Source organism: Muricoccus pecuniae, from assembly GCF_014199205.1.
Taxonomy (GTDB): Bacteria; Pseudomonadota; Alphaproteobacteria; order Acetobacterales; family Acetobacteraceae; genus Roseomonas; species Roseomonas pecuniae.
This window is the reverse complement of sequence record NZ_JACIJD010000004.1, coordinates 165,348-250,787: the sequence shown is the minus strand read 5'-3', so window position 1 is coordinate 250,787 and position 85,440 is coordinate 165,348. Positions and strand designations below refer to the sequence as shown.

Below are 85,440 nucleotides of genomic sequence, written 5' to 3'. Positions count from 1 at the left end.
GCCTCGACCTTCGAGACCTCGGTGTCGACGACGCAGACATCCACGCCGAACTCGGCGAAGCAGGCACCGGAGACGAGGCCGACATAGCCCGCGCCGATCATGGCGATGCGCATGAGAACTCCCTGGCCGGTCCGCGCGCCGGGGCCCGCGGCGCGCCCTGCATATCGCGCGGGCCCGCGGCGGTCGATACAGCCGCCGGGGCCGCCGTCGAAGGCGTGATCAGCCGGCGTAGCGCGGCAGGAAGGCTCGCACGGCCTCGGCCAGGTCGGGGCGCTTCAGCGCGAAGGCGATCTGCGCCTCCAGGAAGCCCGCCTTGTCGCCGCAGTCGAATCGCCGGCCCTCGTAGCGCAGCCCGTGGAAGGGCTGGCTGCCGATGAGCTTGGCCATGGCGTCCGTGAGCTGCACCTCGCCGCCGGCCCCCTTCTCCATGAGCGAGAGGAAGTGCACGACTTCCGGCATCAGCACGTAGCGGCCGATGATGGTGAGGTTCGACGGGGCCTTCTCCACCGGCGGCTTCTCGACGAGGCCCTTGATGGAGACGAGCTTGCCCTTGTCCTCCAGCACGTCGAGCACGCCGTACTTGTTGACGCGCTCCATCGGCACTTCCTCGATGGCGACGACGTTGCCGCCGGTTTCCATGTAGGCGTCGGCGAGCTGCTTCGTGCAGGAGACCTCGCACTGCATGAGGTCGTCCGGCAGGAGGATGGCGAAGGGGTCGTTGCCGATGAAGGTGCGCGCGCACCAGATGGCGTGGCCCAGCCCCATCGGCACCTGCTGGCGCACGGTGGTGATGGAGCCCGGCTCCACCGCGCTCGCGCGCAGGTCGGCGAGGATCTGGTCCTTCGCGCGCTCCTTCAGCGTGCGCTCCAGCTCATAGGCGACGTCGAAATGCTCGACGATCGCGGTCTTGCCGCGGCCGGTGATGAAGCAGAACTGCTCGATCCCGGCGTCGCGGGCCTCTTCCACGGCGTACTGGATGAGAGGCTTGTCCACGACCGGCAGCATCTCCTTCGCCAGGGCCTTGGTGGCGGGAAGGAAACGGGTGCCCAGGCCCGCGACGGGCAGGACAGCCTTCTTCAACGGCTTCGGCACGGGAGGCGTATCCCCTTAGTCTGGTTTTCGGCCGCAGATGTGCCACGGCTGGCCGTTTTTGGAAATGCACCCCCCGGTTGCGCCCGCCGGATCAGCCGAGGAGAGCGTCCCGCGCAGCGTTCACGCGCGCCGCCAGCCAGTCCGAGCCGCCGGCATCGGGGTGGGCGGCGCGCATCAGCCGGGCATGGGCGGCGCGGATCTCCTCCTCGCTCGCCCCCTCCTCCAGGCCGAGCACGGCCAGCGCCTCGGCCCGGTCCGGCGCGGGGGAGGCGGGGCCGGCCTCCGCACGCCAGCCCGGATGGGCGCGGTCGAGCCAGGCCTCGATCAGCGGCACGCTCTCCGGGTCCGCCGAGGCGGCCTCGGCCAGGAGGGCGCGCGACTCGGCGGGGGAGAGATCGGCCAGGTCCCGCCCGGCCATGGCCCCGCGCAACACGCGCCCGGAGAGGGTGCCGGAAGCCGGGTCGAGCCGCATGGAGAGCATCGCTGTCTCCACCGTGTCGGCCGGGGCACCGCCCAGCGCGGCGGGCGGCTGGCGTGACTTCCACCAGCGCCAGGCGGCCGGGCCGAAGAGGGCGAGGGCCCAGACCAGCCCGCCCGCGCGGCCGGTGAGGAGCAGCACCACCACGAGAACCAGCCCCGCCGCGGCCAGGATCGCGGCGAGCGCGGTCTTCACCCCGGCCACGCTGGCCGTGCTGAAGGCCCTGAGACCGAGGGCGAGCAGCACGAGGATGAGCGCGCCGGCCGCGAGGGCGATCACCGCGCCGCTCCCGGCGGCGGGAGCTGGGCGAGCAGCGCGCCCGCGCCCGGCAGCCGCGCCAGCGCCTCCCGCCCGCCCGTGGCGAAGGCCGCCGCGCCGCGCAGCAGGGCGGCCAGGGCGCCGGGGCTGCGGTGGTCGAAAGGCGCCCAGGCGCCGCCCGAGGCGCGGGCGATGCCGCGCAGCACCGCGGAGGCGCCGGGATCGTCGCCCTCCTGGAAGACGAAGGCGGGGGTGCCGCGCGCCCCTAGCCGGGCTGCGGCGGCGAGGATGGGGCCGGGCTCCTCCTCCACCGCGTCCCCCACGAAAACGAGGGCGTGGAGCCGGGCGCGGGCCGCCTCCGCCTCGGCATGGCGCAGCAGGCGCAGGATCTGCGTGTGGCCACCGCGGCAGAGAAGCCCTGTCATCTCGGCGGCCAGGGCGCGCGAATCGGCCAGGAAGGGCGTGGCCCGGAACTCGCCGTGCCCGCGGTAGAAGGCGAGGCTGATCGCCAGCCGCCCGGCCGCCTCGGCGAACATCCCAGCCTGGAGATGGCTGGCCTGGTCCCAGGTGGGCTGGCGGCTGGCCGTGGCGTCCACGGCGAAGACGAGCCGCGCGGGGGAGGGGGCGGCGCGCAGGGCGGGCACCGCCGCCGCCTTCTGCAGGAAGGCGGTGACGGCGCTGGAGGTCTGGGCGGGAACCGGCGGCTTGGCCATGCCGGAGATATGGGGCGCCGCCCCTCCGGGCGGAACGGCGCCGCCCCGCTCAGCCGGATTGCGCGGCCGCGATGGCCGAGAGGTTCACGATGCCCCGCGCCGTGGTGCTCGGCACCATGACATGGACGGGCTTGTTCATCCCCAGCAGCATCGGTCCGAGCTGGAGCCCGTCCGCCGCCGCCTTCAGCAGGTTGTAGGCGATGTTGGCCGAATCGAGGTTGGGGAAGACGAGCAGGTTGGCCGAGCCGGTGAGCCGCCCGTCCGTCACCGCGCGGTCGCGGATGGCGGGCTCCAGCGCCGCGTCGGCATGCATCTCGCCGTCCACCTCCAGCGAGGGGTCGCGCTCGCGGATGAGCCGCAGGGCGCGGCGCATCTTGCGGGCGGAGGGGGCGTCGGAGGCGCCGAAGGAGGAGTGGGAGAGCAGCGCCACCCGGGGCGTGACGCCGAAGCCGCGCACCTGCTCGGCGGCGAGCATCGTCATCTCCGCGATCTGCTCCTCGTTCGGGTCCACCAGCAGGTGGGTGTCCACGAAGAACAGCGTGCCGGCGGGCAGGATCACCCCCGTCATGGCATAGACCCGGTTCACGTCCGCGCGCTTGCCCACGATGTCGAAGGCGAGGTGCCACTGCGTCATCCACTCGCCCGTGCCGCCGACGATGGCGGCGTCCACCTGCCCGGCCTCGAGCAGCAGGGTGGCGGCCACCGTGGGGCGGACGCGGATGTAGCGGGCGGCGGCGTCGGGCGGGATGCCGCGCCGCCCGACCTTGCTCTGGTAGAGCGGCAGGAGGGGGGCGAAGGCCTCGGTGTCCACCGAGGGGTCCAGCACGGTCACGCTGCCCTGGAGGTCCATGCGCAGCCCCATGGAGCGCACCCGCTCCTCGATCACGGCGCGGCGGCCGATGATGACGGGCTCGGCGATCCCCTCGTCCAGCACGGTCTGCACGGCGCGCAGCGTGCGCTCGTCCTCGCCCTCGCTGTAGGCGATGCGGCGGCCGGCATTGCGGGCGGCGGCGAAGACCGGGCGCATGAGGTCGCCCGAGCGGAAGACGAATCGCTCCAGCACCTGCCGGTAGGCGTCGAAATCCGCGATCGGACGGGTGGAGACGCCGGAGGCCATGGCGGCGCGCGCCACGGCCGGGGCGATCTCCAGAATGAGCCGAGGATCGAAGGGCTTGGGGATGATGTAGTCCGGCCCGAAGATCGGCGCCTGCCCGCCATAGGCGGCCACCACCACCTCGCTCGCCTCGGCCCGCGCCAGCCGCGCGATGGCCTCCACGCAGGCGACCTTCATCTCCTCGTTGATCGTCGTCGCGCCGGCATCGAGCGCGCCACGGAAGATGAAGGGGAAGCAGAGGACGTTGTTGACCTGGTTCGGGTAGTCCGACCGCCCCGTGGCCACGATCGCGTCCGGCCGCGCGGCGCGCACGGCCTCGGGCAGGATCTCGGGCTCGGGATTGGCGAGCGCCAGGATCAGCGGCCGGGGCGCCATGGCGGGCAGCCACTCCGCCTTCAGCACGCGCGGGGCGGAGAGGCCGAGGAACACGTCGGCCCCGGGCAGGGCCTCGGCCAGCGTGCGGGCCTCGGTGTCGCGGGCGTAGCGGGCCTTGTACGGGTCCATCAGGACCTGCCGGCCCTCATAGACCACGCCCTCGATGTCGCAGACCGTGATGTTCTCGCGCCGGGCGCCCATGGCGACGAGGAGGTCGAGGCAGGCCAGCGCCGCGGCGCCGGCGCCGGAGGTGACGATCCGCGCCTCCCCGATCGGCTTCTCCTGCAGCATCAGCCCGTTCCGCACGGCGGCGGCGACGATGATGGCCGTGCCGTGCTGGTCGTCGTGGAAGACCGGGATCTTCATGCGGGCGCGGAGCGCGCGCTCGATCTCGAAGCACTCGGGGGCCTTGATGTCCTCAAGGTTGATGGCGCCGAAGGAGGGCTCCAGCACCGCCACCGCCTCGACGAAGCGCTCGGGGTCCCGCTCGTCCACCTCGATGTCGATGGAATCGAGGTTGGCGAACTTCTTGAAGAGGACCGCCTTGCCCTCCATCACCGGCTTGGAGGCGAGCGCTCCGATGGAGCCGAGGCCGAGCACCGCGGTCCCGTTGGTGATGACGGCCACCATGTTCCCGCGGGTGGTGTAATCGTAGGCCGTGCTCGGATCGGCCGCGATCTCCATGCAGGCGGCCGCGACGCCCGGCGAGTAGGCGAGGCCGAGGTCGCGCTGGGTGGCCATGCGCTTGGTCGGCTCGATGCTGAGCTTTCCCGGCCTGGGAAGCCGGTGATAGTCCAGGGCGGCTTTGCGGAAGTCCTCGTCCATCCCGGCGTTATGGCCCCCTCGCGGGCGCGGCGCCAGCGGGGAACCGGGCCCTTCACGCCGCGTTCGTCCCCTATCGAGGCGGGAGGGAGGTCATGGTGCCGGGACCATCGGACGATCCGGGCGGCGAGATGCGCCCCGGCGACAAGGCGCCGGCGGGCACGCCGGGGGTGGAGGAGAGTGTCTGCGAGGAGTGCCAGGGCAAGGGCGAGCTGATGGGAAAGCCCTGCCTCGCCTGCAACGGCACGGGAATGGTGAACCGCCCGGTGAGCGACCTTCCCGGCATCGCGGTGGGGGAAGGACCCGATCTCGGCTCCGGCCGGGGGTGATCCGCCAGGTGCTCCGCCTCTGGCGGAGTGCCCTGGGAGAGATGCCCTGGGAAGCCGGCAGCAGGCGCGCTACATGGCGCCGGCAGGCACCGCCGGGGCGGGCCGCTGAATGCCGGATTGAAGAGCCGAATTAAAGAAATGGTGCGGTCAAGAAGATTCGAACTTCCACGGGGTTGCCCCCACCAGCACCTCAAGCTGGCGCGTCTACCATTCCGCCATGACCGCCTGCGGGTTGCGGCCCGAAGGCTGCTCCGCGGCCGGGCGTATAACCGATGAGCGCGGCGGCGGCAACCGGGCATCCCGCACCGGAATGGCTGATTTCTGACGACAGGGTCTCCGTGCCCGATGCCCTGGCCGCCATGGAGGCCCGGGTGGCCGGGATCCGCGCGGGCACGGCAGCGGAGGCCGTGTGGCTGGTGGAGCACCCGCCGAGCTACACCGCCGGCACCTCTGCCCGTATGGACGCCCTGCTGGACCCTCGCTTTCCCACCTATGAGGCCGGGCGCGGGGGGCAGTGGACCTATCACGGCCCGGGCCAACGCACGGCCTATGTGATGCTCGACCTCACCCGCCCGCACGGCACCGTGCCCGCGCGGGACGTGCGCGCCTATGTGCACGGGCTGGAGGAGTGGATGATTCGCGCGCTGGACCGCTTCAACGTGAGGGGCGAGCGGCGGGAGGGCCGCGTTGGCATCTGGGTGGCGGACCGCACGAGGGGGACGGAGGCGAAGATCGGCGCCATCGGCGTGCGCGTCTCCCGCTGGGTGTCCTGGCACGGGATCGCGCTGAACGTGGAGCCCGACCTCCTCCATTTCGGCGGGATCGTTCCCTGCGGCATCAGCGAGCACGGGGTGACGAGCCTGCACGCCCTCGGCCTTCCCGTGACGATGGAGGAGGCGGATTCCGCCCTCATCGCCGCATGGGCGGAGGTGTTCGGGGACTGAGCCCGCCCTTTTCGGCGGGCACGGCCGGCCGCGCGCGAATTATCGGGAAAGAGGGTTGATCGGCGGAAAAGCTACGGCCCGTCACACCCTTGTCGGTGGTATCGCGCGCTCCCCCTCCCTATCCTGTGATGGTCACGCCAACCGCACAGGACGGACCATTGCCCGATCACCACACCCCGCTCATCGCCACCATCGCCCTCGGCCTCCTCCTCGCCTTCATCTTCGGAATGGTCGCGCATCGCCTGCGCGTCTCGCCCCTCGTCGGCTACCTCCTGGCCGGCGTCGCGGTCGGGCCCTTCACGCCCGGCTACGTCGCGGACCAGGAACTGGCCAACCAGCTCGCCGAGATCGGCGTCATCCTGCTGATGTTCGCCGTCGGCCTGCACTTCTCCCTGAAGGACCTGCTGGAGGTGCGCTCGATCGCGCTGCCCGGGGCCATCGGGCAGATCCTGGTGGCCACGCTGATGGGCATGGGGCTGGGCTGGCTGTTCAACTGGGGAATCGGCGGCGGGCTCGTCTTCGGCCTTTCCCTCTCCGTCGCCTCCACCGTCGTGCTCATCCGCGCCCTGCAGGAACGCCGGATCGCGGAGACGGAGCGCGGGCGCATCGCCATCGGCTGGCTGATCGTGGAGGACCTGGTCATGGTTCTCGCCCTCGTCCTGCTGCCGGCCATCGCCCCGGCATTGAAGGGCGGGGAAGGGCTGTCCCTGCCCGATCTGGCGATGACGCTGGCGATCACCCTCGGCAAGGTCGCCGCCTTCGTCGTGCTGATGCTCGTCGCCGGGCGGCGCGTGATCCCCTGGGTGATGCACCACGCCGCCCATACGGGCTCGCGCGAGCTGTTCCGCCTGGCCGTCTACGCCATCGCCCTCGGCGTCGCCTTCGGGGCGGCGGAGCTGTTCGGCGTGTCCTTCGCGCTCGGCGCCTTCTTCGCCGGCATGGTGATGGGCGAGAGCCAGCTCTCCCAGCGCGCGGCAGAGGAGGCGCTGCCGCTGCGCGACGCCTTCGCCGTGCTGTTCTTCGTCTCCGTCGGGATGCTGTTCAACCCGACGATCATCATCACCGCCCCCTTCGCGGTGCTGGCGGTGCTGGCGATCATCGTGGTGGGCAAGTCGGTGGCGGCCTACCTCATCGTCCGCGCCTTCGGGCGGCCCTCGGGCACGGCGCTGACCATTTCGGCCAGCCTCGCCCAGATCGGCGAGTTCTCCTTCATCCTCGCCGGGCTCGGCGGGTCGCTCGGCCTGCTGCCCCAGGAGGGGAGGGACCTGATCCTGGCCGGGGCCATCCTCTCCATCCTCATCAACCCCTTCCTCTTCGCCCTCGTCGAGAAGCGGCGCGCGAGGGTGGCGGCGCGCTCGGTCTCCCCGCCTCACCCGGTGGCCGAGACGCCCATGGCCGAGCTGGCGGAGCCCGACCGGGCCGCGCCGGAACTCGCCCCCACCCCGCCCGCGCCCAGCCCCGCGCCCAGCATCAAGCCCGGGCTGCCTGTCGAGGCGGAGGTGGAGGCGGAGGTCATTCCCGCCATGGAGGACCATGACGTGGTGGTGGGCTATGGCCGCGTCGGCCATCTCGTCGCGCAGCGGCTGCGGGATGCCGGGCGCCCCGTGCTCGTCTTCGAGGATGCGGAGAGCATCGCCGCCGCGGCCCGCGCGGACGGGCTGCCCGCCGTGCTCGGCAATGCCGCGGACCCGCTGGTGCTGGCCCTCGCCAACCTTCCCGGCGCGCGCCGCCTCTTCGTGACGGTGCCCGAGGCCTTCGAGGCCGGGCAGGTGGTGGAGCAGGCCCGCGCCCTGAACCCCGCGCTGGAGATCACCGCCCGCGCCCATTCGGACGCGGCGGTGGAGCATCTGGAGCGGTTGGGCGCGACCTATATCGTCATGAGTGAGCGCGAGGTGGCCCGGCGGATGCTGGAACACGCCGAGGCCTGAGCGGGGGCTGGAACGAAGAAGGGCGCCCCGAGGGGCGCCCTTCCTGTCTCAGCGGCCGCTGTCGCGGAAATCGCCTTCCCGCCAGGACCGGTCCTTCCGGTCCGCACGCGGCGCCTCCGGCCGGCGCTGGCCGCCGAAGCCGTTGCCGCCGCGCCCGGGCTGCCCGCCCGCCGCGGGGCGGCCCCCGGCGTTGCGCCCGCCTTCCCGCTGCGGGGCGCCGCGTCCCTGGCCCTGCGACGGCCCGCGACCCTCGTCGCGGCGGGGCGGCCTGCCCTGCTGCTGGCGGTTCGGCCGGCGCGGCACGGGGCCGGTGGGGATGTCCCCCTCGGCCGGAACCTCCTGGCGCGTCAGCTTCTCCACGGCGCGGAGGAGGGCGACCTCGTCCGGCGCCACCAGCGCCACCGCCTCACCGGAAGCCCCGGCGCGGGCCGTGCGGCCGATGCGGTGGACATAGGTCTCCGGCACCTCCGGCAGGTCGTACTGGATGACGTGGGTCACGCCGTCCACGTCGATGCCGCGGGCGGCGATGTCGGTCGCCACCAGGATCGGGGCGGTGCCGCGCTTGAAGGCCTCCAGGGCGCGCTCGCGCTGGCCCTGGCTCTTGTTGCCGTGGATGGCGCCGGCGGCGAGGCCGTCCTGCTCCAGCTGCTTCACGATGCGGTCCGCACCGTGCTTCGTGCGGCTGAACACGAGCGCCCGGCCCACGCCCTCGCCGCGGAGAAGGTCGGCCAGGATGCCGCGCTTGCCCTCGGCGCGGGTGTGGATCACGCGCTGGTTCACCCGCTCGGCGGTGGTGGCGACGGGGGTCACCTCCACGCGCACGGGGTCGGGCAGCAGCTCCTTGGCCAGCTTGGCGATGTCGTCCGGCATGGTGGCCGAGAAGAACATCGTGTGCTTGTTGCGCGGCAGCATGCCGGCGACGCGGCGGACGGAAGGCCAGAAGCCGCGGTCGAGCATCTGGTCGGCCTCGTCGAGGACGAAGACCTCGATGCCGTCCAGCTTCATGGCGCGCTGGTTCAGCAGGTCCATCAGCCGGCCCGGCGTCGCGATCAGCACGTCCACGCCCTTGGCCATGGCGCGCTTCTGCGGGTTCTCCGGCACGCCGCCGAAGACCAGCGCGGTGCTCGGGCGGATGTGGCGCCCATAGGCCCGGATGCTCTCATGGATCTGCGAGGCCAGCTCGCGGGTCGGGGAGAGGATCAGGACGCGGCAGGTGAAGGGCGCGGCGCGCTTCGGATCGTTCGCCAGCCGGTGCAGCAGGGGCAGCGCGAAGGCCGCCGTCTTGCCGGTGCCGGTCTGGGCGATGCCGAGCACGTCCCGTCCCGCGATGGCGGCCGGGATGGCCTGGGCCTGGATGGGGGTGGGGGTGGTGTAGCCCTCTTCCTCGAGCGCGCGCAAAAGGGGCGCGGCGAGGCCGAGCTCGTTGAACTGTGTCATGGATTCCAATCGGGGCGTGCCCTTTGCGGCACGCCGCTTCGCGGGTGGAGGCGCCCCGCGTGTCCGGTCGCATCCAGGGTATCGGAAGGTTCGACGCCCCGGTCAGGGCCGCGCGCCTCATGCGCGTGGCGGCCGTCTCACGCGGCCGGGGCGTGGCCGCGGCTTGGGGCCGGGCACGACGCGGAAGATGGGCCAAGCGGTGCTGCGGCGCAAGATGTAACGGGGTGCGCTTGACGCAGGGCGGGGTGGCGGCCAGCACGGGGGGATGGGGCGGCAGCAGCTTTTGCATCTTTCGGCGGGGCGGGCGGGATGGCGGGGATGGCTGCTGAGGCTGGCCCTCCTGCTGCTGCTCGCCCCGCCGGCGCTGATCCTGACCTTCCGCTTCACCCCCGTGCCGGCGACGCCGCTGATGGTGATTCGCTCCGTCCAGGGGGAAGGGTGGCAGAGGGACTGGGTGCCGCTCGGCGCGATCGCGCCCGCCCTGGCCGAATCGGTCGTGGCGGCGGAGGACAACCTCTTCTGCCGGCAGGCGCTGGGCTTCGATTTAGGCGCGCTCCGGGGCGAGATCGCGGGTTGGGTGGAGGGGGAGCGCCCGCGCGGCGCCAGCACGGTCACGATGCAGACGGCGAAGAACCTCTTCCTCTGGCCCGGGCGCGACCCCCTGCGGAAGGTGGTCGAGGCCTGGCTCACGCCGCAGGTCGCCCTGCTCCTGCCCAAGCAGCGGGTGATCGAGATCTATCTCAACAGCGTCGAGTTCGGCCCGGGCATCTACGGCGCCGAGGCCGCGGCGCGGGCCTTCTTCGGCAAGCCCGCCGCCGCGCTGACGCGGGGGGAGGCGGCGCGGCTGGCGGCCGTGCTGCCGAGCCCGCTGACTTGGTCGGCCGCCCGGCCTTCCCCCCATGTCCTCGCCCGCGCCGCCACCATCGAGCGGCGCGTAGGGCAGCTCGGCCCCTTGCTGGACTGCCTGCGCTAGCTCTTGCCCAGAGGCTCCAGCCCCGTGCGGGTGAGGACCGGCGCGGCCTCGGGCGAGGCGAGGAAGCGGATGAGGGCGCGGGCCGCCTCGGGCTCGCGCGCGTTCGCGGCGATGCCGGCGCAGAAGATGGTGGGCTGCTGCACCGCCTCCGGGATGGTGCCGATGTAGTCGATGCCCTGGATAGGCAGCAGCTCGCTCACCTGCTGGAAGCCGACCTCGGCGTCGCCGCGCGCGACGACGGTGCCCACCCTCTCGCTCAGGATGCGGCGGCTCTTGGGCATGACCTGATCGTGGATGCCGAGCTTCCGGTACATCTCGTTCTCGATATAGACGCCGCTCGCGCTCGCCGAATAGGCGATGGAGGAGGCGTTCAACAGCGCCTGGCGGAAGGCGTCCATCGAGGAGATGTCGGGCTTCGGCGCGCCCGCGCGCACGCACATGCCGATGAGGGAGCGCGCGATGTCCACCCGGCTGCCGGGCTGGGCGAGCCCGCGGGCGATCAGCGCCTCCAACCCGTCGGCGGCGAGGAGCAGCACGTCTGCCGGCTCCCCGCGGGCGAGGCGCTGGGGAATGGCGTCCGGCGCCGCGCCCATGGAGGCGCCCTGCACCGTGCCGAGCTTGTGGCCTGTGCTCCGCTCGAACTCGGGGATAAGGGCGCGGTAGGCGGCGGTCAGCCCGCCGGAAGCCATCACCTGCACCTCCGCGGCAAGGGCTCGTCGGGGCAGGAAGGGCAGGGCGGCGGCCCCGAGCAGCAGCGCCCGGCGCCCGGTGACCGCTCCGCGCCCGGCGATCGCAGCGCGATCGGCGACCGCAAAGCGATCGGGGTTGAAGGGGTTCATGGCGTGTCCTCTCTTGCGCAGGAGACCGAACGGGCCGCGCGGCCCTATTCGAGTTTGATCCCGGCTTCCTCGACCAGCCGGCCCAGCCGCTCGGCGTCCCGGCGCACCAGGGCCGCGGCATCCGCCGCCGTGCCGCCGCCGACGATGTAGCCGGTTTCGACCAGCTTCTGGTTGATGGCGGGGTCGGACAGCGTGCGGCCGAGCGCCCTCTCCCAGCGCCGCACCACCTCCGCCGGCAGCCCGGCAGGGCCGAGCACCATGTACCAGACGGACATGTCGTAGCCCGGGAAGCCCTGCTCCGCGACGGTCGGCACATCCGGCAGGGCCGCGGCGCGCTGGGGCAGGGTGGTGGCGAGCGCGCGCAGCCGCCCGGCGCGGATCTGGGGGAGGTAGGTGGCCATGGTGTCGATGTTCACGTCCACGTCCCCGGCCAGCAGCGCATTCACGGACTGCCCCGTGCCGCGATAGGGGACATGGGTCATCCGCATCCCGCCCTGGCGGGCCAGCAGCTCGCTCGCCAGGTGCTGCTGGCTGCCGACGCCGGAGGTTCCGTAGTTCAGCCCGCCCGGCTTCTCCTGCGCCAGCGCCTTGAGCCCGGCCACGTCCTTCGCCGGGCTGTCCGCCCGCACCACCATCACCAGGGGCAGGGTGCCGACGAGCATGATCGGGGTGAAGTCGCGAAGCTGGTCATAGGGCGGGGGACGCATCAGCGGCGCGACGGTGCACTGCGTGCTGACCGTCCCGGTGAGAAGGGTGTAGCCGTCCGGCCGGGCGCGCGCGGCGGCGCCGGCGGCGAGGGTGCCACTGGCCCCCGGGCGGTTCTCCACCGTCACGGGCTGTCCCAGCTCCTCCTGCAGCTTCGGGGAGAGCAGCCGCGAGACGATGTCCGTCCCGCCGCCCGGGGCGAAGCCGACGAGCATGGTGATGGGGCGGGAGGGGTACTGATCCTGTGCCCGGGCCGCGAGGGGCAGGGCTGCCGCGCCGAGGCCGGCGAGCACGGAGCGTCGCTGGAACATGTCTTCCTCCCGTTCATTCTTGGGGAGAAAGCTGAACCCGCGCGGCGCCCCGCGTCCAGCCCCGATGCGGCGCTAAAGCGTCGGGCGGCGCCCGAAGCCGGGCTCTTCCGGGCAGTCGGCGAAGCTCTCGTCGATGCGCTCCACCCGCGCCGCGGGCGGGCCGCGCCGCGCGGCCAGGAGCACGGCGCCCACCGCCGCCTCCTCCCCGGCCAGCAGCGCCTCTACCGAGCCGTCCGCGCGGTTGCGGACCCAGCCGCTCAGCCCCGCGGCCGTCGCCTCGCCCAGCAGCCAGTCCCGGTAGCCGACGCCCTGGACCCGGCCCTTGATGCGAAGCAGGCGGGCCTTCACCGGGAGAGTTCCAGCAGCCGCGCCGCGAGGGCCACATCCGCCGCGATCCGCTCGCGGCGGGCGGTCGCCTCGGCATCGGCGCCCCAGAAGGACTCCTGGTAGGTCTCGTCGAGCGTGGCGAGCCGGTGCGCCTCCCCCGCGTCGATCCGCCCGGCCGAGAGGGCGAGGCCGAGGACGAGGCTGCCCATGGCCGGCACGGCGATGCCGAGCGCGGAGAGCCCGAAGGGCGAGTGCGCCGCCACCGCCGCGTGCAGCGCCCGCAGCGAGTCCCCGGGCTGGGCGACATGGACGATGCCCTTGGTCACCAGCAGCGGGGCGTCGTGGTGCAGCGCCGCCCAGTCGAGCAGGGGCTGCCAGTTCTCCGCCTGCAGCGCGGCCAGCCGCCGGTCCTCGGCGCGGTAGCAGAGCAGGTCGCTCTCCCCGTACTCCGCGATGGCGGCGGCGCTCGGGGCGGGGTCGGGCGCGATGCGGTCCACCGCCGTGCCGACGAGGCGGGTGAGCGGCACCTCCTCCATCGTCATCTCCCCGCCCTTGGAGCCGCCCGCCGCAGACCACTCCGCGGCGACGGCCTCGGCCAGGGGGCGGCTGGGCAGGTGCAGGGTGGTGCCGCCGGGCAGGCGCAGCGGCCGGCCATCGAGGAGAATGCCCCAGCCGGCATCCACGGGCTGGGCGGCGGCTTCGTTCCAGAAACGCTTCATGGCGGGGAATTGGGGTTTCAGGGGGTGGGGTGGCAAGCTGCCCGCCATGCAATCGGCGGTGATCTATGCTGCGTCGGCCCTGGCGGAGATCGGGGGCTGCTTCCTCTTCTGGGGATGGCGGCGCCTGGGCTGGCCGGGATGGGTGCTCGCGCCGGCCATGGCCTCCCTCGCGGCCTTCGCCTGGCTGCTCACCCTCGTCGAGTCCTCGGCCGCCGGGCGGGCCTATGCGGCCTATGGCGGCGTCTATGTCGCGGCCTCTCTCGTCTGGCTCGTGGCGGTGGAGGGGCGGGTGCCGGACCGGTGGGACCTCTCCGGCGCCGCCCTCTGCCTCGCGGGGGCGGGGGTGATTCTCTGGGGCGGCGGGGCCGGGCGCTGAGCCCGCCCGGCCTCGCGCTCAGGCGCGGGTGACGTGGACGTCGGGCTTGCGGCCCCCGTTCCAGCGCCCGCCGATCGCGCGCTCGACCTGCGCAGCGAGCTGCAGCAGCAGCCCATCATTCGCCTGCCGCGCCTGGGCCTGGATGCCGAGGGGCAGCCCGCTCTCCTGCTCTCCCAGGGGGAGGGAGATGGCGGGAATGCCGCAGAGATTGGACAGCGGCGTGTAGGCGAAGTTGCGCCAGAGATTGCCAAACCAGTCGAGCACCGAGGGATTATCGGAGATCGTCAGGTACTCCGTCGTCCCGATCCGCGGCGTCGGCAGGGCGGTGATCGGGGTGAGGATGATGTCCCAGCTCTCGAAGAACTCGCCGAAGGCGCGCGAGGTCGTGTTGAACACGGCCTGCATCCGCGCCCGCTCGGTGTAGGAGGTGTTCAGCCCGGCCTCCCAGATGCGGATGTTGACCGGCTCGACGAGATCCTCGGGCGGCCGCTCAAGCCCGCGCTGCGCGATGAGGTTGTTCACCGTCTGCGCGAAGTTGCTGATGTAGCAGGTGGTCTGGGCCGCGAAGGCGGCGCGGAAATCCAGCTGGGGCAGCGCCCATTCGACATGATGGCCGAGGGACTCGAGCAGTCGGCCGGCGCGCTCCAGCTCCTGCACGAAATGCGGGACGGCGCGGTAGTCGCCCCATTCATGCGAGAGCGCGATCCGCAGCGGCCGGGGGTCGCGCCCGATCAGCTCGGCATAGGGCTCGTCGGCCGTCCAGTAGGGCATGAACTCGCCCGGCGCGCCGCCGCGGCAACTGTCCACGAAGGCCGCGGTGTCGCGCACGGTCCGCGTGTGGCAGCCCTGGATGGAGACGAGGCCCGTGAGGTCCGAGGCGTGGGGCGCGATGGAGAAGACGCCGCGCGAGGGCTTCAGCCCGATATTGCCGGTCGCCCCGGCGGGGATGCGGATGGAGCCGCCGCCATCCGTCGCGTGGGAGATCGGCAGCACGCCGGCGGCCACCACCGCCGCGGTGCCGGCGGAGGAGCCGTTGGTGGTGTAGCCCGTATCCCAGGGATTGCGCGTGACATAGACGGCCGGATTCTCGGCCGAGGAGCAGCAGCCGAACTCCGGTGTCGTCGTGCGCCCCATGATGTTCAGCCCGGCCCCGCGGATCCGCCCGGCCAGGTAGCTGTCCGCCGAGGCCCGGTTCCCGCGCATGAGCAGGGAGCCCATCTCCTGCAGCCGGCCCTTCAGCGTCGGGCCGAGATCCTTCATCAGGTAGGGCACGCCCGCGAAGGGGCCCTCGGCATTCAACCCGCCGCTGAGCGGATCGGCCACGAGATCGTCGAACACCTCCACGACGGCGCCGAGGGCGGGGTTGGTCATGGCGATGGCGGCCGCGGCCTGGGCGGCCAGCTCGGCGGGCGTCAGCTCGCCCCCGCGCACCCGCGCGGCCAGCGCCGTCGCGTCGTGCGCGGCCCACTCGTCCCAACCCATGGCAAGTGTCATGTCGCGAGCCCGTTCCGGAATGCGTGGCGAGGGGGCGTCCGCGCCCCTCAGTTCAGCTCGTTCTTGAAGAACCGCCCGTCGCGCATGATCGCGCGCATCGCCGTCCCCCCGTTGGCGAGGACGGAGATGTCCTTCAGCGGGTCGCCCTCCACCACCAGCAGGTCCGCCTTCGCGCCGGGGGCGAGAGTGCCGATCTCGCCCTCCATCATGCAGAGCCTCGCCGCGAGGGTGGTGGCCGAGAACAGGATCTCGTGCACCGGCAGCACACGGGCGCGGATCTCGAACTCCATGGACTGGTACTTGTGCAGCCCGCCCAGCAGGTCCGAGCCGAAGGCCATGGGAAGGCCGGCGCGGCGCATGATGTCGAGGGATTCCAGCCCGGCCTTCCTCACCGTCTCGATCTTGGCGACGGATTCCGGGCCGAGGCCCATCGCCGCGCCCTCCAGCGCCAGCCCCTCATAGGCGACGAGGGTGGGGCAGGCGATGGCGCCGGCCTTCACCGCCATCGCGGCCGTCTCGGGCTGGATGAGGTTGCAGTGCTCCAGCGAGTGGACGCCGCACTCCACGGCGCGGCGGATCGCCTTGTCCGTGTAGAGATGGGCGGAGACATAGGTGCCGGCATTCTCCGCCTCCTCCACCGCCGCGCGGATCTCGTCGCGCGAGAAGCCGAGAGCGTGGATGGGATCGTTGGGCGAGGCGACGCCGCCATTAGCCATGATCTTGATGAAGCGCGCGCCGGACTTGATCTCCTCCCGCGCGGCGCGGCGAACCCCGTCCACCCCATCGACCAGCCGGCCCAGCGCGCCGACCCGCGCGGCGAAGACGCCCTCGCGGTCATCGGCGCGCGGGCGGAAGTCGGAATGCCCGCCCGTCTGGCTTAGCGCCTTGCCGCAGGGAATCACGCGCGGCCCGTCGATCAGCCCCTCATCCACCGCCACCGCGATGCCGGGCTCCGCACCGCCGAGGTCGCGCACGGTGGTGAAGCCGCGCATGAGCATCCCGTGCATCACCCTGACCGCCCGCATCATGGCGAGCGAGTTGGGCTGCGCCGCGTTCTCCGCGACATTCACCATGGAGGCGACGACATGGACATGCGCGTCCACCAGCCCCGGCATGATGGTGCGGCCGCGCAGGTCCACCCGGGAGGCGGAAGCGGAGGCGATGGGCCGGTCCGACACCTCGCGCACGCGGTCTCCCTCGACCAGCACCTCCATCCCGCCGCGCAGCTCCGTCGCGCCGGGCTCAAGGAAGTGGCCGTTGGTGAAGAGGTAGGAGGTCATGCCCTGTCCTTGCTCCGGCGCGTCACCGCGCGTGTTGCCCCTCGCGCGTCAGCGCGCATCTGTCCCGTGCGCGTCACCGCGCACCCTGTCCCCCGCGCGTCACCGCGCATCCCGTTCTGCGTGCGTCACCGCGCATTCCATTCCGCGCACGTCACCGCGCGACCGCGTAGCCCTGCATGCCGCGCGGGTTGGCGGCGGCCTTCACGACGTGGCCTTCCCCGTCCGCCTCGCGCGCGCAGGCGGAGAGGCGGCCCTCGGACCAGTCGTCGCCGAGCGTCACCCCGTGCCCGCGGCGGCGCAGTTCCTCGACAGTCGCGGCGGGGAAGCGGCCCTCCAGCGTCAGCGTGCCGTGCGCGGTCTCGCGCGGCCAGAAGGAGGAGGGCGCGTGGTCCGTGTGGAAGGCGGGCGCGTCGATCGCCTCCTGCAGGTTCATCCCGTGATGCGCGTGGTGCAGGAAGAGCAGCAGCGACCACTGCTCCTGCTGGTCGCCGCCCGGCGTGCCGAAGGCGAGGTAGGGCTTGCCATCGCGATAGGCGAAGCTCGGCGTCAGTGTCGTGCGCGGCCGCACGCCGGGCGCCATGGAGGAGGCGAGCCCCTCCTTCAGCCAGAACATCTGCCCGCGCACGGTGATGCTGAAGCCGAGGCCGGGAACGACGGGGCTCGATTGCAGCCAGCCGCCGGAGGGCGTGGCGGCCACCATGTTCCCCCAGCGGTCCACGACATCGACATGGCAGGTGTCGCCCCGATGCGTGCCGCCGGCGGTGATGAGCGCCTCGCCCGCGCGGTCCGTCGCGCGCGCGTCCTCCCGCGCGACGGTCGGCTCGCCCGTGCCGACCCGCGGTTCCTTCAGCGTGCCGGCGGGGCTGAGCGGCGGCATCACCGGCGCGCGCCCCTCGGGGCTGCCCGGGCGGAACTCGTGGGAGGCCTGCTCCCCGATCAGCGCCCGCCGCGCGGCGGCGTAGTCGGCCGAGAGCAGCGCCTCCAGCGGCACGGGCGCGCTGTCCCCGTACCAGCAGTCGCGGTCGGCGAAGGCGAGCTTGATCGCCTCGGCCACGACATGCACGAAGTCCGGCCCCACCGGGTCCATCCGCGCGAGGTCGAAGCCGGACAGGATGTTGATCGCCTGGAGGAAGGACGGGCCCTGGCTCCAGGCGCCGCATTTGAACACGCGGAAGCGGCCGTGATCGGCATGGATCGGCCGCTCCACCGGCACCTTCCACGCGGCCATGTCCTGCCCCGTCAGCAGGCCGCGGTTGCGGCGGCCCGAGACGTCCCAGACCTCCGCCTCGCGGTAGTAGCGGTCCACCGCTTCCGCGACCGGGCCGCGATACCAGTGGTCGAGCGCGCGGCGGATCTGCCCCTCGCGCCCGCCCGCCGTCTCGGCATCGGCGAGCAGCCGCTCATAGGTTTCGGCCAGGGCGGGGTTGCGGAACAGGCGCTCGCTCTCCGGCACCCGCCCGCCGGGAAGGTAGATCTCGGCCGAGCTCGGCCAGTGCGTCTCGAACAGCTCCCGCACGGAGGCGATGGCGGCGGGGATGCGGGGGACGAGCGGGTGGCCCTCCCGCGCGTAGAAGATGGCGGGCGCCAGCACCTCGCGCAGCGGGGCGGTGCCGTGCTCCAGCAGCAGCGTCATCCAGGCCCCGAAGGCGCCGGGCACGCAGGCCGGCAGGAGGCCGGAGCCGGGGACGAGGTCGAGGCCCAGCCCGCGCAACCGCTCCATCGTCGCGGCGGCGGGGGAGGGGCCCTGGCCGCAGATCACGACCGGCTCCTCCGCTCCTGCGGGGCAGGCGATGATGGGCGCGTCGCCGCCGGGGCCGTTCAGGTGGGGCTCCACCACCTGCAGCACGAAGCCTGCGGCGGCGGCGGCGTCGAAGGCGTTGCCCCCGCGCTCCAGCACCCCCATCCCCGCGGCGGAGGCGAGCCAGTGGGTGGAGGCGACGGCGCCGAAGGTGCCGCGCAGCTCGGGGCGCGTGGTGAAGCCGGGCATGTCAGGCTCTCCCGAAACGGGCGGGGTCGAAGGGACGGAGGTCGGCGCCCGCCTCGCCCCGCGTGAGCAGGCCGGCGACGTGCCGCGCGGTGACGGCGGCGAGGGTGAGGCCGAGATGCTGGTGCCCCGTGGCGACCACCGCGTTCTCCAGCCCCGGCGCCCGGCCGATGGCGGGCAGGTAGTCCGGCAGGCTGGGCCGGTCGCCCGTCCAGCGCGAAGTGGCGTCCGGCACGGGGCCGAAGAGGTCGCGCGCGTGGCGGACGAGGATATCGGCGCGGGACCAGTCCGGCGCGCGGCGCGCGGCGCCCAGCTCCACCGTCCCGGCCAGGCGCGTGCCGTGCTCCATCGGCGTCGCGATGAAGCCCCGCTCGGCGAAGGAGACGGGGCAGGGCAGGGGGAGCGCGCCCGGCGGCAGCATGGCGTGATAGCCGCGCTCGGCCGTCAGCGGCAGGCGCAGGCCGAGCATCGGGCCGAGGCGCGCGCTGGCCAGCCCGGCGGCGAGGACAACCCCCTCCACCGCCCGCTCCCCCGCGGGCGTGACGATGGCGGCGATGCGCCCGCCCTCGCGGCGCAGGCCGGTGACGGGCTGCGGGAGGAGGGTCGCGCCATCGGCCATGACGCGGGCGGCGAGGTCGCGCACCAGGCGCTGCGGTTCCACCGCATGCGCCGTCTCCGGAAAGAACAGCCCGCCGCTGACGGGGGCGGCGAGGCCGGGCAGGCGCTCCGCCACCTCGGCGGAGGAGAGGGCTTCGAGGCGGACGCCGTGCGCCGCCATGATCTCCGCCTCTGCCCGCGCCGCCCGCGCGCCGGCGGGGCTCTCCGCCAAGGTGATGGACCCCTCGTGCCGCAGCAGCGGGGCGAGGTCGGGCGCGTCGAGCAGCGCGCGCCAGTCCGCCACCGCGCCCGCCAGCAGCTCGGCGAGAGCCGCGGTGCCCGCGCGCACCCGCGCCGGATGCGCGGCCATGGCGAGGCGAAGGAACCAGGGCATCATCCCGGGCAGCCCGCGCCAGCGCAGGGTGAGCGGGCCGGAGGGGTTGGCGAGCATCCGCGGCACGCCCGCGATCATCCCCGCCCGGGCGAGGGGCTGCACCTGCTCGATCGCGATGTGCCCCGCATTGCCCGCGGAGCAGAGGGAGCCCGGCGGCTCGGGATCGACCAGCAGCACGGGCCGCCCCGCGCGCTGGAGGGCGCGGGCGCAGGCCGTGCCCACCACCCCCGCGCCGATGACGGCGACGGGCGCCCCCGCCATCAAGCCTTTCATCAGACGAGAAAGCCGGCGCGCAGCGGGTCGCGCTCGTTCACGAAGATCGTGTTGATGCCGTGGGTGCGCGCCCATCCCGCGATGCTCGGGATGATGGCGTCGTGGTTGCCCACGACCGCGCGGCCTTCCACGCGCCCGTCGAAATGCGTGCCGATGATGCTCTCATGGATGAACTCGTCGCCCACCGAGAGCTTCCCCCGCGCGGCGAGCTGGGCCATGCGGGCGGAGGTGCCGGTGCCGCAGGGCGAGCGGTCCACCGCCTTGTCGCCGTAGAACACGGCGTTGCGCGCATGGGCGCGGGGGTCGCGCGCGCGGCCCGTCCACATCACGTGGCTGACGCCGCGGATGGTGGGGTCGTCGGGATGCACGACCTCGACGATCTCGTTCAGCCGGCGCCGCAGCTCCGGGCTGTAGCGCAGGACGTCGTCGGCCGAGAAATCCTCCAGCCCGGCATAGCCCGGCTGCGGCTCCACGATCGCGTAGAAGTTGCCGCCATAGGCGATGTCCACCCGCAGCCGGCCGATGCCCGCCATCTGCACCTCCACCTCCGGCAGCGCGAGGAAGGAGGCGATGTTGCGGATGCGCACGCTGTCCACATGCTCCCCGCGCCGCTCATAGGTGGCGGTGATCCGGCCGGCGGGGGCGTCGAGATGCAGCTCCCCCTCCCTGGCCGGGCGGGCGAGGCCGTTCTCGATCGCCATGGTCACCGTGCCGATCGTGCCGTGGCCGCACATGGGCAGGCAGCCCGAGACCTCGATGAAGAGGATGGCGATGTCGCAATCATCGCGCGTCGGGGGATAGAGGATCGAGCCGGACATCACGGAATGGCCCCGCGGCTCGAACATGAGGGAGCGGCGGACCCAGTCGTGATGGGTGAGGAAGTCCATCCGCTTCTCGCTCATCGTCGCGCCGCGCAGGATGGGCCCGCCGCCGGTGACGAGTCGGACGGGATTGCCGCAGGTATGGCCGTCGATGCAGGAGAAGGTGTGGTTGCCCGGCGGCACCGGCGTCTCGATTCCCTGCATCGGAACTCTCCCCTCTGCGGCAAAGCAGCACGGCTATATAGGACATTTTATCCAATTGACAGCCCGCGCGGCTTGCCTCTTGCATGGCCCTCGCGCGGATCGATCGGGCGGACGGCCTGTTCGAACGGATCTTGGCGGAGAGGTGGATTGGCAGGCATCGCGACAGCAGGGCCGGTGACCGGGGCGGCGCGCTCCTCCGAGAGAGGGGCGGCGCATGCGCGCGTCTCGCTGGCCGGAATGCTCGTCTGGGGGCTGATCGCGCTCGGCGTGCTGGTCATGGCCGTGCCCCTGGCGATGACGGCCTATATCAGCCTCTTCCGCGACGCGGTCGTGATCTTCCCGCCCTCGGGCTACGCGACCTCCTGGTACGCGCGCATCCTCGAATTCCCGCGCTTCGGCGAGGCGCTGGGCACGAGCCTCCGCATCTCGGCGCTGGCCACGCTCGGCAGCCTCGCGGTGGGTATCCCCGCCAGCCTTGCCCTGGTGCGGTACAACTTCGTCGGGCGCGGCGTGCTGAACGTGCTGCTGCTCTCGCCGCTGACGGTGCCGGGGGTGGTGATCGGCCTGTCCATCTACGTGCTGGTCGTGGAGACGGAGATCGCGACGGAAGTGCCGCTGATCGGCTCCGACCTCGTGCTCGTCGTCGCCCATCTCCTCATCACCGTGCCCTGGGTGATCCGCCTCTGCGTGGCCAATCTCGTCGGGCTCGACCGCTCGGTGGAGGAGGCGGCGGCCAATCTCGGCGCGCGGCCGCTGACGGTGCTGTGGCGCGTCACCCTGCCCATGATGCGGCAGGGCATCGTGGCCGCGACGCTCTTCGCCTTCATCGTCTCCTTCGAGAACATCGAGATGACGCTGTTCCTCATCGCGCCGGGGCAGACGACACTGCCGATCTCGGTGCTGCAGTATCTCGAATACCGGGTGGACCCGCTGGTGGCGGCGGTGGTGATGACGCAGACCCTCGTCATCGCCGGGCTGCTGCTGCTGCTCGACCGCTACGTCAAGCTGAGCCGGATCGTGTCATGAGCCAGCCCTATCTCCGCATCCAGGGCCTGACCAAGCGCTTCGGCGCCAGCGCGGCCGTGCGCGACGTGGACCTCGACGTGAAGCAGGGGGAGATGCTCGTTCTGCTCGGCCCCTCCGGCTGCGGCAAGACGACGACGCTGCGCATGGTCGCGGGATTCGTGGAGGCGAGCGAGGGCCGCATCCTGCTCGAAGGGGGGGACCTCACCGGCCTGCCGCCCTACCGGCGCGAGATGGGGATGGTGTTCCAGAGCTACGCGCTCTTCCCGCACATGACGGTGGCCGGCAACGTCACTTTCGGTTTGCGGATGCGAAAGCTGCCGCGCCCCGAGATCGAGGCGCGGCTGGCCGAGACGCTGGAGATGGTGAAGCTGACCGCCATGGCGGAGCGCTATCCCCGCCAGCTCTCGGGCGGCCAGCAGCAGCGCGTGGCGCTGGCCCGGGCGCTGGCCATCCGGCCGAAGGTGCTGCTGCTGGACGAGCCGCTCTCCAACCTCGACGCCAATCTCCGCCAGCAGGTGGCGCGGGAGATCCGCGGCCTCCAGCGCGCGGCGGGGCTGACGGCGCTGATGGTCACCCATGACCAGGACGAGGCCATGATGATGGCCGACCGTCTCGTGCTGATGAACGAGGGCGCCGTGCAGCAGGTGGGCACGCAGGAGGAGCTGTACGAGCGCCCCGCCAACCCCTTCGTCGCGCGCTTCATCGGGCACAGCAACCTCGTTGCCGGCGAGCTCGCCGAGGGTGCGCGCCTCGCGCTGCCCGGTGGCGGCGCGGTCCGGCTGGCCGGGCACTACGCCGCCGGCGGGCCCTGCACCCTCGCCATCCGGCCCGAGCGGGCCCGGCTCTGCGGGCCGGAGGACCCGGCCGCGCGCGTCACCGCCGTGGTGGAGGACGCCACCTATGTCGGCGCGCATGTGGAGGTGCTGCTGGCCCTGCCGGACGGCACCAGGGTGATCCTGCACGACCCCACCGATGGCGGCGCCGCCCGGCGCATGGCCGCGGGGGAGCGGGCGGGGATTGCCTGGGACGCCTCCAGCGAGCGCCTGTTCGATGCATCCGGCGCGCCGCTCGCCGCGCGCGCCGCCGTTCCCGCCTGACACCCAACCATTCAACGAAGGAGCCCAAGATGACCGAACGGCACACCGGCGCCTCGCGCCGCCACATCCTCGGCCTGGGGGCAGCGGCGGCGGCGCTGCCCTTCATGCCCCATGTCGCGCGCGCCCAGGCGGGCGGCCGGTTGGTGGTCAGCACCTGGGGCGGCGACTACGCCAACCTGCTCGGCAGCAACATCGATAAGCCGATCCTCGGGCCGAAGAACATCGAGGTGACGCAGGACGTGGGCACGGAGCCCGCGCGCATCGCCAAGCTGATCGCCCAGCGCCGCCTGCCGCGCGGCAATGTGGACATCATCTGCGCCCAAGCCCCGGCTTCCTACGACCTGAACGAGGCCGGGCTGCTGGAGCCGCTGGACGAGGGCAAGGTGCCCAACATGCGCCACATCCTGCCGGAGCTGCGCACGAACTACGCCCTGCCGCACATCTTCAGCCCGCAGATCTTCATCTACAACACCGAGCGCGTGCAGCAGCCGCCCACCACCTTCAACGACCTGATGGCGGACCGCTTCAAGGGCAAGGTCGGCATCCTCGACAACAGCTTCATCTACGTCGTCATGGCCGCCGCCCTGGCCAAGACGGGCGACGCGATGAACGTGCAGGCCGTGAAGCCGGAGCTGGAGAAGCTGATCCGCGACGGCAACAAGACCTACACCGTCACCGACGCCTTCGCCCCCGCCCTGCGCTCGGGCGAGATCGATGTCGGCCCGGTCTGGCAGGCGCGCACGATCTTCTGGCAGAAGGCGGGGGTCGCGGTGAAGAGCTCCTTCCCCACCGAGGGCAGCGTCGTCTACGTCTCCTCCATGAGCGTGCCGAAGAACGCGCCGAACAAGGCCGCCGCCTTCGCCTATCTCAACGCCATGCTCGAACCCGCGGCGCAGCGCGGCTTCGCCGACAGCATGGGCTACCTTCCCACCAGCAGCGAGGCGACGCTGGAAGGCGAGGTGGCGCAGCGCCTGGCGCTGCCGGAGCCGCGGCCGAAGCTCGTCGCGCCCGACTACGCGAAGCTGGCCGCGGTGCGGGACGAGCTGAACGACTGGTGGCGCCGGCTGCTGGACGGGCGATGAGCCAGGCTCGCGGCCTCACGGCCGGGCTGCTGATCGGCCCGGCCACGATGATCGTGCTGGGGGCGCTCGTCGCGCCCCTGGCGCTCCTCGCGCGCTACAGCCTCAACCGCTACGACCGCACGAACTTCATGATCGAGGCCTTCACGCCCGAGAACTACCTGCGCTTCCTCTACGATCCCTTCTACACCGGCGTGCTCTGGACCACGCTGTGGATCGCCCTGCTGACCACGGCGCTCTGCCTCCTGCTCGGCTTTCCCATCGCCTACCGCCTCGCGCGCTCGCAGAGCCGGTGGAAGTCGGCGGGGGTGCTGCTGGTGATCCTGCCGCTCTTCATCGGCAGCACGGTGCGCGCGCTCGGCTGGATGGGGATGCTCGGGCGCGGCGGGCTGGTGGACAGCGCGGTGGCCGCGGCCTCGCCGGGCTCCAGCTTCCCGCTGCTCTACACGCCCTTCGCTGTGGTGCTGGGCATCCTCTCGATCAACCTGCCCTATATGGTGCTCACCCTGCAGAGCGTGATCGAGGGGATCGACGCGCGGGTGGAGGAGGCGGCGGACAGCCTCGGCGCGGATCCCTCCAGGCGCTTCCTGCACGTCGTGCTGCCGCTTGCCCTGCCGGGGCTGGCGACCGGCTCGGTCCTCGTTTTCATCCTCGCGATGAACGCCTATGCCACGCCGCTGCTGCTGGGCGGGGCGCGCTTCCAGATGATGGCCCCCATGCTGTTCCGCGAGTACGCCGTGAACAACAACTGGCCCTTCGCCGCCGCCATCGCCTTCATCCTGATGGTGACGACGCTGACCCTGACCGCCGCCTCCTCCGCCTTCGTGCAGCGCCGGTACAAGGCGGCGTGAGCGTGCGGCAGGGGGAGGGGCCGGGCGGAGGGCGGAAGCTTCGGCGGCAGACGGTGGTGGAATCCGCCACCGAGGCGCTGCGCCGCCGTATCCTCGCCGGCGAGTTCGGCGCGGGCGAGGCGCTGCGTCAGGACGCGCTGGCCGAGGAGTTCGGCATCAGCCGCATCCCCTTGCGCGAGGCCTTCCGCCAGCTCGCGGCCGAGGGGCTGGTGACGATCCACGCGCATCGCGGCGCCGTGGTCAGCACCCTCTCGCCCGAGGACATCGCCGAGCTGTTCGACCTCCGCGCCCTGCTGGAGCCCGACCTCATCCGCCGCGCCGTGCCGCGCCTCACCCGTGCCGACATCGAGGAGGCGGAGCGGATCCTGGTGGAGTACAGCGCGGCGATCGACCGCGCCGACCTCAACGCCTGGGGCGAGCTGAATACGGAGTACCACCTCGCGCTCTACCGCGCGGCGGGACGGACGCAGACCTTCGCCCTCGTCCGCACCCTGCTCGCGAATACCGACCGCTACACCCGCCTCCAGCTCGCGGTCGCCGGCGGGACGGAGCGGGCGAAGGCGGAGCACGCGGAGCTGCTGGGCATCTGCCGCCGCGGCGCCGCGGAGGAGGCGGCGCGCTTCACGCTGCGCCACGTCATGGACGTGAAGCGCGACCTGCTGCGCCTGCTGCACGCCGCCCCGCCGGATGGGGCGCCAGATGGGGCGCCCGATGGGGCGATGGAGGAGGCGGGGTAGGCGCCTCCCGCCCGGATCAGACCTCGAAGGCCTCGCCCGGCTTCGCCAGCCGCACGCGCCCGGCGCCGTCGCCCATGGCCCGCACGAAGTCATCGGCATCGGGCGCGATGATGGGGAAGGTGCCGAAGTGGCAGGGGATGATCACGGGCACGTCCGGCAAGAAGCGCGTCATCGCCAGCGCCGCGCCGCGCGCGCCCATGGTGAAGCGGTCCCCCACCGGCACGATCGCCACCCCCGGCCGGTACAGCTCCCCGATCAGCGCCATGTCGGAGAACACGTCGGTGTCGCCCATGTGGTAGACCGCGGGATGGGCGGAATCCTTCGGCGTGATCACCACGCCGTTTGGCAGGCCGAGATCCTGGATCACGCCGTTCTCGTCCATCGCCGCCGAGGAATGGAAGGCGATGGTGAAGGACACCGTGAAATCGCCCTGGTCGGTCGTGCCGCCGGTGTTCATCATGTCGGTCTTCTCGACGCCCTTGCGGGAGAAGAACTGACAGACCTCCGCATTGGCCACGAGCTTGGCGCCCGTCGCCTTGCAGATCGCCGCCGTGTCGCCGGTGTGGTCGCCATGGCCGTGGGTGAGGACGACATGCGTCGCCCCGCGCGAGGCCTCCTCCACCGTGCCGGTGAAGGTCGAGTTGCCGGTCAGGAAGGGGTCGATCAGCACCACGGCATTCCCGAATTCCAGCCGGAAGGCCGAATGCCCGAACCAGGTGATCTTCATGCGGTCCTCCTCGCCAAAGGGCTCCCGGTTTAGCCGGGGCGGCAGGGGCGGGCCAGGACCGGGCGCGCACATGCCCGTGGGTGCAGCTCAGCCCAGGGATCAGCCCGGCGCGGTGGCCCGCAGGCGCTCCATCCCGTGGAAGACCGCGATCGTGTCCCGTCGCGCGACAGCGACGAGGTTCATGTCCAGCGCCCGCGCCCGCTCCAGCGCCAGCGCGGTGGGGGCGGAGATGGCTACCAGCGTCCGCGCCCCGATCGCCGCCGCCTTCTCCACCAGCTCGAAGGAGAGGCGGCTGGTGACGATGAGGAACCCGTCCGCCGCCCGCGCGCCGTCGCGCAGCATCGCCCCCGCCAGCTTGTCCAGCGCGTTGTGCCGGCCGACATCCTCGCGCACCGCGAGCAGCGCGCCGTCCGCGCGGGCGAGGGCGGCGGCGTGGACGGCGCGCGTCTCGTCGTTCAGCGGCTGCGCGCCCTCCAGCGCCTCCAGCGCGCGGCGGATGGCGGCGGGGTCGATGGCGGGGGCGGGGCCCTCGGGCCTGGCGGCCTGGGGCATCTGGTCGATCTCCTCGATGCCGCAGAGCCCGCATCCCGTGCGGCCGGAGATGGAGCGGCGCCGCGCCAGATGCGCCGTCAGCACCGAGGGGGCCAGGCGGATGTCCAGCCGCAGCCCGCGCGCCTCCTCGCCGATCTCCACCTCCCGGATGCCCGAGGCGTCGGCGACGATCCCCTCCGTCAGGCTGAAGCCGTAGGCGAAGTCCACGAGGTCGGTCGGCGTCAGCATCATCACGGCGAAGGGCACGGAGGAGTAGACGAGGCTGACCGGCACCTCCTCCGGCACCTGCCGGAACGCCGCGCGCGGCTCGCCGTCCCGCCCGATGACGAGCGCCTCGGCGCGGCGGCTGCTCGGCGGCAGGGACATCGCTGCTCTGTCCTCCCTAGGCATCCCTCCCCGCCACCACGCGGCCGGCGCAGGGATTGCCGCCGAGCCAGTAGCACAGCTCCGCCGGGGCATCGATGCGGAAGAGGGCGAGGTCGCAGCGCATCCCCGGCGCCAGCACGCCGCGGTCCGCGAGGCCGAGCGCCGCCGCCGCGTGGCGCGTCACCCCCAGCAGCGCCTCCTCCACCGTCAGGCGATAGAGGGTGCAGCCCATGTTCAGCATCAGCAGGAGGGAGCGCGCGGGGGAGGAGCCGGGATTCATGTCGGTGGCCAGCGCCATCCGCAGGCCGGCGGCGCGCATCGCGGCGACGTCGGGGTGGCGCGGCTCCCGGATGAAATAGGTGGCGCCGGGCAGCAGCACCGCAACTACCCCCGCCGCCGCCATGGCGGCCAGCCCCCCGGGCGAGGCGTGCTCCAGATGGTCCGCCGAGAGGGCGCCGAGGCGCGCGGCCAGCGCCGCCCCGCCGCCGTCGCTCAACTGGTCCGCGTGCAGCTTCACCGGCAGGCCCCGCGCGCGGGCGGCGAGGAACACCGCCTCCGTCTCGGCGGGGGTGAAGGCGATGCGCTCCATGAAGGCGTCCACCGCGTCCACCAGCCCCTCATCCGCCAGCGGCGCGATCATCCTCGCGGCGAGGGCGGCGTATTCCCCCTGGCGCCCGCGATACTCGGGCGGCACGGCATGGGCGCCGAGGAAGCTGGTGACGACGGTGACGGCGCGCTCCCGCCCGAGGGCGCGGGCCGCGCGCAGCATCCGGCGCTCCGTCTCAAAGTCCAGCCCGTAGCCGGACTTCACCTCCACCGTCGTCACGCCCTCGGCCAGCAGGCTGTCGAGGCGGGGTAGGGCGGCGGCGACCAGCGCGGCCTCGTCCGCCGCGCGCGTGGCGCGCACGGTGGAGAGGATGCCGCCGCCCTCCCGCGCGATCTCCTCGTACGTCGCGCCCGCGAGGCGGCGCTCGAACTCCCCCGCGCGGTTGCCGCCGAAGACGAGATGGGTGTGCGGGTCAATCAGCCCCGGCAGGATCCAGGCGCCACCGCAATCCGTCTCCGGCGCCGCATGGGCAGGGAGATCGGCGCGCGGCCCCACCCAGGCGATTCGCCCGTCCCGGGCCGCCAGCGCCCCGTCCCGCAGGACGCCGAGCCCGTCCCCCATGGTGCAGAGATGGGCGTTCACCCAGACGCGGTCGAAGTCAGGCATCGGGGGCGAGGCCCGCGAAGCGCCCCTCCGCCACCAGCGCGGACACGCCCGCGATGTCGGGCGCCATGAAGCGGTCCGCGTCCCAGGCCGCCGCCACGCCGCGCACGGCCGCGTGCGCGCTCTCCAGCGGCGGGGAGGAGCGGAGCGGCCGGTGGAACTCGATCGCCTGGGCGGCGGCCAGCAGCTCGATCGCCAGGATGTCGCGCAGGTTCGCCACCATCGGCCCCAGCCGCAGCGCGGCGCCGGTGGCCATGCTCACATGGTCCTCCTGGTTGGCGGAGGTCGGCAGGCTGTCCACGCTGCGGGGATGGGCGAGTGACTTCTGCTCGCTCGCCAGCGCCGCCGCCGTCACCTGCGCGATCATGAAGCCCGAGTTCAGCCCGCCCTCGCGCACGAGGAAGGCCGGCAGGCCGGAGAGGGCGGGATCGGTCAGCAGCGCGATCCGCCGCTCCGACAGCGCGCCGACCTCCGCGAGGGCAAGGGCGATGCCGTCGGCGGCGAAGGCCACGGGCTCGGCGTGGAAGTTGCCGCCGGAGAGAACCTCCCCCTCCGCCGTCACCAGCGGGTTGTCCGTCACGGCATTCGCCTCCCGCTCCAGCACGGCGGCGGCGTGGTCCAGCGCGTCGAGGCAGGCGCCCATCACCTGCGGCTGGCAGCGGATGGAATAGGGGTCCTGCACGCGGGGATCGTTCTCCCGGTGGCTCTCCCGGATGGCGCTGCCGGCCATCAGCCCGCGCAGGGCGGCGGCGGCGCGGATCTGGCCGGGCTGGCCGCGCAGCGCGTGGATGCGGGGGTCGAAGGGCGTGTCGGAGCCGCGCACGCCCTCCGTGCTCATCGCGCCCGCGACGAGCGCCGTGGCGAAGAGGTCCCGCGCCGCGAAGAGCGCGTGGAGGGCGATGGCGGTGGAGACCTGCGTGCCGTTCAGCAGCGCAAGCCCCTCCTTCGGCCCGAGCGGGAGCGGCGAGAGGCCGAGATGCGCCAGCGCCTCCGCCCCCGTGACGACGCGCTCCCCGATGGCGGCCTGGCCTTCCCCGATCAGCACCATGGACAAGTGCGCGAGCGGCGCGAGGTCACCCGAGGCGCCCACCGATCCGCGCGCTGGAATGACGGGCAGCACATCGGCCTCCAGCAGCCGCAGCAGCGCCCGCACGGTCTCCTCCCGCACGGCGGAGGCGCCGCGCGCGAGGGACAGCGCCTTCAGCGCGAGCACCAGCCGCACCACGGGCCGGGGCAGGGGCTCGCCCACGCCCGAGGCGTGGCTGCGAATAAGGTTGAGCTGGAGGCGCACCAGCGCGTCTGGCGGGATGCGCGTGCCCGCCAGCTTTCCGAAGCCGGTGTTCACGCCATACATCACCTCGCCCGCGGCGAGGCGCGCGGCGAGGGCCGAATGGCTCGCCCGCACCGCCTCCTGCCAGCCCTCGGGAAGCGGGAGGGCGCCGCCCTCCATCACCGCCCGGAGTTCGGGGAGCGCGGCCATCAGCCGCCCACCATCGGAAGGTCGAGGCCCATCTTCCGTGCCCAGTCCTTCGCGGAGTCATAGCCGGCATCGGCGTGGCGCATCACGCCCGTCGCGGGATCGTTCCACAGCACCCGCCTCAGCCGCCGCGCGGCGTCCGGCGTGCCGTCCGCCACGATCACCATGCCCGCATGCTGCGAGTAGCCCATCCCCACGCCGCCGCCATGGTGCAGCGAGACCCAGGTGGCGCCGGAGGCCGTGTTCAGCAGCGCGTTCAGCAGCGGCCAGTCCGAGACGGCGTCCGAGCCGTCGAGCATCGCCTCCGTCTCGCGGTTCGGCGAGGCGACGGAGCCGGAATCGAGATGGTCCCGCCCGATCACCACGGGGGCGGAGAGCTCCCCCCTCGCCACCATCTCGTTGAAGGCGAGGCCGAGCCGGTGCCGGTCCCCCAGCCCCACCCAGCAGATGCGCGCGGGCAGGCCCTGGAAGGCGATGCGCGCCTGCGCCATGTCCAGCCATCGGTGCAGGTGCGGGTCGTCCGGGATCACCTCCCGCACCTTCGCGTCGGTGCGGCGGATGTCCTCGGGGTCGCCCGACAGCGCCGCCCAGCGGAAGGGGCCGACGCCGCGGCAGAAGAGCGGGCGGATATAGGCCGGCACGAAGCCGGGAAAGCCGAAGGCGTCGGCCAGGCCCTCGTCCTTCGCCATCTGGCGGATGTTGTTGCCGTAGTCCATGACCACGGAGCCCATGCGCTTCATGTCGAGCATCGCCTGCACATGGGCGACCATGCTGCGCTTCGCGGCGGCGGCGACGGCCCTGGGGTCGCTCTCCCGCTTCGCCTGCCACTCCGCCAGCGTCCATCCCGCGGGGAGGTAGCCGTTGGCGGGGTCGTGCGCGCTCGTCTGGTCCGTCACGATGTCCGGCACCACGCCGCGGCGGACGAGCTCGGGGAAGACCTCCGCCGCGTTGCCGAGCAGCCCGACGGAGATCGGCTTCCGCTCGATGCAGGCGGCGCCGATCATGGCGAGCGCCTTGTCCAGGCTGTCCGTGCGGTGATCGAGGTAGCGCGTCTCCAGCCGCTTCTCGATGCGGCTCGGCTGGCACTCCACCGCCAGCACGGAGGCCCCGGCGAAGACGCCCGCGAGCGGCTGCGCGCCGCCCATCCCGCCCAGGCCGCCAGTGAGGATCCAGCGCCCGGAGAGGTCGCCGCCGAAGTGCTGGCGCCCGGCCTCGGCGAAGGTCTCGTAGGTGCCCTGCACGATCCCCTGGGAGCCGATATAGATCCAGGACCCCGCGGTCATCTGGCCGTACATCATCAGCCCCGCGCGATCGAGCTCGTTGAACTTCTCCCAGTTCGCCCAGGCGGGAACGATGTTGGAGTTGGCGATCAGCACGCGCGGCGCGTCCGCATGCGTCTCGAACACGCCGACGGGCTTGCCGGACTGCACCAGCAGGGTCTGCGTGTCGTCCAGCCGCCGCAGCACGTCGACAATGGTCTCGTAGCTGCGCCAGTCCCGCGCCGCGCGCCCGATGCCGCCATAGACGACGAGGGCGCCGGGGTCCTCCGCCACCTCGTCGTCGAGGTTGTTCATCAGCATCCGCAGCGGCGCTTCCGTCACCCAGTGCCTCGCGGAGAGGGTGTTGCCGCGCGGCGCGCGGATGGCCGGCGCGTTGCGGAGGCGGGGGTTGCTGCTCGGGGCGTCCATGGCGGCGTCCTCAGAAGGGGAAGTGCCCGCCCGGCCCGTCCTGCATGCGGTAGCGGCCGGAGAGCTCGAAGCGGCTGGCGGGCTGGGTAAGGCGGGAGAAGGTGGTGGGCTCGCCCCGGCGGAAGGTGCGGCGGCGAATGACGAGGCAGGGATCGCGCGCACCCACCTCCAGCACGCGTGCAACGGGGGAGGGGGGCAGGATGGCGGTGACGGCCTGCTCCATCTCCGTCACCTCGCCGACCTCGCGGAGATAGTCGTAGGTGGTGCGGGCTGAGAAGTCCTGCTCGGCATAGGCGGGCGCGTATCCCGGGCGGATGAAGCGCTCCTCGAGCTGGATGGGCAGGAGGTCGCCCTTATGCAGCACCGCCGAGGCCGGCACGCGCCCCCCGCGCGGCAGGCCGAGCGCGTCCGCCGCCTCGTCCGTCAGCGATGCGGTGCCGAGGGCCAGGACCTCGCAGGACCACTCCATCCCGCGCGCGCGGATCTCCTCCGCGATGCTCTCGATGCTCGCCAGCCCCGTGCGCGGCTTGCCGTCCTCCGTCAGGGGGGCCACGAAGGTGCCGACGCCCGGCACCTTCCGCAGCCGCCCCTCCCGCGCCAGCTCGGCGAAGGCGCGGTTCACCGTGATGCGGGAGACGCCGAGCATCGGCCCCAGCTCGTTCTCGCTGGGGATGCGCGCATGCGTCGCCCACTCGCCCGAGGCGATGCGGGACAGCACGAAGTCCTTCACCGCCTCGTAGCGCGGCTTGGGGGCTGCGGACACGGCGCCTTCAGCCCGCCGCCGCAACCGCCTTGCGGTAGCCGAAGGCCTGGTCGAAGCGGTTGAGGATATGGCGCCCCGCCGTGATCGGCTCGTAGCGCGCCTCCCCCGCCGGCGTGCCGAGCTCGCGGGGGTCGATCACCGCGCCGAAGTCGGGGTCGTGGAAGGTGGCGATAGACATGCGCTCCCGCCCGCTGCGGTTCACCACGCGGTGCGGGGTGGAGGCGAAGCGGTCGTTGCTCCAGCGCCCCAGGAGGTCGCCCACATTCACCACCAGCGTGCCGGGGAGGGGAGGGGCGTCGATCCAGCCGCCGCTCCGTCGCTCGCGCACCTGCAACCCGCCGTTGTCGTCCTGCCAGAGAAGGGTGATGCAGCCGAAATCGGTGTGCGGCGCCACGCCATAGACCTCCTCCTCCGCGCCCACATCCTGGGGCGGGTAGAAGATGGCCTGGGTGCGCTGGAGGGGCTTGGTGTAGCGCGGGGCGAAGAAGCCCTCGTCGAGATCCAGGCCCACCGCCACGGCCCGCAGCAGCCGCCCGCCGAGGGCGAGCATGGCGTCGTAATAGGCGGACATGGCCGGGCGCAGGGAGGGGGCGAAGTCCGGCCACTGGTTCGGCCCGCGCAGCGCCTCGCCGGCGAGCACGGCGGGGTCGTCCTCGGGCAGCTCCAGCCCGATGGAGAAGAACTCCTTGCGGTCCGTGTGCTTCGCGCCCTCCATCAGCGCGCCGCCCATGGCGTGCCAGCCGCGATGCAGCTTGTTGGCGCGCACCCGCTCCTTCGTCTCGGGAGGCAGGTGGAAGAAGTCGCGCGCGGCGCCGACCGCACCCGAGATGACGGCCTCCGGCACGCCGTGGCCGGAGACGTAGAAGAAGCCCGGCCCGGTGCAGGCGTCGCGGATGGCTGCGCCCACCTGCGGCACGGCGCTTGCTGATCCCGTGACCAGTCCGGACACGTCGATCACGGGGAGAGAGGTCATGTCCACCATGCGCTTCGCCTCCAGTCCGGTCCTGTTGGGGGCCTTGATCGACCGGCGCCGGGATGGTTACGGTTATGACCTGTCATGTCAAGTTCGGCATGGCTGGCGGAAGCGTAACGGCACGGTCAACATCGCCCGGAAAGGCGGCCGGATTCCCGGGGCCGCAGGAGAAGCAGGATGAGCATCACCCGACGCGGCCTCGGCGCCGCCACCTTAGGCACGGGCCTCGCCGCGGCCTTCATCCGCCGCGCCGCGGCGAACAACCTGGAGAAGGCGAAGCGCGCGGGCGAGCTGGTTGTCGCCACCGAGATGCACTTCGCCCCCTTCGACTTCACCGAGGGCGGCAGGCAGTCCGGGCTGAACGCCGAGCTCTTCGCCGAGTTCGCGAAGGACATCGGCGTGAAGGTCACCTTCCAGGACCTGCCGTGGCCCGCCGTGCTGCCGGGGCTGGAGGCCGGCCGCTACGACCTCGTCGGCGGCCCCGCCACCATCACCAGGGCGCGCGCCGAGCGCTACCGCTTCTCCGTGCCCGTCGCCGAGGCGACGGTGGCCCTGCTCAAGAGCGCGCGGGACACGAGCATCACCAAGCCGCAGGACATCGCGGGCAGGCAGCTCGGCTGCGCCACGGCCACGGCGCAGCTCGCCCAGTTCCAGGCCTTCGTCGCGACGCTGCCGGGCAGCACGCCGCCGATCCGCGAGTACCAGTCCTTCTCCGAGGCCTATGCCGATCTCGCGGCCGGGCGCGTGGTGGCGGTGGCGAACTCGCTGCCGAACATCGCCTATGTCGCGAAGCAGCGGCCGAACGTCTTCTCCGTGGTGCAGCCGCCTTTCGGCGCTAAGTCCTATTTCGGCTATATCGGCCGCAAGGACGCGGATTCCGCCCCGCTGATGGACGCGCTGGACGCGACCATCGTGAAGATGCGCAACGACGGCCGCCTCGCCGCGCTGCAGACGAAGTGGTTCGGCCAGTCCTTCGAGACGCCCGACACCGTTCCCCCGCCGCAGGTCTAGCCTTTGGACCCGACCTTTATCCAGGAGGCGATGCCCGCGCTGATGCGGGGCGCGGCGGCGACGGTGGCGGTGTCGCTCGCCGCCATCGCGCTCGGCTTCGTCGCAGGGGCTGGGATCGCGGCCGCCGCGACATCGGGGCCGCGCGGGCTGCGCGCCTTCGCGGCGGTCTACATCAGCTTCTTCCGCGGCGTGCCGCTGCTGGTGCAGCTCCTCCTGGCCTATTACGCGCTGCCCTTCCTCGGCATCGACATCCCGGCCATCGCGGCGGCGGTGGGCACGCTCGGCCTGTGCTGCGCGGCCTATATGGCGGAGATCCTGCGCGGGGGGCTGGCCACCGTGCCGCCGGGCGCGGTGGAGGCGGCGCGGCTGCTCGGGCTCACCCGCGCGCAGTCCTTCCTCCGCATCCGCCTGCCCATCGCGGCCCGCGCCATGCGCCCGGCCATCGTGGGGGAGGCGATCATGATCATGAAGGCCTCCTCCCTCGTCTCGCTCGTCGGCATCCTGGAGCTGACGCGCGCCTCCCAGGCGCTGGCATCCTCCACCTTCATGCCGCTCGAATCCTACGCGCTCTGCGGCGCGATCTACCTCGCCATCAACTTCGTGCTGATGGCCATCGGCTGGGAGCGGCGGCGGGCATGAACGTCGTCTCGGAAACCCTCCTGGCCGTCGCGCGCGGATTGCCGCTGACGGTCGGGATCTGGCTGGCCTCCGTCGCCACGGGGCTGGCGGTGGGCGTGCTGGTGGCCTGCCTCCGCCATTTCGGGCCGCGCGTGCTGAACGTGCTGCTGGCCGTGCTGGTGGAGGCCGTGCGCGGCGTGCCCTTCGTGGTGCAGGCCTTCCTCCTCTACTACGGCGGGCCCTTCATCGGTCTGGACCTCACCCCGATCGTCGCGGGATGGCTCGCCCTCTCGGTCTATGCGGCGGCCTATTTCAGCGAGGTGTTCCGCGGCGGCTTCCTCGCCATCCCGCCCGGCCATACGGAGGCGGCGCGGCTGCTCGGCCTTTCCACGAACCAGACCATCGCGCGCATCCTGCTGCCGGAGATGGCGCTCTCCGTCCTGCCGGCGCTCGCCAATCTCGCGGTAATCCTCATCAAGGAGACCGCTATCCTCTCCATCATCACCGTGCCGGAGCTGACCTTCACCGTCTCCGGCGTCGGCAGCGCGAGCTTCGCCTTCGCCCAGACCATGGCGGCGCTGGCGCTGAGCTACTGGCTGCTGGTGGAACTCACCGCCTTCGCCGCGCGAAGGCTGGAGCGCGGGATCGCCCGCGCCACCCTCGGCACCGCGTAAGGGAAACGCCCGATGACCGCACCCTTCCTGCTGGCCGAGGGACTGGAGCGCCGCGTCGGCGACACGCAGATCCTCGACCGCATCGACCTCTCGGTGGAGCGCGGCCAGGTGGTCGGCCTCATCGGCCCCAGCGGCTCGGGCAAGTCCTCCCTCCTCCGCTGCATCGCGGGGCTCGACCCGCTGACGGGCGGGCGCGTGCTGGTGGAGGGGCGGGCGGCGGTGCCGGGGGACGGCACGATCGGCATGGTCTTCCAGCAGTTCAACCTCTGGCCGCACCTGACGGCGGGGGAGAACGTGGCGCTCGCGCTCCGCCTCGTGCGGAAGATGAGCCGCGCGGAGGCGGGGGAGCGCGCGCGGGCCATGCTGGACCGCGTGGGCCTCGCCAAATTCGCCGACCGCCGCCCGGCGCAGCTCTCGGGCGGGCAGCAGCAGCGCGTGGCCATCGCGCGGACGCTGGCCATGGAGCCGCGCCTCATCCTCTTCGACGAGCCCACGGCCAGCCTCGACCCCGAGCTGACGACGGAGGTGCTGGACGTCATCCGCGGGCTGGCGGAGACGGGGATGACGATGCTCGTCGTCTCGCACGAGATGGGCTTCGTCGCCTCCGTCGCCTCCCGCGCCGTCTTCCTCGACCACGGGCGCGTGCTGGTGGACGGGCCGGCGAGGGCGGTGTTCCGGGACGCCGAGGAGCCGCGCCTGCGCCGCTTCCTCTCCACCTATCTCCAGCGCGTCGCCTGGGCGCCGGAGCCGGAAGCGCCGGCCATGCCCGTGCAGGCCGCCGCGCCCGCGGGCTTCCCGCTCATCGACGCCGCCTCGCCCGCCCCGGCCGAGGCGCCCGCGCGCTTCCCCCTGCTCGACGCCGCGGCGAACCCGCCGGGCGAGGGCCTGCCCGTGGCAGGACCGCGCGCCGCCAGATGACGCGGACGAAGGCCGCGGCCGTCGATTTCCGGCCGCTGGCTCCTCCTGAACCATCGCCCGGGAGCCCCGACGGCGACCATCGCCCGCCGGAGCGTCCCGCGACCTTCCCGCAGGAGGAGATCGGACGGGGCGCCGCGGTGCCCGCCGATTCGGCGCGCGGAACGAACCGGGGCGCTCGGCCGTTATGGCCCTTGATGACACAGGAGGTGCCGATGATCGGGCTCGCACGCGGAACCGGCCTGGGATCGCTCCTGCTGCTGGCGGGCTGTGCCGGCGGCGGGCCGGGGCAGGTTGCGGCGCCCACGGCCGCCGCGGACCCGGTCTATGCCTGCCAGATGCGCGGTGCCGCCGCCGAGGACAGGGTCTACGGCCCGTTCGGCACGCTCGACATCAACAGCGCGATCGTGCGCGCCGAGGTCACGCAGGCCTGCCTCCGCCAGGCCCGGCAGGCGGGCTTGCTCCCGTGACAGGGGAGCGGTCCGGGGGCGGGTCCCACCTTTTCGCGGCCGGGCGGCCAGTGGCTCCTTGGCATTCGCGAACCAGGTGACGGAGTGGATGAGATCGGTCATCTGCGGAGCGTTTAGCCCCGCCGCGCCCGCGGCGCGTGTCGGCCCGGCTCGTCGGGCCTCGTCCTGTACGCGCTGCACGGCCCCATGCCCCTTCGTCGGATCGAGAAGCGCGGGATACGGTAGACGCAGCCATCCGCCATAGAGACGACGGTGGCGGAGAATGCCCGGTCCGCCCGCAGCAGGCGCGGCTGGGGCGCGCATCGCCGTCCCGAACGGCGCGCGCTTACGGCAGTGCCTGCATGCGCCGCTCCACCATGCCCCGCCAGGGCGCCCCCTCCGGCGCGGAGGCGAGCAGGGCCGTCCAGGCGGCGCGGGCCACGGCCGGGCGCCCGGCCTGAGCCTCGGCGAGGCCGGAGAGGAAGCGCAGCCCCACATGCTCCGGCGCGCGGGGCAGGGAATCCGAGAGAGAGGCGGCGGCCTCCTCCACCCTCCCGGCCTCCAGCAGCACCTGGGCGCGCTGGGCGGCGATGTCGGGGTCGAAGCCCGCGCGCAGCACCTCGGCATAGGCGGCGGCGGCCTCGGCGTGGCGGCCGCGGTTGCGCTCGGCCTCGGCCAGCAGCAGCCATCCCTGGCGCGCGGCGGGGTTGCCGGCGGGAATGGCGGCGAGCCGCGCGCGGAGCTGGGCGAGCAGCGCCTCGTCCCGCGCCGTCGCGTCCTGCCGCTCGGCGAAGGTGGCCGAGGGCATGCCGGGCAGGCCGTTCAGGAAGTAGATCGCGAAGGCGAGGGCGGGGATGAAGGCCAGCCCGGCGATCAGCGGCCCGCGCCCGCCGAGCCGCGCCAGGGCGGCCTCCGGCACGGCGAGCAGCCGGCGCTGCACCTCGATCAGGGCGGCGGCATGGGCCGCCTCGTCCAGCCGGCCGAGGGCGCGGTCCCGCTCCAACTCGGCGAGCTGGGCGCGGTAGAGGGCGCGGTCGGCGGCGCCGCGGTCGAGGGCGCGGGCGGGGCGCCAGATGACCAGGGCGAGCGGCAGCAGCGCCGCGAGGGCCAGCGCCCCGGCAAGGATCCAGGTCAAATGTCGCGCTCCAGCGCGGCCAGGCGGGCGCGCTCCTCCTCGCTCAGCGGCGCGGGGCCGGGGCGGGCCGCGGTGCGGCGGCGCATCCGCAGGAGGGTGAGGGCGCCGAGGCCCAGCACGATCACGGGCAGCGCCCAGAGCGGGGCGGTGACCAGGTTGAAGGGCGGGCGCAGCAGGACGAAGTCGCCGTAGCGGGCATGGACGTAGTCGCGCACGGAATCGCTGGACTCGCCCGCCGCCACCCGCTCCCGCACGAGGCGGCGGAGGTCGCGGGCGAGGTCGGCCTCGCTGTCCTCGATGGACTGGTTCTGGCAGACCATGCAGCGCAGCTCGCGCCCGATCTCCTGGGCGCGCGCTTCCGCGGCGGGGTCGGGCAGCATCTCGGCGGGGCGGCCCACGGCGAGGGCGCCGCCCGTCAGCAGGCCCATGGCGAGCAACAGGGTGAGGGCGAGCCGTCTCACGCGTGGCGCCTGAGCAGCGGGTCCAGCTCGGCCGAGAGCGTGTCCGGCGTCATCGGCCCGGCCCAGCGCCAGCGGATGATGCCGCCCCCGTCGAGCAGATAGGTCTCGGGCACGCCGTAGAGCCCGTACTCGATCCCGGCCCGCCCATCGGCATCGGCGACGAGGCCGGCGAAGGGATTGCCGTGGCGGGCGAGGAACTTCGCGGCCTCGGCCGGCCGGTCCTTGTAGTTCACCCCGAGGATGCGGACGCCGCGCCTCTGCAGTGCCACGAGTTGCGGGTGCTCCACCACGCAGGGCACGCACCAGGAGGCCCAGAAGTTCACCAGCACGGGCGAGCCGGGGGAGGCGAGGGCGTCCGGCGCGAAGCCGGGCGTGTCCACCCCCTCCACCGCCGGCAGGGTCAGGGCCGGGGCCGGCTTGCCGAGCAGGGCGGAGGGCACGCCGCGGGGGTCGTAGGAACCGTCCTTCATCCCGCGCAGCATCGCCCAGAAGCCCACCCCGCCCGCGGCGGCGAGGCCGAGCGGCGCCCAGAGCAGGGCGCGGCGGGAGGTGCTCGCGCTCATGCCCGCGCCGCCTCCGCCGAGCGGCGGGCCGGGGCGCCGACGCGGGCGCGGCGATCCGAGAGCGAGAGGGCACCGCCCAGCGCCATGAAGGCGCCGCCGAGCCAGATCCAGGGCGCGAGCGGGTTGTGGTGCAGGCGCAGCGTGGCCCGCCCGCCCTCCTCCTCGCCCATCACGGCGTAGAGGTCGGACGCCCAGGTCGTGTGGATGGCGGCCTCCGTCGTGCTCTGGCGGGAGAGGGCGAAGTTGCGCTTCTCCGGCTCCAGCACCGTCACGGGCGCACCGTCCCGGGTGACGGTGACGGTCGCGCGGCGGCTCGTCCAGTTCGGGCCGGTCACGTCGCGCACGCCCTCCAGCCGCCACTCATAGCCGCCGAGCGACACGCTCTCCCCCGGGCTCACGGCCGTGAGGCGCTCGGTCGCCAGTCCCATCCCGGCCATGCCGAGCAGGGTGATGCCGAAGCCCGCATGGGCCACCGCCCCGCCCCAGGCCGCGCGGGGCAGGCCGCGCGCGCGGGCCAGGGCCGCGCGGGGCCGGGAGAAGAGGGCGATGCGCTCCGCCACATCGGCCAGCGCGCCGAGAATGAGCCAGAGCGCCGCGCCGAAGCCGAGGGCCGGCAGCACCGGCTTGCCCTGCACGAGCCAGACGAGGGCGATGGCGCCGAAGGAGATGGCGGCCACCCACCACAGACGCTGCAGCACCGGCCAGGGCTTCGCGCGCTTCCAGGCCATCAGCGGCCCGGCCGCCATGGCGAGGATCAGCGGCAGGGCGAGGGGGAAGACGGTCGCCTGGTAGAAGGGCGGGCCGACCGAGATCTTCGCCCGCAGCATGAGGTCCGCGAACATGGGGTAGAGCGTGCCGGCCAGCACCACCGCCGCGATGGTGCAGAGGAGCAGGTTGTTCAGCACCAGCGCCCCCTCCCGCGAGAGGGGGGCGAAGAGGCCCGTCGGCGCCAGGGAGGGCGCCCGCCAGGCGAAGAGGGCGAAGGCCCCGCCCATGGTGATGACCAGCAGCGCGAGGATGAAGACGCCGCGCTCGGGATCGTTGGCGAAGGCGTGGACGGAGTTCAGCACCCCCGAGCGCACGAGGAAGGTGCCGAGCAGCGACATGGAGAAGGCGAGGATGGCCAGCAGCACCGACCAGGTCTTCAGCGCCTCCCGCTTCTCCACCACAATGGCCGAGTGCAGCAGGGCGCAGCCCGCGAGCCAGGGCAGGAGGGAGGCGTTCTCCACGGGGTCCCAGAACCAGTAGCCGCCCCAGCCCAGCTCGTAATAGGCCCACCAGGAGCCGAGCGCGATGCCGAGCGTCAGGAAGGACCAGGAGGCCAGCGCCCAGGGCCGCACCCAGCGCCCCCAGGCCGCGTCCACCCGCCCCTCGATGAGGGCGGCGATGGCGAAGGCGAAGGTGACGGCCGTGCCGACATAGCCGAGGTAGAGCAGCGGCGGGTGGAAGGCGAGGCCGGGGTCCTGCAGCACGGGGTTGAGGCCCTGCCCGTCCACCGCCGGTGGCCAGACCCGGAGGAAGGGGTTGGAGGTCGCGAGGACGAAGGCGAGGAAGCCCGCCCCGATCATGCCGAGCACCGCGAGCACCCGCGCCCGCAGCCCGCTCGGCAGGTTGCGCCCGAAGCCCGCGACCGCCGCGCCGCAGAGGGCGAGGATCAGCACCCAGAGGACCATCGAGCCCTCGTGGTTCCCCCAGGCGCCGGCGAGCTTGTAGAGCATCGGCTTCGCCGAGTGGCTGTTCTGCACCACGTTGGAGACGGTGGTGTCGTTCACCGCGAAGGAGCGGAGCAGGGCGGCGAAGGCGGCGCCGACGGCCACCAGCACGCCGATGGCCAGCCCCGGTCCGGCCGCCATCAGCCTGGCATCCCGGCGCTGCGCCCCGATCAGCGGCAGCACCGCCTGGGCGAGCGAGAGGGCGAGGGCGAGGGCGAGGGCGAAGTGCCCGAGTTCAGGAATCATCCGCCCGTCCTGGTCGGCTGCGCAGGGGGTTGCCCAGTGGTCTGCCCGCTGGTCTGCCCGCTGGTCTGCCCGCTGGTCTGCATCGTGTTCCAGCCGGAGGCGGGCGGCGCCGCGCCCTGCTCCGGGTTCCAGTGGCCGGAGCGCTGCAGCGCGTCCTTCACCTCGGGCGGCATGTAGGTCTCGTCGTGGCGGGCGAGCACCTCGCTGGCCGCGAAGCCGCCATCGGGGCGCAGCTTGCCCAGCGCCACCACGCCCTGGCCCTCCCGGAAGAGGTCCGGCAGCACGCCGCGATAGGTGACGGCGATCGTGTTCGCGCCGTCCGTCACGCGGAATCGGGCCTCGGCGCCGTCCCTCACCACGCTCCCGGCCTCGACCAGCCCGCCCAGGCGGAAGGCCCGGCCGTCGGGCGGGGCGGCGGCAACGATGTCCGAGGGGGAGCGGAAGAAGACGAGGTTGTCCTGGAAGGCCGTCAGCGCCAGCGCCGCCGCGGCGCCGATGCCGAGGCCGCAGAGCGCCATCACCCAGATCCGCCGCCGCCGTTTCGCGGCCGCGACCCCGAGGCCGCCGCCGCGCCGTATCGTGCTCGCCGCGCCGCTCATCGCGCCCGCTCCAGTTCCTTCAACCGCCGCGCCGCCGCGCGGTGCCGCCAGGCGGCCCCGAGGGCGAGCCCGCCGAAGCCGATCGCCGCCAGCCCCCAGGCCGCGGCCACGCTGATCATATGGGGTGTCATGCCGGCAGCGCCTCCGCCGGCGCGCGGTCCGCCTCCCGCGCGCGGGCGAGTTCGAGCGCCTGCACCCGCCGCTCCATCACCGCCGCCCGCACCCGCGCGAGGACGAGGGTGGCGAAGAGAAGGGAGAAGCCGACCGCGCATGCGATCAGCGGCCCGAGCATGGAGACGTGTAGGGACGGCCCGCCCATCCGCGCGACGCTTGCGGGCTGGTGCAGCGTGTTCCACCAGTCCACCGAGAACTTCACGATCGGCAGGTTCACCACCCCGACGAGGGCGAGGATGGCGCCCATCCGCGCGCCCCGCTCCTCGTCCTCGAAGGCGCGGGTGATGGCAGCATGGCCCATCCAGAGGAAGAAGAGCACGAGCACGGAGGTCATCCGCGCGTCCCAGGCCCACCAGGTGCCCCACATCGGCCGTCCCCAGAGGCTGCCGGTGGCGAGGCAGAGGGCGGTGGCCACGGCCCCCACGGGGGAGATCTCCCGCGCCGCGAGATCGGCCAGCGGGTGCTTCCAGATCAGCGCGACGGCCGAGGCGAGGGCGAGGCCGGCATAGCCGGACATGGCGAGCCAGGCCATGGGGACATGGACGTACATGATCCGCACCGTCTCCCCCTGCTGCCAGTCCGCGGGGGAGAGGAGCAGCGCCCAGGCCGCCGCCGGCAGCAGCACGGCCAGCGACGCCGCCCAGAGCCACGGCATCAGCCGCGACGTCGCCCGGAGGAAGCGTCCGGGATTGGCGAAGCGGTGGAGGAAGGGCGCGGGGGTGGTCAGGGCTGGGGTCCAGAAAGGGCCGGTCGGCGTTGGTCGGGTGCCCCGGTCGCGGGGGGCGGCTGCGGGGGTTTAGCGTGCCCTGGCCCGCGCTGGAATTGATGCATCGCAAGCCCCGTCCGCCATTCGCGCAGATAGGGGCGCCCCGCGCGCTCCCCAAGACCCCGGTGCCCCCCGGACGTCTCCGGGCGCCCCGGGATGCCGGGAGCGGCTCGCGCCGGCCGGGGCAGGGGGGCGGCGCTTGACGGCGGCGGCGCCCGGCTCTTTCCTCCCCCGCGGCTGAAATCCTGTTTCCTGACGGAAAACAAGGATTTGCCGGGGAGAGAAGGGAGCCGGCATGGCCCAGGAAGAGCCCGTGACATCCGTGGTCGAGGAGGGCGTCGCGGTGATCCGCATCGCCAACCCGCCCGTCAACGCCCTCAGCGCGGCCGTTCGCGGCGGGCTGAAGCGGGCGGCGGAGGCGGCGGAGGCCGACCCTTCCGTCCGCGCCGTGGTCGTCACGGCCGAGGGCCGAACCTTCATCGCGGGCGCCGACATCACCGAGTTCGGCAAGCCCCCCGTGCCGCCCACCCTGCCCGAGGCGATCGCCTCGCTCGAATCCCTCGCGAAGCCCGTGGTCGCCGCCATCAACGGCGCGGCGCTGGGCGGCGGGCTGGAGGTGGCGCTGGGCTGCCATGCCCGCGTCGCGGCGCCGGGCGCGAAGCTCGGCCTGCCCGAGGTGAAGCTCGGCCTGCTGCCGGGCGCGGGGGGCACGCAGCGCCTGCCCCGGCTGGTCGGCGCCGCCCCCGCCTTGAAGCTGATGGCCGACGGCAACCCCGTCTCCGCCGAGGCGGCGAAGGCCATAGGGCTGGTGGAGGAGGTCGCCGAGGACGTGGTCGGCGCCGCCCGCGCCCTCGCCCTGCGCCTGGCGGAAACGGGCCGCCCCACCCCGGCGCGGGACCGGGGCGCCCCCGAGGACCGCGAGGCCTTCGAGGAGGCCGCCGCCGGTCTGCTGAAGAACGCCGACAACCCGAGCGTCGCCGCCTGCGTGGAGGCCGTGCGCGCCGCCTTCGACCTGCCCTTCGAGGAGGGCATGGCGGCCGAGCGCGCCCATTTCCTCCGGCTGAGGGACGACCCCCGCAGCAAGGCGCTGCGCCACGTCTTCCTCGCCGAGCGCGCGGCGGCCCGCATCCCCGGCCTGCCCCGGGGGACGCAGCCCCGCCGCGTGGAGCGGGCGGCGGTGATCGGCGGGGGCACGATGGGCGGCGGCATCGCCATGTGCTTCGCCAATGCCGGCATCCCCGTGACGCTGATCGAGACGAGCGAGGAGAACCTCCAGCGCGGGCTGGAGCGCGTGGCCGGGAACTACGCCACCTCCGTCAAGCGCGGCAGCCTGACCGAGGAGGCACGGGCGAAGCGGATGGGGCTGATCGAGGGGAAGGTCGGGCTCGATGCCGCGGCGGGCGCCGACGTGGTCGTCGAGGCCGTCTTCGAGGAGATGGGGCTGAAGAAGGAGATCTTCGGCAAGCTGGAGACGGTCGCCAAGCCCGGCGCGATCCTGGCCACCAACACCTCCTATCTCGACGTGGACGAGATCGCCGCCTCCACCTCCCGCCCCGCCGACGTGCTGGGGATGCACTTCTTCTCCCCCGCCAATGTCATGAAGCTGCTGGAGGTCGTGCGCGGGAAGAGGACGGCGCCCGACGCGCTGGCCACCGCCATGGAACTCGGGCGCAAGCTGGCCAAGGTGCCGGTGGTTTCGGGCGTCTGCTACGGCTTCATCGGCAACCGCATGCTCGCCCGCCGCACCGCCCAGGCCGAGCGCCTGCTGATCGAGGGCGCGCTGCCGGAGGAGGTGGACGCGGCGCTGAACGCCTTCGGCTTCCGCATGGGGCCGTTCGCCATGGGCGACCTCGCCGGGCTCGACATCGGCTGGCGCATCCGCCAGGCCACGGGGAAGAAGGCCCCGGTGGCCGACGCGCTGGTCGAGGCCGGGCGGCTCGGCCAGAAGACGAAGCGCGGCTACTACGACTACTCCGCCGACGGGCGCACCGGCGTGCCGGACCCCGAGGTGGTCGCCATCATCGAGCGCGTCTCGGCCGAGCAGGGCGTCACCCGCCGCCCGATCGGGCGGGAGGAGATCACCGAGCGCCTGCTCTTCCCCATGATCAACGAGGGCGCCCGCATCCTGGAGGAGGGGATCGCGGCGCGGGCGGGGGACATCGATACCGTCTGGCTCAACGGCTATGGCTGGCCGGCGGTGACGGGCGGGCCGATGTTCCACGCGGACAGCCTGGGGCTGCCCCGCATCGTCGGGCGGCTGCGGGAGTTCGCCCGGGCCTCGGGCGACGAGAGCCTGGAGCCCGCGCCCCTGCTGGTGCGCCTCGCCGAGGCCGGGCAGGGCTTCGCCTCCCTGGACGAGAAGGCGGCGTGAGCGGCGCCTTCGACCCCGAGGCGGCTGGCTGGGCGAAGCGCGCGCCTTCCGGCTTCGCCGAGCTGACCGGCCCGCTCTGGGCGCGCCCGGAGGGGGATGGCTGGGCCTATGGCGTGCTGGCCGAGCCGCGCCACACCAACCTCCACGGCATCGTCCATGGCGGGCTGCTGATGACGCTGCTGGACAACACGATGGGCATGACGGTCTGGCACGCGACGGGCCTGCGCCCCTCCGTGACCATGCAGATGAACACCCATTTCCTCGCCGCCGCCCAGCCGGGCGAGTTCCTGGAGGCGCGGGGCGAGGTGATCCGGCTGGCCAAGTCGGTCGTCTTCGTGCGCGGCATGATCACGGTCGGCGATCGCCGCGTCGCCGCCGGGGACGGGGTGTGGAAGGTGCTGGCGGCCAGGCCCGGCACGCCGCGGGAGGCCGGGGCCTGACGGCGCCGGGGCGCGCGGCCCCGGCAACCATCGACACGCGGGCCGCGCCTCAGCGCAGCGGCTGCGCTAGCGCAGCGGCCGCACTCAGCGCAGCGGGGTGCCGCTGTTCTCCGGGTCGGCCTCGATCTCGCGCTCGGCCTCCTCCGCATCCTCGCGGGAGACGATGCCGGGCGTGTGGAGGTCGGGGTCGCCGCCCTCGGCGGCCTCGACATGGCTCTTGATGCTCCGCAGCGCGTTGCCCGCATTCGTCGGGGCGTCGTCCGGGCTCATCTCCTCGGCCGGCGGCTCCGGCTCGTGGTCGCCCTCGGTGAAGGTGAGGGAGAGGTCGGCGACGGCGCCCCGGCCGCTCACCACCATCTCCCCCGCCGGCGCCGTGCTCCAGCGGATCGTCATCGCGTCCTCGTCCGGCTTCAGCCCGGGATCGGGCAGCCCCTCCACCGCGTGGCGCAGATGGGCGAACCAGTGGCGGGCGTTCCCGGGCTCGGACAGCCAGGCGAAGAGGCGCTCGGGGCTGGCGTGGACGGTGATCTTGGCGTGCATGGGTCCCTCCGGGGTGTCGAGGGGCTATCGCCCGGCCGGCGGCCGGGTTGCGCGGCGGGCGTTCAGTATGAAGGCGGGATGAAATCGCGGAAAGGCGCGCCCCGCCGGCCCCTGCTATCCCTTGTGCCATGCAGGGCTGGATTCCCAGCTCCCCGATATCCACTGCGGCGGCCGATTCCCGATGTCCCTTTCCAAGATGTTCAGCGACGTGGCGAGCCGGGTGGCGCACGCGGCCGGGCGGCCGCTCACCTTCGCCGCCTGCGTGGGCGTGGTGCTCGTCTGGGCCGTCTCCGGGCCGCTCTTCAACTTCTCCGACACTTGGCAGCTCGTCATCAACACGGGCACGACCATCGTCACCTTCCTCATGGTGTTCCTCATCCAGAACACCCAAAACCGCGACGGCGCGGCCATCCAGGCGAAGCTGGACGAGCTGATCCGCACCAGCGCGGCGGGCAACGCCTTCATCGGGATCGAGCACCTGACGGAGGAGGAGCTGGACGAGATCCGCGCCACCTGCGAGCAGCGCGCCCGCATGGCCGAGGCGGCCGACGATGCCCAGGCCTATGCCAACCGCCGGGCCGCCGAGGCCGCCGACGCGGCGACGAGCTGATCCCGGTCCCACCCGTTCCCGCGCGTCCCCCTTGACCCCATCCGCCCTGGTGGCGAGGAGCGGGCCATGTCGCGCCCCCGCCTGACCGCCCTGCTGCTCGGCGCCGCCCTCGCGGCCCCGGTCGCCGCCCCCGCCCGCGCCCAGGGGGCGGGCGACGACTGGTCCGCCTGCCGCCGGGCGATCGCCGCGGTGGAGCCGGGATCGGGCATCCCGGAGGGTTTGCTGGGGGCCATCGCCCTCGTGGAATCCGGCCGCGCCGCTCCCTCCGGCCGGCCGGAGCCCTGGCCCTGGAGTTGGAACGCGGGCGGGGAGGGCGGCTCCGCGCCGAGCAAGGCCGCGGCGGTCGCGGCGGTGGCGGCGCTGCTGGCGCGCGGGCAGCGCTCGGTCGATGTCGGCTGCATGCAGGTGAACCTCCTGCACCACCCCGACGCCTTCCCCAGCCTGGAAGCCGCCTTCGACCCCCTGGCCAATGCCCGCTACGCCGCCCGCTTCCTCCTGCGGCTGCGCGGCGCCGCGCCGGACTGGGGGGAGGCGATCGGGCGCTACCATTCCGGCGAGCCCGAGCGGGGCGCCGCCTATAACCGCCGCGTGGCGCTCGCGCGGCTCGGCGCCGTCTGGGGGCGCGGGGGGGCGGTGCCCCTGCCGGCGATGCGGGGCCTGGCCAATCTCTGCGCGCCCGGGCTGCAGCCGGCCCTGCTGGTGGGCGGCGCGGCGGAGGCCCGGCGCTTCATGCGTCCCGGGGTGAGCCGGCCCGTGCCCGTGCCGCGCCAGTCCCGGCCGCGCATGGCCTGCCTCCGGCGCTGAGGGCGCTCAGCGCGCCTCCCGGCCCCGCATCTCGCGCGCGGCGAGGACGAAGGCCCCCGCCAGCACCACCCAGGTCAGCCGCGCCCCGTAGCGGTCATGCGGCCCGCTCAGCGCGCCGGTGGCAAAGGCGTTGGCGAGGATGCCCACCCCGATCCCCAGCGCCAGGCCGAGAAGCGCCCGGTCCCGCCTGGCACGCCAGCCCAGCAGGGCGAGCGCCCCCGCCCCCAGCAGCAGGGCCGGCGCCTGGGGCCAGAGGAGCGGCACCGCCAGTTCCGGCATCGCGCCCCGCCACTGCGCCCCCGCCCGGAGCCGCGCCGCCTCCGCCTCGCTGAAAAGGGCGACGGCACCGAGCACGCCCTCGCCGATATGGCGCCGCTCCAGCGTGTCCCCCACGCGGTTGGCGGCGAGCTGGCGGAAGGTATCCCGCAGCGCGTGCCCGGCCACGGCCAGGGGCTCGCGCGCGACCGTCTCCGCGACGATGGCGCGGGCCTCGCCCGAGAGGGCGCGGCCGCCGAGGAAGCGGGGCTGCCCGGCCTCGTCCCGGTTCACCGGGCTGGCGGGGTCCCAGAGGAAGATGTCGCTCGCCAGCAGGTCCCGCGGGCAGTCGCGGAGGCGGCAGGCCTCGGGGCCGAAGGGGGCGAGCCCTCCCTTGAAGGCGCAGAGCGCCCAGCCGGCCTCGGGGCAGCGCGCCTCGATCGTGCGCAGCGCCGGGCCGTTCGCCACCATCCGGGCGAGGAGGAAGGTGGCGCCATAGGGCGAGAGGGAGGGCCGCCCGTGCCCCGCGAGATTCGTCGCCAGCAGGAGGGCCGCGGCCCCGGCCAGCGGCAGCGCCAGCCACGCCGCCGCGCGCCAGCCCGCGAGCAGGAGGACGAGCACCGCCAGCGCCCCGAGCATCGGCAGGTGCGACAGATGCGCCGCCGTGCCGAGCGCCGCCAGCACCCCCAGCCACAGCGCCTCCCCCCGGGAGAGGGCGGCGCGGCCGAAGCCGAGGAGGAGGGCCGCGAGGGTCACCGCGGGGGTGAGCGCGTCCGGCATGACGAGGGAGACCGTGAAGGGCGCCGCCGTCAGCGCCGCGACGATCGCGCAGAGGAGCAGGTGCCGCCCCGGCGAGGCCCCGCCGCCGAAGGCGCGCAGCAGCAGCCAGAGAAGGTGCGAGAGGATCAGCCCCTGTGCCGCCACCACGGGCCAGAGGGTGACGTGCCAGTGCAGGAGAGAGGCGATGGGGCCGTAGATCCAGGGCTTGTCCCAGATCATCAGCGGGCCGAGCGTCTGGTGCAGGAAGGCGGCGGTGTCGCTGAACACCAGCGGGTAGCCCGAGAGAAGCGCCGGCCAGGCGAGCATCAGCCCGCCCGCCGCCACGGAAAGGGCGGGCCTCAGCCCCATCCCTCTCTGCGCGCCTCGTCCTCCGCCCGTGCCTCCACCCAGCGGTCGGTGCCGGTGGCGAATTCCTCCCGCTTCCAGAAGGGGGCGCCGGTCTTCAGCCAGTCGATCAGGAAGGCGCAGGCCTCCAGCGCCGCCGTGCGGTGGCGGCTGGCGGCGAGCACGAGGACGATGCCCTCCCCGGGCAGGATGCGGCCGTGGCGGTGGATCACGGTGCAGCCCGTGAGCGGCCAGCGCCCCGCCGCCTCCTGCGCGATGCGGGCGATGGAGCGCTCCGTCATGCCGGGATAGTGCTCCAGCACCAGCGCCTCCAGCCCGTCATCGGCGCGGCAGAGGCCGATGAAGCTGGCGATGCCCCCGACATCCACCCGCCCGGCGGAGAGGGCGGCGGTCTCGGCGGCGAGGTCGAAGGGCGCCTCCTGGACGCGGACCGTCGGCGTCACCCGCCCCTCCTCAGCCACCGGTCACCGGGGGGAAGAAGGCCACCTCGTCGCCGGGCTTCACGGGGTGGTCGGGGCCGCAGAACTCCTGGTTCACCGCCGCGCGCACCTGGGCAGGGTCGGCGAAGGCCGAGGCGTGGCCCGGCGATCGGGCGGCGAGCCAGCGCATCAGCGCGCCCACGTCCCGCACCTCGGGCGGGGGGGAGACGCTCTCCTCCCCCGTGCCGGCGCGCTGGCGGAGCCAAGCGAAGTAGAGAACCCTCATCGTCCCGTCCTAGCGCGGCGTCGGCACCACCTGGATGCTGCCATCCGCCCCGAAGAGGGTGGTGGTGCCGCCCTGGCGGATAGCCGTGCCGGTGCCGATGCCGGGCTGGGTGAAGGTCTGCACGTTGTTGTTCCCGCCCGTGATGGTGGCGGGCGCGCCGCCCGGCGTGGGCAGCACCTGCCCCTCCAGCCGGGGCGCGGGCGGGGTGGCCGGCTCGCCCCGCGGCACGCCGGCGCGCGGCAGGGGCGGCGGGTCGAGCGGGGGCAGCGCCTGGGAACTGCCGGTCGCGCGGCGCGTGCCGGGGGCCGGGGCGCGCGGGTTCGGCGCGGCCTCCGGCGGGGCGCCGCGGCCGGGCTGGGTGCTGTTGGGCGGGATCACCTCGGGCGCGCGGCCGCGCTGCTGGGCGCGCTCCAGCCCCTCGGAGCGGGCACGCTCCTGCGGCGGCACGACGGCCGCGTCGGGGTTCTGCAGCGTGGCGCGGGGGGCCTCCTCGCCGGGCCAGACATTGCCGGGCTCGGGCATCAGCGGGGCGTCCTCGGCCGAGGTGCCCATGACCCGGCGCACGGTGAGGCTGTCCGGCGCGCCGATCGCGTCGCGCCGGCCGAAGGGGGCGAGGTCGATGTCGCCGAGGCAGCCGCCGAGCAGGATCGCCAGCGACAGGCTGGCCAGGGGACCCGGGCGAAGGCGGTCCATGGGGATGTCCTTTCCGATCGGCCCGGGGCAGCGCGCCGCCCCGGGCCTTCCTGGTGATTCGCTGAGGCGCAGGATGCGCCCGCGCATGCCGGGCGGCTACCCGGCGCGGTTGCCCTCGCGGGCCGCGCGGGCGCCGTCCTCGGCCGCCGCGTGGCGCATGCCCGCCGTCATGTAGTCCCACCCCGTGACGAGGGTGAGGGCCGCCGCGACCCAGAGCCCGGCCTCGCCGAGCCAGGAGACCGGCAGGAAATCGAGCATGATGGCCGAGGCGCCGCTGTTCCCGGCGACGATGGTGCCGATGGAGCCCATCTGGAAGCCCGTTTTCCACTTCGCCAGCCGCGTCACCGGCAGGCCGATCTTGATCCCCGCCAGGTACTCGCGCAGCCCGGAGACGAGGATCTCGCGCAGCAGGATGACGATGGCGGGCAGCAGGCCGAGCGGCGAGAGCCGGTCCATCCCCGCCAGCAGCATCAGCGCCGCCCCGACGAGCAGCTTGTCCGCGATGGGGTCCAGCATCCGCCCGAAGGCGGTGAAGGACCCGCGTTCCCGCGCGATCTTGCCGTCGAAGTAGTCCGTCAGCGCCGCGGCCGAGAAGACCGCGCAGGCGAGGATGTCGCCCACCGGCGTGCGGAGGAACATCAACCCCACCAGCAGCGGGATCGCCGCGATGCGGGACAGCGTGAGCAGGTTCGGCAGGTCGGTGGGCATCCGAGGCTCCTTGCCGCCTCCCCTAGCCCAGATCGGGCGCGGGGGGAACGCGGGGGCGGATCAACCCTCCACCTCATGGCCCAGCGCGTCGGGGGCGAGGGGGGCCGACCCCTCGTCCTCCGGCGGGTCTTCCGACGAACCCGCCTCGTCCGGCATCTCGGCCAGCACGGTGACGGGCGCGGGACCAACCACCGCTCCCGCCCCCTTCCGCGCCGCGCGGCCGCGGGGCTTCACCGCCTCGACCGGGCCGGTGGTGCCGGGGTGGAAGTGCTCATAGACGCGCCGCGCCACCGCCGGGCCGATGCCGGGGCAGTTCTGCAGGTCCTCCAGCGCCGCGTTTCGCACGCCGCGCGCCGAGCCGAAATGGTTCAGCAGCGCCCGCTTGATGGCGGTGCCGACGCCGGGGATCTCGTCCAGCTCGCTCCTGACCAGGGACTTGGAGCGGCCGGCGCGGTGGGTGGTGATGGCGAAGCGGTGCGCCTCGTCCCGCAGGCGCTGGAGGTAGTAGAGCACGGGGTCTCGGGGCGGGAGCTGGATGGGGTCGTGCCCCGTCCGGTGGAACCACTCGCGCCCGGCATCCCGGTCCGGCCCCTTGGCGACGGCCACCAGCGGGATGTCGTGGATGCCCATCTCCGTCAGGATGTCGCGCGCGGCGTTGAGCTGGCCGAGGCCGCCATCAATGAGGACGAGGTCGGGCCAGGTGCCGCTCTCGCGCTCCGGGTCCTCCTTCAGCGCGCGGCCGAAGCGGCGCTCGAAGACCTCGCGCATCATGGCGAAGTCGTCGCCGCCGCGGGGGCCGCCCGTGGACTTGATCGTGGTGCGCCCGGCGGCGTCGTGGGCGAGGGCGGTCACGTCCTCCCCCGCCAGGGGCTCCACGCCGCTCGCATCCGCGGGCGCCGGGCCGGCATCGGCGCCCTTTCGCCCCTTGCCCGCGCCCGGGGCGGCCCGGGTTCCGCCCCCCTGAATGGAGAACTTGCGGTAGGCGTTCTTGATGAAGCCCGAGGGACCGGCGACGACCATCACGCCGTAGGCATTCGTGCCCTGGATATGGGAGTTGTCGTAGATCTCGATCCGCTCGGGGGTGGAGGCGAGGTCGAAGACCTTCGCCACGCCTTGCAGCAGCTCGCCCTGCGCCGCGCCCTCGGCCAGGCGCCGCTCCAGCGCCTCCCGCGCGTTGGTCTGGGCGTGCTCCACCGCCGAGCGCTTGTCGCCGCGCTTGGGGGTGTGGACCTCCACCTTGCGGTCGGCCCGCAGCGCCAGCGCCTCGGCCACCAGCGCGGCTTCCGGCAGGTCGTGGGAGAGGAGCACGAGGGGCGGGGGCGGCAGGTCGTCGTAGAGCTGGCCGAGGAAGGCCGTCAGCACCTCCGCCGGCTCGGCATCGGCCCGCATGCCCGAGAGGAAGAAGGGCCGGTTGCCGTTGTTGCGGCCGCCGCGGAAGAAGAAGACCTGCACGCAGGCCTGGCCGGCCGCCATGTGCAGCGCCACCACGTCGGCGTCGCCGATCCCCTCCATGTTGATGCGGTCGCGGCCCTGCACATGGGTCAGGCCCCGGATGCGGTCCCGGATGGCCGCCGCGCGCTCGAACTCCAGCCGCTCGGCCGCCTCCTCCATCTCGCGCGCCAGGCGCTTCTGGATGGAGGGGGTCTCGCCGGAGAGGAACTGCGTCGCCTCCCGCACGAGCTCCGCGTAGTCCTCCTTGGAGACGCGGTCCACGCAGGGGGCGGAGCAGCGGCGGATCTGGTGCAGGAGGCAGGGGCGGGAGCGGTTGTCGAAGACCGTGTCCCGGCAGGAGCGCAGGAGGAAGACGCGCTGGAGGGCGGTGAGGGTCTGGTTCACCGCCCAGGCCGAGGCGAAGGGGCCCCAGTAGGAGGCGCCCTTGCGCCGCTCCCCCCGGTGCTTCGTGATCTGCGGGTAAGGATGATCTTCCGTGATCACCAGCCAGGGATACGACTTGTCGTCCCGCAGGACGATGTTGTAGCGCGGCCGCAGCCGCTTGATCAGGTTGGCCTCCAGCAGCAGCGCCTCGGCCTCGGAGGCCGTGGTGATGACCTCCATCTGCCGGGTCTCGAAGACCATGCGCTTCAGCCGGTCCGGCAGCTTATGGACCTGGGTATAGGCGTAGACGCGCTTCTTCAGGCTGCGCGCCTTGCCGACATAGAGCGCGTCCCCCTTGGCATCGAGCATGCGGTAGACGCCCGGAGAGAAGGGCAGGGTGGCGAGGGTGCGCTCGATGACCTCACGCCCTTCCATGGGCGGCACCGGGGTGGTCTGCTCGTTGGAGAAGGCCATCAGGCTTGTTTCCGTTGGGTTTCCAGGGTGCCCCTGAGGGTTGTCCCCGGAAGCTGTGGATAAGCTTGTGGATGGGGAGGCGTCAGGGTCTGCCCGACAGCGGCGGATAAGGGCTTCCGACGGTCCTGCCCAGAAATTGTGCAACAATCTAAGTCATTGTTTTTAGAAATTTTCAACCTGAAATCGGCATTCATGCTCTGTTCACATTGACGCTCCCCACCCCTTTCGCCAGTCGGGCCAGCCTTGCGGCCCGCGCGGGGGACGAGTTGCGTCAATTCGGCGAGAGAGGCTTGACAAAGTCAGCCTTGTGACACTCCCGCGTCATTCCGAACGCGTTCCACGCTGACGCCCACGGCCCCTACTCCCGGCAGGATGTCCGGCTTCTCCACCGTCACGCGAGAGGCCCGCACGCGGGGGTCCTCCAGGCAGGCGAGGGCGATGCGCTCGGCCAGCGTCTCGGCCAGGCGGGTGTGCCCGCCCGTCGCCACGGCCCGCGCGCGGTCGGCCACCACCGCATAGTCCACCACCCGCTCCAGCCGGTCCGCCCCCACGCCGGCGGGGGCGGCGTCGTCCTCCACCAGCAGCTCGATCCCGATGACCACGCGCTGCGGCGCCGCCTCCTCCCGGGGGTAAACGCCGAGCCTTGCCTGCACCGTGAGGTCGCGCACGAAGACCCGGCGCAGCCCGCGCGCGGCGTCCGGGATATAGGATGTCATTCCTTTGTTATTCCTCTGGCCCGCCATGGGCGCGGGTTGGGGACCACTGGAGATGCTGCCCACCGTCGAGGGTGATGATCCCCCCCGTCATCGCCGGCAGCGAGAGGATGGCGAGGACGGCCCGCGCCACCTCCTCCGGGCTCGACCCGTGGCCGAGGGGGGTGCTCTCGCTCTGGGCGCGGAACTGGGCCTCGCTCTGGCGGGTGCTGGCGATGGTGGGGCCGGGGCCGATGCCGTTCACCCGGATCCGCGGCGCCAGCGCCAGCGCCATGGTCTGCGTCAGCGCCCAGAGCGCCGCCTTGCTGACGGTGTAGGAGACGAAATGCGGGGTGAGAGAGAGGACGCGCTGGTCCAGCATGTTCACCACCGCCCCCTCCGCCCCTTCGGGCAGGGCGAGGGCCAGGGCCTGGGTCAGCACGAAGGGCGCGCGGAGATTGGGCTCCAGATGCGCGTCCCAGCTCTCGCGGGTGGCGCTGTCCCACTCGTCCCGGTCGAAGCGGGAGGCGTTGTTCACCAGCACCCCGACCGGGCCGAGCTTGGCCGTGGCGTCGGGGATGAGGGTCTCCACCTCCGCCTCCCGCGAGAGGTCGGCGCGCAGGAGAGCGGCGCGGCGGCCGAGGGCGCGCACCTCGCCGGCCAGCGCCTCCGCCTCCTCGCGGCTGTCGTGGTGGTGGATCGCCAGGTCGAAGCCGGCGCCGGCCAGGGCGAGGCCGATCGCGCGGCCGATGCGCTTCGCGCCGCCCGTGACGAGCGCCGCCCGGGGAATCTGGGATGGGATGGCCATGCACCGGGCAAGATAGGGCAGCGCCCCGCCTCCCGCGAGGGCCGCGCTTGACGGAGCCCCCTCTCCGCCGCCCCCATCCCCTCCGGAGATCAGGGGGAAATGTTGCATGGACGGGATCGCGCAGACGGGCCTCGCGGGGAAGCGGGCCCTCGTCACCGGCCACCGGGGCGGCATCGGCGCCGCCATCGTCGCGGTGCTGGAGGTCTCGGGCGCGGTGGTGGAGGGGCTGGACCGGCCGGAGCACGACCTGCTCGACATCCCCTCCATCGCCCCGGCGGTGACGGCCGCCGCCGAGCGGATGGGCGGGATCGAGCTGCTGGTGAACGGGGCCGGGGACACGATCCTCGGCACGCTCCTCGACACCCCGCTGGATGAGGCGGAGCGCATCATGCGGATCAACCTGCTCGCCCCCTTCGCCGTGATGCAGGCGGCGCTGCCCTATCTCCTGCGGAACGGCGGGGCGGTGGTGAACATCGCCTCCGACCAGGCGATCATCGGCAAGCCCGCCAGCGCGGCCTACGGCGCCTCCAAGGCCGCGCTGGCGGGGCTGACGCGGGGGGCGGCGCTCGACTTCGCCGCGCCGCCGGGCGGGAAAGGGGTGCGCTTCAACACCGTGGCGCCGGGCAGCACGGACACGCCGATGCTGCGCGCCGTGCTCGCCGGCCTCGCCGCGCGGGACCCTTCCCGCCCGGCCTCGGAGGATGCCTACACCGCCGCCGTGCCGCAGCGCCGCTTCGCCGAGCCGCGTGAGATCGCGGCGGCGGTGGCCTTCCTCCTCTCCGACCACGCGAGCTTCGTCACGGGCACCGTCATGCCCGTGGATGGCGGGACGACGGCGGCGTGAGGGCGGTTCTCGTGACCGGCGGCACGCGCGGTATCGGGCTGGCCTGCGCGCGGCTGCTGGCGGGGCAGGGGGTGCCCGTGATCGCCGCCGCCCGCCGCGCGCCGGAGAAGCCCTTGCCGGAGGGGGTGCGCTTCACTGCCTGCGACGTGACGGACCCCGCCTCCGTCCGCGCCCTCTTCGCCGGGATTGAGGCTGAGACTGGGCCGCTGCGGGCGGCGATCCTCGCGGCCGGGGTGGCCGGGGGAGACCCGCCCGCGCCGGACGAGGAGCACTGGCGCCGGATCATGGCCTCCAACCTCGACGGCGCCTGGCGCTGCGCGGAGGCGGCGGCCGCCGTGCTGCCGGACGGCGAGGGGCGCATCGTGCTCCTCTCCTCCGTCCTCGGGCTGCGCGCCGTGCCGGACCAGGTGGCCTATTCGGCGGCCAAGCACGGGGTGATCGGGCTGATGCGGGCGCTCGCCCTGCGGCTGGCCCCGCGCGGCATCACCGTGAACGCGCTCTGCCCGGGCTGGGTGGAGACCGGCATGGCCCGCGCGCGCTGGGCGGAGCTGGGCATGACGGCGTCGGAGGCCGCCGCGGGCACGCCCACCGGGCGCATCACCGGCGCGGGGGAGGTGGCGGAGACGGCCGCCTTCCTGCTCTCCCCCGCCGCGGCGAACATCACGGGGCAGGCAATCGCGATCGATGGCGGCGCTGGACTCTAGTCGTTGACAAGACCGGCGCCGCGGGCCGAGGCTGCGCGCCTCACCCGGGGGGTCCCGACAGGGGGCTGAGATACGGCTGGCATCCAGGCTTCTGGGGGCAGCGCCGTGACCCGATGAACCTGATCCAGTTCATGCTGGCGTAGGGACGGTGCGGCTGCCCTTCACTCCCTGTCCCGGGGAGCTCCACGCCCGCCGTGGGGGCATCCTTCCATCTTTGCAGTTCAGCGCTGGGTTCTCGCGAAGGCGAAGGAGCTCTGGCGCATGTCCGTCGAAACCACCACCGAACGGCCCGCCCCGAAGGGCGTGCCCAGCGTCACCACCGGGCCGCTGCCCGCCTCGGCCAAGGTGTTCAGGCCGGGTGCGCTGCATCCGGGGATCCGCGTGCCCATGCGCGAGATCGCCCTGCACCCGAGCGCGGGCGAGCCGCCGGTCACGGTCTATGATTCCTCCGGCCCCTACACCGATCCCGCGGCCAGGATCGCGATCGAGCGCGGGCTGCCGCGGCTGCGCGAGGGATGGATCGCCGCCCGCGGCGACACGGAAGCCTATGAGGGGCGGCTGCTGAAGCCCGAGGACAACGGCTTCGTCTCGGGCGACCGCCTCACCCCCGCCTTCCCCGTATGGCACGCGCCGCGCCGCGCGGCGGGCGGGCGCGCGGTGACGCAGCTCGCCTATGCGCGCGCCGGCATCGTCACGCCGGAGATGGAGTTCGTCGCCATCCGCGAGAATCTCGGCCGCGCCGAGATCCGCGGGAAGCTGGAGCGCGACGGCGAGAATTTCGGCGCCGCCATCCCCGACTTCGTCACCCCCGAATTCGTGCGGGAGGAGGTGGCGCGCGGCCGCGCCATCATCCCCGCCAACATCAACCACCCGGAGCTGGAGCCGATGGCGATCGGCCGGAACTTCCTGGTGAAGATCAACGCCAATATCGGCAACTCCGCCGTCACCTCCTCCATGGCCGAGGAGGTGGAGAAGATGGTCTGGGCCATCCGCTGGGGCGCGGACACGGTGATGGACCTCTCGACCGGCCGCAACATCCACAACATCCGCGACTGGATCATCCGCAACGCGCCCATCCCCATCGGCACCGTGCCGCTCTACCAGGCGCTGGAGAAGGTCGGCGGCATCGCCGAGGAGCTGAGCTGGGAGGTGTTCCGCGACACGCTCATCGAGCAGGCCGAGCAGGGCGTGGACTACTTCACCATCCATGCGGGCGTGCGCCTCGCCCATGTGCCGCTGAGCGCGAGCCGCGTGACGGGCATCGTCTCCCGCGGCGGCTCCATCATGGCGAAGTGGTGCCTGCACCATCACCGCGAGAGCTTCCTCTACGAGCATTTCGAGGAGATCTGCGACATCCTCCGCGCCTATGACGTCTCCTTCTCCCTCGGCGACGGGCTGCGCCCGGGATCCATCGCGGACGCCAACGACGCCGCGCAGTTCGCGGAGTTGGAGACGCTGGGCGAGCTGACGAAGATCGCCTGGGCGAAGGACTGCCAGGTGATGATCGAGGGCCCGGGCCACGTGCCGATGCACAAGATCAAGGCCAACATGGACAAGCAGCTGGAGGTCTGCGGCGAGGCGCCCTTCTACACTCTCGGGCCGCTGACGACCGACATCGCCCCGGGCTACGACCACATCACCTCCGGCATCGGCGCGGCGATGATCGGATGGTTCGGCACGGCGATGCTCTGCTACGTCACGCCGAAGGAGCATCTCGGCCTGCCCGACCGGAACGACGTGAAGACGGGCGTGATCACCTACAAGATCGCCGCCCACGCCGCCGATCTCGCCAAGGGGCACCCGGCCGCGCGCCTCCGCGACGACGCCCTCTCCCGCGCCCGCTTCGAGTTCCGCTGGGAGGACCAGTTCAACCTCTCGCTCGACCCCGACACGGCGCGCAGCTTCCACGACGAGACCCTGCCGAAGGAGGCGCACAAGACCGCGCATTTCTGCTCCATGTGCGGGCCGAAGTTCTGCTCCATGCGCATCTCCCACGACATCCGGGCGGAGGCGCAGAAGGAGGGGATGGAGGCCATGGCGCGGAAATTCCGCGAAGGCGGCCAGCTCTACGTGCCCCTGGGCGAGGGGGACTGACCCGGCGGGCGGCGGGGAGGGGGGCGCGCTTGCCTTCCCGCCGGCTTCGGCCTGCACTCCCGGGCAGGAAATGCCGGGAGAGTCATCCATGCCGCTGTCGCGCCGTTCCCTCACGCTGGCCCTCGCCGCGGCCCTGCCGGCCGGCGCCGCGCTCGCCCAGCCCGTGCCGGCCGGATGGCCGGACCGGCCGCTGCGCCTCGTCCTGCCCTACACGCCGGGCGGCGGCACGGATGCGGTGGCCCGCGCCCTCGGCGCCCGGCTGGGCGCCGCGCTCGGGCAGCCCGTGGTGGTGGAGAACCGCCCGGGGGCCGGGGGCAATCTCGCGACCGAGACCGTGGCCGGGGCGCGGCCGGACGGGCTGACGCTGCTGATGGGCAACCAGGGCCCGATCTCGGTGAACCCCACCCTCTTCGGGCGGAACCTCAGGACCGATCCGGCCACGGCGCTTGACCCCGTGGCGATGGTGGCCGAGACGCCGCTCGTCCTCGTCGTCGGCCCCGCCACGCGGGCCGCGGACCTCTCTGCGCTGATCGGGGAGTACCGGGCGGCCCGGGGGGCGATGACCTATGCCTCGCCCGGCAACGGCGCGGCGGGGCACCTGGCCATGGCGATGCTGCTCCAGCAGGCCGGGGTGGAGGCGACGCACGTCCCCTTCCGCGGCGCCGCGCCGGGGCTGACGGATGTGGCGGCCGGTCACATCCCGGCGATGATCAGCACGCTGCCCTCGGTGGCCGGGCTGGTGGGTGGCGGCGCGCTCCGCGCCCTGGCCGTGACGGGCGACCGGCGCGTCCCCTCCATGCCGGAGGTGCCGGTCGTGGCCGAGACCCTGCCGGGCTACCGCGTCACGGCCTGGTACGGGATCCTCGTGCCGCACGGTACGCCGGAGCCGGTCCGGGCGCGGCTGGAGGAGGCGATCCTGGCCAGCCTGAGCACCCCAGAGCTGGCCGCCAGCCTGGAGCGGGAAGGGGCCGTGCCCTATCCGATGACGGGAGAGAGGTTCGGCCGCTTCATCGCGGATGAGCGCGCGCGCTGGGCGCCCGTGATCCGCGCGGCCGGGATCACCGCGGACTGATCCCGCCCGCGGAACGGATCGCGACGGCGCCGGCATCCCGCGCGGCGCGGGCGCGTTCTCCCGCCCGACACGGTGGAAGGGAGAAGCCCATGATCGATGCGTCGCAGGTCGGGGAGCACATGGAGATCGTCGGTTCCTGCGGGAACCATGTCGGCACCGTCGACAAGGTCGAGGGCAGCCGCATCAAGCTGACGAAGAACGACAGCACGGACGGCAAGCACCACTACCTCCCGCTCTCGGCGGTGGCCTCGGTGGAGGGCGGCAAGCTCAGAACCTCCATGAACCACATGGACGCCATGAAGCAGTTCCAGGACGCCTGACCGCGCCACCCCGCCCACTCGGCCACGCCGGCTCCCGCCGGTGGGGGCCCCTTTTCCGGCGGACCGTCTTCCCAGGGGAGGGCGGGAAAACAAGGGCTCAATCCTCTCAAAGGCTTGCTGCCCGTTGATGAAACGGCACTTTTAGAACGGCTCCCGAACGGGTGGAGGGGCGTGAAAGCCTTCCCAAAGTTGCGAGGTGCCGCAAAACCGGGTTAGACCCGCCGCCGATGGACGGCACAACGCCCGCACCGGTCACCTCCTCCGCCCCCTCGGCAACCAAGCTGGCGGCGGATGTCTCGCAGGGACCGCTCCCCCTCTACCGCGCCCGCGTGGCGGCGGGAGGGTTGCGCGCGGACCCCGCCCAGGAGCGCGCGGCGGAGACGCTGCAGGATCTCTGGCGCCGGCTGCGCGGCTACGATCCCCGGCCCGAGGCGAAGTCCGAGCCGGGGCTGCTCGCCCGCTTCTTCCGCCGCAAGCCCGTGGACGAGCAGCCGGAGGGCCCGCCGCTCGGCCTCTACCTCGTCGGCGAGGTCGGGCGCGGCAAGTCCATGCTGATGGACCTCTTCTTCGAGACGGCGGACGTGCCGCGCAAGAAGCGCGAGCACTTCCACGCCTTCATGCAGAAGGCCCATCGCCGCATCCACGAGTACCGCCGCGCCCATGGCGATGCGAGCGACCCGATCCCGCCGCTGGCCGACAGCATCGTGGCCGAGGCCGCGCTGCTCTGCTTCGACGAGTTCCAGGTCCACGACATCACGGATGCCATGATCCTCGGCCGGCTGTTCGAGGCGCTCTTCGCGCGCGGCGTGGTGGTGGTCGCCACCTCGAACACGGCGCCGGCCGATCTCTTCAAGGGCAAGCCGGGGCGCGACGCCTTCCTGCCCTTCATCGCGATGATCCAGAAGCGCCTGGAGGTGCTGCACCTCGCCTCGCTTCAGGATTACCGGCGCGACCGCATCCGGGGGCTGCCGACCTGGCACACGCCCGTGGACGGCCGCGCGACCCGCGCGCTGGACGCCGCCTTCCGCGAGCTGTCCGGCGTGCCCCATGGCGAGGCCTGCTCGCTCTCGGTGCTCGGCCGCAAGGTCGAGGTGCCGCAGGCGCACCGGGGGGTGGCCCGCGCCGATTTCGAGGCGCTCTGCGGGGTGTTCCTCGGCGCGGCGGACTTCCTCGCCATCGCCACCCACTTCCACACGCTCGTGCTGGACGGCGTGCCGCGGCTGGGGCCGGAGAACTTCGACCGGGCCCGCCGATTCGTGACGCTCATCGACACGCTCTATGAGCACCGCTGCAAGCTGGTCGCCTCCGCCGAGGCGGAGCCCGACCAGCTCTACGAGAGAGGGGAAGGGGCGGCGATTTTCCAGCGCACCGCCTCCCGCCTCGTCGAGATGCAGAGCCAGGACTACCTGGCCCTGCCGCACCTGACATGACGTAAACCCGGCACGGGATGTGCCTGGCGCTGGCCCGGGGGGGCAGGGCGCCAGGTGGAAGTCCCGGCCGGATCTGGGGGAGATTTGAAATGCTGCGTTCCCTGACCATCGCGCTCGGCGCGGTCGTGGCGCTCGCCGCCGCCCACCCGAACGAGGCCTCGGCGGCCCGCGAGGCCCGATCCTCGGGCAAGGCGGCCCATCCGGCCGCCGCGGCGCGCGCGCCCGTCGCCGTGCTGTCCCGCAGCAGCGCGGCGGCCGCCCCGCGCGCCGCCGGCCGCGCCACCATCCGCACCGCCGCGCGCGGGGCTGAGGAGGCGATGATGGCCCGCGGCAGCCGGGCGCAGGCGCGCGTCGCCGGCCGGCGCCAGGCCGAGCTCTCCACCGCCCGCCCCGGCCTGCGGATGGTGAGCCTGTTCTCCGCCCCCGCCGCCGCGGCGGTGCCCATGGGCGGCGGCAAGAGCGCCAAGGCGCCGCGCGGCGAGGGCCGCATGGGCGTGTGGCACGCCGGGCTGCCCGCGCCCGATGGCGAGCAGATGGACTGCCCCACGGGCACGATGGCCGTGCTCGCCCGTGGCCATGCGGACACCTTCCGCTGCATGCCGATGTGATGTGCCGGTCGCACCTTTCTGGTGCATGAAACGGAGGCGGGGCACCGAAAGGTGTTCCGCCCCTTTCATTTCCGCGACCAGGGGGGCGCCTTGCCGGGGGGGCGATCCCCGGCTAATCCAGCCGCGTCCAATTCGCAGGTGCCGCAAACGGCACCTGCCCGCGTCCCCCCATGCCAAGGACTCCCTCATGGCCCGCAAGAAGATCGCGCTCATCGGCGCCGGCAACATCGGCGGCACGCTCGCCCACCTGATCGGCCTGAAGGAGCTCGGCGACGTCGTGCTCTTCGACGTGTTCGGGGGCGTGGCCGCCGGCAAGGCGCTGGACATCATGCAGTCCAGCCCCGTTGACGACTTTGACAGCCACATGACCGGCGGCTCGGACTACTCCGCCATCGCGGGCGCCGACGTGATCATCGTCACCGCCGGCTTTCCCCGCATGCCGGGCATGAGCCGCGACGACCTGCTGATGAAGAACGCGGGCGTGATGGGCCAGGTGGCCGAGGGCATCAAGCAGTACGCCCCGGACGCCTTCGTGATCTGCATCACCAACCCGCTCGACGTGATGGTCTGGGCGCTGCAGCAGAAGTCCGGCCTGCCCGCGCACAAGGTCGTCGGCATGGCCGGCGTGCTCGACAGCGCGCGCTTCCGCCTCTTCCTGGCGCAGGAGTTCAACGTCTCCGTCGAGGACGTGACGGCCTTCGTGCTCGGCGGCCATGGCGACACGATGGTGCCGCTGACCCGCTACTCCACGGTGGCCGGCATCCCGGTGCCGGACCTCATCAAGATGGGCTGGACGACGCAGGAGAAGATCGACGCGATCGTGAACCGCACCGCCAATGGCGGCGGCGAGATCGTGAAGCTGCTCGAGAAGGGCTCGGCCTTCTACGCCCCGGCGGCGTCGGCCGTGGCGATGGCCGAGAGCTACCTGAAGGACAAGAAGCGCGTCCTGCCCTGCGCCGTGATGCTGAACGGCGAGTACGGGCTGAACGACTTCTATGTCGGCGTGCCCGTCGTGATCGGCGCGGGCGGCGTCGAGAAGATCGTCGAGGTGCAGTTCTCCCCCGAGGAGAAGGCCGCCTTCGACAAGTCCTGCGACGCGGTGAAGAAGCTCGTCGAGGACTTCAAGGCTCTCGGCGTGTGAGAATGCGGGCCGGGGAACCTCCCGGCCCTTTCCTTATCGGACAGGCGGAACCCGCATGAACATCCATGAATACCAGGGCAAGGAGCTGCTGAAGCGCTACGGCGTCGCAGTGCTCGACGGCTATGTGGCCAAGACTCCCGAGGAGGCCGAGGCGGCGGCGAAGAAGCTGCCCGGCCCCGTCGTCGTCGTGAAGTCGCAGATCCATGCCGGCGGCCGCGGCGCCGGCCGCTTCACCGACGACCCGAACGGCAAGGGCGGCGTGCGCGTCGTCAAGCCCGAGGCCGCAAAGGAAGCGGCGGCGGCCATGATCGGCCACACGCTGGTGACGAAGCAGACCGGCCCCGAGGGCAAGGTCGTGAACCAGGTCTATGTGGAGGCCGGCTGCGACATCAAGCGCGAGCTGTACCTCTCCATCCTGCTCGACCGCGAGACCTCCCGCGTCACGATCATGGCGTCCACCGAGGGCGGCATGGAGATCGAGGAGGTGGCCGAGAGCCACCCCGAGAAGATCCTGAAGGTCGCGATCGACCCCGCCTCAGGCCTCTTTCCCTGGGCCGCGCGCAAGCTCGGCTTCGGCCTGGGCCTCGAAGGTAAGCAGGTCGGGACCTTCGTGAAGTTCGTCACCGCCATGTACGAGGCCTATACCGCCCTCGACATGGAGGCCATCGAGATCAACCCGCTGGTCGTGACCGGCGCGGGCGAGATCGTGGCGCTCGATGCCAAGGTGTCCTTCGACGACAACGCGCTGTTCCGCCACAAGGACCTCGAGGCCCTTCGCGATGACAGCGAGATGGACCCGAAGGAGCTGGACGCGGTCAAGAACGACCTGAACTACGTCGCGCTCGACGGCGAGATCGGCTGCATGGTGAACGGCGCGGGCCTGGCGATGGCCACGATGGACATCATCAAGCTCTACGGCTCGTCCCCCGCGAACTTCCTCGACGTCGGCGGCACCGCGACCGCCGAGCGCGTGACCGAGGCCTTCCGGATCATCACCTCTGACAGCAACGTCAAGGCGATCCTCGTCAACATCTTCGGCGGCATCGCCAAGTGCGACATGATCGCGACGGGCGTGGTGCAGGCGGCGAAGAACCTCACCCTCTCCGTGCCGCTGGTGGTGCGGCTCGAGGGCACCAACGTGGAGCTGGGCAAGAAGATCCTGGCCGAGTCCGGCCTCGCGATCATCCCCGCCGACAACCTCGCCGATGCCGCCCAGAAGGTGGTGGACGCCGTGAAGAAGGCTGCCTGATCATGGCCGTTCTCGTCGACAAGCACACCAAGGTCATGACCCAGGGCTTCACGGGAAGCCAGGGCACCTTCCATGCCGAGCAGGGCATCGCCTACGGCACGAACTACGTGGGCGGCGTGACGCCGGGCAAGGGCGGGCAGACCCATATCGGCCTGCCCGTCTTCGACACGGTGGCCGAGTGCGTGGAGAAGACCGGGGCCGACGCCTCCGTCATCTACGTGCCGCCGCCGTTTGCGGCCGACTCCATCCTGGAGGCGATCGCGGCCGAGCTGCCCCTCATCATCTGCATCACCGAGGGCATCCCGGTGCTGGACATGGTGAAGGTCAAGCGCGCGCTGGCCGGCAGCAAGTCCCGTCTCATCGGGCCGAACTGCCCGGGCGTGATCACGCCTGAGGCCTGCAAGATCGGCATCATGCCGGGCCACATCCACAAGCGCGGCTCGGTCGGCATCGTGTCCCGCTCGGGCACGCTGACCTATGAGGCGGTGGCGCAGACGACGGCGGCCGGCCTCGGCCAGTCCACCTGCGTCGGCATCGGCGGCGACCCCGTGAAGGGCACGGACTTCCAGGAAGTGCTGGAGATGTTCCTGGCCGACCCCGAGACGAAGCAGATCGTCATGATCGGCGAGATCGGCGGCCAGTCCGAGATCATCGCGGCCGAGTTCCTGGGCCGCGAGAACAAGCCGGGCTCGGCGAACTACAAGCCGGTGGTCGGCTTCATCGCCGGTGCGACCGCCCCTCCGGGCCGCCGCATGGGCCATGCCGGTGCCGTCATCTCCGGCGGCAAGGACACGGCCGAGGCGAAGATGGACGCCATGCGCTCCGCCGGCATCCACGTGGCCGACAGCCCGGCCGCGCTGGGCTCGACCATGGTGAAGGCCATCGCCGCTTGAGCTGAGGCGGCACCGCCGCCGATTCGGAAGCGCCGCCGGGGGTGACCCCGGCGGCGCTTCTGCTTGGGAGAGGGGGCTCGAAAGTGCGGCGGGACCCTGGATAGGGCAGAGAAGGCCCTATTATCCGAGGAATCCGCAGGCCATCGGACGGCAGGATGCCGCCTGCCGGAACGATAGACGCAGCCTATTAGGGCAGCAAATCTTATCTATTTGGCTTATTTGCTGCGGCGCACTACATCTCCGGCTCGCGACGCGGCGTTGTTCCGCTGCGATTCAGGGCAAAGGAGATCCCGCATGTCCCTCATCAATACCAAGATCAAGCCGTTCAAGGCCCAGGCCTTCAAGCAGGGCAAGTTCATCGAGGTGACCGAGAACGACGTGCTCGGCAGCTGGGCGGTCTTCTTCTTCTATCCCGCCGACTTCACCTTCGTCTGCCCGACCGAGCTGGGCGACGTGGCCGACCACTACGAAGAGCTGCGGAAGATGGACGTCGAGGTCTACTCCGTCTCGACCGACACGCACTTCACCCACAAGGCGTGGCACGACGCCTCCGAGACGATCGGCAAGATCCAGTACACGATGCTGGGCGACCCGACGCACGAGATCAGCCGCAACTTCCAGGTCCTGCGCGAGGGCCAGGGCCTGGCCGATCGCGGCACCTTCATCGTGGACCCCGAGGGCGTGATCCAGGCTCTCGAGATCACCGCCGAGGGGATCGGCCGCAACGCCGAGGACCTGCTCCGCAAGATCAAGGCCGCCCAGTACGTCGCCGCCCATCCGGGCGAGGTCTGCCCGGCCAAGTGGCAGGAGGGCGAGGCCACCCTCGCCCCGTCGCTCGACCTCGTCGGCAAGATCTGAGGCTTCAAGGAGCCGCCCGCCTTCCGGGGTGGGCGGCTCCTCTCTTCCCGTAAAATTCCGAGCCGGAGGCACCCTCGTGCTGGATGCAAACCTGAAGACTCAGCTCAAGGCGTATCTGGAGCGCGTGGTCCGTCCCGTCCAGATCACGGCTTCCGTCAACGACAGCCCGAAGTCCCGGCAGATGCTGGAGCTGCTGCACGACGTGCAGGCCGCCTCCAGCAAGATCTCCGTCGTGGAGAACCACGACGACGGCGAGCGCGCGCCCTCCTTCGCGCTGACCAGCCCGGGCCACGACATCAGCCTGCGCTTCGCGGGCCTGCCCATGGGGCATGAGTTCACCTCGCTCGTCCTCGCGCTGCTGCAGGTCGGCGGCCATCCGCCGAAGCTCGAGCAGGCGATCATCGACCAGGTGCGCGACCTCGACGGCGAGTTCACCTTCGAGACCTATTTCTCCCAGTCCTGCCAGAACTGCCCCGAGGTGGTGCAGGCGCTGAACCTGATGGCGGTGCTGAATCCCAACATCAAGCACGTCGCGATCGACGGCGCGGTGTTCCAGGGCGAGGTCGAGGCGCGGCAGGTGATGTCCGTGCCGACCATCTACCTGAACGGCCAGGTCTTCGGGCAGGGCCGCATGGGCGTCGAGGAGATCGTCGCCAAGCTCGACACCGGCGCCGCGGCGCGCGAGGCGAAGAAGCTCTCCGCCGAGGAGCCCTTCGACGTGCTGATCGTCGGCGGCGGCCCCGCCGGCGCGGCGGCCGCGGTCTATGCCGCGCGCAAGGGCATCCGCACGGGCGTCGCGGCCGAGCGCTTCGGCGGCCAGGTGCTCGACACCATGGGCATCGAGAACTTCATCTCCGTCCCGCACACCGAGGGGCCGAAGCTGGCCCAGGCCCTCGAGACGCATGTGCGCGAGAACGGGGTGAGGATCATGAACCTCCAGCGCGCGGAGGAGCTGAACCTCGACCACGGCATGATCTCCGTCCGCATGGCCGGCGGCGCCACGCTGCGCGCGAGGAGCGTGATCCTCTCCACCGGCGCGCGCTGGCGTTCCATGGGCGTGCCCGGCGAGGATATCTACAAGAACAAGGGCGTGGCCTACTGCCCGCACTGCGACGGCCCGCTCTTCAAGGGCAAGGACGTGGCGGTGATCGGCGGCGGCAATTCCGGCGTCGAGGCGGCGATCGACCTCGCCGGCATCGTGAAGCATGTCACGCTGCTCGAGTTCGACACGAAGCTGCGCGCGGACGAGGTGCTGCAGCGCAAGCTGCGCAGCCTGCCCAACGTGACGATCATCGTCTCCGCCCGCACCACCGAGGTGAAGGGCGACGGGCAGAAGGTGACCGGCCTCACCTACGAGGACCGCGTGACCGGCGAGCACCGTACGCTGCGGCTGGAGGGCATCTTCGTGCAGATCGGCCTGCTGCCGAACACGGAGTGGCTGCGCGGCACGCTCGATCTCTCCCCGCGCGGCGAGATCGTGGTGGACGCCCACGGCCACACCTCGCTGCCCGGCGTCTTCGCGGCGGGCGATTGCACGACCACGCCCTACAAGCAGATCATCATCGCCGCCGGCGAGGGGGCGAAGGCCTCGCTCTCCGCCTTCGACTACCTCATCCGCAGCTCCGCGCCGGCCTCGGCGGAGGAGGCGGTGGTGCAGGCGAAGGCCGCCTGATCCCCGTTGCGCCGCCCGCCCATCCCTGGTCCAAGAGGGGCGGGCGGCCAGGGGAGCGCGCATGAACCTGCGGGAGTTGCAGTATCTTGTCGCGCTGGCGGACCTCCGGAACTTCCGGCGGGCCGCCGATGCCTGTTTCGTCAGCCAGCCCACCCTCTCCACCCAGATCCGCAAGCTGGAGGACGAGCTGGGCGTCGCCCTCTTCGAGCGCAGCCCGCGCAAGGTGATGCTCACCCCCGCCGGCCAGGACGCCGTGGCCCGCGCGCGCCGGATCCTGACGGAGATGGAGGGGATGAAGGAGGCGGCCCGCCGCCTCTCCCGCCCGGAGGCCGGCATCGCGCGGCTCGGCGTGTTTCCCACCCTCGGCCCCTATCTCCTGCCCGAGGTGATGCCGCGCGTGCGCGAGCGCTTCCCCCAGTTGCAGCTTCTCCTGACGGAGGAGAAGAGCGACCAGCTCCTGGCACGGCTGAACGAGGGCAAGCTGGACGCGGCGATCCTCGCCATGCCCGTGAACGATCCCGGCCTGCACTGCGAGCCCCTCTTCGAGGAGCCCTTCCTCCTCGCCGTGCCCAGGCACCATCCGCTGGCCGCCGCCCGGAGCCTGCGGCTGGGCGACCTCTCCCAGCACAACCTCATGCTGCTGGAGGAGGGGCACTGCCTTCGCGACCAGGCGCTGGAGGTCTGCCAGCTCTCCGGCGCGCGGGAGGGGTCCGAGTTCCGTGCCACCAGCCTCGAGACGCTGCGCCAGATGGTGCTTGCCGGGCTCGGGGTGACGCTGATGCCGGCTCTCGCCGCACGGGGCATGGTGCCCTATGCCGACCGGCTGCACCTCCTCCGCTTCGAGGACAGCAGCCCGAGCCGCCAGATCGGCCTGTTCTGGCGCAAGACCTCGGCCATGGCGCCGCTCCTCCTGCAGCTGGCGGAGGTGCTCAGGGGCGTGCCGCCGGAGCTGCTCGACCCCCCGGGCGAGCCGAGGCCGGCCGAGCTGGCCTGAGCGGGGCGGGATAGGTCATCCACGCTGACGCATAGGTGCCTTGCTCCCATGCGATTTCCGTGGCGCTTCCCGTTGCGCTAGAATGGCGCCGTAAGCAACAATATTGCGGGACCGGCGCCATGACCCCCGAAATCAGCCTGACGCGGACCCGGACGCCCCTGCCGCGCCCGGACGACTCCTCGCTCTCCTTCGGCAAGGTCCTGACGGAGCACATGTTCCTCATGGACTATGAGGAGGGCCGGGGCTGGCACGATCCGCGCGTCGTCCCCTACGCGCCCTTCCAGATGGACCCCGCCACCTCCGTCCTGCACTACGGCCAGGCCGTGTTCGACGGGCTGAAGGCCTTCCGCGGGGATGACGGCACGATCCGCATCTTCCGCGCGGAGCGGCACGCGAAGCGGCTGAACAAGTCCTGCGCCGCCCTCTGCATCCCGCAGATGGACGAGGACCTCATCCGCCGCTCCTTCGAGGCGATCGTGGCGGCGGACCACGACTGGGTGCCGCGCGCGCCCGGGACCTCCCTCTACATCCGCCCGACCGTGATCGCGCGGGACGTGATGCTCGGCGTGCATCCGGCCCACCGCTACACCTACTTCGTCATCTGCTCGCCCGTCGGCTCCTACTACAAGGAGGGGGTGAAGCCGGTCCGCATCCTGGCAACGGACACGCATGTGCGCGCGGTGCAGGGCGGCCTGGGCGAGGCGAAGACGGCGGCCAACTACGCCGCTTCCCTCTCCGCCCAGCAGGAGGCCGAGCGCGCGGGCTTCACCCAGGTGCTGTGGCTGGACGGCGTCGAGCGGAAGTGGATCGACGAGGTCGGCACCATGAACATCATGATGAAGATCGGCGACGAGGTGATCACCCCGCCGCTCGCCGGCACCATCCTGGACGGCGTGACGCGCAACTCCATCCTCACCCTCATGCGGGACTGGGGCCTGCGCGTCTCCGAGCGGCGGGTCTCGATCGACGAGGTGATGGCGGCGGGCCGCGACGGCACGTTGGAGGAGATGTGGGGCACGGGCACCGCGGCCGTCGTCTCCCCCGTCGGGCAGCTCGGCTACAAGGGCGATGTCATCACCATCGGGGGTGGCCAGACGGGCGCGCTGACGCAGAAGCTCTACGAAGCGATCGTCGCCATCCAGTACGGGCGCTCCAACGACCCGCATGGCTGGATGAGCGAGGTGAAGGATCCGGTCGAGGCCTGACGGGGGACCCGGCGCGGGCAGGCGGGAGGAACGTTGCAAGGAGCAGGCTGTCCGCGCATGAGTGCGCCATGCACCTGCTCCGAACGCTCGCCGCCCAGGTCCCGCCGATCCGCCGCCTCCGCCAGTCGCGCGACCAGCTCCTGCGGGAGCGCGACGAGGCGCAGGGGCGGCTCGACGAGGCGGGGGAGCGGCTGGAGGCGGCCCAGGCCGAGATCGCCGAGCTGCGGGAGCGCCCCGCCGACAGCCCCTTCTTTCACTACAACGCGGCCTTCGACCCGCAGGAGGTCATGCGCCGCCACGCCGTGCCGGGCCTCGTGCCGCGGCCGGGCTATCTCACCAACTTCCTCGGCGTGCTGATCGACCCGAAGTTCTTCCCCTCCATCCTGCAGGACCGCGCGGGGGAGGTGGAGGGCATCCCCATCCCGGCGAACTGGCATGCCGACATCGCCGAATGGGGCGCGGCGCTGCGGGCGGTGGACCTCGCGCGCGGGCGCTTCACGGTGATGGAGCTGGGCTGCGGCTGGGGCTGCTGGCTGAACAACACGGGCGTCGCCGCCCGCCGCGCCGGGCTCGATGTCCACCTGATCGGCGTGGAGGGGGATGAGGGGCATATCGGCTTCGCCCACGAGGCCTGCACCACCAACGGCTTCCGCGAGGACCAGCGGAGCCTGCATCGCGGCATCGCCGCCGCGAATTCCGGCTTCGCCCTCTTCCCCCGCCAGAAGGAGGCCGGGATGAGCTGGGGGCTGGAGCCCGTCTTCGGCGCGAGCGAGGAGCAGCGTCGGGAAGCCGCCCGCACCGGCGACTACGACGAGTTGCCGATGCTCGCGCTCGGCGACCTCGCCGCCCCGCACGAGCGGATCGACCTGTTGCACGTGGACATTCAGGGAGGGGAGGCCGAGCTCGTCGCCGGCAGCCTCGACCTCCTGCGGGAGAAGGTGGCCTATATTCTCATCGGCACTCACTCTCGGGGGATCGAGGGACGGCTGTTCGACCTGCTCCTGGGCAAGGGGTGGCTGCTGGAGATCGAGCGGCCGGCCATCCTCGATCCACGGAACCCTGCCGCACCCGTGATCGTGGACGGCGTCCAGGGATGGCGGAACATCGCGCTCCTGCCGTGATCGGAGGGTCGATCCGTGGGGCGCCCGCCGCGAGGATGCGCTAGGCTGCCCGCATGACCACCCGATCCACAGGCCTGTGCGGGCGCTTCCTCCTGGTGCTCGGCACGCTGCTCCCGCCCGGCGCCGGCGCCCAGCCCGCGCCGCCCCCGGCCGCCGCCCGGGAGGAACTTCCGCGGGATGCCTCCCAGCGGATCATCGGGCGCGAGGTCACGGGGCCCTCGGGCGAGATCGTGGCCCGGATCGTCAACGTGCTGCTGGACGAGAGCGGCCAGCCCCGCGCGGCCGTGCTGGACTATGGCGGCTTCCTCGGCGTCGGCCGGCGCCGCGTGGCGGTCGCCTGGCGCAGCCTGCGCTTCTCGCCCGACGTCGTGCGGCTGGAGCTGACCCGGGACCAGATGCGCGCCTTCCCCGACTACAAGGAGGGCGAGACGGTCGTGGTGGCCGCGCCGCCCCCCGCGCCGGAGCCCGCCGCACCGCCCGCATCGGAACCCGAGCCCGCCCCGGAGCCCGAGGCCGCAGGGCCCGAACCCGTCGCGCCGGCCGCCGCGGCGCAACCGCCCTCCGCTCCCGGCGCTGAACGGGCACAATAGGGTCCAGGGCATCCATCCGGTGGCAGGGCGCAGCGGGCGCGGGCTCGACTGGCTGAACTTCTTCATGTCGAACGTCCAGACCGGATTCGGGCCCTTCATCGCCGTCTACCTGACGGCGCAGGCCTGGACCGAGCTGGAGATCGGGCTCGCCCTCAGCCTCGGCGCCTTCGTCACCATGGCGATGCAGGTGCCGGCGGGGGCGCTGGTGGACGCGACGGCGAACAAGCGCGCCGCCGCGGCGGCGGCGCTGCTCGCCATCGCGGCCTCGGCGCTGATCCTCGCCCTCTTCCCCGAGACCCTGCCCGTGATGGTCTCGGAATTCCTGCACGGCTTCGCCTCCTGCGTGCTCGCCCCTTCCGTCGCGGCGATCAGCCTCGCCCTCGTCGGACGGGACCGGCTGGGCGAGCGGCTCGGACGGAACGCGCGCTACGCGGCGGTGGGGAGCGGGGTGGCGGCGGGGCTGCTGGGGGCGGCGGGCACCTGGCTCTCCGGCGCCTCGGTCTTCTGGCTCACCGCGGCGCTCTGCGTCCCGAGCCTCCTGGCGCTCGCCGCCATCCGGCCGGCCGACCTGCACCCGCCCGTCCCGAAGTCGCGGGAAGGGGGGGCGCTGCACGGATTGGGAGAGCTGCTGCGGAACCGGGGCGTGCTCGTCTTCGCCCTGTGCTGCGCGCTCTTCACCCTCTCCAACGCCGCCATGCTGCCGCTCGCCGGCACGCAGGTGACGCGGAACGCGGGCGACGAGGCGAACCTCATCATCGCCGCCTGCATCATCGCGCCGCAGCTCCTCATGGCGCTCATCGCCCCTTGGGTGGGGCGGCTGGCCGAGCGGCGGGGGCGGCGGATCGCGCTGCTGATCGGCTTCGGCGCCCTGCCGGTCCGGGGCCTGCTGCTGACCCTCGTGGAGGGGCCGGCCTGGCTCGTGCTAGTGCAGGCGCTGGACGGGATCAGCGCGGCGGGGCTGGGGGTGATGCTTCCCCTGCTGGCCGCGGACCTGACGCGCGGCACCAACCGCTTCAACCTCTGCATGGGGCTGTTCGGCCTGGCCGTGGGGATCGGCGGTACGCTCAGCACCACCATGGCGGGGCTGGCGGCGGAGTGGTTCGGGCCGGGGGTCGCCTTCGCCCTGCTGGCGGGGATCGGGCTGCTCTCCCTCCTCGCCGTGTGGCTGGCCATGCCGGAGACCCGTCCGGAAGGGGAGGGGGCGCCGGACTGACCGGCCGCGCCTCCTCCCCGCCGCGGAATCGTCCCGGACCTGCCGCCGGGCTTGCCCCCGAACTTGCTGACAAGCTTGCCCTGGGGGCCGCCGCCCGCTAAACCCCCGCCCGCGTCGGCACCCCTGGAGGCCGGCGCGTTTCCGCATGCCCGGCGATCAGCCATGGGGGCGGCGGAAGGCAACCCAATTCGCGAAGGAATGACGGCAATGGTCCAGACCATCCGGATCGAGGCCGCGGCGCGCGAGCGGGCCGGTAAGGGGGCGGCGCGCGCGACCCGGCGTGGGGGCTCTGTCCCCGCAGTGATCTACGGGGCGAAGCAGGAGGCGACCCTTCTGTCCCTCGACCCCCGCGACGTGATGAAGGAGCTGCACAAGGGCGGCTGGCAGTCCCACCTATACGAGGTGGCGGTGGCCGGCGGCGCGACCGAGCGCTGCCTGATGCGCGACGTTCAGTTCCACCCCGTCTCCGACCAGCCCATCCATGTGGACTTCCAGCGGCTCGCCGCCGGGCAGAAGATCCGCGTGCGCGTGCCGGTCGTGCTGCTGGGCGAGGACGTGTCCCCCGGCATCAAGGCGGGCGGCGTTCCCAACCTCGTCCGCCGCGACCTCGAGGTGCTGTCGGACCCCGACAACGTGCCCGAGCGCTTCGAGCTGGACGTGTCCGCCGCGGAGATCGGCGACACGCTGCGCTGGTCCAACGTGCGCGACCATGGCGGCACCTCGCCGACCATCGCCCGCGACTTCGTCGTGCTGACGATCGCCCCGCCGGTGGTGGTGGAGGAGGTCGTCATCCAGGCGCCGGCGGCCACCCCGGCCGACGCCAAGGGCAAGGGCGGCAAGGGCGCCGCGCCCGCCAAGAAGAAGTAAGGGCGAGGGGAGGGCAGAGGCCCTTCCCCTTTCCGAGCGTCTGGGGCGCGCCCGCGAGAGCGGCGCGCCCCATTCTTTAGCGGCCATTCGATGAGGGGCGGTGGGGATGCTGCTTTGGGTCGGGCTCGGGAATCCCGGGGCGGAGCACGCGCGGCAGCGGCACAACATCGGCTTCATGGCGGTGGAGCGCATCGCCTCCCGCCACCGCTTCGCCCCCTGGCGCAGCCGCTTCAAGGGCGAGGTGTCCGAGGGCTCGATCGCGGGGCAGCGGATCGTCCTGCTGAAGCCGCAGACCTACATGAACGACAGCGGCAACTCGGTGCAGCCCGCCGCCGCCTTCCACAAGATCCCGGTCTCCGACATCACCGCCTTCCACGACGAGCTGGACCTCGCCCCCGGCAGGACGCGGGTGAAGAAGGGCGGCGGGGCGGCCGGACACAACGGGCTGCGCGACATGCAGCGCGCCCTCTCCAGCCCCGATTTCTGGCGTATCCGCCTCGGCATCGGCCATCCCGGGCACAAGGACCGCGTCCATGGCCACGTCCTCGGCAACTTCGCCAAGGTGGATGCGGAGTGGCTGGACCGGCTGCTGGATGCCCTGGCCGAGGCCGCGCCCCTGCTCGCCGAGGGAAAGCCGGAGGAGTTCAACACCCGGGTGGCGCTGCTCACCCAGGGCTAGCGCCCGCCTGCACCCCGGCGTAAGCCACGCGCCGAATTCCCCAACACGCACGGAACACCCCGCCACCATGGGCTTCAATTGCGGCATCGTGGGCCTGCCCAATGTGGGCAAGTCCACCCTCTTCAACGCGCTGACCCAGACGGCCGCCGCCCAGGCCGCCAACTACCCCTTCTGCACGATCGAGCCGAATGTCGGCCGCGTGGCCGTGCCCGATCCCCGGCTCGACGAGCTGGCGCGGATCGGCAAGTCGATCAAGAAGGTGCCGACGAGCCTCGAATTCGTGGACATCGCCGGGCTCGTCCGCGGCGCCTCGCGCGGGGAGGGGCTGGGCAACCAGTTCCTGGCCAACATCCGGGAGGTGGACGCCATCGTCCACGTCCTCCGCTGCTTCGAGGACGGGGACATCACCCATGTCGAGGGCAGCGTGGACCCCGTGCGGGACGCGGAGACGGTCGAGACCGAGCTGATGCTGGCCGACCTCGACAGCCTGGAGAAGCGCCTGGTCCCCGCCCAGAAGAAGGCGAAGAACGGCGACAAGGAGAGCGCGGCCTTCGTGGCGCTGGCCGAGCCGATCATCGCCGCCCTCTCCGCCGGCAAGCCCGCCCGCACCGCCGTGCCGAAGGGTGAGGAGGCCGCCGCCGCGCGCCTGCAGCTGATGACGACGAAGCCCGTCCTCTATGTCTGCAACGTGGAGGAGGGATCGGCCGCCACCGGCAACGCCCATTCCGCCCGCGTGGAGGAGATGGCGCGGGCCCAGGGCGCGAAGGCGGTGATCGTCTCCGCCGCCATCGAGGACGAGATCAGCCAGATGGCCGAGGGGGACCGGGCGGAGTTCCTCGACAGCCTCGGGCTGCATGACAGCGGCCTCGATCGCATCATCCGCGCCGGCTACGAGCTGCTGGGCCTGATCACCTACTTCACCGTCGGCCCCAAGGAATCGCGGGCCTGGACGATCAACCGCGGCACCAAGGCCCCCCAGGCCGCCGCCGTGATCCACAACGACTTCGAGCGCGGCTTCATCGCCTGCGAGACCATCGCCTATGACGACTTCGTCGCGCTGGGCGGGGAAGGGGGCGCGAAGGAGGCCGGGAAGATGCGGGTGGAGGGCAAGGAATACGTCGTGAAGGACGGCGACGTGTTGCTCTTCCGGTTCAACGTCTGAGCAGTGCCCGTGAAGGGCGCATGAGAAAGGGGCCCGGCGGTCATCCCGCCGGGCCCCTCTCATTTCCCCCTCAAAGGGCGCAGTTTGCGCCCCCGGGCGTAGTTTGCGCCCGGAGCGCTGCCTCAGCGCGCGACGCGGCGGTGCTGGCGCGCCGGGCGGCGGGCGTGGTGGCGGCGGGCGACCTCCTGGGTCACGGACGCCGTCTCACGGGCGGCCTCGACCGTGGTGGTCATGGCGCCCGGCGCCACAGCATGGCCCGTGCTCGCCAGGCTGGCGAAAGCAACGACGAAGAAAGAACCGATCATCCAACGCATTGGCGCCTCATCTCCCCTGATGGCCTGAAGATGATGGCGTAACCAACGCTCACAATCATGTGAAATTCCGGAAAGGTGCCGGTCAGCTCCCCGTAGGGATGCTCTGGTCCATGGCGAGCGCCGGCACGGCGTCCCGGCACCATCCCACCACCCGCGCGGGCACGCCGGCCACCGTCGCGCAGGGCGGCACGTCGGCCAGCACCACGCTTCCCGCGCCCACCTTCGCGCCGCGGCCGACGGTGATGTTCCCCAGCACCTTCGCCCCGGCCGAGAGAAGCACGCCGTCCCGCACCTTCGGATGGCGGTCCCCCGTCTCCTTGCCCGTGCCGCCGAGCGTCACCTCCTGGAGGATGGAGACGTCGTTGCCGATCACGGCGGTCTCCCCGACCACCACCCCCGTCGCGTGGTCGATGAACACGCCGCGCCCGACGGGCACGGCGGGGTGCATGTCCACCCCGAAGACGAGGGAGCAGCGGCTCTGGAGATAGAGGGCGAGGTCGTGCCGCCCGTCGCGCCAGAGCCCGTGCGCGACCCGGTGCCAGGTGAGGGCGTGGAAGCCCTTGTAGTGGAGGAAGGGGGCCAGCCAGCCGCGCGCCGCCGGGTCCCGCCGGCGATTGGCCGAGAGGTCGGCGACGGCCAGCGCCACGAGGTCGGGCCCGGCTGCGCGCACGAGGTCCTCCAGCCGCTCGGCCGGCATCAGCGGCTCGGCCAGCTTGCGGGCGAGGAGCGCGGCCAGCGCCGGCGCCAGCGCCTCGTGCCGGAGGACCGAGAGCTCGAGGAAGCCGCGCAGCACCGGCTCCGCGCCCGCGGCGGTGGCGGCCTCGGCGTGCAGCGCGGCCCACAGCGCCTCGGCGCTCCGCGGGAAGGGCGCGGCCTCGGTGCCCGGCTCCGTCCTCATCCCGTCCATCGTCATGCTCTCCTGCTGGCCGGCGACTGCATCAGATCGGCAGGCGGATCGTCGCGCGCAAGCCGCCCATCCCGCTCTCCCCGAGCACGATCTCCCCCCCATGGGCGCGGGCGATGTCGCGCGCAATGGTGAGGCCGAGGCCGGTGCCGCCGGCCGAGAAGCTCGCGAAGGGACGGAAGGCCCCCTCCCGCGAGGCCTCGGGGATGCCCGGCCCGTCGTCATCCACGGACACCTCCGCCCAGCCCGGGGCGAGCCGCACCCCGATCGCCACCCGCCCCGCATGGCGGCGGGCATTGCCGATCAGGTTGCCGAGGCAGCGGCGCATGGCGTCGGCCCGCAATGGCAAGGTGAGGGAATCCGGCGCCTCCACCGCCACGGCCGGCCCGTCCGCCGCGCTGCGCGAGGCGACCTCCCGCACGAGGGCGACGAGGTCCGTCGGCACGGGCGACTCCAGCACCTCCCCGCGCGCGAAGGCGAGATAGGAGGCGACCATGCGCTCCATCTCCTCCAGGTCCCCGGTCATGGCCGCCGCGTCCTCCTGCGCGTCGGCGGGCAGCATGGCGAGGCCGAGGCGCAGCCGGGTGAGGGGGGTGCGGAGGTCGTGGCTGATGCCGGCCAGCATCTCCGTGCGCTGGGCGACGAAGCGGCGGATATTGGCGCGCATGCCGTTGAAGGCGGCCGCCGCCTGCCGGACCTCGGCCGCCCCCTCGGGCTTGATGGGGCCGGAATCGCGCCCCTTGCCGAAGGCTTCCGCCGCCGCGGCCAGGCGGCGCAGCGCGCGCACCTGGTTCTTCATGAACAGCGCCGCCGCTAGGAAGAGCAGGGAGGCCGCGCCGACGAGCCAGATGACGAAGACGTAGAGCGTGCCGGAGAAGAGGCGCTTCCGTGGCGCCTCCACATGCAGCACGCCGTCGGGCAGGCCGACGCGGATGATCACGCTGCGCGGGTCGCTCTGCCAGTCCGTGTCGAAGGGCAGGCGCACGCGCTCGCGCAGCGCGTTCTCCAGGTCCTCTTCCAGGGGGAGCAGGGGCAGGCTGGCCGGGCGCGCGGCGGGGCGGCCGAGATAGGCGCCCGGCTCGAAGGCGAGGGAGAGCTCCAGCCGCCAGGCGGCCTCGCGGAAGATCCAGCCGCGCTCCTCCTGCACGGGGTAGCGGGAGAGCAGCTCCACCACCATGCCCACATCCCCCGCCACGCCGCCGGCGAGGCGGCGCGAGATGATGTCGAGATGCGTGCCGTAGAAGATCTGCAGCGCGATGCCCTGGGTGACCACCAGGGGGATGAGCACGATGAGCAAGGAGCGGGCGAGCAGCCCGCGCGGCACGAGCGGGCGGAGCACGGCGCCGACCAGGCCGCGCCAGCGGCGCCGGCGGGTCCAGGCGGGCGGGGCGGGGCGGGCCTCGGGCTCATCCCCCCAGGCCGGGTCGGGCCCGAGGGCGGACGGGCCGATATCCGGTGCCATGGTGATCCTCCGCGCCTGGCCGGGGGGTGCGGCGCACCGCTCGTTCCGGGCCGCCCCCCGGCGCGACAGGGAGCGGCAGGAGGAGGGAGGCCCTTCGGCGAAGGTTTAGCCGGGTTGCCCACCCGGTAGGAAGGCTGCGGGCGGCTCAGCCGCCGGGGCGGAGCACGTAGCCCTTGTGCCGCACGGTGTGCAGGAAGCGCGGCTCGCGCGGGTCCGGCTCGATCTTGCGGCGGAGGCGGGTGACGGTCACGTCCACCGCGCGCTCCCCGGCCTCGGGGCTGCCCATGGCGGCGGCGATCTCCTCCCGCGAGAGCACCTCCCCCGCCCGCCGGGCGAGGGCGACGAGCAGCGCCGCCTCGCCCCCGGTCAGCCGCGTCACCCCCTCCGGCCCGCGCAGCTCGCCCCGCTCCGCGTCGAACCAGCGCAGGCCGAGCTGGACGGGGGGCAGGTGGACGACGGCGGGCGGCGCGGCGCGGCGGAGGATGGTGCGGATCCGCAGCGCCAGCTCCCGGGGGTCGAAGGGCTTGGCGAGGTAGTCGTCCGCCCCGTGCTCGAAGCCCGCGATCCGGTCGTCCGGGGCGCCGGCGGCGGTGAGCATCAGCACGGGCACGTCCTGCCCCCCGCGGCGGAGACTCTCGGTCAGGGCCAGCCCCGTCTCCCCCGGCATCATCACGTCGAGCACCATCAGGTCGAACTCCATCGCCCCCAGCGCCTGCCGGGCGGCGGCGGCGTCGGCGGCGGTGGTCACGCGGAAGCCCTGCTCGGCCAGGAAGCGCTGGAGCAGGGCGCGCAGCCGCGCGTCGTCATCGACCACGAGAAGATGCGCGGAGTCGTTCACGGGGTCTTGTCCGGGGTGGCGGGTCGGGTGGGCGAGGCGGGCCGCGCCGGGGCGGGGCGGGAGGCCGCGGGGGGGACGGCGCGGACGGACGGGCGGTCCGCGCCCCCCAGCCGCTCGAGCGAGCGCCGCGCCTCCGGGCCCATCAGCCCGCGCATGACGTGGCGGAAGCCCTCCACCGCCACGGGGCCGGCCTCGCGATAGGCGCGGGTGATCGTCTCCCGCTGGCGCTCGAAGAGCCGCCGCTCCAGCGCCTCGCCCTCGGGGGTGAGGGAGAGGAGGCGCTGGCGCCGGTCCGCGCGCCCGGGGCTCTGCGCGACGAAGCCGCCCTGGACGAGCGGGGTGAGCACGCGGGAGAGCGACTGCTTCGTGATGCCGAGGATGGAGAGGAGTTCCCCCACGGTCAGCCCGGGGCGGCGGCCGAGGAAGTGCAGCACGCGGTGATGCGCCCGCCCCATCCCCATCTCGGCCAGGATGGCGTCCGGCCCTGCGGTGAAGTCGCGGTAGCCGAAGAAGAGGAGGTCCTGGGCGAGGCGCAGCTCCTCCTCCCTGAGGAAGAGAAGGTTCCGCCCCGCCGCGCCCGCCCCGCTTCCCCCGGGGCTGCCCGGGTGGCCGATCGGCCCGCCGCGCGTGTCCGTTGCCTCAGCCATGTGCTCCCGCCGACCTCCCGCTCCGCCCTTGTCGCCCGGGCTGTTTGAGAGGGCATTCTGGCAGGGGTTGGGCAGGGGCAGGAAGGGCGGCGCGCCCTCCTCTCGCCCGTGGTGCGGCGCGAAGGCCCGGTTTCGGGCCGATTGGGCGGCAACCCGCCTTGCGCCGCCCTGACATGCCGGTAAAGACGGATGACAAGAGGCGCGCCAGGAACCAATTGGTGCGCGGGAGCCCCGGCGAGGCCCGGGAGAGAAACAGGATGGAAACGGATACAGGTCCAGAAATTGCGTGCCGGCCCCGCCCGGCGGCATTGCCCTGCCATAGACCTGCCCCGTTCGCGTCCTAACCCCCACCAGACCGTAGCCGAGAAACGGAAGATCATGCCCGGAGTGGACATCCTAGCCAGCGCGATGACGGGGGCGAACGCCACCTTCCTCGCCGATCTCTATGCCCGCTGGGTCCAGGCCCCGGACAGCGTCGATCCCTCCTTCGCCGAGCTTTTCGCCGCACTGAACGACGACGCCCGCGCCGTGCTGCAGGACGCCTCCGGCGCGTCCTGGGCGCCCCGCCCCCGTGGCGGCTTCGCGCCCGAGCCCGAGGCGCCCGCCCCGGCCAAGGGGGGCAAGGGCGGCGCGGCGCCCGCGGCCAAGGCCGCCGACCCCGCGGCGAGCCGCCAGCAGGTGGTCGATTCGCTGCGCGCCCTCATGCTCATCCGCGCCTACCGCGTGCGCGGCCACCTCGAGGCGGATCTCGACCCCCTGGGCCTGCAGAAGAAGAAGGCCCATCCGGAGCTCGACCCCGCGACCTACGGCTTCTCCGCCGCCGATCTCGACCGCCCGATCTTCATCGACAAGGTTCTGGGCCGCGAGACGGCGACGCTGCGCGAGATCCTCTCGATCCTGAAGGCCAGCTACTGCGGCCCGATCGGCGTCGAGTTCATGCATATCCAGGACCCCGAGCAGAAGGCCTTCATCCAGCAGCGCATCGAGGGCGCGCCCTGGACCCGCGCCTTCGGGGCGGAGGACAAGCGCACCATCCTGGACCAGCTGACGGCCGCGGAGGGCTTCGAGGCCTATTGCGCCAGGAAGTTCGTGGGCACCAAGCGCTTCGGGCTCGAGGGCGGTGAATCCACTATCCCCGCGCTGCAGGCGATCATCGCCGAGGGCGCGAAGGCCGGGGTCAACGAGATCGCCATCGGCATGGCGCATCGCGGCCGCCTGTCCACGCTGGTGAACGTGGTGAAGAAGTCCTTCACCCAGGTCTTCGCCGAGTTCAAGGGCGCCGGCCATGCCGAGGACGTCCAGGGCTCGGGCGACGTGAAGTACCACCTGGGCACCTCGACCGACGTGGAGATCGAGGGGCGGCAGGTCCATCTCTCCCTTCAGCCCAACCCCTCCCATCTGGAGGCGGTGGACCCCGTGGTGGTGGGCAAGGTGCGCGCGCGGCAGGACATGGCGGGCGACACCAAGGGCCGCCACTCCGTCATGGGCATCCTGCTCCACGGCGACGCGGCCTTCGCCGGTCAGGGCGTGGTCTATGAGACGATGGCGATGAGCCAGCTCATCGGCTACCGCGTCGGCGGCACCGTGCATGTGGTGACGAACAACCAGATCGGCTTCACCACCACCCCCGCCCACGCCTATTCCGGCCTCTACTGCACCGACATCGCCAAGTCCGTGCAGGCACCGATCCTGCACGTGAACGGGGACGATCCGGAGGCCGTGGTGTTCTGCGCCCGGCTCGCCACCGAGTTCCGGATGAAGTTCTCCTCGGACGTCGTGCTCGACATCGTCTGCTACCGCCGCCACGGCCATAACGAGAGCGACGAGCCGGCCTTCACCCAGCCCCTGATGTATGCCCGCATCAAGGAGATGCCGACGACGCGCACGAAGTACGCGCAGCGACTGGCCGCCGAGGGCTCCGTGCCCGAGGCCGAGGCGAAGGCCTTGCAGGACGCCTTCTTCGCCAGGATGGACGAGGCCTTCCAGGCTTCCCAGACCTTCAAGCCGAACAAGGCCGACTGGCTGGAAGGCCACTGGTCCGGGCTGAAGGCCCCGGGCAATGACGAGCCGGAGGAGCACACGGACACCGCCGTTCAGGCGGAGGTGCTGCGCGAGGTCGGGGCCGCCCTCTCCCGCGTGCCGGAGGGCTTCGGCGCCAATCCGAAGATCCTGCGCCAGCTCGAGGCCAAGCGGCAGGCGATCGAGTCCGGCGAGGGCATCGACTGGGCGACCGGCGAGGCGCTGGCCTTCGGCTCCCTGCTGGTGGAGGGTCATCGCGTCCGCCTCTCCGGCGAGGACGTGCAGCGCGGCACCTTCTCCCAGCGCCACGCCTACCTGATCGACCAGCAGACCCAGGCCGAATACGTCCCGCTGAACAACATCCGCGAGGGGCAGAAGCGCCTGGAAGCCTTCAACTCCCTTCTCTCGGAGTTCGGGGTGCTGGGCTTCGACTACGGCTACTCCCTGGCCGACCCGAACACGCTCGTGCTCTGGGAGGGCCAGTTCGGCGACTTCGCGAACGGCGCACAGGTCATCATCGACCAGTTCATCGCCTCCGCCGAGACGAAGTGGCTGCGCATGTCCGGCCTCGTGATGCTGCTGCCGCACGGCTATGAGGGGCAGGGGCCGGAGCACTCCTCCGCGCGCCTGGAGCGCTATCTCCAGCTCTGCGCGGAGCGGAACATGCGGGTGGGGAACATCACGACACCCGCGAACTACTTCCACGCACTGCGGCGCCAGATGCGGGCGAACTATCGCAAGCCGCTGGTGCTGATGACGCCGAAGTCCCTGCTGCGGCACAAGCTGGCCACCTCCGCCCTCGCCGAGTTCGGCCCGGGCAGCCGCTTCCAGACCGTCCTGCCCGAGACGGACGAGCTGGTGGCGCCGGAGGGGGTGCGCCGCGTCGTGCTCTGCACCGGCAAGGTCTATTACGACCTGCTGCAGGAGCGCCGGGACAAGGGCGTGAAGGATGTGGCGATCATCCGGCTGGAGCAGCTTTACCCCTTCCCGAGCGTCACCCTTCCCAAGGTCCTCGCGCCCTACAGCGCGGCCGAGGTGGTGTGGTGCCAGGAGGAGCCGGAGAACATGGGCGCCTGGCATTTCCTCGACCGCCGGATCGAGGGCGTGCTGGAGAAGCTGGGCGGCAAGGCCCGCCGCCCGAGCTATGTCGGCCGCGCCGCCGCCGCCAGCCCCGCGACGGGGCTTGCCAAGGTGCACGCGCAGCAGCAGGAAGCGCTGGTTCGCCAGGCGCTCGGGTTGTCCTGAGACGGCAGGGCTGTAGGAAAGACAGATGACCGAGATCCTGGTGCCCACGCTGGGCGAGAGCGTTTCCACGGCCACCGTCGCGCGCTGGCTGAAGAAGGTGGGCGAATCGGTGGCCGCCGACGAGCCGCTGGTCGAGCTGGAGACGGACAAGGTGACGGTGGAGGTGAACGCCCCCTCCGCCGGCACCATCGAGAGCATCGCCGCCGATGAGGGCGCCGAGGTGGAGCCGGGCGGTGTGCTCGGCACGCTGGGCGCGGGTACCGGCGCGGGCGCTGTCAAGCCCGCCCCGGCGGCCGCCCCGGCCCCCGCCGCCTCCGGCCCGAAGGTCGAGGAGCCGCGCACCCCGGCCGGCCCGGTGTCCCGCCCCGGCGGTGCCGAGCCCTCCGCCCATGCCCCGCTGCCCGCCGCGGCGAAGATGATGTCCGAGAAGGGCGTCACCGCGGAGCAGATCGGCCAGGGCAGCGCGAAGGACGGCCGGATCGCCAAGGGCGACGTGCTGGAGTTCCTGTCCCGCCCGGCGGCCGCTGCCGCGCCGGCCCCTGCCGCCAAGGCTGCCCCGCGCAGCCTCCAGGCGGGCGAGGAGCGGGTGAAGATGACCCGCCTGCGCCTGACCATCGCGCGGCGCCTGAAGGAGGCGCAGAACACCGCCGCCATGCTCACCACCTTCAACGAGGTGGACATGTCGGCCGCGATGGCGCTGCGCGCCGAGTACAAGGACGCCTTCGAGAAGAAGCACGGCGTGAAGCTCGGCTTCATGTCCTTCTTCGTGAAGGCCTGCGTCGCCGCGCTGCAGGAGTTCCCGGCGGTGAACGCCGAGATCGACGGCGACGAGATCGTCTACAAGAACTTCGTGAACATGGGCATCGCGGTGGGCGGGCCCTCCGGCCTCGTCGTGCCCGTGCTGCGGAACGCGCAGGACCTCTCCTTCGCCGGCGTCGAGAAGGCGATCGGCGATTTCGGCAAGCGCGTGCGCGAGGGCCAGCTGAAGCTCGAGGAGATGGCGGGCGGCAGCTTCACCATCACCAATGGCGGCATCTACGGCTCGCTCATGTCCACCCCGATCCTGAACCCGCCCCAGTCCGGCATCCTCGGGATGCACGCGATCAAGGAGCGGCCGATGGTGGTGGGCGGCAAGATCGAGATCCGCCCGATGATGTACATCGCGCTGAGCTACGACCACCGGATCGTGGACGGGAAGGAGGCGGTGTCCTTCCTCGTGCGCGTGAAGGAGAGCGTGGAGGACGCGCGGCGCCTGCTGCTCGGCCTCTGATGCTTTCCATCTGATGGAATGGTGCGGGCCGGGAGGGGCGACCCTCCCGGCCCGTTTCCGTTCCGGCCCCCCGGCCATGCTAGGTTCCCCCCGGTGAAGCCCTGCATGGCAGGGCTTCACCGGGGAAGGCCCTGCCGTGCAGGGCTTCCCCGGGGGAAGGGGAGGGTGCCGATGCTGACCGGCCGATGCCATTGCGGGGCCATCCGCTACGAGATGCCGGACGAGGTGCTGCACCACGCCCTCTGCCACTGCTCGGACTGCCGACGCCATGCCGGGGCGCCGATGGTGGGCTGGGCCATGGTCCCGGCCGGGGCGCTGAAGGTGGAGGGCGAACCGGTGGTCTACCCCTCCTCCGAGCACGGGCGGCGCCACTTCTGCGGGCGCTGCGGCACGGGGCTGTTCTACGTGAACGAGGCGATGCTGCCGGGGATGGTCGATATCCAGACCGGCACGCTGGACGACCCCGACGCCCTGCCGCCCGGGGCGCAGATCCAGGTGGCCGAGCGGCTGCGCTGGATGCGGCGGCTGGACGAGTTGCCGGAGTTCGAGCGCTATCCCGGATAGGGTGGGCCGGCGGAATGCGGCCCGGTCAACCCTGCCGGGACCGATATCCGCGCCCTGCACCCTTCAAGGAAAGGCCCCGGGCTGCTACCTGCCCCCGGAAGATCATTGCAAGGCCCGTCCACCATGCCCGACTCCTTCGATCTCATCGTCATCGGCTCCGGCCCCGGCGGCTATGTCTGCGCCATCCGGGCCGCGCAGCTCGGCATGAAGGTCGCCTGCGTGGAGAAGCGGGAGACGCTCGGCGGCACCTGCCTCAACATCGGCTGCATCCCCTCCAAGGCGCTGCTCCAGTCCTCCGAGAACTTCGAGGAGATCGCCCACAAGTTCGCCGACCACGGCATCACCGTGGAGGGCATCAAGCTCGACCTCGCCCGGATGCAGGCCCGCAAGGGGGAGGTGGTCTCGGCCAACACCAAGGGCGTCGAGTTCCTCTTCCGCAAGAACAAGGTCACCTGGCTGAAGGGCGCTGGGAAGATCACGGCGCCGGGCAAGGTCGAGGTGGCCGGCACCACCTATGAGACGAAGAACATCGTCATCGCCACGGGCAGCGACAGCATCCCGCTGCGCGGCGTGGAGATCGACGAGAAGACCGTCGTCACCTCCACCGGCGCGCTGGAGCTGGAGAGCGTGCCCAAGCACCTCGTCGTCATCGGCGGCGGCGTGATCGGGCTGGAGCTGGGCAGCGTGTGGCGCCGCCTCGGCGCCGAGGTGACGGTGATCGAGTTCCTCGACCGCATCCTCCCCGGCATGGACACGGAGATCGCC

Annotated in this window: 86 protein-coding genes, 1 tRNA gene and 1 riboswitch (1 of these 88 cut by a window edge); of the genes, 43 read left to right on the top strand and 44 right to left on the bottom strand. The window is 72.6% G+C overall.

Going from position 1 to position 85,440, the window contains the following annotated elements:
• From FHS87_RS06545 to FHS87_RS06525, 5 genes are all read right to left on the bottom strand, one after another.
• The coding region (locus FHS87_RS06545; RefSeq protein ID WP_184515134.1) for a hypothetical protein at positions 1-113 on the bottom strand (113 nt) is incomplete at its 3' end.
• A gap of 106 nt (positions 114-219) precedes the next feature.
• On the bottom strand, positions 220-1,092 hold the full coding sequence (gene galU, locus FHS87_RS06540; protein WP_184515132.1) for a UTP--glucose-1-phosphate uridylyltransferase GalU: 873 nt from the start codon (positions 1,090-1,092) through the stop codon (positions 220-222).
• 91 nt (positions 1,093-1,183) lie between these two features.
• Positions 1,184-1,849, bottom strand: coding sequence for a J domain-containing protein (locus FHS87_RS06535; RefSeq protein WP_184515129.1), 666 nt, complete (start codon positions 1,847-1,849; stop codon positions 1,184-1,186).
• A complete protein-coding gene (locus FHS87_RS06530; protein WP_184515126.1) occupies positions 1,846-2,541 on the bottom strand; it encodes a VWA domain-containing protein in 696 nt (231 codons plus the stop codon). Before FHS87_RS06530 ends, FHS87_RS06535 begins: the two co-directional genes overlap by 4 nt.
• Before the next feature lie 49 nt (positions 2,542-2,590).
• Positions 2,591-4,855: an NADP-dependent malic enzyme gene (locus tag FHS87_RS06525; protein ID WP_184515123.1), complete on the bottom strand. Its 2,265-nt coding sequence runs from the start codon at positions 4,853-4,855 to the stop codon at positions 2,591-2,593.
• 92 nt (positions 4,856-4,947) lie between these two features.
• Here FHS87_RS06525 and FHS87_RS06520 point away from each other — a divergent pair, with 92 nt between their 5' ends.
• Positions 4,948-5,181 carry a hypothetical protein gene (locus tag FHS87_RS06520; protein WP_221299600.1) on the top strand — a complete coding sequence of 78 codons (234 nt, stop codon included), beginning with the start codon at positions 4,948-4,950 and terminating at the stop codon, positions 5,179-5,181.
• 139 nt (positions 5,182-5,320) lie between these two features.
• Here the strand turns inward: FHS87_RS06520 and FHS87_RS06515 are convergent.
• Positions 5,321-5,406, bottom strand: a tRNA-Leu gene (locus tag FHS87_RS06515).
• Positions 5,407-5,453: 47 nt separating this feature from the next.
• On the opposite strand from FHS87_RS06515, the gene lipB reads away from it, so the two are divergent.
• Together lipB and FHS87_RS06505 are read left to right on the top strand one after the other, a co-directional pair.
• Positions 5,454-6,125, top strand: coding sequence for a lipoyl(octanoyl) transferase LipB (gene lipB, locus FHS87_RS06510; RefSeq protein ID WP_184515120.1), 672 nt, complete (start codon positions 5,454-5,456; stop codon positions 6,123-6,125).
• A 158-nt stretch (positions 6,126-6,283) separates the two neighbouring features.
• Complete coding sequence (locus FHS87_RS06505) at positions 6,284-8,053, top strand: cation:proton antiporter domain-containing protein (RefSeq protein ID WP_184515118.1); 1,770 nt, start codon at positions 6,284-6,286, stop codon at positions 8,051-8,053.
• A gap of 48 nt (positions 8,054-8,101) precedes the next feature.
• On the opposite strand, the gene FHS87_RS06500 is transcribed toward FHS87_RS06505, so the two are convergent.
• The gene (locus tag FHS87_RS06500; protein WP_184515116.1) at positions 8,102-9,490 is read right to left on the bottom strand and encodes a DEAD/DEAH box helicase; all 1,389 of its coding nucleotides are present in this window, start codon (positions 9,488-9,490) and stop codon (positions 8,102-8,104) included.
• 283 nt (positions 9,491-9,773) lie between these two features.
• Here FHS87_RS06500 and mtgA point away from each other — a divergent pair, with 283 nt between their 5' ends.
• Entirely contained in the window at positions 9,774-10,463 is a 690-nt protein-coding gene (gene mtgA / locus FHS87_RS06495; protein WP_312861896.1) for a monofunctional biosynthetic peptidoglycan transglycosylase, read from the top strand.
• Here the strand turns inward: mtgA and FHS87_RS06490 are convergent.
• The 4 genes from FHS87_RS06490 to FHS87_RS06475 all read right to left on the bottom strand — a co-directional run bounded on the left by FHS87_RS06490 (position 10,460) and on the right by FHS87_RS06475 (position 13,364).
• On the bottom strand, positions 10,460-11,302 hold the full coding sequence (locus FHS87_RS06490) for a substrate-binding domain-containing protein (protein WP_184515112.1): 843 nt from the start codon (positions 11,300-11,302) through the stop codon (positions 10,460-10,462). The two genes, mtgA and FHS87_RS06490, sit on opposite strands and share 4 nt — an antisense overlap.
• A 44-nt stretch (positions 11,303-11,346) precedes the next feature.
• On the bottom strand, positions 11,347-12,318 hold the full coding sequence (locus FHS87_RS06485; RefSeq protein ID WP_184515110.1) for a Bug family tripartite tricarboxylate transporter substrate binding protein: 972 nt from the start codon (positions 12,316-12,318) through the stop codon (positions 11,347-11,349).
• A gap of 72 nt (positions 12,319-12,390) precedes the next feature.
• Complete coding sequence (locus FHS87_RS06480; RefSeq protein ID WP_184515108.1) at positions 12,391-12,666, bottom strand: acylphosphatase; 276 nt, start codon at positions 12,664-12,666, stop codon at positions 12,391-12,393.
• Positions 12,663-13,364: an ATP12 family chaperone protein gene (locus FHS87_RS06475; protein WP_184515106.1), complete on the bottom strand. Its 702-nt coding sequence runs from the start codon at positions 13,362-13,364 to the stop codon at positions 12,663-12,665. The genes FHS87_RS06480 and FHS87_RS06475 overlap by 4 nt, the downstream gene beginning before the upstream one ends.
• A gap of 46 nt (positions 13,365-13,410) precedes the next feature.
• Between FHS87_RS06475 and FHS87_RS06470 the strand changes: the two genes are divergently transcribed.
• The gene (locus tag FHS87_RS06470; RefSeq protein ID WP_184515204.1) at positions 13,411-13,740 is read left to right on the top strand and encodes a YnfA family protein; all 330 of its coding nucleotides are present in this window, start codon (positions 13,411-13,413) and stop codon (positions 13,738-13,740) included.
• A gap of 18 nt (positions 13,741-13,758) precedes the next feature.
• Here FHS87_RS06470 and FHS87_RS06465 read toward each other — a convergent pair whose 3' ends face one another.
• The 5 genes from FHS87_RS06465 to FHS87_RS06445 all read right to left on the bottom strand — a co-directional run bounded on the left by FHS87_RS06465 (position 13,759) and on the right by FHS87_RS06445 (position 20,787).
• On the bottom strand, positions 13,759-15,234 hold the full coding sequence (locus FHS87_RS06465) for an amidase (protein ID WP_184515103.1): 1,476 nt from the start codon (positions 15,232-15,234) through the stop codon (positions 13,759-13,761).
• A 47-nt stretch (positions 15,235-15,281) separates the two neighbouring features.
• Positions 15,282-16,514 (bottom strand): metal-dependent hydrolase family protein, encoded by a 1,233-nt coding sequence (locus FHS87_RS06460; protein ID WP_184515100.1) that lies wholly within the window; start codon positions 16,512-16,514, stop codon positions 15,282-15,284.
• A 151-nt stretch (positions 16,515-16,665) separates the two neighbouring features.
• On the bottom strand, positions 16,666-18,501 hold the full coding sequence (locus FHS87_RS06455; RefSeq protein WP_184515097.1) for a gamma-glutamyltransferase family protein: 1,836 nt from the start codon (positions 18,499-18,501) through the stop codon (positions 16,666-16,668).
• A gap of 1 nt (position 18,502) precedes the next feature.
• Positions 18,503-19,750: an NAD(P)/FAD-dependent oxidoreductase gene (locus FHS87_RS06450; protein WP_184515094.1), complete on the bottom strand. Its 1,248-nt coding sequence runs from the start codon at positions 19,748-19,750 to the stop codon at positions 18,503-18,505.
• 11 nt (positions 19,751-19,761) lie between these two features.
• The gene (locus tag FHS87_RS06445) at positions 19,762-20,787 is read right to left on the bottom strand and encodes a 4-hydroxyproline epimerase (protein ID WP_184515091.1); all 1,026 of its coding nucleotides are present in this window, start codon (positions 20,785-20,787) and stop codon (positions 19,762-19,764) included.
• Between the two features lie 147 nt (positions 20,788-20,934).
• On the opposite strand from FHS87_RS06445, the gene FHS87_RS06440 reads away from it, so the two are divergent.
• Genes FHS87_RS06440 through FHS87_RS06420 form a run of 5 tightly spaced genes read left to right on the top strand, consistent with a single transcriptional unit; the run spans position 20,935 to position 25,577 of the window.
• Complete coding sequence (locus FHS87_RS06440; RefSeq protein WP_246418055.1) at positions 20,935-21,813, top strand: ABC transporter permease; 879 nt, start codon at positions 20,935-20,937, stop codon at positions 21,811-21,813.
• Entirely contained in the window at positions 21,810-22,910 is a 1,101-nt protein-coding gene (locus FHS87_RS06435; protein ID WP_184515088.1) for an ABC transporter ATP-binding protein, read from the top strand. The genes FHS87_RS06440 and FHS87_RS06435 overlap by 4 nt, the downstream gene beginning before the upstream one ends.
• 29 nt (positions 22,911-22,939) lie before the next feature.
• On the top strand, positions 22,940-23,992 hold the full coding sequence (locus FHS87_RS06430; protein ID WP_184515085.1) for an extracellular solute-binding protein: 1,053 nt from the start codon (positions 22,940-22,942) through the stop codon (positions 23,990-23,992).
• Positions 23,989-24,840 carry an ABC transporter permease gene (locus FHS87_RS06425; protein WP_184515081.1) on the top strand — a complete coding sequence of 284 codons (852 nt, stop codon included), beginning with the start codon at positions 23,989-23,991 and terminating at the stop codon, positions 24,838-24,840. The genes FHS87_RS06430 and FHS87_RS06425 overlap by 4 nt, the downstream gene beginning before the upstream one ends.
• A complete protein-coding gene (locus FHS87_RS06420) occupies positions 24,837-25,577 on the top strand; it encodes a GntR family transcriptional regulator (RefSeq protein WP_221299597.1) in 741 nt (246 codons plus the stop codon). Before FHS87_RS06425 ends, FHS87_RS06420 begins: the two co-directional genes overlap by 4 nt.
• A gap of 16 nt (positions 25,578-25,593) precedes the next feature.
• Here FHS87_RS06420 and FHS87_RS06415 read toward each other — a convergent pair whose 3' ends face one another.
• From FHS87_RS06415 to FHS87_RS06385, 7 genes are all read right to left on the bottom strand, one after another.
• Positions 25,594-26,304 (bottom strand): metal-dependent hydrolase, encoded by a 711-nt coding sequence (locus tag FHS87_RS06415; RefSeq protein WP_184515078.1) that lies wholly within the window; start codon positions 26,302-26,304, stop codon positions 25,594-25,596.
• Positions 26,305-26,403: 99 nt separating this feature from the next.
• Positions 26,404-27,222, bottom strand: a complete 819-nt coding sequence (gene fdhD / locus FHS87_RS06410; protein WP_221299595.1) for a formate dehydrogenase accessory sulfurtransferase FdhD — start codon at positions 27,220-27,222, stop codon at positions 26,404-26,406.
• Positions 27,223-27,238: 16 nt separating this feature from the next.
• A complete protein-coding gene (gene hutI, locus FHS87_RS06405) occupies positions 27,239-28,435 on the bottom strand; it encodes an imidazolonepropionase (protein WP_184515072.1) in 1,197 nt (398 codons plus the stop codon).
• Positions 28,428-29,912 carry a histidine ammonia-lyase gene (gene hutH, locus FHS87_RS06400; protein WP_184515069.1) on the bottom strand — a complete coding sequence of 495 codons (1,485 nt, stop codon included), beginning with the start codon at positions 29,910-29,912 and terminating at the stop codon, positions 28,428-28,430. The genes hutI and hutH overlap by 8 nt, the downstream gene beginning before the upstream one ends.
• Complete coding sequence (gene hutU / locus FHS87_RS06395; protein WP_184515066.1) at positions 29,912-31,597, bottom strand: urocanate hydratase; 1,686 nt, start codon at positions 31,595-31,597, stop codon at positions 29,912-29,914. The genes hutH and hutU overlap by 1 nt, the downstream gene beginning before the upstream one ends.
• 10 nt (positions 31,598-31,607) lie before the next feature.
• Entirely contained in the window at positions 31,608-32,360 is a 753-nt protein-coding gene (locus FHS87_RS06390; protein ID WP_184515063.1) for a UTRA domain-containing protein, read from the bottom strand.
• A 7-nt stretch (positions 32,361-32,367) separates the two neighbouring features.
• Positions 32,368-33,342, bottom strand: a complete 975-nt coding sequence (locus FHS87_RS06385) for an isopenicillin N synthase family dioxygenase (protein ID WP_221299593.1) — start codon at positions 33,340-33,342, stop codon at positions 32,368-32,370.
• Positions 33,343-33,510: 168 nt separating this feature from the next.
• On the opposite strand from FHS87_RS06385, the gene FHS87_RS06380 reads away from it, so the two are divergent.
• The 5 genes from FHS87_RS06380 to FHS87_RS06360 all read left to right on the top strand — a co-directional run bounded on the left by FHS87_RS06380 (position 33,511) and on the right by FHS87_RS06360 (position 37,021).
• Positions 33,511-34,344 (top strand): transporter substrate-binding domain-containing protein, encoded by an 834-nt coding sequence (locus tag FHS87_RS06380; RefSeq protein ID WP_184515060.1) that lies wholly within the window; start codon positions 33,511-33,513, stop codon positions 34,342-34,344.
• Between the two features lie 30 nt (positions 34,345-34,374).
• Complete coding sequence (locus FHS87_RS06375) at positions 34,375-34,983, top strand: amino acid ABC transporter permease (RefSeq protein ID WP_184515057.1); 609 nt, start codon at positions 34,375-34,377, stop codon at positions 34,981-34,983.
• Complete coding sequence (locus FHS87_RS06370; protein WP_184515054.1) at positions 34,980-35,636, top strand: amino acid ABC transporter permease; 657 nt, start codon at positions 34,980-34,982, stop codon at positions 35,634-35,636. The genes FHS87_RS06375 and FHS87_RS06370 overlap by 4 nt, the downstream gene beginning before the upstream one ends.
• 12 nt (positions 35,637-35,648) lie before the next feature.
• Positions 35,649-36,554 carry an amino acid ABC transporter ATP-binding protein gene (locus FHS87_RS06365; protein WP_184515051.1) on the top strand — a complete coding sequence of 302 codons (906 nt, stop codon included), beginning with the start codon at positions 35,649-35,651 and terminating at the stop codon, positions 36,552-36,554.
• Positions 36,555-36,766: 212 nt separating this feature from the next.
• The gene (locus FHS87_RS06360) at positions 36,767-37,021 is read left to right on the top strand and encodes a hypothetical protein (RefSeq protein ID WP_184515048.1); all 255 of its coding nucleotides are present in this window, start codon (positions 36,767-36,769) and stop codon (positions 37,019-37,021) included.
• Positions 37,022-37,346: 325 nt separating this feature from the next.
• Here FHS87_RS06360 and ccmI read toward each other — a convergent pair whose 3' ends face one another.
• From ccmI to FHS87_RS06325, 7 genes are read right to left on the bottom strand one after another with little or no spacing between them, the layout of a single operon-like run.
• A complete protein-coding gene (gene ccmI, locus FHS87_RS06355) occupies positions 37,347-38,135 on the bottom strand; it encodes a c-type cytochrome biogenesis protein CcmI (RefSeq protein WP_184515045.1) in 789 nt (262 codons plus the stop codon).
• Positions 38,132-38,563: a cytochrome c-type biogenesis protein gene (locus tag FHS87_RS06350; protein WP_184515192.1), complete on the bottom strand. Its 432-nt coding sequence runs from the start codon at positions 38,561-38,563 to the stop codon at positions 38,132-38,134. Before FHS87_RS06350 ends, ccmI begins: the two co-directional genes overlap by 4 nt.
• Before the next feature lie 29 nt (positions 38,564-38,592).
• Positions 38,593-39,159: a DsbE family thiol:disulfide interchange protein gene (locus FHS87_RS06345; RefSeq protein ID WP_184515042.1), complete on the bottom strand. Its 567-nt coding sequence runs from the start codon at positions 39,157-39,159 to the stop codon at positions 38,593-38,595.
• Entirely contained in the window at positions 39,156-41,117 is a 1,962-nt protein-coding gene (locus FHS87_RS06340) for a heme lyase CcmF/NrfE family subunit (RefSeq protein ID WP_184515039.1), read from the bottom strand. Before FHS87_RS06340 ends, FHS87_RS06345 begins: the two co-directional genes overlap by 4 nt.
• Positions 41,114-41,716 carry a cytochrome c maturation protein CcmE gene (gene ccmE, locus FHS87_RS06335; protein WP_184515037.1) on the bottom strand — a complete coding sequence of 201 codons (603 nt, stop codon included), beginning with the start codon at positions 41,714-41,716 and terminating at the stop codon, positions 41,114-41,116. The genes FHS87_RS06340 and ccmE overlap by 4 nt, the downstream gene beginning before the upstream one ends.
• On the bottom strand, positions 41,713-41,847 hold the full coding sequence (locus FHS87_RS06330; protein ID WP_184515034.1) for a heme exporter protein CcmD: 135 nt from the start codon (positions 41,845-41,847) through the stop codon (positions 41,713-41,715). The genes ccmE and FHS87_RS06330 overlap by 4 nt, the downstream gene beginning before the upstream one ends.
• Positions 41,844-42,545 (bottom strand): heme ABC transporter permease, encoded by a 702-nt coding sequence (locus FHS87_RS06325; RefSeq protein ID WP_184515032.1) that lies wholly within the window; start codon positions 42,543-42,545, stop codon positions 41,844-41,846. The genes FHS87_RS06330 and FHS87_RS06325 overlap by 4 nt, the downstream gene beginning before the upstream one ends.
• Before the next feature lie 406 nt (positions 42,546-42,951).
• On the opposite strand from FHS87_RS06325, the gene FHS87_RS06320 reads away from it, so the two are divergent.
• Positions 42,952-45,027, top strand: coding sequence for a 3-hydroxyacyl-CoA dehydrogenase NAD-binding domain-containing protein (locus FHS87_RS06320; RefSeq protein ID WP_184515030.1), 2,076 nt, complete (start codon positions 42,952-42,954; stop codon positions 45,025-45,027).
• Entirely contained in the window at positions 45,024-45,467 is a 444-nt protein-coding gene (locus FHS87_RS24175; protein WP_184515028.1) for a PaaI family thioesterase, read from the top strand. Before FHS87_RS06320 ends, FHS87_RS24175 begins: the two co-directional genes overlap by 4 nt.
• 84 nt (positions 45,468-45,551) lie before the next feature.
• Here FHS87_RS24175 and FHS87_RS06310 read toward each other — a convergent pair whose 3' ends face one another.
• On the bottom strand, positions 45,552-46,007 hold the full coding sequence (locus tag FHS87_RS06310; protein ID WP_184515026.1) for a hypothetical protein: 456 nt from the start codon (positions 46,005-46,007) through the stop codon (positions 45,552-45,554).
• Between the two features lie 181 nt (positions 46,008-46,188).
• On the opposite strand from FHS87_RS06310, the gene FHS87_RS06305 reads away from it, so the two are divergent.
• A complete protein-coding gene (locus FHS87_RS06305) occupies positions 46,189-46,617 on the top strand; it encodes a low affinity iron permease family protein (RefSeq protein ID WP_184515024.1) in 429 nt (142 codons plus the stop codon).
• A 66-nt stretch (positions 46,618-46,683) separates the two neighbouring features.
• Positions 46,684-47,421: a transglycosylase SLT domain-containing protein gene (locus FHS87_RS06300; protein WP_184515021.1), complete on the top strand. Its 738-nt coding sequence runs from the start codon at positions 46,684-46,686 to the stop codon at positions 47,419-47,421.
• A 6-nt stretch (positions 47,422-47,427) separates the two neighbouring features.
• Here the strand turns inward: FHS87_RS06300 and FHS87_RS06295 are convergent, their stop codons facing one another.
• The 8 genes from FHS87_RS06295 to FHS87_RS06260 form a co-directional block, all read right to left on the bottom strand.
• Entirely contained in the window at positions 47,428-48,804 is a 1,377-nt protein-coding gene (locus FHS87_RS06295) for a hypothetical protein (RefSeq protein WP_246418045.1), read from the bottom strand.
• Positions 48,795-49,244 (bottom strand): molybdenum cofactor biosynthesis protein MoaE, encoded by a 450-nt coding sequence (locus FHS87_RS06290; RefSeq protein WP_184515019.1) that lies wholly within the window; start codon positions 49,242-49,244, stop codon positions 48,795-48,797. Before FHS87_RS06290 ends, FHS87_RS06295 begins: the two co-directional genes overlap by 10 nt.
• 10 nt (positions 49,245-49,254) lie before the next feature.
• Positions 49,255-49,506 carry a molybdopterin converting factor subunit 1 gene (gene moaD / locus FHS87_RS06285; RefSeq protein ID WP_184515016.1) on the bottom strand — a complete coding sequence of 84 codons (252 nt, stop codon included), beginning with the start codon at positions 49,504-49,506 and terminating at the stop codon, positions 49,255-49,257.
• A 9-nt stretch (positions 49,507-49,515) separates the two neighbouring features.
• On the bottom strand, positions 49,516-50,199 hold the full coding sequence (locus FHS87_RS06280; RefSeq protein ID WP_184515014.1) for a hypothetical protein: 684 nt from the start codon (positions 50,197-50,199) through the stop codon (positions 49,516-49,518).
• 96 nt (positions 50,200-50,295) lie between these two features.
• Positions 50,296-50,907 carry a CDP-diacylglycerol--glycerol-3-phosphate 3-phosphatidyltransferase gene (gene pgsA / locus FHS87_RS06275; protein WP_184515012.1) on the bottom strand — a complete coding sequence of 204 codons (612 nt, stop codon included), beginning with the start codon at positions 50,905-50,907 and terminating at the stop codon, positions 50,296-50,298.
• 60 nt (positions 50,908-50,967) lie between these two features.
• Positions 50,968-53,196 (bottom strand): excinuclease ABC subunit UvrC, encoded by a 2,229-nt coding sequence (uvrC, locus tag FHS87_RS06270; RefSeq protein WP_184515010.1) that lies wholly within the window; start codon positions 53,194-53,196, stop codon positions 50,968-50,970.
• Between the two features lie 299 nt (positions 53,197-53,495).
• Positions 53,496-53,912, bottom strand: a complete 417-nt coding sequence (locus FHS87_RS06265) for a dihydroneopterin aldolase (protein WP_184515008.1) — start codon at positions 53,910-53,912, stop codon at positions 53,496-53,498.
• A 7-nt stretch (positions 53,913-53,919) separates the two neighbouring features.
• Positions 53,920-54,696, bottom strand: a complete 777-nt coding sequence (locus tag FHS87_RS06260) for an SDR family oxidoreductase (RefSeq protein ID WP_184515006.1) — start codon at positions 54,694-54,696, stop codon at positions 53,920-53,922.
• Positions 54,697-54,802: 106 nt separating this feature from the next.
• Here FHS87_RS06260 and FHS87_RS06255 point away from each other — a divergent pair, with 106 nt between their 5' ends.
• From FHS87_RS06255 to ychF, 20 genes are all read left to right on the top strand, one after another.
• Positions 54,803-55,540 carry an SDR family NAD(P)-dependent oxidoreductase gene (locus FHS87_RS06255; protein ID WP_184515004.1) on the top strand — a complete coding sequence of 246 codons (738 nt, stop codon included), beginning with the start codon at positions 54,803-54,805 and terminating at the stop codon, positions 55,538-55,540.
• Positions 55,537-56,244, top strand: a complete 708-nt coding sequence (locus FHS87_RS06250; protein ID WP_184515003.1) for an SDR family NAD(P)-dependent oxidoreductase — start codon at positions 55,537-55,539, stop codon at positions 56,242-56,244. Before FHS87_RS06255 ends, FHS87_RS06250 begins: the two co-directional genes overlap by 4 nt.
• A gap of 35 nt (positions 56,245-56,279) precedes the next feature.
• A riboswitch (TPP riboswitch) is annotated at positions 56,280-56,408 on the top strand.
• A gap of 97 nt (positions 56,409-56,505) precedes the next feature.
• A complete protein-coding gene (gene thiC / locus FHS87_RS06245) occupies positions 56,506-58,338 on the top strand; it encodes a phosphomethylpyrimidine synthase ThiC (RefSeq protein WP_184515002.1) in 1,833 nt (610 codons plus the stop codon).
• 88 nt (positions 58,339-58,426) lie between these two features.
• Entirely contained in the window at positions 58,427-59,410 is a 984-nt protein-coding gene (locus FHS87_RS06240) for a Bug family tripartite tricarboxylate transporter substrate binding protein (protein WP_246418044.1), read from the top strand.
• 89 nt (positions 59,411-59,499) lie between these two features.
• Positions 59,500-59,730, top strand: a complete 231-nt coding sequence (locus FHS87_RS06235; RefSeq protein ID WP_184515000.1) for a DUF2171 domain-containing protein — start codon at positions 59,500-59,502, stop codon at positions 59,728-59,730.
• Between the two features lie 227 nt (positions 59,731-59,957).
• On the top strand, positions 59,958-61,160 hold the full coding sequence (zapE, locus tag FHS87_RS06230) for a cell division protein ZapE (RefSeq protein ID WP_184514999.1): 1,203 nt from the start codon (positions 59,958-59,960) through the stop codon (positions 61,158-61,160).
• Between the two features lie 89 nt (positions 61,161-61,249).
• A complete protein-coding gene (locus tag FHS87_RS06225; protein ID WP_184514998.1) occupies positions 61,250-61,768 on the top strand; it encodes a hypothetical protein in 519 nt (172 codons plus the stop codon).
• 187 nt (positions 61,769-61,955) lie between these two features.
• Positions 61,956-62,909, top strand: a complete 954-nt coding sequence (gene mdh, locus FHS87_RS06220; RefSeq protein WP_184514997.1) for a malate dehydrogenase — start codon at positions 61,956-61,958, stop codon at positions 62,907-62,909.
• A gap of 55 nt (positions 62,910-62,964) precedes the next feature.
• Positions 62,965-64,158, top strand: a complete 1,194-nt coding sequence (gene sucC, locus FHS87_RS06215; protein WP_184514995.1) for an ADP-forming succinate--CoA ligase subunit beta — start codon at positions 62,965-62,967, stop codon at positions 64,156-64,158.
• Positions 64,159-64,160: 2 nt separating this feature from the next.
• The gene (sucD, locus tag FHS87_RS06210) at positions 64,161-65,051 is read left to right on the top strand and encodes a succinate--CoA ligase subunit alpha (protein ID WP_184514993.1); all 891 of its coding nucleotides are present in this window, start codon (positions 64,161-64,163) and stop codon (positions 65,049-65,051) included.
• Positions 65,052-65,345: 294 nt separating this feature from the next.
• Positions 65,346-65,909 (top strand): alkyl hydroperoxide reductase subunit C, encoded by a 564-nt coding sequence (gene ahpC / locus FHS87_RS06205; protein WP_184514991.1) that lies wholly within the window; start codon positions 65,346-65,348, stop codon positions 65,907-65,909.
• Between the two features lie 76 nt (positions 65,910-65,985).
• On the top strand, positions 65,986-67,581 hold the full coding sequence (gene ahpF / locus FHS87_RS06200; RefSeq protein ID WP_184514989.1) for an alkyl hydroperoxide reductase subunit F: 1,596 nt from the start codon (positions 65,986-65,988) through the stop codon (positions 67,579-67,581).
• Between the two features lie 61 nt (positions 67,582-67,642).
• The gene (locus FHS87_RS06195; RefSeq protein WP_184514987.1) at positions 67,643-68,575 is read left to right on the top strand and encodes a LysR substrate-binding domain-containing protein; all 933 of its coding nucleotides are present in this window, start codon (positions 67,643-67,645) and stop codon (positions 68,573-68,575) included.
• Between the two features lie 119 nt (positions 68,576-68,694).
• Positions 68,695-69,780, top strand: coding sequence for a branched-chain amino acid aminotransferase (locus FHS87_RS06190; RefSeq protein WP_184514985.1), 1,086 nt, complete (start codon positions 68,695-68,697; stop codon positions 69,778-69,780).
• A gap of 68 nt (positions 69,781-69,848) precedes the next feature.
• Positions 69,849-70,901 carry an FkbM family methyltransferase gene (locus FHS87_RS06185; protein ID WP_184514983.1) on the top strand — a complete coding sequence of 351 codons (1,053 nt, stop codon included), beginning with the start codon at positions 69,849-69,851 and terminating at the stop codon, positions 70,899-70,901.
• A 53-nt stretch (positions 70,902-70,954) separates the two neighbouring features.
• Positions 70,955-71,491, top strand: a complete 537-nt coding sequence (locus tag FHS87_RS06180) for a PRC-barrel domain-containing protein (RefSeq protein ID WP_184514981.1) — start codon at positions 70,955-70,957, stop codon at positions 71,489-71,491.
• Between the two features lie 19 nt (positions 71,492-71,510).
• A complete protein-coding gene (locus FHS87_RS06175) occupies positions 71,511-72,704 on the top strand; it encodes an MFS transporter (RefSeq protein ID WP_312861889.1) in 1,194 nt (397 codons plus the stop codon).
• A gap of 207 nt (positions 72,705-72,911) precedes the next feature.
• On the top strand, positions 72,912-73,571 hold the full coding sequence (locus FHS87_RS06170) for a 50S ribosomal protein L25/general stress protein Ctc (RefSeq protein ID WP_184514979.1): 660 nt from the start codon (positions 72,912-72,914) through the stop codon (positions 73,569-73,571).
• A 106-nt stretch (positions 73,572-73,677) separates the two neighbouring features.
• Entirely contained in the window at positions 73,678-74,250 is a 573-nt protein-coding gene (gene pth / locus FHS87_RS06165) for an aminoacyl-tRNA hydrolase (protein WP_184514977.1), read from the top strand.
• A gap of 67 nt (positions 74,251-74,317) precedes the next feature.
• The gene (ychF, locus tag FHS87_RS06160; RefSeq protein WP_184514975.1) at positions 74,318-75,412 is read left to right on the top strand and encodes a redox-regulated ATPase YchF; all 1,095 of its coding nucleotides are present in this window, start codon (positions 74,318-74,320) and stop codon (positions 75,410-75,412) included.
• 122 nt (positions 75,413-75,534) lie between these two features.
• Here the strand turns inward: ychF and FHS87_RS06155 are convergent, their stop codons facing one another.
• The 5 genes from FHS87_RS06155 to FHS87_RS06135 form a co-directional block, all read right to left on the bottom strand.
• Positions 75,535-75,717, bottom strand: coding sequence for a hypothetical protein (locus FHS87_RS06155; protein WP_184514973.1), 183 nt, complete (start codon positions 75,715-75,717; stop codon positions 75,535-75,537).
• Between the two features lie 91 nt (positions 75,718-75,808).
• A complete protein-coding gene (cysE, locus tag FHS87_RS06150; RefSeq protein ID WP_246418043.1) occupies positions 75,809-76,633 on the bottom strand; it encodes a serine O-acetyltransferase in 825 nt (274 codons plus the stop codon).
• Positions 76,634-76,664: 31 nt separating this feature from the next.
• On the bottom strand, positions 76,665-78,092 hold the full coding sequence (locus FHS87_RS06145) for a sensor histidine kinase (protein ID WP_184514971.1): 1,428 nt from the start codon (positions 78,090-78,092) through the stop codon (positions 76,665-76,667).
• A gap of 145 nt (positions 78,093-78,237) precedes the next feature.
• Positions 78,238-78,930: a response regulator gene (locus FHS87_RS06140; protein WP_184514969.1), complete on the bottom strand. Its 693-nt coding sequence runs from the start codon at positions 78,928-78,930 to the stop codon at positions 78,238-78,240.
• Positions 78,927-79,577: a MarR family winged helix-turn-helix transcriptional regulator gene (locus tag FHS87_RS06135; RefSeq protein WP_184514967.1), complete on the bottom strand. Its 651-nt coding sequence runs from the start codon at positions 79,575-79,577 to the stop codon at positions 78,927-78,929. Before FHS87_RS06135 ends, FHS87_RS06140 begins: the two co-directional genes overlap by 4 nt.
• A 378-nt stretch (positions 79,578-79,955) precedes the next feature.
• On the opposite strand from FHS87_RS06135, the gene FHS87_RS06130 reads away from it, so the two are divergent.
• The 4 genes from FHS87_RS06130 to lpdA all read left to right on the top strand — a co-directional run.
• Positions 79,956-82,841: a 2-oxoglutarate dehydrogenase E1 component gene (locus FHS87_RS06130; protein ID WP_184514965.1), complete on the top strand. Its 2,886-nt coding sequence runs from the start codon at positions 79,956-79,958 to the stop codon at positions 82,839-82,841.
• A 25-nt stretch (positions 82,842-82,866) separates the two neighbouring features.
• The gene (odhB, locus tag FHS87_RS06125; protein WP_184514963.1) at positions 82,867-84,111 is read left to right on the top strand and encodes a 2-oxoglutarate dehydrogenase complex dihydrolipoyllysine-residue succinyltransferase; all 1,245 of its coding nucleotides are present in this window, start codon (positions 82,867-82,869) and stop codon (positions 84,109-84,111) included.
• Positions 84,112-84,282: 171 nt separating this feature from the next.
• Positions 84,283-84,675: a GFA family protein gene (locus FHS87_RS06120; RefSeq protein WP_184514960.1), complete on the top strand. Its 393-nt coding sequence runs from the start codon at positions 84,283-84,285 to the stop codon at positions 84,673-84,675.
• A 123-nt stretch (positions 84,676-84,798) separates the two neighbouring features.
• On the top strand, positions 84,799-85,440 hold the start of the coding sequence (lpdA, locus tag FHS87_RS06115) for a dihydrolipoyl dehydrogenase (protein ID WP_184514958.1). It continues 750 nt past the right edge of the window; 642 of the gene's 1,392 nt are visible here — the first part of the coding sequence; it begins with the start codon at positions 84,799-84,801; the stop codon falls past the right edge of the window.

Coding starts and splice junctions, on each gene's coding strand:
- FHS87_RS06145 (WP_184514971.1), bottom strand. CDS start 78,092: ATGGCACCGGATATCGGCCCGTCCGCCCTCGGGCCCGACCCGGCCTGG.
- FHS87_RS06305 (WP_184515024.1), top strand. CDS start 46,189: ATGTCCCTTTCCAAGATGTTCAGCGACGTGGCGAGCCGGGTGGCGCAC.
- FHS87_RS06370 (WP_184515054.1), top strand. CDS start 34,980: ATGAACGTCGTCTCGGAAACCCTCCTGGCCGTCGCGCGCGGATTGCCG.
- FHS87_RS06120 (WP_184514960.1), top strand. CDS start 84,283: ATGCTGACCGGCCGATGCCATTGCGGGGCCATCCGCTACGAGATGCCG.
- FHS87_RS06490 (WP_184515112.1), bottom strand. CDS start 11,302: ATGAACCCCTTCAACCCCGATCGCTTTGCGGTCGCCGATCGCGCTGCG.
- ahpC (WP_184514991.1), top strand. CDS start 65,346: ATGTCCCTCATCAATACCAAGATCAAGCCGTTCAAGGCCCAGGCCTTC.
- FHS87_RS06385 (WP_221299593.1), bottom strand. CDS start 33,342: ATGGTGGACATGACCTCTCTCCCCGTGATCGACGTGTCCGGACTGGTC.
- hutI (WP_184515072.1), bottom strand. CDS start 28,435: ATGCCTGACTTCGACCGCGTCTGGGTGAACGCCCATCTCTGCACCATG.
- FHS87_RS06365 (WP_184515051.1), top strand. CDS start 35,649: ATGACCGCACCCTTCCTGCTGGCCGAGGGACTGGAGCGCCGCGTCGGC.
- FHS87_RS06260 (WP_184515006.1), bottom strand. CDS start 54,696: ATGGCCATCCCATCCCAGATTCCCCGGGCGGCGCTCGTCACGGGCGGC.
- lipB (WP_184515120.1), top strand. CDS start 5,454: ATGAGCGCGGCGGCGGCAACCGGGCATCCCGCACCGGAATGGCTGATT.
- FHS87_RS06255 (WP_184515004.1), top strand. CDS start 54,803: ATGGACGGGATCGCGCAGACGGGCCTCGCGGGGAAGCGGGCCCTCGTC.
- FHS87_RS06530 (WP_184515126.1), bottom strand. CDS start 2,541: ATGGCCAAGCCGCCGGTTCCCGCCCAGACCTCCAGCGCCGTCACCGCC.
- FHS87_RS06135 (WP_184514967.1), bottom strand. CDS start 79,577: ATGGCTGAGGCAACGGACACGCGCGGCGGGCCGATCGGCCACCCGGGC.
- cysE (WP_246418043.1), bottom strand. CDS start 76,633: ATGGACGGGATGAGGACGGAGCCGGGCACCGAGGCCGCGCCCTTCCCG.
- FHS87_RS06375 (WP_184515057.1), top strand. CDS start 34,375: ATGCCCGCGCTGATGCGGGGCGCGGCGGCGACGGTGGCGGTGTCGCTC.
- FHS87_RS06280 (WP_184515014.1), bottom strand. CDS start 50,199: ATGGACCGCCTTCGCCCGGGTCCCCTGGCCAGCCTGTCGCTGGCGATC.
- mdh (WP_184514997.1), top strand. CDS start 61,956: ATGGCCCGCAAGAAGATCGCGCTCATCGGCGCCGGCAACATCGGCGGC.
- FHS87_RS06460 (WP_184515100.1), bottom strand. CDS start 16,514: ATGACCTCCTACCTCTTCACCAACGGCCACTTCCTTGAGCCCGGCGCG.
- FHS87_RS06425 (WP_184515081.1), top strand. CDS start 23,989: ATGAGCCAGGCTCGCGGCCTCACGGCCGGGCTGCTGATCGGCCCGGCC.
- FHS87_RS06500 (WP_184515116.1), bottom strand. CDS start 9,490: ATGACACAGTTCAACGAGCTCGGCCTCGCCGCGCCCCTTTTGCGCGCG.
- pgsA (WP_184515012.1), bottom strand. CDS start 50,907: ATGCCCACCGACCTGCCGAACCTGCTCACGCTGTCCCGCATCGCGGCG.
- FHS87_RS06240 (WP_246418044.1), top strand. CDS start 58,427: ATGCCGCTGTCGCGCCGTTCCCTCACGCTGGCCCTCGCCGCGGCCCTG.
- FHS87_RS06445 (WP_184515091.1), bottom strand. CDS start 20,787: ATGCAGGGAATCGAGACGCCGGTGCCGCCGGGCAACCACACCTTCTCC.
- moaD (WP_184515016.1), bottom strand. CDS start 49,506: ATGAGGGTTCTCTACTTCGCTTGGCTCCGCCAGCGCGCCGGCACGGGG.
- zapE (WP_184514999.1), top strand. CDS start 59,958: ATGGACGGCACAACGCCCGCACCGGTCACCTCCTCCGCCCCCTCGGCA.
- FHS87_RS06475 (WP_184515106.1), bottom strand. CDS start 13,364: ATGAAGCGTTTCTGGAACGAAGCCGCCGCCCAGCCCGTGGATGCCGGC.
- FHS87_RS06350 (WP_184515192.1), bottom strand. CDS start 38,563: ATGGGCCTGCTGACGGGCGGCGCCCTCGCCGTGGGCCGCCCCGCCGAG.
- FHS87_RS06185 (WP_184514983.1), top strand. CDS start 69,849: ATGCACCTGCTCCGAACGCTCGCCGCCCAGGTCCCGCCGATCCGCCGC.
- FHS87_RS06195 (WP_184514987.1), top strand. CDS start 67,643: ATGAACCTGCGGGAGTTGCAGTATCTTGTCGCGCTGGCGGACCTCCGG.
- hutH (WP_184515069.1), bottom strand. CDS start 29,912: ATGGCCGCGCTCCCCGAACTCCGGGCGGTGATGGAGGGCGGCGCCCTC.
- FHS87_RS06435 (WP_184515088.1), top strand. CDS start 21,810: ATGAGCCAGCCCTATCTCCGCATCCAGGGCCTGACCAAGCGCTTCGGC.
- pth (WP_184514977.1), top strand. CDS start 73,678: ATGCTGCTTTGGGTCGGGCTCGGGAATCCCGGGGCGGAGCACGCGCGG.
- ccmE (WP_184515037.1), bottom strand. CDS start 41,716: ATGAGCGGCGCGGCGAGCACGATACGGCGCGGCGGCGGCCTCGGGGTC.
- FHS87_RS06300 (WP_184515021.1), top strand. CDS start 46,684: ATGTCGCGCCCCCGCCTGACCGCCCTGCTGCTCGGCGCCGCCCTCGCG.
- FHS87_RS06310 (WP_184515026.1), bottom strand. CDS start 46,007: ATGCACGCCAAGATCACCGTCCACGCCAGCCCCGAGCGCCTCTTCGCC.
- sucD (WP_184514993.1), top strand. CDS start 64,161: ATGGCCGTTCTCGTCGACAAGCACACCAAGGTCATGACCCAGGGCTTC.
- FHS87_RS06450 (WP_184515094.1), bottom strand. CDS start 19,750: ATGGCGGGGGCGCCCGTCGCCGTCATCGGCGCGGGGGTGGTGGGCACG.
- FHS87_RS06320 (WP_184515030.1), top strand. CDS start 42,952: ATGGCCCAGGAAGAGCCCGTGACATCCGTGGTCGAGGAGGGCGTCGCG.
- sucC (WP_184514995.1), top strand. CDS start 62,965: ATGAACATCCATGAATACCAGGGCAAGGAGCTGCTGAAGCGCTACGGC.
- FHS87_RS06520 (WP_221299600.1), top strand. CDS start 4,948: ATGGTGCCGGGACCATCGGACGATCCGGGCGGCGAGATGCGCCCCGGC.
- FHS87_RS06455 (WP_184515097.1), bottom strand. CDS start 18,501: ATGCCCGGCTTCACCACGCGCCCCGAGCTGCGCGGCACCTTCGGCGCC.
- FHS87_RS06180 (WP_184514981.1), top strand. CDS start 70,955: ATGACCACCCGATCCACAGGCCTGTGCGGGCGCTTCCTCCTGGTGCTC.
- thiC (WP_184515002.1), top strand. CDS start 56,506: ATGTCCGTCGAAACCACCACCGAACGGCCCGCCCCGAAGGGCGTGCCC.
- FHS87_RS06465 (WP_184515103.1), bottom strand. CDS start 15,234: ATGACACTTGCCATGGGTTGGGACGAGTGGGCCGCGCACGACGCGACG.
- FHS87_RS06380 (WP_184515060.1), top strand. CDS start 33,511: ATGAGCATCACCCGACGCGGCCTCGGCGCCGCCACCTTAGGCACGGGC.
- FHS87_RS06345 (WP_184515042.1), bottom strand. CDS start 39,159: ATGAGCGCGAGCACCTCCCGCCGCGCCCTGCTCTGGGCGCCGCTCGGC.
- fdhD (WP_221299595.1), bottom strand. CDS start 27,222: ATGTCCCTGCCGCCGAGCAGCCGCCGCGCCGAGGCGCTCGTCATCGGG.
- FHS87_RS06265 (WP_184515008.1), bottom strand. CDS start 53,912: ATGACATCCTATATCCCGGACGCCGCGCGCGGGCTGCGCCGGGTCTTC.
- FHS87_RS06525 (WP_184515123.1), bottom strand. CDS start 4,855: ATGGACGAGGACTTCCGCAAAGCCGCCCTGGACTATCACCGGCTTCCC.
- FHS87_RS06325 (WP_184515032.1), bottom strand. CDS start 42,545: ATGCCGTGGCTCTGGGCGGCGTCGCTGGCCGTGCTGCTGCCGGCGGCG.
- FHS87_RS06295 (WP_246418045.1), bottom strand. CDS start 48,804: ATGGGGCTGAGGCCCGCCCTTTCCGTGGCGGCGGGCGGGCTGATGCTC.
- hutU (WP_184515066.1), bottom strand. CDS start 31,597: ATGGACGCCCCGAGCAGCAACCCCCGCCTCCGCAACGCGCCGGCCATC.
- FHS87_RS06235 (WP_184515000.1), top strand. CDS start 59,500: ATGATCGATGCGTCGCAGGTCGGGGAGCACATGGAGATCGTCGGTTCC.
- FHS87_RS06470 (WP_184515204.1), top strand. CDS start 13,411: ATGCAATCGGCGGTGATCTATGCTGCGTCGGCCCTGGCGGAGATCGGG.
- FHS87_RS06415 (WP_184515078.1), bottom strand. CDS start 26,304: ATGAAGATCACCTGGTTCGGGCATTCGGCCTTCCGGCTGGAATTCGGG.
- FHS87_RS06190 (WP_184514985.1), top strand. CDS start 68,695: ATGACCCCCGAAATCAGCCTGACGCGGACCCGGACGCCCCTGCCGCGC.
- ychF (WP_184514975.1), top strand. CDS start 74,318: ATGGGCTTCAATTGCGGCATCGTGGGCCTGCCCAATGTGGGCAAGTCC.
- uvrC (WP_184515010.1), bottom strand. CDS start 53,196: ATGGCCTTCTCCAACGAGCAGACCACCCCGGTGCCGCCCATGGAAGGG.
- FHS87_RS06225 (WP_184514998.1), top strand. CDS start 61,250: ATGCTGCGTTCCCTGACCATCGCGCTCGGCGCGGTCGTGGCGCTCGCC.
- FHS87_RS06360 (WP_184515048.1), top strand. CDS start 36,767: ATGATCGGGCTCGCACGCGGAACCGGCCTGGGATCGCTCCTGCTGCTG.
- FHS87_RS06340 (WP_184515039.1), bottom strand. CDS start 41,117: ATGATTCCTGAACTCGGGCACTTCGCCCTCGCCCTCGCCCTCGCCCTC.
- FHS87_RS06330 (WP_184515034.1), bottom strand. CDS start 41,847: ATGACACCCCATATGATCAGCGTGGCCGCGGCCTGGGGGCTGGCGGCG.
- odhB (WP_184514963.1), top strand. CDS start 82,867: ATGACCGAGATCCTGGTGCCCACGCTGGGCGAGAGCGTTTCCACGGCC.
- FHS87_RS06130 (WP_184514965.1), top strand. CDS start 79,956: ATGCCCGGAGTGGACATCCTAGCCAGCGCGATGACGGGGGCGAACGCC.
- FHS87_RS06430 (WP_184515085.1), top strand. CDS start 22,940: ATGACCGAACGGCACACCGGCGCCTCGCGCCGCCACATCCTCGGCCTG.
- FHS87_RS06155 (WP_184514973.1), bottom strand. CDS start 75,717: ATGATCGGTTCTTTCTTCGTCGTTGCTTTCGCCAGCCTGGCGAGCACG.
- FHS87_RS06485 (WP_184515110.1), bottom strand. CDS start 12,318: ATGTTCCAGCGACGCTCCGTGCTCGCCGGCCTCGGCGCGGCAGCCCTG.
- FHS87_RS06170 (WP_184514979.1), top strand. CDS start 72,912: ATGGTCCAGACCATCCGGATCGAGGCCGCGGCGCGCGAGCGGGCCGGT.